Source organism: Paraburkholderia sp. SIMBA_053, assembly GCF_046534895.1.
Taxonomy (GTDB): domain Bacteria; phylum Pseudomonadota; class Gammaproteobacteria; order Burkholderiales; family Burkholderiaceae; genus Paraburkholderia; species Paraburkholderia caledonica.
This window is the reverse complement of the sequence record NZ_JAWRXU010000008.1, coordinates 1-113310: the sequence shown is the minus strand read 5'-3', so window position 1 is coordinate 113310 and position 113310 is coordinate 1. Positions and strand designations below refer to the sequence as shown.

Sequence of the window (113310 nt, the reverse complement as noted above, 5' to 3'; positions counted from 1 at the left end):
GCGGACGCCTTTGCGTTCATGCTCGTGCTGCTTGCCTGCGACGGCATCGAGGCGCTGCGCATGTGGTCGCTCAAGGTGCAATTGCCGCGCGCGCCCGGTGGCGTGATCGGCGAAGCGGTCGCGCGCGGCGTGTCGCATGCGCTCGGTTTCACGGGCGGCACCCTCGCGCTGCTGATCGTGCTCGGCATTGGCCTGTCGTTGTATTTCCGGTTTTCGTGGCTGTCGGTGTCGGAGAAGCTCGGGGAGTCGATCATTTCGGCTGTGACCTTCGCGAAGCTGCGCCGCGAGGCGGGCCGCGACCGCAAGCTGGGCGAGGCCGCGGCGGTGAAGCGCGAAGGCAAGGTCGAGAAAGGCCGCGTGCGTATCGAGGAGCACGAGCCCGTCGTGATCGTGCCGCCGGTCGTTACGCCCGCCAAGTCGGAGCGGGTCGAGAAAGAACGGCAAGTGCCGCTTTTCACCGATCTGCCTGGCGATTCCACGCTGCCGCCTATCTCGCTGCTCGATCCGGCGCCCGCCGCGCAGGAAACCATCTCGGCGGATACGCTCGAATTCACCTCGCGTCTGATCGAGAAAAAGCTCAAGGACTTCGGCGTCGAGGTGAGCGTTGTCGCCGCGTATCCGGGTCCGGTCGTCACGCGCTACGAGATCGAACCGGCCACTGGCGTGAAGGGCAGCCAGATCGTGAATCTCGCAAAAGACCTCGCGCGTTCGCTGTCGCTGGTATCGATCCGCGTCGTCGAGACGATTCCGGGCAAGAATTTCATGGCGCTCGAACTGCCGAATCAGCGCCGCCAGACCGTGAGCCTGTCCGAAATTCTCGGCTCGGCGGTGTATGCGGACGCGGCATCGCCGCTCACCATGGGACTCGGCAAGGATATCGGCGGCAAGCCCGTATGCGCGGACCTCGCGAAGATGCCTCACCTGCTCGTCGCGGGTACGACCGGTTCGGGCAAGTCGGTCGGTATCAACGCAATGATCCTGTCGCTGCTCTACAAGGCGAGCGCCGACCAGGTCCGCATGATCCTGATCGATCCGAAGATGCTCGAAATGAGCGTCTACGAAGGCATTCCGCATCTGCTCTGTCCGGTGGTGACCGACATGCGCCAGGCGGGTCACGCGCTGAACTGGGCGGTCGCCGAAATGGAGCGGCGCTACAAGCTGATGAGCAAGCTCGGCGTGCGTAACCTCGCCGGCTACAACAACAAGATCGACGAAGCCGCCAAGCGCGAAGAAAAGCTGCCGAACCCTTTCAGCCTCACGCCGGACGAACCGGAGCCGCTCACGCGCCTGCCCAACATCGTCATCGTGATCGACGAACTTGCAGACCTGATGATGGTGGTCGGCAAGAAGGTCGAGGAACTGATCGCGCGAATTGCACAAAAGGCGCGCGCCGCCGGCATTCACTTGATTCTCGCCACGCAGCGTCCGTCGGTCGACGTGATTACCGGGCTCATCAAGGCTAACGTGCCGACGCGGATGGCGTTCCAGGTGTCGTCCAAAATCGACTCGCGCACGATTCTCGACCAGCAGGGCGCGGAATCGCTGCTCGGTATGGGCGACATGCTCTACCTGCCGCCGGGCAGCGGCTTGCCGGTCCGCGTGCACGGCGCGTTCGTGTCGGACGAAGAAGTGCACCGCGTCGTCGACAAGCTCAAGGAGCAGGGCGAGCCGAACTATATCGAAGGCATTCTCGAAGGCGGCGTGACCGGTGAGGGCGACGAGGGCTCGGCGGGCGCCGGAGCGGGTGGATCAGGCGACGGCGAATCAGATCCGCTCTACGATCAGGCAGTGGACGTGGTGCTGAAAAACAAGCGCGCGTCGATTTCACTGGTGCAGCGGCATTTGCGCATCGGCTATAACCGCGCGGCGCGCCTGCTGGAGCAAATGGAAAATTCAGGCGTGGTGTCGGCGATGTCGTCGAACGGTAATCGCGAAATTCTGGCACCGGCGCGAGAGGCGGAGTAGGCGTTATGGCGGGAAGTTTTTTCCGCTTGCCGGGCCTGCTTCGCGGATGGGCTTCTGAGGCGTGGTCCCAATGGCTGCAGCGGCCTGCTTCATGGTCGGCTTTGAACGTCCGCTTTCAATGTGGACATCAAGGACGCGGTCCCAAAATCCGCCGCGCAGAACCGGGTTCAGGGTCCTCTTCGACGCCGACTTCTAAGGCTCGTTTAAGCCTGCCTGCCTAAGCTCGGTTTGAGGCTCAGCGCAACAGACCGCAGGGACCGAAGTCTCATGCGTTCGCCCCGAGCCTCGCACAGCAAGCGTCACGCTGTGCTCACGGCCACCGGCAAACACTGCTCATGTCGATGCGCCGCAATCAGAGCCAATCAGAGTCAATCAAGGCCAGATAAAGCAGTCGCTCAACGAATTCAAATCAAGGGAGAAAAATCATATGCAGCTATTTGTGCAGCAGCATGCATCCAGCAGCGTCGGCCGGTTTGCCCGCGCAATCGCACGCGGTGTCGGTACAGCCGCGATCGGCGCGACGATGCTCGTCGCTTCGCAGGCGTTTGCGAGCGGGACCGAGCAATTGAAGGCGTTCGTCGCGCAGGTTCACTCGGCGCGCGGCACCTTCGTGCAGCAGGAAGTACGCGCGCCCAGCAAGGCGCAGGGAGCGAGCGGCGCGAGCGGCGTGCTGTCCACCACGGGCGGCGGCAAGAACGGTACGTCGAGCGGAACTTTCACGTTCGCGCGTCCCGGCAAGTTCATCTGGCAATACGAAAAACCCTACTCGCAATTGCTGCAGGCGGACGGCGACAAGCTTTACGTGTACGACAAAGATCTGAACCAGGTGACGGTGAGAAGCCTCGGCGGCGCGCTCGGCGCGAGCCCGGCGGCAATCCTGTTCGGCAGCAACGATCTGGATAAGAACTTCACCTTGCGCGATGCGGGTGTCAAGGCCGGCATCGACTGGCTCGAACTCACGCCGAAAGCGAAAGACACGCAATTTCAGCGCGTGGGCATCGGCTTCAAGGACGGCAATCTGCAAGCAATGGAATTGCACGATGTGTTCGGCAACGTGACGTTGCTGACTTTCTCGAACATCCAGAAGAATCCGCCGCTGCCCGCGGATGCGTTCAAATTTACCGTGCCGAAAGGCGCTGACGTGATCAACGGCTAACCGCTCGCCGTGCATTGATGTTTGCGAGAGAAGCCGCGCTGAACGCGCGGCTTTTTTATCGCCAGTACAACGCAGCGAGCACGCTACGCTTTAGCTTCGACGGCATGGGCTGCCTTCATGTCTTCGATGAACGCTTCGACAATGTCCGTTCTGTGCTGCCGCGTCCGCGTGACCATATGAAACGCGACGCGATAACGCATTAGCTCCGGGTTCAACGCGGCGAGCAGCCCTTGCTCGACGAACGGCGCCGCGAAGTGTCCGGGCAGGTAGCCGAGGTGATGCCCGGATAGCACGAGCATCGCGACCGCTTCCATGTTGTCCGCGACCGCGGTGACGTTGTGCGGCGTGGTCGAACTTTCGGCTTCGGGCAACGGATAGCTGCGCCACGCCCATTCGTGCGTTGCAGCTTGCTCGGGCGACACGCCGCCGGCTGAAGCAAACAGCGGATGTCCTTTCGCGCAATACGCGAACTGGTCTTCGGCAAACACCTCGGTGTATTCGAGCGACGGCACGCGATGCCAGAAATACCCGATGCCCACCTGAATCCGCCCATTGAGCAGTAACTCTTCGAGCTCGCCCGGCGAGCGCACCAGAATCGAAAATCGCACCGACTGATCGCGCGAGCGAAACCGGCCGATTGCGCTGCTAATGCGCGCACTTGCCGATACGGGCGTGTGCCCGATCATGCCGATGTCGAGGGTGCCCACGAGCTTGCGGCCGACATTGCGCGCCTGCATGCCGAAGCTGTCGACGGCACCGAGTAGCGCGCGAGCGGCGTCGGCGAACTGTTCGCCGCGCGCGCTCAGCCGAAATCCGCCGCGGCCGCGTTCGCACAGCCGATACCCAAGCCGCGTTTCGAGCGTGGCCAGTTGTGTGCTGATGGTCGACTGGCCGACGTTGAGCGTGGCTTGGGCCGACGAGACGCCGCCCGCGTCGACGATCGCAAGGAACACGCGGATGAGTCGTAAATCGAGGTCGGTGAGTTGAGAGAACATGCGTCAGGATACATCGCCGCGGATCGATGTAAAGGTTACTGCGCGGCTATTTTAAGTTGACGGGAAGTGCTCAAGAATGGAGATTCACCCGGCTTTCAGGCGTTCGGAGTGCCTTCTGAACGCATGAGCGCACGCACTATAGCCGGTTCGCACATTCCGAAAAGCTGCGTATTCTTTCCATTGCCGAGACACGATGAATACTTCTTCTTTCATTTCTCCTGAAGCCGGTGAACGGCCGCAGCCGCTGTCCGGCAATGCAATGCCGCGCTCTGGCGGCATTGCCACGATGATGCGCCTGCCGAACGTAGGCTCGGCAGAGGGATTCGACGCATGTTTCGTCGGCGTGCCGTTCGACCTGGGCACGTCCAACCGCACCGGCGCACGGTTTGGGCCGCGCCAGATTCGCAGCGAATCGGTGCTGCTGCGCCCTTACAACATGGCAACGCGCGCGGCGCCATTCGATTCTCTGCGCGTGGCCGATCTGGGCGACGTCGCGATTAATCCGTACAACCTGCACGATTCGATCGCCCGGATTGAAACCGCTTACGACGAGATACTTCAGCACGATTGCAAACCGGTCACCCTCGGCGGCGATCACACCATCGCGTTGCCTATTTTGCGGGCGATTCATCGCAAGCACGGCAAGGTCGGCCTGATTCACGTCGACGCCCACGCCGACGTCAACGACACGATGATGGGCGAGAAAATCGCCCACGGCACGCCGTTTCGTCGCGCGGTCGAAGAGGGGCTGCTCGACTGCGAGCGCGTCGTGCAAATCGGTCTGCGCGGCACGGGCTACGCGGCAGAAGATTTCGACTGGAGCCGCGATCAAGGCTTCGAGGTCGTGCAGGCCGAGGCATGCTGGAACCAGTCGCTTGCGCCGCTAATGGCACGCGTGCGCGAGCGCATGGGCGACGGCCCGGTCTATATCACGTTCGACATCGACGGTATCGACCCGGCCTTTGCGCCCGGCACCGGCACGCCTGAAATTGCCGGACTGACCGTGCCGCAGGCGCTCGAAATCATTCGCGGCGCGCGCGGCTTGAATATCGTCGGATGCGATCTGGTGGAGGTGGCGCCGCCGTATGATCCGTTTGGCACGACGGCGCTCCTCGCCGCGAACCTCGCGTTCGAGTTGTTGTGCGTGCTGCCAGGCGTCGAGTACCGGACTGCTGCTCGCTGAGCTTGGTCGCCATCCGCTGCGATGCGCGGCGGATGCAACAGAAAAGGCCTGCAAATCTAGGCCTTTTCTTTAATTACGGCGCATTGAGCCGCTCACGCGTACGCGGTTTTACGCGTCGACACGAACGCGAGATAACACACCGCGCCGATCACCAGCGCGGGCAGCGTCGCACCGAGATTCGGGAGCCATTGGTTGATCGCCTGATAAGCGGCAATGCCGATCGCCCACGCAATGAACGCGCTCAGATGCCAGCCGCCCGAGAAGCCGTAACGGCCGCGTACGTCGGCGAGCATGGCGGCTTCTATACGGCGCTTGCGCACGATGAAGTGATCGACCAGCACCACGCCGAAAAGCGGCGCGAACACCGAGCCGATCAACAGAAGGAAGTTCTGATACTTCGCCATCGGTATAAGCAGCGCGATCAATGTGCACAGCGCGCCGAACGCCGCCGACAGCATCGGCACACTGCCGCGCGCCCAGAAGGTGCCCGTCGACACCGCTGCTGAATGAATGTCGGCAAATGCGTTGTCCACTTCGTCGATCAGGATGAGCAGCAACGCAAGCCCGCCGCCGGCTTGCGCAAGCGCGCTTGTCAGCAGCGCGTCGCCGCCACCGGCGGCCAGACCGTAGATCGCGCCCAATGCATAGAACCAGATGTTCGCGATGCCATAGCCGAGCAGCGTGCCGCGGAACGTGTCGCCGGCGCGGCGGCCGAAGCGCGTGTAGTCCGCGATCAACGGTAACCATGAAAGCGGCATTGCCACTACGAGGTCGATAGCGCCGCCGAACGACATCTCGCCAGTGCCGGGGCGGCGCATCATCGCGCTCAGATCGTGCTGCGCGAGCAGGCTCCATGTGAGCCATGCCGCGCCGGCGAGCAGCAGCCAGATGCCCCACGTGCGCAGAAAGCGCCGCACGAACGAGAGCGGGCCGCTGATCGCGAGCAGCGTCGCGAGCAAGCCGAAGATGATGGTCCAGACGAGCGGCATGGAAAGACCGAATGCCTGCTTGGCAAGAGCGTCGGCGGAATCGCGCATGACGATGACTTCGAACGAACCCCAGCCGACCAGTTGCACCGCGTTCAGCACAGCCGGCACCGAGGCGCCGCGCACGCCGAGCGTCGGACGCAGCGAGGACATCGCCGCGAGCCCGGTGTCCGTGCCGATCACGCCCGCGAGCGCGAGCAGAACCACGCCGATCGCGCTGCCGATCACGATGGCCAGCAGCGCGTGCGGCAGCGACAGCCCCGGCACTAGCAGCGCGCCGGCTTGCGCGACCAGCAGGCCGATGCCGAGCGAGAACCAGAGCGCGAATGCGTCGCCGGTACGGAAGGCGCGGCGCGCGTCGGGTACCGGCGTGAGCGGCGCGTAGGTGGAACCGGCGTCGCCGGCGAGTGGATCTTGTGCCATCGGGTCTTGTCCCTGAGTCGTGTTGCTGTTGCTGTTGCTGTTCCGGTTGCTCTTGTATGCGAGTCGGCGTGCATGTTCAGGATGCGCGCCGCTCGTCCTCGCGCGGTCACTGTCATAATGCAGGACGTTTCCCACGCCTCGCGCCTTGGTCGTGCGGGTTTTGCGCTCTCGTCCGGCAGCATGCCGCCTTCAGGCCGATCATCACACGGACCATCATGCGGGCCGCGTCCGGAAAAGCCGACATTATCCCCAAAACGTCATGTTCGAAGAAACCCGTGCCAATGTTCCGCTCGCCGAACGCCTGCGGCCCCGCAATATCGACGAAGTAATCGGTCAGAAGCATCTGCTCGGCCCGAACAAGCCGCTGCGGGTCGCATTCGAATCCGGTGAAGCGCATTCGATGATCCTCTGGGGCCCGCCCGGCGTCGGCAAGACCACGCTCGCGCGGCTCATGGCCGACGCGTTTCATGCGGAATTCATCGCGTTGTCGGCGGTGCTGTCCGGTGTGAAGGACATTCGCGAGGCGGTCGAGACCGCGCAGATTCATCGCGCGAACGGGCATCAGACGCTAGTGTTCGTCGACGAAGTGCATCGCTTCAACAAGAGTCAGCAAGACGCGTTCTTGCCGCATGTCGAGTCGGGGCTCTTCGTCTTCATCGGCGCGACTACGGAGAATCCGTCGTTCGAAGTGAACAGCGCGTTGCTGTCGCGCGCGGCCGTCTACGTGCTCAAGAGTCTCACCGAGGAAGAGTTGGGCGAACTGCTCGAGCGCGCGCAACAGGAACTCGACGGCTTGACGTTTACCGACGAAGCGCGCGATGCGCTGATCGGTTCCGCCGACGGCGACGGCCGCAAGCTGCTGAACAACCTTGAGATCGTCGCGCGCGCGGCTTCGCAGCAGAAGACCACGGAGATCGACGGCGCGTTGCTCGGCAGTGCGCTCGCCGAGAATCTGCGCCGCTTCGACAAGGGCGGCGACGCTTTCTACGACCAGATCAGCGCGTTGCATAAGTCGGTGCGCGGCAGCAGCCCGGACGGCGCACTGTACTGGTTCTGCCGCATGCTCGACGGCGGCGCGGACCCGCGCTATCTGGCGCGCCGCATCGTCCGGATGGCGTGGGAGGACATCGGTCTTGCCGACCCGCGCGCCGCGCGCATTGCGCTCGACGCCGCCGAAACCTACGAGCGGCTCGGCACGCCCGAGGGCGAACTCGCGCTCGCGCAGGCGATCATCTACCTGGCCGTCGCGCCGAAGTCCAATGCCGGCTACAACGCGTATAACGAGGCGCGCCGCTTCGTGAGCAAGGACAAGTCGCGCGGCGTGCCGGTGCATCTGCGAAACGCGCCGACCAAGCTCATGAAGGAGCTCGGCTACGGCCACGAATATCGCTACGCACACGACGAACCGGATGCATACGCGGCCGGCGAGACGTATTTGCCCGAGAACATGCGCGATCCGCATTGGTACACGCCGACGCCGCGCGGCCTCGAAGGCAAGATAGGCGACAAGATGGCGCGTCTTGCCGAACTCGACGCGCAGTGGCGCAACGAGAACAAGCTCAAGAAGAGTTGAGCCTGTCCGGTGCCGCCGGTGCGCTAAAATCCCACCTTCATACAACGAATACCGCCCCATCCCATGCTCGACATCCAGTTGCTGCGCAAAGACCTCGACGGCGTCGCGAAGCGCCTCGCCGACCGCGGCTATACCCTCGACGTGGCGGCCTTTACCGCGCTCGAAGCGGAACGCCGCGACACCCAGACTCGCACCGAAGAACTGCAGGCGCGCCGCAACAGCCTGTCGAAGCAGATCGGCGCGATGAAAGGGCGGGGCGAGGACACTTCGGCCGTGATGGCGGAAGTCGGCGGCATCGGCGACGAGATGAAGGCGTCGGCGGCGAAGCTCGACGACATTCAAAAACGTCTGTCGGATCTTCTGCTCGGCGTGCCGAATCTTCCGCATGAGAGCGTGCCGACAGGACGCGACGAAGCGGATAACGTCGAGGTGCGCCGTTGGGGCACGCCGCGTCAGTTCGATTTCGAAGTCAAGGATCACGTGGATGTCGGCGCGCCGCTCGGCCTCGATTTCGAGACCGGCGCCAAGCTGTCGGGCGCGCGCTTCACGATGCTGCGTGGGCAGATTGCACGGCTGCATCGGGCGCTCGCGCAGTTCATGATCGACACGCACACGCAGCAGCATGGCTATACGGAGATTTACACGCCGTATATCGTGAATCCGGAAATTCTGTACGGCACCGGCCAGTTGCCCAAGTTCGCCGACGACATGTTCCGCGTCGAGAAGGGCGGCGGCGAAAACACGGTCACGCAGTATCTGATCTCCACGTCGGAAATTTCGCTGACGAACACGGTGCGCGACAGCATCGTGGAAGCGGGCGCGTTGCCGATCAAGCTGACCGCCCATTCGCCGTGCTTCCGTTCGGAAGCGGGCTCGTATGGACGCGACACGCGCGGCATGATCCGTCAGCATCAGTTCGACAAGGTTGAAATGGTGCAGATCGTGGCGCCGGAAACGTCGTATGACGCATTGGAGCAGATGGTCGGCCACGCCGAGACGATTCTGCAAAAGCTGGAATTGCCGTACCGCGTGATCACGCTGTGCACGGGCGACATGGGCTTCTCGGCGACCAAGACTTACGACCTCGAAGTCTGGTTGCCGGCGCAGAACACCTATCGCGAAATTTCGAGCTGTTCGAACACGGAGTCGTTCCAGGCTCGCCGGATGCAGGCGCGCTACCGGAACGCGCAAGGCAAGCCGGAACTCGTTCATACGCTGAACGGTTCGGGTCTCGCGGTGGGTCGCACGCTCGTGGCCGTGCTCGAGAACTTCCAGAACGCCGACGGCTCCGTGACGGTGCCGGCGGCGCTGCGGCCATACCTTGGCGGCGTCGAGCGGCTGGAAGTGCCGGCGGCCTGATTCGCGTCGGGTGGACGCCAACCGCGTGATTTGATCGCCGGTATTCGTCGAAATTTTTTCGGCGAGGTACTTGGAAATCCAGATCAGCTGTTCTATAATCTTTCTCTCCCAAGCAGCGACCCGCTTGGATCTGACAAAACCGCCTCGTTGTGGCAAGTCGGAAAACACGGAAAGGTGGCAGAGTGGTCGAATGCGCCGGACTCGAAATCCGGTGTACCTTTAGGGGTACCGTGAGTTCGAATCTCACCCTTTCCGCCAAATTCAGAAAACAGGCCCTTCGGGGCCTGTTTTCGTTTCGGCGTGTCAAATGACCCGTCGTTCTGACGTCGGATATGAGTCTGGCATTCATAAGCGATGCTAACTTATCGCTGCTCGCGGGGAATTCCACCTGCCGCTGAGTCATCAACCCGCTGACCCATCAATCTCTTCCCCGCTTTGCCCGGCCCCCGCGCCGATCCTCTGTACAATTGGCCGTTCGATTGAATATCGACCTACCTGCGAACCCATCGACCGAATACATGGCCATTACCTACAAGACTCCTGACGACATTGCCAAGCTGCGTATCTCTGGCCGCCTTGCGGCCGACGTGCTGGCCATGATCGGCGAGCACGTGAAGGCCGGTGTCTCCACCGACGAGCTGGACGCACTGTGCAATGACTACATCGTCAACACGCAAAAGTCGATTCCGGCCAACGTCGGTTATCTGGGTTTTCCAAAGACGGTGTGCACCTCGGTCAATCAGGTGGTTTGCCACGGCATTCCGAACCGCAGCGAAGTGCTGAAAGACGGCGACATCATCAATATCGACGTGGCGATCATCAAAGACGGCTACTTCGGCGACACGAGCCGCATGTATTGCGTCGGCCAGCCGAGCACGGTGGCTCGTCAACTGGTCGACACGACCTATGAGGCAATGCTTGCGGGCATTCGCGAAGTGAAGCCGGGAGCGACACTTGGCGATGTCGGCCACGCGATCCAGAAGGTCGCGCAACGCGATGGTTTTTCGATCGTGCGCGACTACTGTGGCCACGGCATCGGCAAGGTTTATCACGAAGACCCGCAGGTTTTGCATTACGGCCAGCCGGGGCAAGGCATACGTCTGAAGCCCGGCATGGTCTTCACGATCGAGCCGATGATCAACGCGGGCCGCGCCGGTACCACGGTATTGCGCGACGGCTGGACGGTGGTCACGAAAGACCGCTCGCTGTCTGCGCAGTGGGAACACATGATCGCGGTCACCGACGACGGCTACGAACTCCTCACGCCCTGGCCGGACGGCACCGGCAGCTACGCAGCACCGTGAGGCAAACACGCTGCGCATGACGTCGACGGGTATGGCGCCAGGCGCCAGGCGCCGGGCGCGCGAAATGCTCGGGGTTGCCTGCGCGCTTTGCGTGAACCGGCTTGCGCGATAAGATCGCCCGTCAAAGAATGAATTGACTCTCGCGCCGGTTCGGTTAAAGCTACGGCTTAAGGTTTCAAGGGGTTTTCGTCTGCATGAGTCCGTCACTGACCGTTCGCCGTATCGCCGCTGATCAGGGCGCCGTTTTTCGCGAACTTCGTACAGCGTCCCTGCGTGAGGCGCCCTATGCGTTCGGCGCAACGCTAGAAGACGCATTGTCCGCGGACGCCGCGAGCTTTGACGCCGTCGCCGCAGAACACGCGGTTTCTGCCGCCATCAGCACTTTCATTCTCTACACCGAGGGTCATCCGGCCGGACTGGTCGAAGCGCACTTCGAAGAAGCCGATGAGCGCCGCGCGTTCGTGTGCGAACTGTGGGTGGCGCCTGCGGTCCGGCATCTTCGCGGCGGAGAGTTGCTGGTCGATACGGCTAGCGGCTGGCTTGCCAACGAGGGCGCGGCGGAAATCTACGCATGGGTCGCCGACTCGAATCGCAACGCGATGCGCTTTTACGAAGCGCTCGGTTTCGGGCCGACCGGCGAACATCGGCGCGTCGCGCGTGCGCCAGAGCAGGTCGAAAGTTTGCTGGTTCGCCACGTGCCGTCCACGTCGACAGCAGTCGACCAGTGAACTGCCGAGTAGCGCAACCGTCCGCCGCCTGTTTCGAATTCCCGTCCGCGTCGCTGTCCGCATCGCCATCTGCATTTTCATCCGCATTTCCGTCCGCATTCCAGCAGCGTTCCCGCCTCGCCCGTTCATGTGCCGCGCGGTTCGATCGTTTCCGCGCGAGCACGTGTGAACATCCAGACGCTCGTTGTCCGGCAAAAAATCTCGCCGCGCGCGCGGACGCCTGTAAAATACGCAAAATTTTTGCCGAACGTTATGTCGCCCAAGAAATCGCCCTTTTTCGAACTCCGCAGCGGTTCCGTCGACACGCTCCTGTTTGTGGTCAAGACAACCGACCTCGATGCCATGCGTGCCGAGCTGACCCGGCGCTTTGAGGCGACCCCCGAATTTTTCGCTAACGACGTCGTCGCGATAGACGTGCGCCGGCTCGCCGGCAACGAACGCGTGCCGCTCGCCGAGATCGCACAGTTGCTCGAGAGCGTGCGCATGCGTCCGGTCGGCGTGGTCGCCGACACGCAGCAGTCGTGGGCGGCGGCGTCGGCGCTGCCGTTGCTCGAAGCGCGCGACCGCCGCGGCGCGTCCGCAAAATCGGCTGACGAAGAAGCCGCGGGTGCATCGGCGGCGGACTTGGCCGACGCAGCAAACTCAGGTGCAAGCACGGCGCCTGCGAATCAGACGGCCGCAACCGCATCGGTTGAGCCCGCGCCTGCGCCGGCCGCCGAGCCCGTGCGTCTTGCCACGTCTTCGCAAACCATGGTGGTGGAGAAGCCGCTGCGCTCGGGTCAGCGCATCTACGCAAAGGGCGATCTCGTCGTGCTTGGGCTCGTGAGCTACGGCGCGGAAGTTATCGCTGAAGGCAACATCCATATCTATGCGCCGTTGCGCGGGCGTGCGCTCGCTGGCGTGCAAGGCAATCACGACGCGCGCATTTTCTGCACGTGTCTCGAACCGGAACTCATCTCGATCGCGGGCATCTATCGGACGACCGAGAACCCGCTGCCGGCCGACGTGCTCGGCAAGCCGGTGCAGATCTGGCTCGAAGACGAAAAGTTGATGATCGAACCATTGCGGCTCACTTAAGCGCTGTCGGATCCGCTGCGCCGAACGTTGACGGCGCGCGGCGTCGGGGGCGAAATATGGCCGCACATAATTGACGAATTTGACGAACACAAGGTAAGGGTAATGGCAAAAATCATTGTGGTGACATCGGGCAAAGGTGGCGTGGGCAAGACGACCACGAGCGCGAGTTTTGCATCGGCCCTCGCGTTGCGTGGCAGCAAGACCGCCGTGATCGACTTCGACGTCGGTCTGCGCAATCTCGATCTCATCATGGGCTGTGAGCGCCGCGTCGTGTACGACCTGATCAACGTCATTCAGGGCGAAGCCAATCTGAACCAGGCGCTGATCAAGGACAAGAAGTGCGAGAACCTCTTCATTCTGCCGGCCTCGCAAACGCGTGACAAAGACGCGCTGACCATGGAAGGCGTCGAGAAGGTCATCAACGACCTGATCGCGATGGACTTCGAATACATCGTGTGCGACTCGCCGGCCGGTATCGAATCCGGCGCGCTCCTCGCCATGCATTTTGCAGACGAAGCGCTGATCGTGACGAACCCGGAAGTGTCGTCGGTGCGCGACTCGGACCGCATTCTCGGCATCCTGTCGTCGAAAACCAAGCGCGCGATTGAAGGCAAGGAGCCGATCAAGGAGCACCTGCTGATCACGCGCTACAACCCGAAGCGCGTGAGCGAAGGCGAGATGCTGTCGCTGACCGACATCCAGGAAATCCTGCGCATCGACCTGATCGGCGTGATCCCGGAATCCGAAGCGGTGCTGCACGCGTCGAATCAGGGTCTGCCTGCAGTGCATCTCGACGGCACCGACGTGGCCGAAGCTTATAAAGACGTCGTATCGCGTTTTCTCGGCGAGCAGAAATCGCTTCGCTTTACCGATTACCAGAAGCCCGGGCTGCTGCAGCGCCTCTTCGGCACCAAGTAAGGGGAGCGCACGTTATGTCGATTCTTTCGTTTTTGCTGGGCGAGAAGAAGAAATCCGCGTCGGTAGCGAAGGAACGCCTGCAGTTGATCATCGCGCACGAGCGCGCCGGCGGTCATGCTCCCGCCGATTATCTGCCTGCGTTGCAACGCGAACTGGTCGCCGTGATTTCAAAGTATGTGCGGATTTCCGACGACGACATCCGCGTGAGTCTCGAGCGCCAGGACGACCTCGAGGTGCTCGAGGTCAAGATAGAGATTCCGCAGACCTTATAAGTCTGCTGGTCGCGGTCGGCGCGTGTCGGCGAGAGTCGATGCGCGCGCCGCGCGAACGTCGGCGAACGTCAACGAGCGCGGCTTACGGACGAGGTGCGGGCGAACCGCCTTCAGTCGGTCTATCAGCGGGTCGAGCGGTCGGGTTGTCGGCGGATGTGCGAGCGGAGGCATCAGCTGAACTGTCAGCAGACGTCTCGTTGGAACTATCTGCGGCGATGACTTCCGCCACCGGCTCCGATGCGTCGACTTCTGGCGCATCCACCGCGGGCACTTCCGGCACCGGAGCAGGCGCCGGGCGCGGCAGCGGCGCCATGTAGCGCTCGGAAAGCGCCTCGTAAAGCGGCGGCGCAAAAAAGCGCGACACGCGGCTCGCGATCAGCGCGGTGGCCATCAGCGAAATCACGAGCGCGTGACCGTTGATCATCTCCATCACGATCACGAAAGACGTGATCGGCGACTGCGTGACGGCGGCCAGATAGCCGACCATGGCGAGCGCGATCAGCATCGGCAGTTGCATGGAGCCGAACACCATGTGCAGCAGATTGCCGAAGCCTGCGCCGATCGACAGCGATGGCGCGAAGATGCCGCCTGGAATGCCCGGCAGGTACGAGCCGACCATCGAAATCATTTTGAGGAACGGATAGAACACCGACAGCTGTTCGTGTCCGTCGAGCAAACCGCGCGCTTCCGCATAGCCGCTGCCGAACGTGGTGCCGCCCGAAACCAGGCCGACTCCCGCGATCACGAAGCCGCACAGCGCGGCGAACGCGACGGGCCGCTCGCCGTGCAATTGACGCAGCGGCGCGGGAATCCAGCGCGCGGTGTTCAGCAGCAGCCAGCAAAACACGCCGCCCGCAATACCCGTAATGATGGCCGTGAGCAGCACCGCGAGCGCGAGCAGATCGGGAAAGTGCGCGCCGATCTGAATGGTGCCGAAGTACGTATAGTTGCCGTTCAGTCCCAGCGCGATCACACCGGCGATGATGATGGCGGTGATCAGCACGCCGCTCGCGCGGGCTTCGAAACTGCGCGTCAGTTCCTCGATGGCGAACACGATGCCCGCGAGCGGAGTATTGAACGCCGCCGATAGACCCGCTGCCGCGCCGGCCAGCACCAGTTGCCGCTCGATCAGTGCGTTCGAACGCGGATACAGCCTGCGCAGATTGAACATGAGGGCCGCGCCCACTTGCACGGTCGGCCCTTCGCGGCCGATCGTAAATCCGCCGAGTATCGCCAGAAACGACACCACGATCTTGCCGAATAGAATGCGAAATGACAGGAGCCGCGCGCCATATTCGCCGGGTTTCGAATGAAGCGTGGCGATTACCTGAGGAATGCCGCTGCCTTCGGCGCCGCGAAAGAACTTGCGCGTGAGCCATACGGCGAGCGCCGCCACCGCGGGGGTGATGATGAGCGGCGCCCACACGTGCTCGCGCTGCACCGTGCGGAATTCCTCGTAGCCCCAGTCGATCAGCCGCGCGTAGAGCACCGCCACGAGCCCGACCGCGATCGCCCCGAGCCAGAAAATGCCGTACTGGCGCCAAAGACGTCTCGCGCGACGCACGATCCCGGAAGAAAGAAGAGGTTGCGCTCGCGACATGAGATCTGGATGTGCAAAGGATGAAGTATAAAGCGCGCGGAAAACGTAAAACCGTATGAAAGCTTTGTGAAATGAAGTAAAAAGGTAAGCTGTAAGGCGCGCGATGTAAGACGCCGTATTGTTTTCCGGCGGCCGCATTGCCCGTTTCAGCAAAGACTATTCCATTCGTCGGCTAAAATATTTTGACGTTGAACAACCGAAGGCCCTCAATGAAGCGAGTCCTTATCGTCAAGGTCACCTCCCTCGGCGATATCGTGCAAGCGCTGCCCGTCGTAGCGGATATCAAACGCGCATTTCCTGGCGTTCAAGTGGATTGGGCCGCAGACGAAGCATTCGCCGAAGCGGCGCAATGGTGCAAGGGCATCGACCGTGTGCTGTTCGCGCCGCTGCGGCGTTTCAAGAAAGCGCGCCGGTGGGCCGACTTCAAGGCGATCGCGGCGTCCATCGCGGAGCTGCGTGCGTATCGCTACGATTACATCATCGACATTCACGGCGTGTACAAAAGCGCGATCATCGCGTTTCTGGCCCGCTCGTCGCGTTGCATCGGCTACCAGTCTCAGGATCTGGGCGAGCGGGGCGCTGCGTTCGCGTACACGGGGCGTTTTGGTCCGCGTCCGCGATGCAATGCGTGGCATGGCATGCGTATCAGCGCGGGCGAGGCTCTCGGCTACGAAGTTGAAGGCCCGCCCGTCTACGACCTGAAGTTGCCGGAGCCGGCGAGACCGCCGTTCGAAGGTGAGCGCGCGCCCGTCGCCGCGCTTTTTCATGCGACGTCGAAAGACGACAAGAAGTGGCCGATCTCGCATTGGGCGGTGGTCGGCACCGAGCTTTCGCAACGCGGCTTCCGCGTGGTCTTGCCGTGGGGTTCGGAAGGCGAGCGCATCGAGGCCGAGCAGATCGCCGCGCAGGTACCAGGCTCGAAGGTCCTGCCGAAGATGACCGTGACGGAAATCGCGCAAATGATCGACGCGTGCTCGTTGGTGGTCGGCGCGGACACCGGTTTTGTCCACCTCGCGCATGCGCTGCTGAAGCGCACGGTCATGGTTTTCGTATCGACATCGCCTGAACATTGCGGCGTGGAAGCACCGTTCCGCTCGATCTCGGTTGGCGACGGCCTTTCGGTGCCCCCCATCAGCGCCGTGCTCGATGCCATCGACTACGTGCACAGCAAGCCGCCCGCCGTCGCCGGGCAGGGTTCTGCTGCGGCTTGAGCGCTGCCTCGACCGCAATCGTTTGCTCAAAGAAAAGGGCGTCGCGCGCAGAGTGCTTATTCCACTGGCACTATGACGTGACGCCCCTATAAACGCCCGCGTCGGGGAACGCTGGGCGAAAACGATTCGGCTTGCTGCGCAACCGTGCGAGACGCAAAGCGCTCATTACACGGTTGTTAAATCTGTCGCTTTTCGTTGGTCGGTTGAGCGCTCGCGCCCGTTGCGCGTGTTGGCGAACAAGGCTGAATGGCGCTCGCAATCCGCGCCTGGCAGACGCCAATACCGCCTTCAGGAAGGCCGCGAGGCAATACACTCAAGGCTCATTACCGACCGACATCTTCAAGTCAGTATAGGCGGTGTTTTCATCGGATGTGAGCGTGCATTGCCACGTGTCCGGACGAGTCGCGCGGATCGGCGAACGTGTAACACGCGCGTGATCTTCCCTTACAACTGGCAACGTTCTGGCAGCCGCACGTCGTGTTCAATCGAGTCATTCGAGATTTCTCGAACGAACCTGACTCGATGGAGAACAACATGAAACGCCTGCTCCTGACTCTGATCGCCGGCACCGTACTCGCAACCCTGCTTGGCGGCTGCGTTGTCGCGCCGGCGCCGGGCTACTACTACGGCGGTGGAGGCTACTACCACCATCACGGCTATTACTACCGTTAAGCTCGCGGCCGGCGCAAAGCCGGCCCGCAACTGACGGTGCGGGCGTCAGGCCACCAGCATCTCGAACGCGATCACAGCGGTAATGGCTGCCGCGTTCGCCGCCAGCGCCTCGACGACAATGCCTTTCCAGGTGGCGGGACGAAAACGCAGCGCCAGCAGCAGCGAACACAACAACGCGAGCGCGATGATCGTCACGACGTCGGCATTATGTAAGTGAAGGTTCATCCGGGCCTCCCTGCTTGCCATAGGGTCATTCAGGTCGAGTATAGGCAAGTCAAAAAGGCGCGCAAGGCAGGGGATTCACTCAGCGAAACCTCCGCCAGGCAGGGACTTCAGCGATCAATCCGCCGAGGTCTCCTGCCTGTCTATCGCCGCGTCACATCAAGCGCGAGTCGCGTGTCTCGCGCATGCACAGCACGCCGATCATGCTGACGGCCGCAGCGATCGACACATACGCGCCCACCCACGGCAGCCCGCCGCGCGCGGCCAGCATTTGCGCGATGTACGGCGCAACCGATGCGCCGAGAATCCCGCCCAGGTTGTACGACACACCCGCGCCGGTATAGCGGACGTTGGTCGGAAACAGTTCGGGCAGCAGCGCGCCCATCGGCGCAAAGGTCACGCCCATCAGGAACAGTTCGATGACGAGGAACAGCAGCACCAGCGGCGTTTGTCCGCTGCCGAGGAGCGGCGCCATGGTGAAGCCCGACAGGACCGCTGCGACGATGCCCACGATCAGCACCGGCTTGCGGCCATAGCGGTCGCTTGCCCAGGCGGACAGCGGCGTGGCAAGCGCCATGAACACCACGGCGATGCACAGCAGCCCGAGGAAGGTTTGCCGCGGAATGTGCAGCACCGACACGCCATACGACAGCGAGAACGTGGTTGCGTTATAGAACAGCGTGTAGCAGACCACCATCGCGAGCGCGCCCAGCAGCGTGGGCACCCAATGCCGCGACAGCAGCGTCGCGATGGGCACCTTCACGCGCTCCTGACGTTCGATGGCGGCCTGGAAGGCCGGTGTCTCCGCGATCTTCAGCCGCACGTAAAGCCCGAGCGCGACCAGCACCGCGCTTACGAGGAACGGCACGCGCCAGCCCCAGCTACGGAACTGCGCGTCGCTCAACGACATCGCAAGCGCGAAGAAGAGGCCGTTGGACGCGAGAAAGCCGATCGACGGTCCGAGTTGCGGGAACATGCCGAACCAGCCGCGCTTGCCGGCAGGCGCGTTTTCGGTGGCGAGCAGCGCCGCGCCGCCCCATTCACCGCCGAGGCCAATGCCCTGGCCGAAACGCAAGATGCACAGAAGGATCGGTGCAAGACTGCCGATGGAGTCGTAGCCCGGCACGAAGCCGATCAGCGTGGTCGAGACGCCCATCACGAGCAAAGACGCGACGAGCGTCGATTTACGGCCGATGCGGTCGCCGAAATGGCCGAACAGGAACGAGCCGATCGGCCGCGCGACGAACGCAATGCCGAACGTGACGAAGGCCGACAGGGCCTGAGCCGTTGCCGAGCCGTGCGGAAAAAACACCGGGCCGATGACGAGCGCCGCGGCGGTCGCGTAGACGTAGAAATCGTAGAACTCGATCGCGGTGCCGATGAAGCTCGCGAAGATGATCCGCGCACTGTTGGTGTGTCCGGCCGCATTGGGCTCGGCCGCGGAAATCGGCGATGTGGACATGCAGGGTCTCCATGTATCGTGATGCCGCGTTGCCTCGCTCGATCGGGGCGCAGTGTGGCTGCGCAGCGGCGCGGTCAATCGGCATCTTTGTTCAGGTTCGTGCGCTTGAGTCGAACTCGCGTCGGCCATCACGCTGACGGGCGACGAACCCGCAGCATACAGCGTTGGTCGTGAGGACTCGCGCGCGAATGCGGCCTTGTGCGCGTGCATGGCGATCACGCGCCACGCAGCGAAGGCGTTTGCGTGGCGCGCGTGGATGACGCGGCGCCGCGACAGGTGGCTGCAAGCCGCGCCGGCGGATGAGCGGGCGGCCTGCACCGTGCCGGAGGCTCCGGCGAGGGAATCGGAAAATTATAGCGAGCGCGGCGCGCGCGCAGCAAGGCGGCTGGCCGATCGGCCAGGCCGCGTTCAGTCGATGGTCAGCGATTGCGGCGAAGCCAGTTCGCGCAACTGGAACTTGCCGTCGTCGTTGAAAAGCCAATCTTCGAACAGTTCGAGCTGGCCGCGGCCGTTCAGCAATTTGCCCGGCGGCAATGGCAGCGGTGATGCACGTCGTAACGTGGCGAGCGCGGTGCTTTCCGCTTCGTCGTCGCCGTTCGTGCGATACACCGACGACGCCACCACGTGCCCGTTGCGATCGACGGTGAACGACACCACGACGAGCGAGCGCAGCATCGCTTGCGGCTTGCCGCGCAGTACAAACGAAGGATTGCGCTCGACGATGCGTTGGGCGACCGCCTCGCGATACTGATCGAGTGTCGCGCTGTTGACTGCGGCGGGCGGCGTCGGGACGGCCGCGCGTGGCGGCGGCGGGGTGAACGTGCAACCGGCGACGGCAAGTGCGAGCAACGCAGTGTATGCGGTGCCGCGTAGAGACAGTGGCCATGCGCAGCCGCGGCGAGCGCGGCATTCAGTCATGGGGCGAAGGAGGCGCGTGCGGGTAAGCATGATGAACCACTAAAAAGGGCAGAACCTGTTTAGATCGTAGTCAAAAACCGCCGCGTTTCAATCCGCGTTCGCCCCGGTATCTCGACTTAGGCGCCAGCAAAAAAGGCGAACTCGCCAACGAGTTCGCCTTCGCAATCCGCCGTGCATGAACGCGCCTATTCCGGCGCGTTCACGCAACTCGACGCGTGTCAGTTCAACGCTTGCCGTGCCGCTTTGACCGCGGCCAGCACCTGCTCGGGCGCGGTGCCGCCAGGATGGTTGCGGCTTGCAACCGAGCCTTCGAGCGTCAGGTACGAGAACACGTCGTCGCCGATCAGATGCGCGACGTTCGGCAATTCCGCGCGCATTTCATCGAGCGTGAGGTCCGCGAGATCGCAGCCTCGATCCGCGCAGATGCGCACGGCCAGCGCAACGGCTTCGTGCGCGTCGCGAAACGCGAGGCCGCGCTTGACGAGGTAGTCGGCGAGATCGGTCGCCGTCGAGAATCCCTGCAATGCGGCGTCGCGCATGGCTTGCGGCTTCACCGAAATGCCCGCCACCATTTCAGCGAAGATGCGCAGCGTATCGGCGACGGTGTCCACCGTGTCGAACAGCGGTTCCTTGTCTTCCTGATTGTCCTTGTTGTACGCGAGCGGCTGGCCTTTCATCAACGTGAGCAGCGCCATCAGATGACCGTTCACACGGCCGGTCTTGCCGCGAGCGAGTTCGGGCACGTCGGGGTTCTTTTTCTGCGGCATGATCGACGAACCCGTGCAGAAGCGGTCGGCCAGGTCGATAAAGCCGACGCGCGGGCTCATCCACAGTACGAGTTCTTCGGAGAAGCGCGAGATGTGCGTCATGACGAGCGCCGACGCCGCCGTGAATTCGATTGCGAAGTCGCGGTCGGACACAGCGTCGAGCGAGTTTGCGCAGATGCCGTCGAAGCCGAGCGTCTTTGCCACCGCGTGACGGTCGATCGGATAGCTCGTGCCGGCGAGTGCCGCCGCGCCCAGCGGCAGACGGTTCACGCGCTTGCGGCAATCGAGCATGCGCTCGGCGTCGCGAGAAAACATTTCGACGTAGGCGAGCAGGTGATGACCGAACGTGACCGGCTGCGCGACCTGCAAGTGCGTGAAGCCGGGCATGATGGTCGACGCGTTCTTCTCCGCCATGTCGAGCAGCGCCGTGCGCAGTTCCTTCAACAACGCGCCGATGCGGTCGATCTCGCCGCGCAGCCACAGGCGGATGTCGGTCGCGACCTGGTCGTTACGCGAGCGGCCCGTATGCAGACGCTTGCCGGCGTCGCCTATAAGCGCGGTGAGGCGTGCTTCGATGTTCAGGTGAACGTCTTCCAGGTCGAGTTGCCACTCGAACTCGCCTCGCTCGATTTCGCCCTTGATCTGCGCCATGCCGCGTTGGATCGCGGCGAGGTCTTCGGCGGCGATGATCTTTTGCGCGCCCAGCATCGAGGCGTGCGCAAGCGACCCTTCAATGTCGACGAGCGCGAGACGCTTGTCGAAGAAAACCGACGACGTATAGCGTTTGACGAGCTCCGACATCGGCTCCGAGAAGCGAGCCGACCAGGCTTCGCCTTTTTTGTGCAGTTGGGACGTCATGGTTTTGGGCAGTTAAGCGGCAGTTATGCAGCAGTTAAATGGCGATCGGGCGAGCGGTAAAAAGCTGACGACGCGGATGCGCCTAGCATGACTGCAAGCGCACCGTCGAAGCATGGAAAGACAGGGATTTTAACACTGGCGCAACGCCGCGCCGACGACGGACCCGCGCCCTGCAATGGCGGCTCGCGCCATGGCCTATTCGCGCACCAGCACTACCAGCTTGAGGTCTTCGCGATGTGCGGGCTTGAACGTAATCTGATCGTAGACGAGCCGGCCGTCGCGCGGATGATTGAATTCGCGCCGTCCGCCTTCGCGGCCTCCGACGTCTTGCGAAGCCCAGAAGCGCGCAAACGCGTCGCTCGCCGCGGTGAGCGAATCGATCAGCGCACGCGTTGGCGCGTCGTTCAGATGGCGGATCGAATCCGCCCGAAACTCGGCGGCGAGACGCCGCGCGCGCGTGTCCCAGTCGACGATCAACTCGCGCGCCGCCGGTTCCGTGAACGTATAGCGCAGCAGATTGCGGTCATGCGAACCGTCGAGCCAGCCGACGAAAAGATCGGCCGCGCGTTCGTTCCAGGCGAGCGCATTCCATTGACGGTCCAGCACATAGGCGGGCGCGTCTACGAGTTGCACGGTTTCGAGCAGTGTCGCGGGCGCGTCGGCGGCGGCCGGGTCGGGCTCGGCCGGATCGCGCTGGGCGGCCAGCTCGAACAGATACGCCCGCTCGGCCCGCGACAGTTGCAGCGCGACGGCGATACGTGCGAGCGCGTCCGCGGAAGCAGAAACCGGACGCCCCTGCTCGATCCATGTGTACCAGGTCGGACTCACGCCGCACAGCTGCGCGACTTCCTCGCGCCGCAAGCCGGGCGTGCGGCGGCGTGGGCCGGGCGGCAGGCCGACTGCTTGCGGCGACAGCCGCTCGCGGTGCGCGCGGATGAAGTCGCCCAGCGCGCGGGCGGGCGTGGCATCGAGCGGCGGCGGGTTGTCGGCGGAAGAGGGCGTGCTCGTTCGCGTGGTCATTCGTTTGGTACGGCGTGAGGAGGGTGGTATAGATACCAGAATAATTGCTTAACTTGTACTGGTACACGGCGGGCTCTATTGTAGCGGCGTAGCGGCTCGAACGGCAGGCCGCGCTGCCAGCACCAGAAACGCGGACCCACACGACACAGTCCCACGCAGACAACCGGAGCTATTCATGAAGCATCACGATCAGGTCGCCGACGCCTTCGGGTCGACCGCCGCCGCCTATTTGACGAGTCCGACCCACGCAACCGGCGCGGATCTGCGGACGCTTGCCGAGTCGATCGCGGCGACGCCGGATGCGACGGTGCTCGACATGGGCTGCGGCGCGGGCCACGCGAGTTTCGCGGTCGCGCCGCATGCCAAAGAAGTGGTCGCCTACGACATCGCCGCGCCGATGCTCGCCACGGTGGAAGGCGCCGCGAAAGATCGCGGCCTCGCGAACATTCGCACGCAGCAGGGCGCGGCCGAGAAATTACCGTTCGCCGATCACACGTTCGACTGGGTCATCAGCCGGATGAGTGCGCATCATTGGCACGACGTGGCGCCGGCGCTTGCCGAAGTGCGGCGCGTGCTGAAGCCGGGCGGCCGGGTGCTGTTCATCGACATTGCCGGTATCGACCATCCGTTGCTGGACACGCATATCCAGGCAATCGAACTCCTGCGCGACGGGTCACATATTCGAGATTACCGCGCCGACGAATGGATCGCGCTCTTCGAAGCCGCGGGTTTCAAGGCCTCGATTCGCGAGCGCTGGCGCATCGACATCGAATTCAGTTCGTGGGTGGCGCGCATGCGCACGCCTGAGGAGCGCGTGGTGGCGATCCAGTCGCTGTGGCGCAATTCGCCGGATGAAGTGCGGCAGTATTTCGACGTTAAGGAAGACGGCTCTTTCAAGCTGGACGCGTTGATGGTCGAAGCGGCTTGAGAAAGCATGCGGACATGGCAGCGGCGCTCGCAAGCGCCACTGCCATCCCGAACCGTCAACCGGTATTGCGCAACCCCGCCGCGATACCGTTGATGCTCAGATGAATCCCGCGCCGCACGCGCGCGTTGGTGTCGCCCGCGCGGTAACGCTTGAGCAATTCGACCTGCAGGTGATTAAGCGGATCGAGGTACGGAAAGCGGTTCTTGATCGAGCGCGCGAGCAGCGGATTTTCCGCGAGCCGTTCGCTCTTGCCGGTGATTTCCGACAACACTTTGGACGTACGCTCCCATTCCGCGACGATCCGCTCGAACACATGCTTGCGCAGCTTCTTGTCGGTGACGAGCGCCGCGTAGCGCGAGGCCACCGCAAGGTCGGTCTTCGCCAGCACCATGTCCATGTTCGAGAGCAGCGTCGAGAAGAACGGCCAGGTCTTGTGCATTTTCTTCAGTTGCGCGAGACGGCGTCCGCGCTCGGCATCGCTCGGTGCGTCGTCGAGATACGCGGCCACCGCAGTCCCGAAACCATACCAGCCGGTCAGCAACAGCCGGCATTGGCCCCACGAGAAACCCCACGGGATTGCGCGCAGATCTTCGATCTTGCGTTGCTTCGGATCCTGCAACTTGCGCGACGCGGGACGGCTGCCGATGTTCAGTTCGGCGATCTCCGAGATCGGCGTGGACTCGAAGAAATACTCCTTGAAGCCGGGCGTTTCATACACGAGCGCGCGATACGAGGCCATGGCCGCGTCGGACAATTGCTGCATCGTGGATTCGAAAACCGGCAGTTCCGCGGGCGCCGTGCCATGTGGCAGCAACGACGCTTCGAGCGTCGCAGCCACCACCGTTTCAAGATTGCGCCGACCGATCTCTGGATTACCGAACTTGCTCGCGATCACTTCGCCTTGTTCCGTCAAGCGAATCTGACCGTCGACGGTGCCGGGCGGCTGCGACAGAATCGCCTGATAAGTCGGGCCGCCGCCACGGCCAACGGTGCCGCCGCGTCCGTGGAAAAGACGCAGCGTGATGCCGCGTTCGTTGAAGAGCGACACGAGCGCGAGTTCCGCGCGATACAACTCCCAGTTCGACGTGAGAAAGCCGCCGTCCTTGTTGCTGTCCGAGTAGCCGAGCATGACTTCCTGCTCGTTGCCCTGATGTTCGATTATCGAGTCGACACCCGGCAGCGCAAGCAGATCGCGCATGATGTGCGGCGCGTTGCGCAAGTCGGGGATCGTCTCGAAGAGCGGGATGACCATCAGCGCGGCTCTCGCCGGATCGTTCGCGTCGCCGAGCCGGCCTTGCAGCAGGCCGGTCTCTTTTTGCAGCAGCATGACTTCGACCAGATCGCTGACCGTCTCGGTGTGCGAAATGATGTAGTTGCGAACTGCACGCGCGCCAAATTTTTCGCGCGTGACACGCGCTTGTTCCAGCACCCCGAGTTCGCTCTTCACGAGATCCGAATACTCGGCATACGGCAGGCGCAACGGGCGCGGCTGAGCAAGCTCGGCGAGCAGCACTTCGAGCTTCTCGCTTTCGGCGAGCGCGGCGTAGTCGTCATGAACGCCCGCGCGCTTCAGCAGTTCGGCGATCACCGCTTCGTGGATGTCCGAGCTCTGACGCAAGTCGATGCTCGCGAGATGGAAGCCGAACACTTCGGCCGCGCGAGCGAGCGGTGCCAAACGCGGCGCCGCCAGCGGCGCGCCATGATGCGCGGCGAGCGAATCCATCAGCACGTGCAGATCGCGCACGAATTCGGACGCGTCGTCGTACGGCGTCGCGCGAATCGGCGCTGCGCCGCGGCCCGCGCTGCGCAGCGGCACGCTGCCTTCGCCGAGACGCACGCGCGCACTTGCCGCGAGCCGCGTGTACATGCCGATCAGCGCACGGCGATAAGGTTCGTCCGTACGGTGCGGCGAACGGTCAGGCGAGATTTCCGCAAGCGCTTTGAGTTCGTCGCTCGCGCCGGCGAGCAGATTCGACACCGACAATTCCGCGCCGAGCTTGTGCACCTGTTCGAGGTAGTGTTCAAAGATCACCTCGGCCTGGCGCGCGATCGCATGTTCGAGCGTTTCAGCCGTGACGTTCGGATTGCCGTCGCGGTCGCCGCCGATCCAGCTGCCCATCTGGAAGAACGGCGGCAGACGCGCTTCGAGGCCGTGTTCCTTGAGCGCCTCTTCGATATCGGTGTACAGCGCGGGAATTTCTTCGAGGAAGGTCGCACGGTAGTACGACAGCGCGTTTTCGATTTCATCGGCGACCGTGAGCCGCGAGTCGCGCAGCATCCGCGTTTGCCACAGCGACGTGACGCGCGCGCGCAGCATTGCTTCGTTATGCGCGCGTTCGCGGTCGGTCAGCTGCTGATCGCGTTCGGCGAGCAGGCGCGCGACGTCGTGCTCTGCGTCGAGAATGCTCTTGCGCTGCACTTCCGTTGGGTGCGCCGTCAGAACGGGAACGATCAGCGCGTCGTTGAAAAACTGCTGCAACACGGGCGTGGCGGCGGCGCCCGCTTCGACGAGCCGCTCCAGCGCATAGGCAATGGTGCCCGGCTGCGCGGCGGAGCCTGCCAGCGCGTGAATCCGGTGACGGCGATTGCGGTGGCGGTCTTCGGCGATATTCGCGAGATGCGAGAAGTAGCTGAACGCGCGCACCACGCTGACCGTCTGTTCGGGACTCAGCGAGCGCAGTTTCTTGTCGAGCGTCTGCACGGCGGCGTTGTCGTCTTCACGGCGAAAACGCACGGCCGTCTGGCGGATTGTTTCGACGACGTCGAACACGGCGTCGCCTTCCTGTTCACGCAGCACGTCGCCGAGCAGCCGCCCCAGATAGCGGATGTCCTGGAAGAGCGGATGGTCCTTGTCGGCGCGCGTGCGGCCGTTGGTTTTCGGCGCGGCGACGACGGTGTCCCCGGAGACGGCTTGCAGGTTCGGCGCTTTGTTTTCGGCTTGCGCTTTCGAGTTCGTCTTCACCTCGGCCTTGTTCGTGGCGGACGCAGTTTTCGCCGGCTTGTCCGCTTTCGAAGCCTTGACAGCCTTTTCCGGCTTGGCCGGCGCGGTGGTCTTGTCTGCCTTGATGGCTTTCGCGGCGTTCGCAGCCTTCGCGCTGGAGGACGCCCGTTTGGCTTTGCCGGGCTGAGCGGCGCTCGCGTCAGACGATGCGGAGGCTGTGGACGCGTCGGCGTCGACAGTGGAAGCGTTGGGCGATGCAGTGTTGCGGCGGGCAGGGCGCGCCGATCCGGAAGACGTCACGATGGGTTTCCTCAGGGAAGCCAGGGTCTGTTAAGTGATGAACTGCTACTGCGGAACTCAAAACTGCACTGGAACTGCAACGTGAACTGCTTTGAAGCGGTATGTACCGATGGCAATACGCCGGGGAGGAAGGCCGCGCGACCGCACAAGCTCTGTACGCGGCGCATGTTGCGCCGCATTGGATCATCGCGCATACGGCGGCGCGGTGCGCGAACGAGCGTGCGTGAACAGGCCACAACAGGGCAGCGGCGCATGGCGCGAAGCCCGTCTCCTCCATTGATACCGCGTTGGCACGGCGCCTCTGCGCGCCTCGATTCGAGCCTTGTTCCGTAAGGGCCACAGGCGGGCAAACCGGGGCGTGAGCGCGAGGGCGCGTGCTAACATTGTTTGTTATTCCATCCCGTCATTCAATCGACAAGCTAATGAACACCGAGACGTTTGCCGCGCCACCCCACACGCTTGTGATTGCGTCGCGAGAAAGCCGCCTCGCCATGTGGCAGGCGGAGCATGTGCGATGTGCGCTGCACAAATTATATCCATCTTGTGACGTAAAAATCCTCGGAATGACGACGCGCGGCGATCAAATTCTCGATCGCACTTTGTCGAAGGTGGGTGGTAAAGGACTGTTCGTCAAAGAACTCGAAGCGGCGCTCGCCGATGGCCGCGCCGATCTCGCGGTGCATTCGCTGAAAGACGTGCCGATGGAATTGCCCGCGGGCTTCGCGCTCTCCACGATCATGGAGCGCGAAGATCCGCGCGACGCACTCGTGTCGAACGATTACGACTCGCTTGCCGCGCTGCCGGCCGGCGCGGTGGTAGGCACATCGAGCCTGCGCCGGGAAGCGATGCTGCGCATGCGCTATCCGCATCTCCAGGTGCGGCCGCTGCGCGGCAACCTGGATACGCGCCTCGCCAAGCTCGATCGCGGCGATTACGCGGCGATCATTCTCGCTGCGGCAGGCCTCAAGCGCCTCGGTCTGGCTGAGCGTATCCGTGCGCTGCTCGATCCGGACGACAGTTTGCCTGCAGCAGGGCAGGGCGCGCTCGGCATCGAGATTCGCGCCGATCGCGCCGACCTCGCGGCATGGCTCGCGCCGCTGCATCACGAACCTACGGCGGCAGCCGTCGAAGCGGAGCGCATGGTGTCACGTTCGCTCGGCGGCAGTTGCGAAGTGCCGCTCGCCGCGTACGCAACATGGCATGACGGCGCGCTGCATTTGCGCGGCATCGTGGCGACGCCCGATGGCCAGCGCGTGCTGAGCGCGCAGGCGTCGGCACCCGCGCCGACCGTCGAACGCGCGATCGCTTTGGGCAGCGAAGTGGCGAGCGCACTTGAACAGCAAGGCGCAATGGACATCGTCCGCGCGCTCAGCACGGCGAGCGGTCCCGCGGCGCCGGGAGACGGTGCAAGCTCCGGCACGGACTCCGGCTCGGCAGGCATCCCGGTGTCCGGCGACTGATGGCGGCCGACATTCCCGGCAACGCATCGTCATCCGCCGGCAAGGCGGTGTTCACGGTCGTGATTACGCGACCGTCCGGTCAGTCGAGCGAACTGATAGAACGCCTCACCGCGGCCGGCATGGCGACGCTCGATTTCCCGCTGATCGACATTGCGCCCGTCGCCGACGACGCACCGTTGCGCGCCGCGCTCGCCTCTCTCGAACGCTATGCGCTCGTCATATTCGTGTCGCCGAACGCGATCGATCACGCGTTCGCTAAGAGCGGCGCGATCTGGCCGCACGCATTGCCGGTCGGCGTGGTCGGGCCGGGCAGCGTGCAGGCGCTCGCGCGTCACGGCGTCAGCGCGTCGACTCACCAGATCATCAGTCCCGCATCCGGCGCCGATGAAGATAACGGGCGCTTCGACTCCGAAGGCCTCTTCGCCGCGATCGACTCTGCGCTCGGCGAGGCGAATCTCGAAGGCAAGCGTGTTCTGATCGTGCGCGGCGACGGTGGCCGCGAGTGGCTGGCCGACCGTCTGCGCGAGGCCGGCGCCGAGGTGGAGACGGTCGCCGCGTACCGGCGGCTCGTACCGGAACCGTCGATCGGCGCGTGGGCTCGTGTGCACCGACTGCTTGCGGGCGAACCGCATGCCTGGCTTCTCACCAGCTCCGAAGGCGTGCGCAATCTGCACGAACTCGCGCAAGAGCATCTCACCGCCGACGAACTCGCGCAGCTCAAGCACGCCGCGCTCGTCACGCCTCATCCCCGTATTGCTGAGACCGCGCGGGCATTGGGTTTTGATAGGATTACGGTGTCAGGCGCGGGCGACGAGCGCATTGCCCGCACCTTGCTCGCCGATCTGCCGACCGTAGTTCAACCGGTACCGTCCAATCCGGCTCATTCACCGGCTAAATCACGCATGACTGAAACGAACGCATCCACGAACGCTTCACCCCAGCCGGCTGCGACCGCCGCGTTGCCGCCGAACCAACCCTTCACGCCCTACGAAGCGCAAAAGCGCCGCAGCGCGAGCGGACCGCTGCTGTGGTTTGTCGTCGTGGTTCTTGCTTGTGCCGCGGGCGTGGGCGGCTATGCGCTCAATCGCAAGGTGGAGCGCACCGAGCAGAACATCGCGCAACGTCAGCAGGCGAACGACACGCAAACCAACGAACTGCGTATCAAAACCGAGCAGGCGCTAGCCACGGTGCGTCAGTCCGACTCGCAGGTTGCGCAACTGGAAGGCAAGCTCGCCGATGCGCAGGCCGCACAGCAGGCGCTGCAGCAACAGTACGCGGATCTCGCGCGCAATCGCGACGACTGGACGCTCGCGGAAGTCGGTCAGATGCTGTCTGCCGCAAGCCAGCAATTGCAATTGACCGGCAACACGCAGCTTGCGCTCTTCGCGCTGCAAAGCGCCGACACGCGGCTCGCGGCGTCCGACAGCACGCAGGCGGTTGCGGTCCGCAAGGCCATCGCGCAGGACATCGACAAACTGAAGGCCGCGCCTTCCACCGACCTCACGGGTCTTGCGATCAAGCTCGACAATGCGGTCGATCAGATCGACAGCCTGCCGCTCTCCGGCGAAGCGCCGATTGCCCATGCCACGCCGCGTGCGGCCACATGGGCAGATACGGCCAAGGTGTCCGCGGCCACCGGCGAGCCGCGCTGGAAAGTGTGGTGGAACCAGTTGACGAGCGGCATCGGCCAGCAGTTGACGAGCCTCGTGCAGGTGCGCCGCATTGACAACGCAGACGCGATGATGGTCGCGCCGGACCAGGGCTACTTCGTGCGTGAGAACGTGAAGCTGCGTTTGCTGTCGGCGCGTCTTGCGCTGCTCTCGCGTAACCAGACCACGCTGAAGTCCGACCTGCAGGGCGCGCAGACGGCGCTGACGCGTTACTTCGACATGTCGTCGAAGAAAACACAGAACGTTGTCGATCTCGTCAAGCAGGTCGAGGCCGGATCGGCCGCGGTCGAATTGCCGAACCTGAATACGAGCCTGCAAGCCGTCAATCAATACCGGGGCCGAGGTTAATCATGGCGATCCGGGGACTTCTATGGCTCGCGCTGCTCTTCACCGTCGCGGTCGCGCTCGCGGTGGTCGGACGCTTCGACATGGGCCAGGTGATGCTGGTGTATCCGCCGTACCGCGTCGACATGTCGCTCAATCTGTTCGTGGTCGGGCTCGTGGTGCTGTTTATTCTGCTGTATGCGCTGCTGCGCATCGTGCGCAATATCTGGCGCATGCCGCAGCGTGTGGCCGCGTACCGTGCGCGCTCGCGCGTCGCGAAGGCGCATGCCGCGCTGCGTGACGCGATCGGCAACCTGTACGCCGGGCGCTTTTCCCGCGCGGAGAAGGCCGCAAAAGACGCGCTCGCGAACGGCGACAACAAGGGCGCGGCCGGCCTGATCGCGGCTACTGCGGCGCATCGCATGCATGAATATGCGCGGCGCGACGAATGGCTCGCTCAGATCGACGAAACCGACTGGCAGGACGCCCGTCTGATGGCCACCGCCGACATGCGCGCCGACGGCCGCGACGCGGACGGCGCGCTGACCGCGCTCACCGAAATGCAATCGCAGGGCGCGCGGCGCATTCACGCACAGCAGATCATGTTGCGCGCGCAGCAGCAATTGAAGAACTGGGGCGAGGTGCTCAAGCTCGTCAAGACGCTGGAAAAGCGCGAGGCGATTCACCCAGCGGTGGCGGTGCGCTTGCGGCAACTGGCGGCGGAGAATCTGCTGCGCGATCGCCGACATAACGCCGATGCGTTACTCGAACTGTGGAATTCGTTGACGCCGACGGAGCGTCATTCGCCGCGTCTCGCCGATCTAGCTGCGGAACTGCTGGTGGCGCTGAATCGTCCGCAGGAGGCGCGCAAGATCGTTGAAGAAGCGCTCGCGCAGAATTGGGACGCGCGCTTGCTGCGTCGTTACCCGGATACTGCGGGCGGCGATGCGTTGCCGCTCATCCAGAAGGCCGAAGCGTGGCAAAAGGATCGTCCGGACGACGCGGACTTGCTGTTCGCATTGGGCCGGTTGTGTCTGCATCAGCAGTTGTGGGGGAAGGCGCAGTCGTTCCTGGAGCGTGCGCTGAAGCTTGCTGACAATGAGACGCTGAAGATTCGCTCGCACCGTGCGTTGGCTCGGCTTCACGAGCAGTTGGGGGACACGGAGAAGGCGAGCCAGCACTATCGTGAGAGTGCGTTGGCGATGAACATCGTGTGAGATCGCTCTTTGCGCTGGGCAGCAATGCGAAGAGCGTCTGACGATGTCGTCGCTCGTCGCATGTTGCTCGACGGGAAGTCTTCAACTCCCCAACTTTCGCACCGCATTAGGTGCAGGCCGAAACTTCGGGACTTGAGCGCCGTGCATGAATGCACATTCGAGCGGCGCTCTGTCTAGCTGGCCAGTCCCGCTGCGAGGCTAGTGGAGTACCGCTCCTTCAGGTGCGGCGAGCGTACTGGAACCGTCCTCTGCCGCCGCCAGTTCCAGTTTCAGCCGAGCCGCGGCCAGCACGCGCAGAACGTCGGCGTTGATCATCAGTTCGTCCACCGCCGTCAGCATCAGGTCGGGATAATCGCGGAACTGTGCGAGCCTCGTCAGTTGCCCTTGCATGTCGGCGCACAGCTGCGTCACTTCGTCTGCAATGCTCGCGGACGAGACTGGCGCCCCCGGGGACATGCAATCCTCGAATCCCTCACTAGCCAAAATTTCCAGAAGGACCGTCTGATATCTGCTCATTGTTGATCTGCCTCGCTACAAGTGCATCAACTGTAGCTTGGATCTGCGTGAGCAATTCCCGGAACAGGAGCGCTGAACCGGCCCAATTCACGGTTGCGAACGGAAAAGAATTTTCGCACCCGCCACAATATTCGCGCGCCTGAAACGTCTTCAGACGCATGGAACCGCCACCCACCTCGCACACGATGACCGAACGCGACGACGACATCACCGCGACCGTGGTGCGTGAGCGCACGAGGCTCGTCAATTTTATCCGGCGACGAATACGCGATCCCGACGATGCCGAGGACATTTTGCAGGACGTGTTCCATGAATTCGTGCAGGCGTACCGGCTGCCCGCTCCGATCGAACAGGCGAGCGCGTGGCTTTTCCGGGCCGCGCGCAACCGGATCATCGATCGCTTTCGTAAGAAAAGAGAGCAGCCTTTGACAGATCTGTCCGAGGACGACGACGACACCGACAGTGAGTATCGCCTCGACCTCGCGCTGCCGTCGCCCGACGCGGGTCCCGAAGCGCTCTACGCTCGCGCGCTTTTGCTCAAAGCGTTGCAGGACGCGATTGACGAGTTGCCGCCGAACCAGCGCGAGGTGTTTATCGGCCACGAGCTGGAAGGAAGGTCCTTCAAAGACATGGTGGCGGAAAGCGGCGTCACGCTGAATACGCTGCTCGCGCGCAAACGCTACGCGGTCTTGCATCTGCGCGCCCGGCTGCAAGCCATTTATGACGAACTGGGTATTTAGAGGAGTCGACGGATGAAATTTCGAATCAGATGCGTGGGTAAGGTACTGCTTGCGGTGGTCGCCATTGGCGTGCTCGGGTGGGTGGTCATGAGTCTATGGAACTGGGTGATTCCGGCGTTATTCGTCGGCGCTCGCACGATCGACTTCGCGCATGCGCTGGGCTTGCTGGTTTTGAGCCGCATCCTGTTTGGCGGGTTCCGCGGACACGGCGGCTGGCGCGAACGGCGTCATTGGCGCAAATGGCAAGCCATGACGCCGGAGGAGCGGGAGCATTTTCAGACTGCATGGCGATCAGGCCGCGCCCGGCGCGAGGGAGAATGAACATGCGCGAGATATCAACGGCGGACTGCAAACAGAAGCCGGGCGTGATTGCGCCAGTCGTCGACCTGAAACGTTGCGAAGGTAAGGGCGATTGTCTGGATGTCTGTCCCGAGAATGTGTTTGAGATCCGGCGCATCGACGACGTCGATTATCTGAGTCTCGGTCTCATGCATCGTTTCAAGCTGCGTGTGCATGGAATGAAGGTCGCCTACACGCCAAACGCGGACGCGTGCCGGTCGTGCGGTCTCTGCGTGAGCGCATGTCCTGAACGCGCAATCAAGCTTGCCAGAACGGCATAACGTCCAACGTCTTTACTGATGGCGTAACGACATCGCCCGCTGCCCGATGAACCGGGCAGCGCCGGGCGCATCATCAACACTACCGATCTCGTCAAGGAGCGCACATGACCTCGTCAAGCGCAGTTCTTTTGCGGCGGCTTCACGAACAGAGCCAGACAGAAGTGATAGCCCGCGCACAGGCGCAGTTCGATGGATCGAGTGACGAATTCCTGACTCTCGCGGAGGAATACGACACGCTCGCACCTCGACTGCGCGGGCGGTTTCTCGAAACGCTCGGACTATCTAGCGAAGATTTCGAGTCGTCGCAAGGCACTTCTTTATCGTTAGCCGTGTCAGCGAAAACGGGTAAGTTTCTGCACAACATGGTGCTTTCGCATAAACCGGCTCGAATTCTCGAACTCGGCAGTTCCTGCGGCGTGTCCACGCTGTATCTCGCCGAAGCCCTTCGCACGTTGGGCAGTGGAATGGTGACAGCGACCGAAGCCGACGCACTCAAGTGTGCGCAACTTCGGGCCAACGTCAAAGCGGCGGGCGTAGAGGCTTATGTTGACCTGTGGGTGGGCGACGCCTTTCAGACCGTTGCCCAACTGGAAGGCACTTTCGATATGGTGTTTATCGACGTATGGGCCAACACCTATCTGAATCTCTTCAAGCAGATTGAGCGGCTGCTGCGCCCTGGCTCTATCGTTCTCGCCGACAACATGTACACGGCCGAGGACGCCGTTCAGCCGTACAAGCGCTACCTTGACGACGATCCGCGCTTTTCGTCAACGACGCTCGACTTCGAATCGGGGCTCGAATTTACAGTCGTCGTTTCTTAAGCTGGCAAAGAACGGGCTTCCGGGATGCCGCGAGCAGACATGTTCGGTGAGCGAAGCGCGTCACCTGCGCGGCTCGATGGTGGCGAAGGCGAGCGCCGCTCCTGCGAACGCGCATGCTGCGGACACTAGCGCGACGGCGCGCAGCGCGTCAACAATGGCGTCGGCTTCCGCCTGCGCCGCGAGTGTCTGCGAATGCGTAGGAAGAGCATCGGTGGCTGCGGCACGGGGTTGCGCGTCCAATTGCAGTAACGCGGTCTGGCGTGCATCGTGAGGAACCTGCAGTTCGTCCAGGCGCGCCGACAGCGCTGCGTTATGCGACCACACGAACACAATGCCGAGTACCGCAACCGCCAGCAGGCTCGCCACGCGTGCGACCGCGTTGTTGATCCCCGAGGCGACGCCTGCGCGGTGGCCCGGCACTGAGGCCATCACGGTCGTCGTGAGTGGTGCGACCGTGACGGTCATGCCGAGCCCGAGCACGACGAGCGCGGGGAAGATTCCGGTCCAGAAACTGCCGCGCACGAACGGCAGCGCAAGCATCGCAAAACCGATTCCGGCGATGCACGGGCCAGCGCTCAATAGGGCCCGCGAACCGAAGCGAGTCGTCAGACCGCCCGTCAAGCGCGACAACGAGCCGATGATCACGGGCACCGGCAGCAACGCTGCGCCCGCCTCGGTGGCGGTGTAGCCGTGTGCGCGGATCAGCGTGAACGGCAGGAAGAAAAATGCGCCGCCCAGACCGAAGTAAAGCAGCAGCGTGACCAAGTTCGCGCCGGTGAAATCGCGCGAGCGGAACACTTCGAGCGGCATCATCGGGTCACGGCTCTTCGCTTCGATCATCACGAATGCAGCCAGCACGAGCACCCCAACGCCGATGGCGCAAAGTACGATGGGATGCGCGAAACCACGCGCCGACGCCTCGGTCAGGCCATAGGTAAGTGCGGCGAGCCCCGCTGCCGCGCTCAGCGCGCCAGGCCAGTCCAACTGTTGAGGCGCATCTGGCTTGTGGCTGTTCGGCACCGACAAAACGGCAAGCGCAATGGTTGCCGCTGCGAGCGGGACGTTGAGAAAGAAGATCGCGCGCCACGACAACGCGTCGACGAGCAAGCCGCCGGCCACTGGACCCAGCGCCGACGTGATCGCGCCGACACCTGCCCACGTTCCGATTGCCCGTCCGCGCTCTTCGCCATCGAACACGGCGCCAATGATCGCGAGGCTGCTGGGCACGAAGAGCGCCGCGCCAATGCCCTGCACCGCACGCCCGGCGATCAGTGAGCCCGCGTTCGGCGCGAGCCCGCAAGCGGCCGACGCCAGCGTGAAGACCGCGACACCCGCAATGAACACCGTGCGGCGGCCGAGTTTGTCGCCCATCGATCCGCCCACCAGTACGAGCGATCCCAGAAAGAGAAGGTAGGCGTTGACGATCCACTGCATCGACGCGACGCTCGCGTGCAACTCGCTCTGGATGGCGGGTAATGCGACATTGACGACAGAGCCGTCGATAAACGCCATGCTCGAGCCGAGGATCGTCGCGGCGAGCGCCAGACGTTTGCGCCGGCACGGACTGTCGAGCGCAGTGGGCTGCGCGCGGATGATGAGCTCGTCGCACGGGCTCGCTTGAGCAGCGACGCCGTGCGTGGGATGTGGGTCGTTATCAAGAACGTGCGGGTCGGCCATGCTCGCTCCAGTGCTGGTCGATGGTGACTAGCATAGCAACTGGAGCGAAGTGGCGTGCAAACGTAGACCGTCGCCAGAACGTTCCCGCCGGCGAGCGCCAGTCCGCCGTACTAACGCCAGCCGAGCGCCGGGGCAACATGCGTCAGGATCGATTCGATGACGTGTGCGCAGTACTCCACGCCAAGCTGGTTCGGTACGGTCAGCAGTAGCGTGTCGGCTTCTGCGATCGCCTCGTCCGCTGCAAGCTGCTTCACGAGCGTATCGGGCGGTGCTGCGTAGCTGCGCCCGAAAATCGTTCGGATGTTGTCGTCGAGCAGACCGACCGTGTCGTCGCTATTCGCATCGCGTCCGAAATACATCCGGTCGCGATCGTTCATCAGCGCGAAAATGCTGCGGCTGACCGACACGCGCGGCTCTCGCGTGTGTCCGGCTTCTTTCCACGCCTGCCGATACGCCCGGATCTGCTCGGCTTGCTGGATATGAAGAGGGCGGCCCGACTCATCGTTCTTCAGTGTCGAGCACTGCAGGTTCATGCCCATTCCGGCCGCCCAGACCGCCGTCGCATCTGAGCCCGAACCCCACCAGATCCGGTCGCGCAACCCCTCGGAGTGAGGCTCGACCCGAAGCAGTCCCGGCGGGTTTGCAAACATCGGTCGCGGATTCGGTTCAGCAAAGCCCTCGCCGCGCAGCACTTCATAAAACACCTCGGTGTGGTGCCGCGCGAGATCGGCATGCGTCTCGCCCTCGCTGGGCGCATAACCGAAGTAACGCCACCCGTCGATCACCTGTTCGCCGGAGCCTCGGCTGATGCCAAGTTGCAGGCGCCCGCCCGCGATCAGATCGGCCGCCCCAGCGTCTTCCGCCATGTAGAGCGGGTTTTCATAACGCATGTCGATGACAGCGGTGCCGATCTCAATGCGGCTCGTTTTCGCACCGACCGCAGCCAGAAGCGGGAACGGCGACGCTAGCTGGCGCGCGAAATGATGCACGCGAAAAAACGCGCCGTCGGCCCCGAGTTCCTCGGCAGCGACAGCGAGCTCGATGGATTGCAGCAGGGCATCGGAGGCTGAACGTGTGAGTGAATGTCGCGATGGACTCCAATGGCCAAACGAGAGAAAACCGATCTTTTTCATAACAGTCCTGCCAGCATGCGTAGGTGGGCGATAACGGCATCTTGCCCGAGTCGGGCAGATGGCGCTCGCTGCGCGAGCCGTGCGCCGACGATTGCGCGCTCGGGTATTGCGTTGCTGATCGAGGTGCAAAATCGGTGGACGCCGATGATGCCGATTACGAGCGAGTCAGACGCTTGCCCTTGTCGAATCGCCTATTTGCCTGCACCGATGGAAGGAACGCAAGTCAGCACGAGAACTCCTCCGTTATTCGCGGCAGAGCTGACTGTTGCCTGATGAGATTCTCGAGACCCGCACGACCATTCGGCAACGAAATCGGCTTTGCAGGCCCTTCGAATACGGGAGGTCGCCGGCGAGAAAACCGGGTAGCGGCAGGTATCGACATCGTTACAGTGCAGAGCCAACGCACGAGTCGAATTGCCATGATGAGCGCCACAATTAGCGCCATAGGTGCCCGATTCGATTCGGATGGTGCCAGCGAAGGTGTTCACGCTCGCCCCGAAAAGATCAGCAAGCGAAAGAAGCGTGCAGATTGCTCGGATCATGATTGCCTCCAGGCGTCACTATTGCCCCGCGAAGACGGGCCGCCAGGTGAGCGATCGCCGGTGACGCCTGCGTCCTGCAGGAAGCACGTCGCCGAGTGCGCTATTCAAGTGTAGGTTGAAATTGGGTTTTCGCACTGGCAGGCACTGGCTGCCTGAGGCCGGCTATTCGCGACCGCAGCGGAGTTTGTTACGAGGGAAATTTGCACGTCGATGGTGGTCGGCATGCGGGGCATTAGGCGGTGTTAGGCGAGGCGTTGTAAGTCGCGCCGCGCAGTGCAGAGTGGTGATCGATATTCCTGGGGAAGGGCGGGCGTCGCGTTCGCGAAGTTCTGCCGCCGAGCGTGTACTTGGCCAGACCGACCGATCTTTGGAACGTGGCTGACCGACGCCGTCAACCTGGTTTGCGCTGTGTTTGCGTGGATTTGCGAGGTGGTGCCTGGTCTCGCCGATGCAAAACGCCTCGGCGAGACTCGTCGCAAGCGCGAACGCCGCTTAGTCCGTGCCGTACTTTGGCGAGCGCGGACCGTAGAGCAGGCCCGTCGGCGCTCCCGCGTGCAGCAGACGATAGCTCGTGATACCGGCAATATCGTGGCTCTTGTCCGTGAGCGAGTTCGCGATCTGCTTGACCGCCGCCATCACGAGCATGCCTATCAGGCCACCGCCACCGTTGTTGTTGCCTTCTTCGCTGTTGGCCGTCGCGGCGCCTTGCCAGAGCACATCGCCGCTCTTCAGATCGACGAGTTTCGCCGACGCCGTCACCACCGTCGCGCTGACCAGCACGCGATACTGCGTGCCGTATTGCGAGATCGTCGAGTACAGGACCGCATCCGCGCCGAAGATCTCTCGCAGCTTCGCCGGCGATGTCTGCTGGATATCACCCGCCGTCGTGACGCCGTTCTGCTTGAACGTTTCCTCCATTACGGCGACCGGGATCACGTAGTAGCCCGCCTCGGCGAGTGGCATCGTCATCTGCGAGAGCACGCTGTTCGACGCATTCACATCCGTCGTCGTGTTATCGGGCGGCAGCACGAGGATCGAGCGCGGATGCGCATGCTTGAACGCCGTGTAATCCAAGTGCTTCGCGGGCTGCGCGCAAGCGGCGAGCAGCGCGAGCGCGGACAGCGCCAGCGAGAGCTTGAGAGAAGAGATTCTGGACATATCGGTACGCTCGCTTATTGTTGTTTCGATTTCTTCATCAGGAAGTCCATGTAGGTCGCCGCCTCCGGGAAGAGCTGCTTCTCGGCGTCGAATTCCTGCATGGCGTTCGTGTCGTTACCGACGTTCGCGTACAGCATGCCCAGTTGCGCATGGAAGCCGGGCGGCGGCGTGTTGCCCTTCGCGTTGATTTGCTGCCGCGCCTTTTCGAGCGCGTCGATCTGTTCCTGCGGGCCCTTTTCACCCTTCAGGTAGTCGTAGACGCTGGGCTGGTAGCCGGTCCACTGATAGAGCGGTGGCGTAGTGTTCGCGCAGCCCGCGAGCAGCAGCATTGCTGTCGTGACGGGCAGGCGAAGGCCTCGAAGCATGCCGGTGTATTTCATGGGAACCCCGTAGTATTCGTTGTTTTATCGAGCAATAAATGTGGACGACGCGCGCTCAGCGAGCGGTGCGCAATGCGCCCACGTCGACCTGTTCGGCCAGATGGTTGACGGCTTCCTGGATCGCGAGGTCGAGGACTTTGCCGTTGAGCGTCGAGTCGTAGCTCGCGGTGCCGCCAAATCCGATGATCTGGCGATTGGAGAGGCTGTATTCGCCCGCGCCCTGCGCCGAGGCGACGACTTCCGAAGTCGTGGTATCGACGACGTTGATGCTGACCTTCGCGTATGCGATCTGGTTCTTACCGCTGCCAAGAATGCCGAATAGTTGGTGATCGCCGACTTCCTTGCGGCCGAATTCGGTGACGTCGCCGGTGATGACGAAATTCGCGCCCTTGATCGCCTGCGCCTTCTTGGTGAAGCCGGCTTCCTGGCGGATTTCGTCGAGGTTGTCGCGGTCAAGCACGTTGAAACGGCCGCTCTGTTGCAGCGAAGTGATCAGAATGGTCTTGGCCTGACTACCGAGACGATCGACGCCGTCGGAGAAAATGCCACGCATATAGCTCGAGCGGTTGTCGAACTTCCCGACCGAGATTTGCACGGCCTTGCCGACGGGCGGGCGCTGCGCGCTGGCCACCTGCGCAACCGGGAGTGAACGCGACGACTCTGTCGCACAGCCGCCTAGTGCCGCAATCGCGGCGGCGGCGAGGACGACGCCACAAGTTTTTGACACTTCCATCGATTCTCCTTGGTGTTGGAACGGGAACATCAGTCAGCGTGCGCGCGGGGCGCACGAGCGAAAGCGGCAAGAGAATGGGGAGCAGCGAGATGTGTCGCTGCGCGGCGGCGGTGCGCTCGCGCAAGGCGCGAGGCGTCCGAGCCGCGCGTATGTGGATACGGCGAACGTGGAAGGTGCAGTGCGTCGACGCACGCGTGGTTATTCCATCGGCGTTGCAAGTTTCTCGCTTCCGGCACGCGAGCGTGCGCGCCGAAGCTCCCCGGTTCTTATTGGTGTAGTGTGTTTTTTGAACTTGTACTCAAGTTTCCACACGGATCTATCGGCGGGTTTACCGGAAACTTTAGGAAAGTTGCGATTTAATGCGCGACGCATTTTGTCGACGCGCTTTTCAGTTTTATTTGGTTGCGATGGAAAGGGTCGTGAGCCTGAGTTCGATGATCCAGGAAACTGCCGTTCCTCTATTAGATGCCGACAACGTCGGCGATCCGCCACATTGCTGACGAAGAACCAATCCCCTCCAATGTCGCTCCTCCTGCGACGCCACCCCACTATCCCCCAAAAACAAAAAGCCCCGGCAGCACACAGCCACCGGGGCCCCACCACAAACAACGCTTCAACTCACCGATTAACCATCTTCGCCGGCACGCTAATCGCCAGCAACCCGCCAACGACCATAAACGCCGCAAGCATATACATCCCCGAATCATTAGCGGCAGTGGCCTGCTTCAACCAGCCGACAGCATACGGACTCAAAAACCCCGCGAGATTACCGATCGAATTAATCATCGCGATACCGGCAGCCGCACCCGTGCCCGCGAGAATCGCCGTAGGCAAACTCCAGAACAAAGGCAACGTAGTGAGAATGCCCATAGTCGCGAGCGTCAGAGAAGCCATCGCAAGCAGCGTGTTCTGCGCCCACACAACCGACAGCACCAAACCAATCGCGCCGGCGAAAGCGGGCAACGCGATATGCCAGCGCCGTTCGCGCGTACGGTCCGCGCTGCGCGCAACGAACACCATCGCGACGACCGCCGCCGCGAAGGGAACCGCCGACAGCAGACCGATCGCGAACGCATCGGTCACACCGGTCGCCTTGATGATAGTCGGCAGCCAGAAGCTCACGCCGTACAGACCCATCACGAACGAGAAGTACGTGAAGCTCAACATCAGCACGCGGCCGCTCGTCAGCACCTGACGGATCGGCATGTCGTGCTTGGTGGCTTCCTCGGCGGAAACGTGGCGCTCGAGCAGTTCCTTTTCCTCTTTCGTGAGCCACTTTGCTTTCGCAATGCGATCGTCGAGCGCAACGAACACCAGTATGCCGACGAGTACCGACGGTATCCCTTCCAGCAGGAAAAGCCATTGCCAGCCGTGCCAGCCGTTCATGCCATTGAACGTCTTGAGGATATAGCCCGACACCGGCCCGCCGATCACACCCGACAGCGCGATAGCCGTCATGAACCACGTCGTCATCCGTCCACGCCGGTGCGACGGATACCAGTACGTGAGATACAGAATGATGCCGGGAAAGAAGCCGGCTTCCGCGACGCCGAGCAGAAAGCGCATCACGTAGAACATGGTCGGCGTGGTGACGAACATGGTCAGCATGGAGATCACGCCCCAGGAGACCATGATCCGCGCGATCCACACTCGCGCGCCCACCTTGTGCAAGATCACATTGCTCGGAATCTCAAAGAAGAAATAGCCGACGAAGAAAATGCCCGCGCCAAAGCCATAAACCGCATCGCTCAAGCCGAGGTCGCTTGTCATTTGCAGCTTCGCAAAGCCGACGTTCACGCGGTCCAGATACGCGACCACATAGCAGAGCATCAGGAGCGGCGCGAGCCGCCAGTTGACCTTGCGATAGGTCGCCTCTTCGAAAGTGGAAGGCGGCGCGCCCGCGCCGGGATGGTGGAGCGGATTTGCGGGACTAGCCATGGTGTCTCCTCTTTTCTTGTCGAATTGAAGTGCCGCGTCGATTGATTCTAGCCGTGCGGCGCGGCTCGCACGGCAATTAGATACCGGGGGAAAACACTAAGCCCGTCAAGCGCCGCGCGTGAACGCGGCTTGCTCAGGGCGCGTCTATGAGCGCCATGAGCGGCGCTGCGACGACGAAGCCGAAGCCGAACGCAGCGCCAACGTCAACGTAGAACGCAAGCTCTACACGCAGCGCCCGCCATCCACTTCAAGACACACGCCGGTGATGAACTCCGCTTCGTCCGAAGCCAGATAGAGCGCGGCGTTGGCAATATCTTGCGGCGTCGAGAAGCGCCCGAGCGGAATGCCGGCGAGAAAGCGCTGACGGTTCTCAGGCGTATCTTCAACGCCCATGAATTCCGACAGCAGCGCCGTTTCGCCGATCACCGGATTCACGCAGTTCACGCGAATCCTGTCCGGGCCCAACTCCACGGCGAGCGACTTGCTCGCGATAATCACCGCGCCCTTGCTGCCGTTGTACCAGACGAGTCCGGGGCGCGGCCGCACGCCCGCCGTCGACGCAATGTTGATGAAGCTGCCGCCGCCTTGCTCGCGAAAATACGGCACGAACTCCTGCACGCTCCAGTAGATGCTTTTGACGTTCACCGCGTACACGCGGTCGAACTCGGCTTCGGTGACTTCGAGCACAGGTTTGTTGCGATGCGTGGTGCCCGCGTTATTGACGACTATCTGCACGCTGCCGAAGTCTTCGAGTGCCGCTTCACGCAGCTTCTGCCAGTCCTCGCGTTGCGCGACGTTGCCCGCGACGGCGATGGCCTTGCCACCGGCCAGCGCAATCTCGCTCGCGACGCGCTCGGCGGCGGGGCCGTTCAGATCGTTGACCACGACGTTCGCGCCTTCGCGCGCGTAGGTCTTCGCGATGCCTTCGCCGAAACCCGAGCCGCCACCCGTGACGATGGCCGTTTTACCTGTCAACCGCATAGTGTCTCCGCTGTTTGTTGTGAGTGGTGATGGATAAGTCCAGCTTGCGAACTAGCCGTGCCGGATCGCAATTGTCTTTAGCGCCGTGAAGCCATACAGCGCCTCGAAACCCTTTTCGCGCCCGTGGCCCGAATGCTTGACGCCGCCGAACGGCAGTTCGACGCCGCCGCCCGCGCCATAGTTGTTGATGAACACCTGGCCCGAACGCAGACGCCGCGCGAGGCGCATTTGCCGCGCGCCGTCGCGTGTCCAGATGCCCGCGACGAGGCCGTATTGCGTGCCGTTCGCGAGCGCGAGCGCTTCGTCTTCGTCGCTAAAGGACATCGCGGCGAGCACGGGTCCGAACACTTCGTCGCGTGCGAGACGGTGGCTCGCGGGCACATCGCGCAACAGCGTGGGCGCCTGATAGAAGCCGCTTTCCGGCGCTTCGGGAATTACCTCGCCATGCGCGGCCATTGCTATGCCGTCGTGTTGCGCGTCGGAGAGAAAGTCCCACACGCGCCGTTGCTGCTTCGCGTTAATAAGCGGCCCGCAGTCCAGATCCGCGTGCGAGGGGCCCACGCGCAGCGCGTTGAACGCGCCGCTCAGCCGGTCGAGCAAGGGCTCGTAAATCGCGCGGTCGATCAGCACGCGGCTGCCCGCCGAACATGTCTGCCCGGCGTTCTGCACGATCGCCGACACGAGTACCGGCAATGCGGCGTCGAGGTCTGCATCGGCAAAGACGAGTTGCGGCGACTTGCCGCCGAGTTCGAGCGTGACCGGCACGTGGTTTTCGGCGGCCATTTGTGTGACGAGCTTGCCGGTCTCGGGCGAGCCCGTGAACGAAATGTGATCGATGCCCGAGTGACGTGCGAGCGCCGCTCCCGCTTCATGTCCGTAACCAGTGACGATATTCAGCGCGCCTGCGGGCAGGCCCGCTTCGGCCGCCAGTTCGGCGACGCGCAGCACCGAGAGACACGCGTCTTCAGCCGGCTTGACGACGCATGCGTTGCCCACGGCAAGTGCCGCGCCCACGCTGCGGCCGAAAATCTGCATTGGATAATTCCACGGCACGATGTGGCCGGTCACGCCGTGCGGCTCGCGGATCGTCATCACCGTATAGCCGGCCTGATAGGGCAGTGTTTCGCCATGCAGTTTGTCGGCCGCCCCGGCATAAAACTCGAAGTAGCGCACGAGCGCGGCGGAATCGGCGCGTGCCTGTTTGAGCGGCTTGCCGGTGTCGCGGGCTTCGAGTTGCGCCAGTTCTTCCTGGCGCGCGGCGACGAGCATCGACAGCCGATACAGCACACGTCCGCGTTCCGCAGCGCTTGCCGCGCCCCATGCGCCTTCGAACGCGCGGCGCGCGGCGTGGACGGCGGCGTCGATATCCGCCGCGGTGCCCCGCGCAAGCTGCGTGAACGGCTGGCCGTCCGAAGGATCGAGCACGGCGATCGTCTCGCCGCCTGAAGCAGCGGACCATTCGCCGCCAATGAAGTGTCGGGCTTCTTCCATGCAGACTCCTTGAGATGTCGCGCAGCCGGCGTACGTTCAGCCACACGCCGAAGCGGATGCCGTTACGCGGTGTTCACAAACCAGAGGCACAATCGAGAGACGCCAGACGATTATCGCGCCGATCCGGCGGCGGATGCCATCGGCCGATTGGCTATAATGGCGCATTCCGCACTGTCCGGCCGCTGCGCTCCTGCTCGAGGCAAGTTTTACGATGCATGCCCTCGAGCCCACGCGCCGCATGCCGTGCTCCAAATTCCATCCTGACCAGAGAGCGCTCATGAGCTTCAATCACGTCCCCGCAGGCAAAGATCTTCCGCACGATTTCAACGTCATCATCGAAATCCCGGCGCAGAGCGACCCGGTGAAATACGAAGCCGACAAGGATCTGGGCCTTCTCGTCGTCGACCGTTTCATCGGCACCGGCATGCGCTATCCCGCCAACTACGGCTTCATTCCCCAAACGCTGTCGGGCGACGGCGACCCGGTCGACGTGCTGGTGATCACGCCGTTCCCGCTGCTGGCAGGCTCGGTGGTCCGCGCACGCGCGCTCGGCATGCTGCAAATGACCGACGAATCCGGCGTGGACGCAAAGCTGATCGCCGTCCCGCACGACAAGATCTGCCCGATGACTGCCGACCTGAAGTCGATCGACGACGTCCCGGCGTACCTGAAAGACCAGATCAAGCACTTCTTCGAGCAATACAAGGCGCTCGAGAAGGGCAAGTGGGTGAAGGTCGAAGGCTGGGCGGGTATCGAAGCCGCGCACAAGGAAATCAGCGAAGGCGTGGCGAACCACAAGAAGTAAGCGGCTCGACGCGGCGATCGGAAGAATCACTGCTTCGCCGATCCAGTCGCCTCATGCAAAAAACCGCGCGAGCCCGAAGGGGCCGCGCGGTTTTTTATTCGATGTGAGGATTGTGACGTCGAGCGTCGAAATGCTGGTATAGCCGCAGTGCATCCCGAAGATGAACCGAAGCCATTTTTATATCTCGGTGTAAACCCTTATTATTTGTGGCTCGCGGTGGATTCGGCTCACTGCCGGGACGTCTGCGAAAGCGCAGCAGCGAGCCCGCAACAAGCCCGCGCCAAACCAGCAACAAGCCCGCTTTGGGAGCACACCGTCCGGATGATGAACCGCAAGTCCAACCTGGCATCTTCTTCGCCCCGATGGTCGAATCGGCTGTATGCGATCGCGACGGCGATCTATCGCAAGCGGCCGGTATGGATGGTGTCGTTTTCCGCCAGCGAGGCGAGTCTCTCCGAAGGCTTGCGCGCCGCATGCGCGTCCACGGCGATGCTTGCGCTCGGCAATCTGCTGCACGATCCCACCTTCGCGTGGGCCGCGATCGGCGCGTTCTGGACCTGTCTCGCGGATGCCGCCGGTTCGAACCGCGCCCGCTTTGCCTCGATGATGGGCTTCGCGCTTCTCTCCACGCTATGCGGCGGACTGACCGCTTTCGCGTCGGCAGAGGGAACGGCGTTCGCCGCGCTTGCGTTGCTTATTTTCACGAGCCTCGGCGCGTTCGGACGCATCTGGGGCGCTGCGACGTCGCAAGTGACGATTCTCGCCGCGACCGCTTGCGTCGTGATGGTTGACCGGCCCATGCACGATGTGCGCGAAGGTCTTGCATTTCTCGGCGTCTATCTGATCGGCTGTCTGTTCGCGGTCGCGTTGAGCCTGACCGTCTGGCGCATCCATCCATTCGGCGCGAGCCGTGCTTCACTGCGGACGGTGTATGTGCGGCTCGCGGACATCGCGCTCGACAGCGCGCGTCTGCTTCAGCAGCGCAGCACCCCGCGAGAGTGGGCGACGCACGCCGCAAAATTCCGCGCGGATGCGCGCGCGGCGCTCGAACGCTCCCGCAAGGCGCTGGCCAGCGTGCCGGCGACGCGAACCGGCGCACGTGAGGCGTACGACACGCTGCTCGCGTTGCTGACCGAGGGCGAGGCGTTGTTCGCCTATCTGATCGCCGTCTCCGGTGCGTGCGAAAAAATGCCCGGCGATGAACGGCGCGCGACGCGTCTCCTCACGGGCATGGGCGAGACGCTGCGCAGCATCGGCGCACAGGCGAACGAAGGGCGCTGGGAGCTTCTCGCCGAGTTGCAACTCCGTGTGCGGCGGCTCGCGGGGCGCCTTGAAAACGCGCTGATGGAGCCGGTGAAACTCAAGTCAGACTTCGAGCTCGTCGATTTCACGCCGGTGCAAGCGCCGCCGCCGCGCTTCGCGGACAGCGTCGCTGCAACGCTTGCGCGCGTCTGGGCGACGCTGAAGGCGAACCTGTCGCTCAAGTCGGTCGGTTTGCGTCACGCGGCGCGCGTGGGCGTGACGACGACTGCGGGCTTTCTCGTGATCCGCGCGCTCGGCTTGCCGTTCGGCTATTGGGCGACGATGGCGACGCTGCTGATCCTGCAGCCTTCGATCGCGGCGACCTGGCCGCGCAGTATCGAGCGCGCGGCGGGCAGCATCGTCGGCGGCGTGCTGGCCGCGGGCATCGGCTATGCGATTCATTCGCCGCTCGGTATTTCGCTCGCGGTCTTTCCGCTCGTCATGGCGACGATGGCATTGCGCCCCGTCAGCTACAGCCTGTTCGTGCTGTTCCTCACGCCGACCTTCGTGCTGGTGGCCGACTTCGCGACACCGGGCGCAAGTGAATTCGCATACGCGCTTACACGGCTCGGCAACAATGTGCTCGGCTGCGTGCTGGCGCTTTTCGCGACGTTTTATTTGTGGCCGACGCGGGAGAAGGGCGACTACCGCACGTATCTCAGCGACGCGGTCCGCGCGAATCTCGCGTATCTGATCGCGACGCTCGAATCGCCTCGTCGAAGCGAAAAGGACATGGAGCGTTTGCGCCGCGCGGCCGGTCTCGGCAGCAACAACGCCGAGGAAGCCATCGCACGGATTCGCCTCGAAAAGCTGGAGGACTCGCTAGTCGATACGGTAACGCTGACGGTGTTGAGTCTGTTGCGCAAGATGGCGGGCACGGCGACGCAGCTTCGGCTGAGTGCGAACCGGCGCGAGATGCAGGATAGCCACGGCGAGCTTCGCGTGTGGCTCGCGGCTGTGAACGCCGATATCGAGGCCGCGCTGAATCGAACGATTTTGCCGCTGCGACACGACCTTCCGGCGCGCGAGGGGCTGACGTCGCTCGAAGCCGATGCGGTGGGTGAGCTTGCGCTGATGCAGCGCTTACTCACCGAACGCATGCGCGAGGCGCGGGGCTAAGCAACCGCGCCGTCAGGCTGCGCCGTTTTCCTCGGTCGCCTCTTCGGCGTTGGTCGAATCAGGTTCCACGACCGGCACCACCGACTCGAGCGTGCGTCCGCCCGCTGCGAGCACGCGCTTTTCCGAGGGCGCAAGGCGCTTCACCCAATACTCGGCACGCGAAGCACTGGAGCGGTCCGCCAGTTCGAACGATGCCAGCACGCGCACCGGCTTGCGCGAACGGGTATAGCGCGCGCCCGCGCCGCTCACGTGTTTGTCGAAGCGCGCCTGCACGTCGGTTGCGATGCCGGTATAGACGCTGCCGTCCGAGCATTCGAGCAGATAAAGAAACCACGCCATGGACGCGCTTCAGCCTTTGAACGGATTGTGTTCGCGCAGCTCGTCCACATACGCGTGGATGCTGTTCTTTTCATTGTCGAGGAAGTGGCCGACGGCATCGGCGAAAGCGGGATGCGCGAGCCAGTGCGCCGAGCGCGTGACCGTGGGCAAAAAGCCTCGGGCCATCTTGTGTTCGCCCTGGGCGCCGCCTTCGAATGCGCCGAGCTTTTCTTCGATGCAAAATTCGAGCGGCTGGTAGTACGCGGTTTCGAAGTGCAGGCACGGCACGTGTTCGAGCGCGCCCCAGTAACGGCCGTATAGCGTGCCGCCCGTTTTCGCGTCGCGCTGATAAACGACGAGCGAGCTCGCGATTGGCTTGCCTTCATATTCGGCGATCACCAGCAGCAGATTCTCCGGCATCGACGCGCCGATCATGCGGAAAAAATCGAGGTTCAGATACGGAGTCGAAAAGTGCTCGCGGTAAGTTTGCCGATAACACTTGCTGAAGAAGCGCCAGTCGGCGTCCTGAATGTCCTCGCCGCGAATCCTGCGCATCGTGACGCCTGCCTCGTGTACTTTGCGGCGTTCCGCACGGATGTTCTTGCGCTTCTTCTGTTCGAGCGTCGAGAGGAAATCGTCGAAGTCGCGGTAGCCGTCGTTGAGCCAGTGGAACTGCACGCCTTCGCGTTGCATCATGCCCATGTCGGCGAGCGCACCCGCTTCGGCTTCGGTCGGAAACAGCACGTGCAGTGAGGACACATCGGCCTGCTCGGCGAACGCCATCAATGTGGCCGCGAGATGCCGCAGCGCGTGCGCGTCGGCGGACAACAGCCGGTTGCCCTGCACGGGCGTGAACGGCACGGCGCACAGGAGCTTCGGGTAGTAGGGCAAGCCGTTGCGCTTGTAGGCGTCGGCCCAGGCCCAGTCGAACACGTACTCGCCATACGAGTGACCCTTCAGATAAACCGGCGCGGCCGCCGCGAGCTTGCCGGTCAGCGGGTCGGTCAGCGTGACGAATTGCGGCGCCCAGCCCGTGTCCGCAACCGCGCAACGGGTTGCGTGCAGCGCGCTTAGAAACTCATGCCGCAGAAAAGGCGTGGGCTGTGGCTGCTGAGCGAGAAGGGCGTTCCATTCGGCCGCGTCCACCTCGGAGGGCGACGCCAGAATGCCCGTGCGATAATCAAAGCGTTCCTGATTCAACTTGTGTGACTGTCCCAATGAGCGACGCGGCGCGCGTTATATAACGTCAAGCACTGCGTCGTTCGTTTATCCGAGTTGGCCGTTCCGTCGAGCCCAAAACAAGCCGCTTTATTTGCAAGCCCTCCGCAAGCTCTTCGCTTGCCCGTCGATCCTGCCATGAAGACACGAATCGCTCTCGCTCAAATCAATGTCACCGTCGGCGATTTCGCCGGCAACGTCGCGAAAATCGTCGCTGCCGCGCGTGACGCGCACAACGCCGGTGCGAAGCTGCTGGTCGCGCCGGAACTCGCGTTATCCGGCTATCCGCCCGAAGACCTGCTGCTGCGCCCCGCGTTCTATACCGCGAGCGCCGCTGCATTGGCGGATCTCGCCGCGCAACTGAAGCCGTTTGCCGGCCTGCATGTGATTGTCGGCCATCCGTTACGCGAGGTGGGCGACAGCGCGGCCCAGGGTCATGGTAATGCAAACGCGCCGATCCAGCGCGGCGTGCCGCCGGTCGATACGTTCAACGCGGCTTCGCTGCTTGTCGACGGCAAGGTAGCGGGCACCTATCGAAAGCAGGATCTGCCCAACACCGAGGTGTTCGACGAGAAGCGCTATTTCGCATCGGACGCGCAGCCGTTCGTGTTCGAGCTCGACGGCGTCAGGTACGGCGTGGTGATCTGTGAAGACGCGTGGCATGCGTCGTCCGCGCAAATGGCGAAGGCCGCGGGCGCGCAGGTGCTGCTGATTCCGAACGGCTCGCCGTTCCACCTGAACAAGGAAGCGGTGCGCTTCGACATTCTGCGAGCGCGGATTCGCGAGACCGGGCTGCCGATGGTCTACGTCAACATGGTCGGCGCGCAGGACGAACTCGTGTTCGACGGCGGGTCGTTCGTGCTCGACGCGCAGGGCGAACTGGTCGCGAAGATGCCGCAGTTCGAGGAGGCGACCGCAATCGTCGAATTTGACGCGGCTCGCCCGGTGCGCGACGAAACCGAGGGCAGCAACAGCGGCGGCAACGGCGGCATCGCGCCGGAGCTTTCGCTCGAAGCGCAGGTTTATGCGGCGCTCGTGATGGGTGTGCGCGATTACGTCAACAAGAACGGCTTTCCGGGCGCGCTCATCGGCCTGTCGGGCGGTGTCGATTCGGCGCTGGTGCTGGCGGTCGCGTGCGACGCACTCGGCGCCGAGCGCGTGCGCGCGGTGATGATGCCGTCGCGCTACACGGCTGACATTTCGACCACTGACGCCGCGGAAATGGCACGCCGCGTCGGCGTACGCTACGACGAAATTGCGATCGCGCCGATGTTCGACGCGTTCCGCAGCTCGCTCGCGCAAGAATTCGAGGGCCGGCCGGAAGATGCCACCGAGGAAAACATTCAGGCGCGTATTCGCGGCACCTTGTTGATGGCGCTGTCGAACAAGTTCGGCTCGATCGTGCTGACCACCGGCAACAAGAGCGAAATGGCGGTGGGTTACTGCACGCTATATGGCGACATGGCCGGGGGCTTCGCGGTGATCAAGGACATCGCGAAGACGCTCGTCTATCGCCTCTGCCATTACCGCAATGAAGCCACGACGTTCGGCAAGCAGAATGTGATACCCGAGCGGATTTTGACGCGCGCGCCGTCCGCGGAATTGCGCGAGAACCAGACCGACCAGGACAGCCTGCCGCCCTATGACGTGCTCGACGCGATCATGCGCATGTATATGGAAGAGGACCGCTCGCTCGCGGAAATCATCGCCGCGGGTTATGCGGCCGAAGACGTGAAGCGCGTTACGCGGCTCATCAAGATCAACGAATATAAACGCCGACAGGCGCCGATCGGTATTCGCGTTACACATCGCGCGTTCGGTCGCGACTGGCGTTATCCGATCACGTCGCGCTACACCGAACCGGTGGAGTGAAGAGGCGCGCCGCTTGCGCCGGAGTGCCGCAACGCATCCGGCGCGGCGTAGAATAAAAATCATCCATTTCCTTTTCACTCTTCCAGTCACGAGACGAGGTTCGCCATGAAGCGCATCACCGCAGTCATCAAACCGTTCAAACTCGACGAAGTGCGCGAGGCGCTCGCTGAAGTCGGCCTCACAGGCCTGACCGTCACCGAGGTCAAAGGATTCGGCCGCCAGAAAGGCCATACCGAGCTCTATCGTGGTGCAGAGTATGTGGTCGACTTCCTGCCGAAAGTGAAGATCGAGGTGGTCGTGGCCGACAATCAGTGCGATCAGGTGATCGACGCGATCATCGGCGCAGCCCGCACCGGCAAGATTGGCGACGGCAAGATTTTCGTCGCGGACGTCGAGCGCGTGATCCGAATCCGTACCGGCGAAGAAAACGAAGCGGCAGTGTAAAGCCGCTCGCGCACCGAAGCGGTGCGCCGGCGCCGAAACAAGGTCCGCGCAAGCACCACGCAACCTTCGCGCAACCTTCGCGCGACATCGCAAAACGCCGTGCGCCAATAAAAAACGGTGCGATACCCTTTCGGACATCGCACCGATACGCGCCTCTCGCAGCAGCGTGAAAAAGATTCTCTTGAAGAACTTCTAAGCCCCGAAGGCAGTGCCTTCGGGGAACACCGTTCGATTAGAACGAGTGTTGAATACCTGCGTACACACCGGTCTGGCTGTGGCCAGGCAGCGGGTTCTCGTTGTACGTAGTCGTGCCGCCCGAAGTGATGTTGCCGCCAGGGCCTGCAGCGTTCGCGTCGAGACCGAAGTTAGCGGTCTTGCTGTTACGCGCGGTCGCAACCTGGATGTCCAGCAGCGTGCGCTTGGACAGGTTGTACGAACCGCCGATCGTGTAGATCGTTGCGTTGCCGCCGTTCTTGTTGGCGTTGACGTGATACACCGCCGCGATCAGGGCTGCGGCCGGCGTGGCTTGCCACGTCACACCACCCCATTCGTGATCGAGCGACGTCGGCGACGTGCCTGCAGCGCTAGCAGCGGCGGACGTACGGACTGCCTGGTATGCGCCCTGGATCTTGAACTGACCGAGGAACACGTTGAAGGCTGCCGTGTATTCGCGCGATGCGGTGAACGGGTCGGTGAAGTTACCGTTTGCGGCGTTGCGGATTTCGTCATAGATACCGCGAACCTGGAACAGCGACGACGTGTACGTCAGCTGCAGACCTGCTTCACGGCCTTGCGGCGTCGTGCCGTTACCGTTCCAGTTCGTTGCGTTCGACAGTGCGTACTGACCGTACATGTCAAAGCCGTAGAACTTCGGCGACTGGTAAGCGAGGTTGTTGCTCGATTGCGGCCAGTTGCGGCCACGCACCAGCGATGCCGACGACCAGTTCGACTGACCGAACGGGTCGAAGTCCCACACGCCGTTCGAGATGAAGAGCATGCGACCCATCGTGAACGTACCGTACGTATTGTTCGACAGACCGACCGTTGCCCAACGATTGAAGAGACCGCCGCCGCCAGGACCTGCGCCCGTCATGGTGTTGAACGAGCCTTCCAACTGGAACAGGACCTTGTTGCCGCCGCCGATGTCTTCGACGCCCTTCATGCCCCAGAGGCTCGTGCCCCAGTCACCGCTTTCCGCGCGCCAGCGCGACGTGGAGCCGGTGTAGTTGGCGTTCGGCAGACCGCTTATGTATTCGATACCCGCGTCCAGGCGACCATACAGTGTCACGCTGCTTTGGGCATGCGCAACAACGCCGGCCGACATCAGCGCAGCGGCGAGCAAAGCTTTCTTCATCTTCTCCTCCATACCCTGTCAAAAAGTGAAACCCAGTACTGCGAATGGTGTTCGGACGCAAGCGCTCCGAACAGAAATCGGTACCAGGGAGATTAGCGGGCGGATTAGGTCTCCTATCCTGACGTGCAGCCTTGGGACTGTCTCGTCGTCACGCCGATCCCTCGCCGACCGGTTCTCCTCTGTGCTTTGAAGTAAAACTACTTTTAATGAACTTTGTTTTGCTACTTTGGTTACTAATTTATCAAAAATACACTTGTGTGGGAGAAGAAATTAGTACCGGCGTTGACCTGTGTCTCCAAATTGCAATACGGATGTGTGCAAAGGCGCTTTCAAGCGCCCTGAAAAATAGCTGAATCCCTTGCGTGACAAGGGAATCACGGATCGGCGGGAGCAAGATTAAGGATTGCCACTATTGACGCTTCCAAAACGGCAAGGTAGTGCGAAAACGAGGGGCTGGAAGGGCGGTACGGCGGGGTTTTCGCGGTCGAAATGCATGGATTACGCAGGTGACCGAAACAAAAAAGGCGCTCGTAAGCGCCTTGTAAAACTACTTTCACTACAAGCGGTAAATGAGACACACGAGTTTGTCTCAAATACCAGGTTCTCCGATATGTCCGCTATTTGAGACTTCCGGAAAGAAACTGCTTGAGGCGCTCGCTACGCGTGTTGCGGAACACTTCGTCGGGGTGGCCTTCTTCTTCGACGCGTCCCTGGTGCAGGAACATCACGTGGTTCGACACATTGCGCGCAAACGCCATCTCATGCGTGACAACGATCATCGTGCGGCCTTCCTCGGCGAGCGTCTGCATGACCTTGAGGACTTCGCCGACCAGTTCGGGATCGAGCGCGGAAGTCGGTTCGTCGAACAGCATCACGTCGGGATGCATCGCCAGAGCGCGCGCGATTGCGACGCGCTGCTGCTGGCCGCCGGACAGATGCGACGGATACTGTTTCTCCAGGCGCGGCGCGAGACCGACCTTCTCCAGATACTCGCGAGCGCGATCTTCGGCTTCCTTGCGCTTGAGGCCAAGCACGTTCACGGGCGCTTCGACAATGTTCTCGAGCACGTTCATGTGCGACCACAGGTTGAAGTGCTGGAACACCATGGACAGCTTGGTGCGCACGCGCTGCAACTGCTTCGGGTCGGACACGCGCAACGCACCGTTCTTGGCGATCTGCGTGCGGACTTCTTCGCCGTCCACGAAAATGCGCCCGGCGTTCGGCTGTTCGAGAAAGTTGATGCAGCGGAGCATCGTGCTCTTGCCCGAACCGGACGATCCGATTACGCTGATTACGTCGCCGGCATTGGCCTTCAGCGTGACGCCCTTGAGAACTTCGTTATCGCCGTACTGTTTGTGAAGCTCGTCGACGAAGAGCTTTTGCTTCGTTGTGTTCATCAGAATCCTTGGGCGTGCTTACGTGCTGGCGCAATGCGCCGGTTACTTGCCTTGCGGCCGCAGGTAAGCGAGCCAGCGGCGCTCGGCGCGGCGGAACAGCCACACCAGCGCGAAAGAAATGCACAAATAGAGCAGGGCGGCGATACCGAACGCATTGAACGACTGATACGTTGCCGAGTTGACGTCGCGCGCGATCTTGAGAATGTCCGGCACGGTCGCGGTGAATGCGACAGTCGTGGCGTGCAGCATCAGGATGACTTCGTTGCTGTAATACGGCAGCGCGCGGCGCAGCGCCGAAGGCAGAATCACGCGCCGGTACAGGGTGAACGACGACATGCCGTAAGCGCGTGCCGCTTCGATTTCGCCATACGGCGTAGCCTTGATGGCGCCGGCGAAAATCTCGGTGGTATAGGCGCAGGTGTTCAGCGTGAACGCGAGCAGCGTGCAGTTCATACCTTCGCGGAAAAACGCGTTGGTGAGCTCGTGATTGCGGACGATCTCGAGGCTATACAAACCCGTGTAGCAAAGCAGTAGCTGCACGTAGAGCGGCGTGCCCCGAAAGATGTACGTGTAGAGCCACACGAGAGTGGAAAGCCATTTCTTCTTCGACACGCGCGCCACGGCGAGCGGAATCGACAGGCAGAAACCGAGGCCGATCGACACCACGAGCAGCCACAGCGTGATCGCGAGGCCGGTGAAGCGGTAGCCGTCGGTATAAAGATAGTTGCGCCAGTATTCCTGAATGATCTCGATCATAGATCCGCCTTTCGCACGCCGGTCGAGTAACGCTTTTCGAGGTACATCAGCACGAAGTTGGACACTGTGGTGATGACGAGGTAGATCGCCCCCGCGAACAGGGTGAAGAAGAAAAACCGCAAGGTGCCTTTACCCGCGTCCTGCGAAGCCTTGACCACATCCGCCAGGCCGATGATCGACACGAGCGCGGTAGCTTTGACCATCACCTGCCAGTTGTTGCCGATGCCGGGCAGCGCGAAGCGCATCATTTGCGGGAACATGATGCGCGAGAACACTTGCCAGCTCGTCATGCCGTAGGCCGCACCCGCTTCGAGCTGGCCGCGCGGCACGGCGAGGAAGGCACCGCGGAACGTCTCGGTGAAGTACGCGCCGTAAATGAAGCCGAGTACCGCGACGCCGGCCACGAACGGGTCGATGTCGATCTGATCCCAGCCGAGCAGGTCGGTCAGATTGTTTAGCCAGATCTGGATGCTGTAGAAGAGCAGCAGCATCAGCACGAGGTCGGGCACGCCGCGCACGAGCGTGGTGTAGACCGTGCCGGCACCGTGCGAGAAGCGGTTCTTCGACAGTTTCGCCGCCGCGCCGACGAGGCCCAGCAAGAAAGCAAGCGCCAGAGACAACACCGCCAGTTTGACGGTCTGCCAGGTGCCGTTGAGAAGCAGCGGGCCGTAGCCTTGAAGGAACATATCGGGTCCTTGACGATGCGTTTGCGACGCACCGCGAAAGACGCGGCCGGCTCTGCACCGCATGTACCGCGAGCTTCGCTCGCCGTGATCCGCGGTGCACAGCGTACCGCTGTGCAAATCATGACTGCATGACCGTTGGCGATCTTGCAGCGCGCTTTTCGACTCTCTTTGAAACTAGACCGACTGTATTACGAAGCCCGGGGGAAGCCCATGCGGGCGAGCCCCGAGTTCCATGGTGCCCGCGTCTCGCGCGAGCAGGCGAAGTGCCTGAAGCGGTGGCCCGCCTGTGAACCGTGCTCAGTGTCCGATCAGTGCCCAGGATAGATGTCGAAGTCGAAGTACTGCTTTTCGAGCTTCGTGAACGTGCCGTCCTGATGAACCTGTGCAAGAGCCCGATTGAACATGGTCCGCAGATCGGCGTCTTCCTTGCGCAGACCGATGGCCGTGCCTTCGCCGATGGTTTTCGGGTCCTTCACTTCGGGACCGGCCCACGCGAAGCCTTTACCGCGCGGCGTCTTCAGGAAACCGGCGTCGGCCTGGATCTCGTCCTGCAGCGCGGCGTCGAGCCGGCCGGAGGTGAGATCGGCATAGACCTGGTCCTGATTCTGATACGGCACGACGGTCACGCCTTTCGGCTCCCAATAGGCCTTGGCGTAGGCTTCCTGGGTCGTGCCCTGTTCGACGCCGATGCGCTTGCCCTTCAGGGATTCGGCGGTGGGCAGGAGCGGCGAGCCGGCTTTGGCGATCATGCGCGCGGGCGCGTCGAACAGCTTGTCGGAGAAATCAATCTGCTCGCGACGCTTGTCCGTGACGGTCAGCGACGACACGATCGCGTCGAACTTCTTGCCCTTCAGTGCCGGGATGATGCCGTCGAAATCCTGCTCGATCCACACGCACTTCACGTTCATTCTTGCGCACAGCGCTTTGGTCAGATCGACGTCGAATCCGACGACCTGGCCGCTGGGCGCCTTCGATTCGAACGGCGGATAGCTGGCGTCGACCCCGATGCGTACGGTTTTCCATTCTTTTGCCATGGCGCCGGTGGCCATGACGGCGAGCGCTACGCACAGTGCGAGCTTCTTCATGTTTCTCCTGGGTCAAACTGATCGTCGTGGTGTCCGATCCCGACGAACGCCGGCTTGTGGCCGGCGCCGCTATTCTAGGCGGCCAAAATTGTCGCGCCGCTATGGGTCCCCTGCGCGGCGTTTCGGCGTTCAGGCGCTTTTGCGGCCACCGTGTACGATGAAAAGCGCGGTATTTTACCCGAACAGGGGCGCGGCGCCAGTGCGCAGTGCCGGTCGGACAGGCGCGGCGGCGCACGCGTTGCGTATGCGCGACGCGTAGGCGGGTTCAGCCAGAGTGAGACGGCCGCGGCCTCGTGCGATTACGCGGATTTGCGAAACGATCCGGTGCATTCGCGCCGATTGTGCGGCGGGCGCGCAGCCCATACATTCTGGCCATCGCCAGATTTGACAGGGATTACCTCATGATCGAAATTCGCCGCTCCGACGAACGCGGCCACGCCAACCACGGCTGGCTCGACTCGTATCACAGCTTCTCGTTTGCCGACTATCGGGACCCGCAGCATGTCCATTTCGGTCCGCTGCGGGTGATCAACGAAGACCGCATAGCGGGTGGTCAGGGCTTCGGCACGCACGGACATCGCGATATGGAGATCGTGACCTATGTGCTCGAAGGGGCGCTTGCGCATCGCGACAGCATGGGCAACGGCTCCACGATCCGTCCGGGCGACGTGCAGCGCATGAGCGCCGGCACCGGCGTGATGCACAGTGAGTTCAACGCATCGCAGGACGAAGAGGCGCATCTGCTGCAGATCTGGGTGATTCCGCAACGCGCGGGCGATCAGCCGGGTTACGAAGAGAAGCACTTCGAGGCCGCCGACAAGCGCGGCCGGCTACGGGTTGTCGCTTCGCCCGACGGCCGCGACGGCTCGGTGACGATCCACGCGGACGCGTCGATTTACGCCGCGCTGATCGACGGCACCGAGCAGGCCACGTTCACGCTACCCGAAGGGCGGCTCGCCTATGTTCACGTGGCACGCGGTTCGTTGACGGTGAACGGCGAGGCGCTTCAAGCTGGCGACGCGGCCAAGCTCAGCGAGACAGATACGGTGACGCTGGAAAAAGGGCATAACGCCGAAGTGCTGCTGTTCGACCTTGGCCGGCTCGAAGGCTAAAGAGCGTTGGCTGCAGGCGGTCCGGGTCTAACTGGTTGAGCGCGCAACGACCTCGCAAGCGCGAGCGCTCGCCGGATCGCTTGCCGATCACTCGCCGGGACCGCGCTAATAGAAGCTGAGAAGACACGGAAAAAACGCCACGGAGAAGCTCCGTGGCGTTTTTTTGAAGGCGACCACGCGAGTGGTCTTCGTTAATCGAGCCGCGCATTGGCTGCGCGGTCGCGCGTGGATTACTGGCGTCGCTTACTGATTTGCAGCCGGCGCCGATGCTGCACCCTGCTGGTGATGCTGCCAGCGCTCGCGCATCTTCTCGTGACGCGATTCCATCTTCGCAAAGCGCTGCTTCAGCGCGGTGCTGACGGTGGTCTTCTGCTGATCATTCAAGCCGTTATAGAACTTGAGCCACGCGTCGGTGGTTTGCTGGCGCAACTGTGCGTCTTTCTGCTCGATCTGCTGATGCGCGGCGGCCATTGCGTTCAGATCGAGAATCGGCTGCTGCTGCGCGGACTTGAACTGATCCTTCATCTGCTCGTGGTTCGCGCGCATCGCCTCGTGGCTCTGCTTCATGGCGTCGAGCGCGGCTTGCCACTGCTTTTCCTGATCCGCGTTCAGCTTCAACTGGTCATGAAGTTGCGTGAGTTCCTTCATGAAGTGCCCATGCCATCCGCCGGGGCCGCCATGGGCCTCGTGAGCGGGTTGAGCCGCATAGGCTGCGCCCGCGCCGATGGCGAGAGCGGTGGCGGCAACGGCGAGGGCGCGCGAGATTTTTCTGGTGGACATGTCATGCTCCTTGTAATGGAATAGCCGACGATGCATCCGATCACTTTTGACGGCCTGCATTCGGTAAGACACAGCGTAGAGAACTGCATCGGCCGCTGTGTTACGCGCCCTGGTGCCGCTGTTACGGGCCATTACGTGCAGCTTTCACGGTAACACCCGGTAACCCTTGAGGCCTGCTTGAAATCGAAAACCGTTCCTGTCGCGCGTTAAACTTCATTCCATGGCTACTCAAATACTTGTTGTCGACGACGACGTCGAATTGCGCGATCTCCTGCGCGACTATCTGGCCCGCCAGGGTATCGAAGTGTCGGTGCTGCACGACGCGGGCTCGCTTGAACGCAGGCTCGAGCGCGAGCGTCCCGATCTGATCGTGCTCGACCTGATGATGCCGGGTGTCGACGGGCTCACGGCGTTGCGCAAGCTGCGCGCATCGGGCGACGACATTCCCGTCATCATGCTGACCGCGCGCGCTGACGACGTCGACCGGATCGTCGGGTTGGAACTCGGTGCTGACGACTACCTCGGCAAGCCGTTCAATCCACGCGAACTGCTTGCGCGCGTGCAGGCAGTCTTGCGCCGTCGCCGCACGCTGCCGTCGGCGGCTGCTCCCGAGCAGCGCGAGCCGTTCAGCTTCGGCCGTTTCACGCTGGACTTCCAGTCGCGCACGCTGCATCTGGAGGACAAGCCGCTTACGCTGTCCGGCAGCGAGTTCGCGCTGCTGAAGATTTTTGTGAACCACCCCATGCGCACGCTGACGCGCGAGCGTCTGCTGGAGTTGCTGCACGGTCCCGAGTACGACGGCACCGACCGTGGCATCGACGTGCAGGTGTGGCGTCTGCGGCGCATCCTCGAAACGGATCCGTCCACGCCGCGCTTCATCCAGACAGTGCGCGGGCGGGGCTACGTGTTCGTGCCCGACGGCGAACAGCATGCGCCGGCCCATTGATTCGCTGTTCGGGCGACTGGCATTGCTGGTCGTCGCGGTGTTGCTGCTGTCGCATTTCGCGTGGTACGCGCTCATGCGCCTCGAGCGCAACCAGTTGCAAGCGCGCTACGCCGTCGAAGAAGCCACTTTCCTCGTCGACGCGGTGCGTCAGCACGTCGTCCGTAACCCCGACCAGCCGTTGCCCTCGCGCGTGAAACTGGTCGATCCGACGAGCCCCGAGGTGCCGCCGGAATCCCCGAACATGCCGCCGCCGCTGGAACGTTTTATCGAAGACGTTCGCGATCGCATGCCGTCCGGCACGCAGGTGCGCGCCGGCTTGCCGGGCGGCCCGCCCACGTTGTGGGTGCGCGGAACCGCCGACCACAGCTGGATCGTCGTGCCGGTTCAGCCGCTGCGACCGCCGCGTTCGCTCGACCGCACCGTGCTGTGGCTCGTCATGATCTTCTCGTTCGCGGTCATGGCGGCGCTCTTCGCCGCATGGGCGCTGCAGCAGCCTCTGCGCTCGCTAGCCCAGGCGGTTGCGCGGTTCGGACGTGGCCTGCCGGTGCCGCCCGTGCCCGAGCGCGGACCGCGCGAGTTGAGGCAATTGACGCACGGCTTCAACCAGATGGTTCAGGAGGTCGCGCGTACCGAAAACGACCGCGCGGTGATGCTCGCGGGTGTCGCACACGATCTGAAAACGCCGCTTGCACGCTTGCGGCTGCGCGCCGAAATGATGGATGAAGCCAAGATGCGCGACGGCGTCGTGCGCGATGTCGATTCCATGACGCACATCGTGGAGCAGTTCCTGGTGTTCGCGCACGACGGCGCCGACCGCAGCGAACCGGTCGAAGTCGACGCGCAATGCGAGCGGGTCGTGCGCAGTTATCGCGCAGTGGCCTCGGGCGCGCCGACCGTGGAAACCGACCTGCGGGCGGGTCCCGGTTTCCGCCTTCCCGCCGCGACGCTCGACAGAATTCTGTCGAACCTGCTCGACAACGCGCACGCCTATGGCGCGCCGCCAGTCGTCGTTGCCACTGCACGCACCGCGGAAGGCTTCACGCTGTCGGTGAGCGACAACGGCAAGGGCATTGCCGCGCAGGATCTCGTCAATGCAAGCCGGCCTTTCGTGCGGCTCGACCCGGCGCGCGGCGGCAACGGTCACAGCGGTTTGGGGCTCGCCATCGTCGAGCGGCTGGTCCGGCGCGCGGGCGGAGAGTGGGAGATCGGCAACCACGGCGGCCGTGGCTTGCGGGTCTTGATGAGCTTTCCGTTTTCCGCCGTGCCTCAGGTGAAGACGGCCTCGGAAAGCGTCTGGTGATGTGATCAGAGGCGCGGCCGTGCGCCGCGTCTTTCGCTACTGTTCTTGTTGCCAGCGCCCTTGGCACGATGCCCGCTGCTCGAGCCTCTTTTCAAGCCGTCTTGATGAACGTGGGTGCGGAACCAGAACGCGGCATCGAGTTGGGCCAAGCGCCGCGCTAGTCGGAGAAGAGCGTGTTCAGCGCATTCGCTGCTTCGCTATCCACCGTATTCCAGGTCACGGTTTCGGCTTCGAAAATATAGTGCGTCGTGTACTTGCCGAGGCGCGCGAGGATTTCTTCCTGAATGACCTCCGGCGCGACATCCAGCTTCAGATACCAGGCCGTGGACGACAGGCGCGTCTGAAACGCGCCGTATTCGGCCAGCAGATGGTCGAACGCGTCAGCATCCTGATCGCGGCAAACGATGACCAGATTTCCCTTCATGCGAATCTCCCGTTAAAGCGGTAGCGACAACCAAGGTCAGTGTCGATCATACCTGCTTGCTTGCGGGAAGCCCGGCGCTTCGGCTTGCGTTGCGTCAGACAGCGGACACGCGGTTACCAGATGTTGGCCACCGTGCGCGCGGACGGCGCGGTGTCGTCAGGCGGCAGTGCTTCGGTGCGGTCGCGGCCGCCGGTCTTCGCGGCGTAGAGCGCCGTGTCGGCGCGGCTCATGATCCGTTCGGGGAGGTCGTCCACGGAAAGTTCGGTGATGCCGATGCTCACGCTGAGCGTGACCGAGGCGGGCAGCTTCGCCGACGGCACGGCCTTCAGGCGCAGGCGCAAGCGTTCGACCACTTCGCGGCCCCCGGCAAGATCGGTGGCCGGCAGCAGCAACCCGAACTCCTCCCCGCCGAGCCGGCCGATCGCATCGGCACCGCGCAGTTCCGCACGGCACGTGTCGACGAAATGTTCGAGCGCGCGGTCGCCCGCGGCATGGCCGAAGCGGTCATTGATCTGCTTGAAGTGATCGAGGTCCGCGATAGCCATGCACAGTGGCTGATTGCCCAGATGCGCACGGTCGATTTCATGGCGCAGCAAGTCGAGGAAATAGCGGCGCGACAGCGCGCCGGTCAATGCGTCATGACGCGCCTCCGCCGACAGCAGCGTATTGGCCGATTGCAACTGTTCGGCAAGATCGCGCGTGGCCCGATGGTGACGCCGCTCGCGCACGTACGAGACGGTGATCACCCATGCAAGCGCGACGGTGCCGGCCAGCGTCAGGAATACCAGCAGATGATCGCGCTTATGGTTGCGCAGCAGTTCGGGCCAGGCGGGTAACGGCTCGACGAGATGCGCCGACAGCCCCGAATTCAGACCGCCGCGAGTCTGATACAGCGACGGTCCCGGCTGCCCCGCCGAAGCGAACAGCTGCTCCGCGACAGCGGCCGACACCCACGGCGCTGCCTCGCGCACCTGCGCGTCCACGTGTATCTGGATGTCCGGGAACGTGTCGCGGCGATAGGTCAGCTTGCGCTCCGCTGCGCGCATCTTCGTCACTGGGGAGTCCGGCAGTGCGTGGCCTTCGAGCTTGCTGTCGTGCGCCATGATGATGACGCCGTTACCGTCGGCGACGAAGGTCCCCGCATGGGCGACCCAGTGCCGCAGCCGCGCGATCCCCACCTTGGCGACGACTGCGCCTGTGAGTTCTCCGTCCGCATAGACCGGCACGGCGATGAAGATGCCGGGCTCGCCACTCGTGCGGCCTACGCCATAGGCTTCCGAGAACGCGCCGAGCAGGGCGCTCGTGAGATAAGCCCGCACGCGCATGTCGACGCCGACAAAGGAACTGCGCGGCATATCGGTGAGGACATCGCTCGCGGCCACGCAAATGCCATTGGCATTCACGAGCCACACCTGATCGAGACCGGAGAAGCCCTGCGCGCGGTGCAGGAAGGTGCTCACGGCGGTCATTCGCGGATCTTTTAGCAACGCGGCGCGCAGGGCGGGTTCCGTCGTCTCGCCGTTCGCGGCATAATTCCGGGATTGCACCAATGCGTTCTGAACCACGTCCATTTCGGCCATGGTCGCAGGAATGGCCCGCGACATCGCGAGGTCGCTTGCTATCACCTCCGCCATGTTGTCGACGATAGAGGCCGACATCTGGCGCTGGGCGTGCAAGGTCGCGGCAAGTTCTTGCTGTACCATCCGGTCCGCGACCATGCCGGCCACGAACCAGCAAGCCAGTAAGATCAGCACGAAGACGATCGGGCCGGTTGCCTGGCGCAAGGTTGTCCTGTTCATCGACCCTCTGATCCGTCTGGCTTAGACATGCAACTTGCTATTCGTGGCAGCGCCGCGGCGCTGTTTCGCCCCGCGTTTCGCGATTGTGGGAACGGCCGTTCGTGCGCCGTCGCTGGTGCTCGGGATAAGCCACCAACGCAGTGCATCTTTGTGGATTCTAACCGGCATGGGGCCAGACGCCACCGTTATTGAGGCGTGAGATCTCATGGGCTTCACCCATCAGGCTCTTAACGGCAGCCCGGCCGGTTTCTTGATGCCCCGCGCGACAGAGCGAGGCGTAATTCCGCAATTGCGGCATCAATGAGCCTGACCGGCCTTTCGATCAATGGTCGTGAGGCTGCTCATAAAAGAGGCTCGCGGCACGGCTGCCTGCTGCCGGCGGAAGGCCGCTGTCAGGTCATTGCCGGGCTGTTGTCAGGCGGCCGCTATAAGTTGTCGCGATTTGCCTTCAAAGGTTGTGCCTGAAACATAGGATGGTGTAGTGTCGTGCCGTCCAAAACAAAGGAAAGCTCGCCAGCCTACGGGCGGCGCCTGCGGCGACAGGATTCTGGCTTGACGGTTGGGGGTTGCGGGGCGGCTTACCCGTGGGCACTTCCGTCGCTGGTCCACGTGTCACCAACGCTAACGATTTACCGCGCACACGCGTTTTGCCATGCCTGATTTCCGCTTTCCGGACCGATCGTCAGACCGCCGCGCCGAAGTCGCGGCCTCGTTCGCGCGTTTGTTCGCCTGTATGAATGAGGAGTGGGTCTGATGGATTTCAGCTTCAACCTGAAGCGCACCGCCAATGCGTCGGCATGGCGGGTGCTGCCCAATCGCTGGGACTTCGTCGCCTTTCCGCTGATCATCTGCATCATCGCAATGGCGGCGATCGGCTTTCACGAGACGCTCGCGCCGATGTCCACGCTAAAGACCCAGGCGATCTCGCTCGACCCCGCGAACCTGCCCGAGTATGCAATGCGCACGACATTGCGCATGCTCGCGGCGATGGTCGCGTCGCTGATATTCACGCTGGTCTACGGCACGCTTGCCGCGAAGAGCCGCCGGGCGGGTCTCGTGCTGGTGCCGATTCTCGACATCCTGCAGTCGGTGCCGGTGCTCGGCTACATATCGTTTACGGTCACGTTCTTTCTCGCGCTGTTTCCGGGCCGCGTGCTGGGCGCCGAACTCGCGGCGATCTTCGCGATCTTCACGAGCCAGGCGTGGAACATGACGTTCAGCTTCTATCAGTCGCTGCGCACGGTGCCGCGCGATCTCGACGAAGTTTCGCGCGGCTTTCACCTAACTTCGTGGCAGCGTTTCTGGAAGCTCGAAGTGCCGTTCTCGATGCCCGGTCTCATCTGGAACATGATGATGTCGATGTCCGGCGGCTGGTTCTTCGTGGTCGCCTCCGAGGCCATCACCGTCGGCAACAACACGATCACGCTGCCAGGCATCGGCGCCTATCTCGCGCAGGCGATCGTCGTCAAGAATCTGCACGCGATCGGCTGGGTGATTCTCGCGATGACCGTCGTGATTCTCGCGTACGACCAGTTGCTGTTCCGTCCGCTCGTCGCGTGGGCTGACAAATTCCGTATGGAGACCACGAGTTCGGGCGACGCTCCGGAATCGTGGCTGCTCGATCTGATCCGCCGCACACGCCTGATTCACCGCTTGCTCGTGCCGCTCGGCTGGATGTTCGCGAAGGCCGCGCGCGTGCCGTTCCGGCTACCCGCGTTGCAAAGGCCGCGTTTCCAGATCCCGCAGATGCAGAAGAGCTCGCGCCTTGGCGACATCGTGTGGGCGGCGCTGGTCCTGATCGGCACCGTCTATGTCGTGTATCGCGTCTTCATTTACGTGCGCACGGGCGTTTCTCTCGACGAAGTCGGCCACGTTTTCATGCTTGGCCTCATCACACTGTTGCGGGTGGTGGTGCTGATCGCCATCGCGTCCGTGATATGGGTGCCGGTCGGCGTGCTGATTGGCTTGCGGCCGGCGCTCGCCGAGAAGATTCAGCCGCTCGCGCAGTTCCTTGCCGCGTTTCCGGCCAATCTGCTGTTTCCGGTATTCGTGATCGTGATCGTTCGCTTCCACCTGAACCCGGACATCTGGCTGTCGCCGCTGATCGTGCTCGGCACCCAGTGGTATATCCTGTTCAACGTGATTGCCGGCGCGACCTCGTATCCGAACGACTATCGGGAAGCGGCGAAGAATTTCCACATTCGTGGCTGGCAATGGTGGCGTCAGGCCATGTTGCCGGGCATTTTCCCGTACTACGTGACGGGCGCCATCACCGCGTCGGGCGGCGCGTGGAATGCGAGCATCGTCGCGGAATTCGTGCAGTGGGGCGACACGAAGGTTGCGGCGCACGGGCTCGGCGCTTATATCGCGCAGTCCACGGCAGCGGGCGACTATCCGAAGATCATCGTGGGCATTGCGGTGATGTCCCTGTTCGTGACGCTCTTCAACCGCCTGCTGTGGCGTCCGATGTACGCGTACGCCGAAGCCAAGCTTCGGCTGGACTGAGCGCGCCCCACTTTGCCGCTCGCGCCGGGCCCACAACGGGGCCGTGCAACGCTCGGGCGGCCCGGCGTTTCTTGAGAATTGAAGGCATAACGCGATGCAAAATCCTAAAGCTGCTATGACCGCCGCGCCGATCCAGACGCCGCCGAAGCCGCCGCGCCTCGGCGAAGAGATCCTGCGTGTCAAGGACGTGTGCCGCGGTTTCAACAAGTCGCAGGGCGAACTACTCGTTCTCGACGACGCGAACCTGTCGCTGCGCGAAGGCGAGATCGTCGGTCTTCTCGGGCGTTCGGGCTCGGGCAAGTCGACGTTGCTGCGCATCATCGCCGGTCTGATCGAGCCGACCGACGGCGAAGTCACCTATATGGGCAAGCCGCTCGACGGTCCCGCGAAGGGCGTCGCGATGGTATTTCAGACCTTCGCGCTGTTTCCGTGGCTGACCGTGCTGCAAAACGTGGAAGCCGGGCTCGAGGCGCAAGGCGTCGCGGCGCGCGAGCGGCGCGAACGCGCGCTCGCGGCGATCGACCTGATCGGTCTCGACGGTTTCGAGAACGCGTATCCACGCGAGTTGTCGGGCGGCATGCGCCAGCGCGTCGGCTTCGCGCGGGCGCTGGTGGTCGATCCCACGCTGCTGCTGATGGACGAACCGTTCTCCGCGCTCGACGTGCTGACCGCCGAAACGCTGCGTACCGACCTGCTCGATTTGTGGACGCAGGGCCGCATGCCGATCAAGGCAGTGCTGATCGTTACTCACAACATCGAGGAAGCCGTGTTCATGTGCGACCGGATTCTGGTGTTGTCGTCGAACCCGGGCCGCGTGATCGCCGAGATCAAGGTGCCGTTCAAGCATCCGCGCAATCGTCTCGACCCTGCGTTCCGCCGTCTGGTCGACGAAATCTACGCCAAGATGACCGCGCGTCAGACCGACGAAAAAACTCGCAAGGGTCTGGAGTTGCACAGCTGGTTGCCCCATGTGTCGACCAACCTGATGGCTGGTCTGATCGAGACGCTGGCCGCCGCGCCGTATCACGGCCGCGCGGACATGCCGGAAATCGCACGCTCGCTGCATCTGGAGGTGGACGATCTGTTCCCCGTGGCCGAAGTGCTTCAGCACCTCGGTTTCGCGGACGTGCGCGAAGGCGATATTTTCCTGACGCCGCCCGCGCGCGTGTTCGCGGAGTTCGGTACGCAGGAACGGAAGATGATGTTCGCCGAGCATCTGTTGCGGCATGTGCCGCTCGCCGCGCGAATCAAGAAGGTGTTGAACGAACGGCCGGGGCACCGCGCCCCGCGCGTGCGCTTCGAACAGGAACTCGAGGATTTTCTGTCCGACAGCGCCGCAGAGGAAACGCTCGACGCGGTCATCAACTGGGGCCGTTACGGCGAGATTTTCTCGTACAACGATCAGACCGAAATCTTCAGTCTGGAAGACGTGGAGTCGTGAGCGCGACGGCGCTTCCGCGCGTCGCTCATTGAAAACGGCAGGGGAGACCCTGCCGTTTTTTCGTTCTGCCGTGTGGTCGGGACAATGTTTGCTGGCCCGTCCGCTCTACTGCAAATTGCCCCAACGTTCGACGGCCGGTTCCGCAGAAGCCCATTTCCAGCCCTTGTCCTGCTGGCACGCGCTGGCGGTGTACCAGTCTTCGTGCGCGCCTGGACCGTCGCCGTCCCGCACCGAGAACACGAATTCCTTGCAAAGCGCGAGCGCTGAGCCGAACGCGCGCGTGACGCGCACTTCGCCGTGACCGTTTTCGATGGGCAGCGTGTGTTTGACCGACCAGGGCCGCGTTTCGCCGACGGGCATGGCGCCCGCCAATGCCGCGATCAGATTCTGCTGGTCGGTGTGCATGCTGCGCATATAGCGGCCCACGGCCTCGTCCGTTGCGGCCTGAACCGCGATACCCACACCGATGCCGACCGCCGGATTCGACGTGACGAGACCCGACGCGACGCCGGCGGCGGCGCCGCTTGCCGCGCCGATCGACGAGCAACCGCTCGTGAGCAGAGTCGCGCTGACGCATAGCGCGGCTGCAACCGCTGTCAGACTCAGGCGACGCAGCGGCTTTCCGGTCGCAAGCGCATGCGCGGTCATTGCAGTGCACCCCAGCGTTCGGTGGCGGGCTCGGCCGAAGCCCATTTCCAGTTTTCGCCGTCGCGGCAGATAGATGCGACGTAAAACGCGCTGCTTGCAGGCACGTTCTTAGTGGCGATGTGGTCGACTGAAAAGACGATTTCCTTGCAGTCCAGCGTGCCCGCGCTAATCGTTCGGCTGACGGTGACGCGGCCGTGCTCGTCGTCTTCGATCGGAACGGAGTGCGTGACGCTCCACGGTGCGACGGCGCCGACTTCGAGCGGCCCGGCGATCTTCGCGATGCCGTCCTGCGTGTTCCGGTGGACCACCCGCTCCGAGTACTGCACGCCGGCTCTCGCTGCGGCCACTGCGCCAAGACCGATACCGGTGGCAACAGCGGCGTTATTGGTAACCTGCGCCGCGATCGCGGCGCCGGCGATGCCCGCGCCGGCCGTGGCGCCTTCGGTATAGAGCGAACTGCAGCCGCTTAGCGCCGACGCGACCGCCACCGCCAATACGGCCAACTTGACGGCATCAGGCCGCCGGCGCGCGACCGATCGTTCCAGGCGGGTTTTCAAGCGGGTTTTCAAGCGCGGTTTCAACCACTCGGCCCACACCATTTTCTTTCGCATTCCCTGTCTCTACTTTTCTTGCGTGTTCGCGTGCAGAGGCCGCCCAGAATAAGCAGCGCCTCTTCCCATCGACGAAAAATGGGCTGCTGCATTTTGCAGGATGCGTTTTGTAAATGGCAGCGGAAAAGTGCAAGAAATTGCAAAAGATGGTGCAGGTCAAACCGGATTCTGTTCAATGACAGGCCGGTTTGATTGGTGGTGCGAACTGATTGCGGGAGGAAGTTCTGCGCAGACGCGGTTAATGTTCGGTATCTTCTTCCGCGCCTTCGTCGCCGTACGCGCTCAGACGGTTATAAAGCGTCTTCAGGCTGACGCCGAGCGCTTTTGCCGCGCGCCGCTTGTCGCCGCCGCAGTATTTCAGCGTGCCGAGAATGATCTGCTTCTGAGCATCGGCGAGTGGCGTGCCGATCCATACGCTCATCGCGTCGCCTTGCGTGACTGGCCGCTTCACCTTCGACGCAAGATGCGGATGCGGCAACTCGACCGTTTTCTCAGCGAGGATAAACGCGCGGTACACCGCGTTCTTCAACTCGCGCACGTTGCCCGGCCACGACCATGTGCGCAGCGTTTCGATTGAGCGCTTGCTGAAGCTCTTGCTGGTGCCTTCCTGCTGATTGAGTTGCGCCAGAAAGTGCTGGGCAAGCAGTTCGCGGTCGTTCTCGCGCTCGCGCAGCGGCGGCGCGCGCAACGGGAAAACCGCCAGACGGTACATCAGGTCTTCACGCAGGCCGTTTTCCTTGACGGCCACGGCCGGGTCGCGATTGGTAGCGGCGATCACGCGCACGTTGCCGCTGATCAGCTCATTGCCGCCCACCCGATAGAACGTGCCGGTCTCGAGCGCGCGCAAAAGTTTCACCTGGCGCACGGGCGCCATTTCGGTGACTTCGTCGAGGAACAGCGTCCCGCCGTTCGCATGCTCGAAGTAGCCGATGCGCCCTTGAACGGCGCCGGTAAAGCTGCCTTTCTCGTGGCCGAAAAGCTCGGCCTCGATCAGTTCGTCGGGAATCGCACCGCAGTTGACGGCGACGAAGGGCGCGTCCTTGCGGCTGCTTTGATCGTGAATCGTGCGGGCGATCAGCTCCTTGCCGGTGCCCGATTCGCCGATGATCAGCGCGGTCGCGTCGGTGCTCGCGACGCGCTCGATCTGCTCGTACAAGTCGAGCATCACCGGCGACGAGCCGTAAAGCAGGCCGTACGATTTCAGTCCCGCGATGCCGTCCGTGACGCGCTGCTTCGCCTGAGCGGAAGCGCTGCCGCCAGCGGACACAGTGGGCGAGTCCACATCGATTGACGCCATAAACGGGGAAGTCCTGTGCAAATGAGTTCGTTGTTGCGGCGCGCAGGCCTGGGAACGAGACAGCTCTTGAAGTCGTATCTCACAAAAGTCGATTTAACCACTTCGACGGCGCTTCCTGCAATCTATGTGTCAGCTATCGATGAACTGTGGCCGCAAGTCGGTCGAAAGTGCCAGGGGTGAATGCTGCCTGTAGGCGTGTTCGCTAAAGTTACCGGGCACAGGGTTTGCGCCTTCCTCCCGACACGCGTGCGCTTTCGCCGCTAGCAACGCGGCGCGCGAACGCTGACCCTAGACGAGGAGTGAAACGATGACTGACACGACGCAACAGCTTGCACTCGGCGGCCAGAAGATCGTCGAGGATCTGCGGGTGCTGCTCAAAGACTCGGAAGAAATGCTGCGACTCGCTGCCAATGTGCCGGGCGAGGGCGTAGGCGCATTGCGCCAGAAACTGGGCACCCATGTGGAAACGCTGCAATCCGCACTCGGCGATGCGCAGGATAACGCTCAGCGCCGCTATCGCTCGGCGACCGTCAACACGGAACGTTACGTGCGGCAAAACCCGTGGAGCTCGGTCGCCATTGCAGCCGGCGTGGGCTTTGTACTGGGCGTCCTGACTGCACGGTGACGATCGGCTATCAGCTGATGATTGACTGAATTTCAGCTCAATACCGCTGGTCATGGCCAGGTCCCCGCTGCGCGCTCGCTGGGACCTGCGCAGAGCGAAACTGCCACGCCTTGATCCCGGCCCACGCCTCGCGATTTATCGACGGTGACCGGCGGCCGATGCGCCGCCGCCACCTTTCTCCATTCAACGACCACAAGGAGTTCACGATGGCTCGACCCAAAATTGGTATCTTCGGCGCGCTGATGGCGCTCGGCGGCTTCCTCGCGGTCCGCTATGTCCAGCGAAACCGTGCCGCGCAGGGAGCAACAGGACGTGAGTTGCACCGTTGGGAAGGCGAGGGCGGCGCCGTTACCGCGCCGTCGTCGTCCGCGCCCGGCGCGGCTCTCGCGGCGAGCACGGGCCCCGGCGCCCATGGAGCAAACGGCTCCGCACATCCCGACGCCTGGCCGTTCCCGCACAGCAGTTAAGCTTGCTTTTCGCCAGGGCGCCGCATGAAATCCCTGGGATGCGGCGCCTTGGCGGTACTGTTAATTTGTCTCAGTAAAGCCGTATAATAGGTAAATACAGAACAATAGTGCCGATCACGTCCTGCTTTCTGCGTGTATTGTTGCAGTATTGAATGAAATCGGCGGTCCCTTGCTTGATGCAGGTTGGCGTGCGCTCACATCGAGTCGCATTCGCCGCCGCCCGCGCGAGGGTCGTCGCCCTTTTTAGCATGCCCCGCCGCATGCTCTTCTCCCACGCTTGCAGGCTTTCGAGACGCGATGCCACATGTACTGATTGTCGATGACGACGCAGGTACCCGCGAGGCGCTTTCCGCCATCATCGGGGAAGACGGATTGACCACCGCCACCGCGGGCGATTTGCGCGAAGCGCGCATTCAACTCGTCCGGCAAATGCCGGATGTTGTCTTTACCGACCTGAAGCTGCCGGACGGCAGCGGGGTCGACTTGTTCGAAGATCTCGATCCGCGCTCCGGCGTGGAAGTGATCGTGATCACGGGCCACGCCACGGTGGAGTCGGCGGTGAACGCGCTGAAAATGGGCGCCACCGACTACCTGGTCAAACCGATCAACATGCAGCGCGTGAAGGCGATTCTTTCGCGCCTGCCGCGTGCCGGCGACCTGAAGGCGGAAATCGGCACCTTGCGCGGCGAATTGCGCCGCATGGGCCGCTTTGGTTTGATGCTCGGCAATTCGCCGGCGATGCAGGAGGTCTACGACCAGATCGGCCGCGTTGCGCCGACGGCGGCTTCGGTCATGCTGGTCGGCGAATCGGGCACCGGCAAGGAAGTGGCCGCGCAGACGCTGCACGAACTGAGCTTGCGTCGCAAGCATGCGTTTCTCGCCGTGAACTGCGGCGCGATCTCGCCGAATCTGATCGAATCGGAAATGTTCGGTCACGAGCGCGGCTCGTTCACCGGCGCCGACCGTCAGCACAAGGGCTATTTCGAGCGCGCGAACGGCGGCACGCTGTTCCTCGACGAAATCACGGAAATGCCGATCGAGCTGCAGGTCAAGCTTTTGCGCGTGCTCGAAACGGGCATGTTCATGCGCGTGGGCACGACAAAGGAAATCGAAACGGACGTGCGCCTGATCGCCGCGACCAACCGCGATCCGGAGCAGGCGGTGCTGGAAGGCAAGCTGCGGCTGGACCTTTACCACCGGCTGAACGTATTCCCGATCAGCTTGCCGCCGCTGCGCGACCGGGGCAAGGACGTGGAGTTGCTGGCCCAGGCGTTTCTCGACGAACTCAACGAACGTCACGGCACGCGCAAACATTTCCCGCCCGCGGTGAAGGAAATGTTGTTGTCGTACCCGTGGCCAGGCAACGTGCGCGAACTGAAGAACTACGTGCAGCGCGCGCACATCATGTCGGGCACGGATTCGGACAGCACGGCCACCGTGCCGCTGCAGATCACGCTGTCGAAGCCGGCGGCCGGTACGGCGATCACCATCCCGTTCGGTACGTCGCTCGCAGAAGCGGATCGTCAGCTGATTCTGGCCACGCTCGAGCAGTGCGGCGGCGTGAAGACGCGCGCGGCCGAGATTCTCGGCATCAGCCTGAAGACGCTGTATAACCGCCTCGTGGAATACGGCAATGACGCGCGTGAAGAAGGCGATTCCGCCGACGAATCGCGCGCGCTCGGCGGCGCGGACGCTTAGCGTTCAGTCGCCCCCGCTTTGGCCGGGAGCGCTTCTGTAACGGCACAACCCTTGCTGCGTTTCGGTAGAACGCATAACGAGGATCACTGACATGCCGGAACACGTTGCCGCTCCCGCGTCGCCGCTTCAAAAGCATGCACATCGTCCGGAGCCGATCGAGCCGCCGACGCCGGGCGAACCCGACACTGTGCCCGACCCGAGTCCTCAGCCGATCGAACCGGTCGAGCCGCCGATCGGCGATCCGCCGCCGCAGCCCACGCAAACTCCCCAAGCCAGTCAGCGCCCGCCAATCTCTCTGCAACTCTGACATTACGAGCGGGTTGCGCCCTAGCCACGCGCCGCAAACTTGTGTACATGTTACAAATGCGGCGCACGTTTTACCGGGAGTTACGGCGTCGTTCCGAGACTTGTAGATGCCGCCACTGCCTGGGCGGCGCGGCTTTGCCCGGAGGCATCGACCATGAGACATCCAGCACTGCGGCGTTCGGCGCGTCACTCCAAGCGCGACGGCCGTCCCCCGGCGACCAGGAATGGTCCGCCGCTTTCTACCGAGTCGCCCCCCGCGCCTGCGCCCGATTCATCGGCCGCACCCGCCCCTCAGGCGCCTCACCACGATCCGTCCGCGCAGAATCGCGTCGCTCCGCACGCACCACCTGACGGGGAGTACAACCAGGGCGGCGTCCGCCCGGAAGGCCTCGACTACCAGCGCGACCTAGGCTCCGAGCAGGACGCGTGAGGCTCTCTGCCCAGCAAATAATCACGCGAGAACGGCGTTCGCCGGTTCGTCGTAGGAAACGGAAGGAAGTTCTTCGCGGCGTTCCCGTGCTGCGGGTTTTTGCTCGCCCGTCACATTTGCATACATTTTTTGTCCTCCGCTTTCGCAAAAACGGCACGCGACTTGCATGCACCTTTTTGGCACATGTCCGTATGCAACGAAACAACTGAACTAGGTGGAGCACCAATGAGCAGACTGATCGTGGTATCGAATCGTGTTGCGCCGACCCAGGAAGGGCGGCCCGCAGCGGGCGGCCTGGCGATCGGCGTGCTGGATGCGTTGAAGGAAACCGGCGGAGTCTGGTTTGGCTGGAGCGGTGAGACGGTGAGCGAGCCGTCCCCGCCGCTGATTGAGAAGCAAGGCAACGTGACCTATGCGACCGTTGGCCTGACCAAGCGTGACTACGACCAGTATTACCGCGGCTTTTCGAATGCGACGCTGTGGCCGACGTTTCACTATCGCAATGACCTGTCGCGTTATGATCGACAGGAATATGCGGGCTACCAGCGCGTCAATGCGACGCTCGCCAAGCAGCTCAAGGAGCTTCTGAGGCCCGACGACATTATCTGGGTTCACGACTACCACTTGCTGCCGTTTGCGCGCTGCCTGCGCGACCTCGGCGTGAAAAACCCGATTGGCTTCTTCCTGCACATTCCGTTTCCGGTCCCCGAGGTGTTACGCACGATCCCGCCGCATGAGGAACTCGTGAAGGCGATGTGCAGCTACGACGTGATCGGCTTTCAGACGGAGGCGGATCGCCAGTCGTTCGTCGATTTCATCGAGCGTGGCCATCATGGCACGTCGAGTGAAGACGGCATGGTTCACGCCTACAACCGTTTCCTCAAGGTGGGTGCGTATCCGATCGGTATCTATCCGGACGCGATCGCCAAGGCCGCCGAGCAGTTCACCGACCGCAAGCCGGTGCGCAGCCTGCGCGACGGCATGCGCGGCCGCAAGCTGATCATGAGCGTCGATCGCCTCGATTATTCGAAGGGTCTGGTCGAACGCTTCCAGGCGTTCGAGCGCCTGCTGCTGAATGCGCCGGGATGGCACGGGCGTGTGTCGCTCGTGCAGATCGCACCGCCGACGCGCGCGGACGTTCAGACCTATCAGCGGATTCGTCAGACGCTGGAAGGCGAGGCCGGGCGTATCAATGGCCGCTTTGCGCAGCTCGACTGGACGCCGATCCAGTACCTGAACCGCAAGTACGAACGCAATCTGCTGATGGCGCTTTTCCGTCAATCGCAGGTCGGCTACGTGACGCCGCTGCGCGACGGCATGAACCTGGTCGCCAAGGAATATGTCGCGTCGCAAGATCCGGCCGATCCGGGCGTGCTGGTGCTCTCGCAATTCGCCGGGGCCGCCGAGCAACTGCCGGGTGCTCTGGTTGTCAATCCGTTCGATCTCTCGCAGATGGCCGAAGCGCTGGAACGTGCGCTTTCGATGCCGCTCGCCGAACGTCAAGCCCGCCATGCGGACATGATGGCGCCGATGCGCGAGAACAACCTGTCCGTGTGGCGCGATACCTTCCTCGGCGATTTGCGCAACGTCGCTACGGCGTCTTCCGTGACGGCCAAAGCGGTAAAGCTCGCTGACGTGACGGCGTCGTCATAGGAATTTTGCGGCAGCGCGGCTCTCACAGAGCCGCGCGCGTTCGTCACGTCTGAGCGAGTTTGTCGAGGAAGAGAAATAGAAGGGCGCGGATCGTTTGCAGCGATCCGCGCCCTTTTTGCGTTGAGTTCACAAAAAATGTTGATCAGGCCGGCCGCGCCTTCGCCTGTTGCGTTACGCGCAGGGTGCTGACCACCGCTGCCACTGCCGAAAACCCTGCGGCCACATACAGCGCGAGGACTGGCCCGTTGTGCGGCGCCACTCCGAAGATCAACGCGACAAGCGCCGCGCCGAGCGTCTGCCCGGTCAGGCGCGCGGTGCCCAGCATGCCGCTGGCGCCCCCGCTACGCTCACGCGGCGCCGACGACAGCATCGTGCGATTGTTAGGCGACTGGAAGATACCGAAACCCGCGCCGCACAACGCCATGCGCCATGCGATCTGCACCGGCTCGGGATGCGCTCCGAGCGTGGCGAGCAGCAGCAGTCCGACGGTCATGGTGGTCAGTCCGACGCCGCCCAGCCAGCCTGATGACACTTTGTCCGACAGCACTCCGGCAATCGGCGCAGCGATGATGATGACCGCGGGCCATGGCGTCATCAAGAGACCGGTATCGACCTGCGAGAAACCGAGCGTGTCCTGCAGCATGAAAGGCAGCGACACGAAAGCGAGCATCTGCGCGCAAAACGAACAGACCGAGGTGCCGATCGACAGCGCGAAGATCGGAATCCTCAGCAAATCGATCGGCAGCAGCGGCGCCGGCCGGCTCAATTGACGACGCACGAAGAAGTAGCCGATCACCACCGCGCCGATGAATTCCACGGCGACGTAGCCGAGCCGTTCGCCGTGCCCGAGACCATCGACTGCGAAAATCAGCAGGCCGAATACGAACGCGTTCATGACCGCGCTCAACAGGTCGTATGGCGAATCGTGGCCGCGGTTCATCGGCAAAGCCTTGATGCCGCCCACAATCGCCGCGATGCCGATCGGCACATTGATCGCGAAGAGCCACGGCCACGAGGCCACGGCGAGCACCCCCGAGGCCACGGTGGGTCCTACAGCGGAGGACACGGCGACCACCATCGCATTGATTGCGACGCCGCGCCCAAGCTGCGTCGGCGGATAGATCATGCGGACGAGCGCCGTGTTCACGCTCATGACACCCGCCGCGCCGAAGCCCTGCACGACGCGTGCAATCGCGAGCGTCGACAGCGACGTGGAAAGCGCGCAGCCGAATGACGCGACCGTGAACAGAATCAGGCCGCCAAGATAAATGCGCCGATAGCCGATGCGGTCGCCAAGCGACGCGAGCGGCAGCAGCGAAATGGTGATGGCAAGCTGATACGCGTTGACGACCCAGATGGAGCCGGCCGCACTCGCCCGGAGGTTCCGCGCGATAGTGGGCAACGCGACATTGGCAATGGCGCTGTCCAGTACTGCCAGTGTGAGGGCGAGCGCAATGACCAGCATCGCCCAATAGCGTTGCGGCGTCGGCAGGCCGTGTTCGGGATTGGACGCTGCGGCGCTGTCGGGAGCGCCTGTCTGCTCTGCGTCCGGCGGTACTGCGCCGCCATTGCGCGATGGTTGTGCGTGCATCGGTTGTTGAATGTGCCTTGGACAAACCGCCGGTCGGACAGCGAGCCGTGGGTATCGCGCGCCGTTGCAAAACGGTTCGCGGGACGCGGCGATGCCGGCGAGCAACGGATGAGCGCGCCGGCATCGCCCATGTCACATGCGCGCCGCGTTCGGGCGGCGCGGCATCGCAAGCTTGCCGTTATTTGAGTTCGTAGAGGCCGGTGTGGGTCGTCGAGTCGATCTCGTTCATATGCGTCATGAAACGCGCGACCGCATTGGTGGTTTCGGCATTGATCGGCAGATGCGGCACGCTCAGCGCATGCAGGCGGAAGATGTAGCGATGTGTCTTGTCGCCGCGCGGAGGCGCAGCACCGCCGAAGCCGACCGTGCCGTAGTCGTTGCGCACCTGCAGCGCGCCTTGCGGCAGCAGCGAGCCGTCGGCCTTGCCGGCGTTGCGCGGCAGCGAACGCACGTCGGCGGGAATGTTCACCACCACCCAGTGCCAGAACCCGCTGCCAGTCGGCGCGTCGGGATCGTGCACGGTGAGCGCGAAGCTCTGCGTGTCAGCCGGCGCGCCTTCCCACTGCAGCGCGGGCGAAATGTTTTCTCCATCGACGCCAAAGGCTTTGTCGCTGTATTCGTGTGCCTTCGGCATGAAGCCGTTGTTGGAGAAATCGTCGGACCAGAGACGGAAATCAGCCATTATGTGCCTCCCTTCTTGACGGGTTTTCGATGGCCGAAGCGAACGGTTTCAGCGCCGCGCCGACGTCATGCCGGGCGGCCGAGCGTCGCTTCGGGTAAGCCGATTGAGTGTATCACCGCGTGCTTTCGGTTCGCTCGCCGCAACGCCCGGTGTAAGGTGCTACGCGCGCTCCTCGAAGCTCGGCGCATCGCTTTTCAGCCATTCGACGAGCCGCGTCAGCACGCCTTCTATATCGCGATTGGCGCCACGCAAAGCGCATTCCCATACGACCGCGACGCGCCAGCCGCCGGCGAGCAACGCGGCGCGCACCTTGTAGTCGTTGGTGCGATTACGGCCAATCTTCTCGCGCCAGAACTCGGGGCGCGTCTGCGGCCATTTGAAAAGATGACAGTCGTGGCCATGCCAGAAGCAGCCGTGCACGAGCACGACGGCGCGATAGCGGGGCAGCACGATGTCGGGACGTCCCGGCAGATCGCGCGCATCGAGACGAAAGCGAAAGCCCTGCCGATGCAGCAGGCTGCGGATCAGAACTTCGGGCTTGGTGTTGCGCCCGCGAATGCCGGACATCATGCGGCTGCGGGTCGCGCTATCGACGATATCGACCATTGCTAGCTTTCGATGCCGCACCGCGCGCGGCCGCAGTGCGTCGGCGTGTGAGGAAGGGACTTCTGTCGACTCATTCGATGGCTCCTCGGTAAGCAGCGATTGCATACGCGGGAGCACGATGCGCGCCACATCGGGCGTCGCCGGCAGTTTAATCCGATGCGCGCAAGCAAGCCGGCGGATGCCGGCATTTGCCAGTTTACGCAAAAACGGCTGTCGTCACGATCACGATCTGCGCACGAGCATGCAGAGACTTTGTATCCGCCGCAACTCGGAGTCGTAACCTTCAAGCATATGGCCAAGCGGCCTTCTGCGCTCACGGCGCCCTTGCTCGAACTCGCGCCTCTCTTCCTTGGTGGGAACCCAGTATCTGCCGATGCGGTCTTCCTGCACGTGGCGAATCGTGCCGGCGCTGACTAACTGGCTCAGCGAAGCCTTCACTTGCCGCGTACTGCTGTTCAACTGGTTCGCGAGCGCGACGCAGGTGTATCGGACTCCCGGCGTCATGATGGCGTCGAGGTTCGACGCACTCAGCCTCTTGCGCTTTGCCGCCTCCTTGTTCTTCTCCGCTTCGTTATCCGAAGCGACGACGGTGCACGCGTCCGGCTCTTGATAGTTGTCGCGCAACGACGCTCGCGCGGTATGGTCTCTTTTCATGTTCGACGCCTCTCTTCTTCCTGTTTTACCAGTGCTGGATCGTCTTCACATCGCGAGCCGGAACATGCGTTTTCCGGCCGCTTCAATGCAACCGCTTACTGCGTTCCAGATGAGGGAACACCGTCGCGCGCCGCGGCGATGGACGCGTCGCGCTCTTTGCCTGCGGCTGCTTTCTGCCGCAGATAGACGCGTTTCGCTGCTGCCACCTTTGCGTCATAGGTGCGATTGGCCGCGGAGATCTGCTGATGCATCTGGACGATCTGGTCATTTGTGCCCGCTGACGGTTTTTCCGTTTCGGTCTGTGCCCAGCATGCAGATGCGGCGCTGAACAGGCAGAACAACACAGTGGAAACGAGTTTCTTCATAGACGCTCCTGCGAAAAAAACGGCCGCGTTAAGCGGCCGCGAAAGTCCACCACTCAGACCTTGAAAGTGGAGGCTCGGGGTTCGTTACTCGCTGCAACGTGATGAGAAGTTAATGCAAGCGACAGTGAGCGGAAAGAACGGAAATGACGTACATGTAAAGGAAAACCAAACACGAACCATTAAGCGCGATGCAAACACATCGCGTTCCGCCGGTGCCATGTATCCGTCGTGCACCCCGTGTCCCCTGAAGTTCGAAGGCCATTTGCGCACGCTGTTCGCAGGCGATTAACGCGTTCACGATCGCGCTTCTTCACAGTCCCTATCGGCTCGCGATACGTTCGCTACTGACACCGATCGGATGACCGAATCGTTCAAACGCTGCGAGTTGTCACGAGACTTTGGCCACACTTAATAATCAGGAACAGGAGCAAGACATGCGTGCACTCACACTACGATCGCCGGGTATGCTGAACCTCGCCTTTGCTACGGCGATATTGCTGAGTCACCCACTAGCGGCCCACGCACAAGTGACGCGTGCGCCTGCGTCAGCCACTGCGGCCAGTGCAGTGGGTGCAGATGCGATGGCCCGGCTTACCAGCCGTATCATCAACGTCGATGTGCAGACGAGTCGCATCACGGTCCAGGGAGCGCGCGGGGAAACGGTGGTCGTGGAAGTCGATCCCGAGGTTGCGGACGTGCGACTTCTCAAAGTAGGCGACGAAGTTCATGTCGAGTACTCAGGCGCATTGCTGCTGTCGGCGGAAAAGGTAGAGACGAAGGGCGTCCGTTCGCGCGTCGAGGAAGAGACGGCGACGCCGATATCTCACGGTATGTCCGTCAAGCTTCGCAACGTCGACATTGTCGCAACCGTGCAGCGTTTGGATCGTAAGAATCGGCAGATCGTATTGCGTGGCCCCACGCGCAGCATGCTGTTGCAGATAGCGCCTGACGTACCTCTCGATAAGATTGCCGTTGGTGACAGCGTGCACGCGAAATATCATGCAGAAACAGCGATTCTGATCACGCGCGACGGTAAACCAATTCGTTGATCCCAGAAGAGCCGGCGCATTAAGGGTACTGCCAGTCGCAGCAGTACCCGAATGCCGGCATGACTCACCCTTCGATGGTGCTAGAAAAGCAGCTCCGTCGATTGCAGAACTCGCTTTGCTTCTGCCGTTCCTGCCCTGTCGCTGTCGCGGATAGTTTCGAGCAGTATGTCGACGAGGCAATTCGCCGCCGCGCTGAGAGGATTCCCGTTGCGCGAGACGATGCCGACCGAAGTGTCGGCAAGTTCTTCTCTCAGCGGAAAAGCGCAGAACTTGTAGCGCGTCACGCAAATTTCTGCGAGCGGCCACGGAAAGATGGAAACTGCATCGGTTCTTTGCAGTACTGACGCGGCCACTGTCAATGAATGGGTGAAGTGGACGTTACGTGGTTCCGGCAAGCCATTGCGATAGAACGTCTTCTTCGAGAGACGGCACTCCATGTCAGAGTCGAGCGAGACGAGCCAGTCAGCATCCATCAGGTCGGCAAGAGAGCGCGACTGCGCAAGCGGGTGCCCCTGCCGCGCGACAACGGCCAGACCGCAAGAAAAGAGCGGGCGGAAATTGAATTCCGTATTGGCGATGTCCGGCGCCTGCCGTCCCACGAATAGCTCGACGCTCCCGTCGCGCAAGCGGGGATTCGCAATCGACATAAGACCTTCGAACATCTCCAGTTGGACATTCGGCATTCTCTTGCGGAACTGGATAAATATTTCCGGAAGAAAACAGAGTGCTATCCATGGCGTAATGGAAACGGCAAGCTTGCCGGACGGCTCAGCCCGCATCTCTTTCATCGCGCCATGAGCGCGCTCCACTTGCGCCACGATCAGTCTCGCGTGAGTGAGAAGTGTATTGCCGCATTCGGTCAACGTCGCACCCGAAGAGGTACGCTGAATCAACGGGGCATTTACGTCGTCTTCGAGATCTTTAAGCGCCTGGGTGATCGCCGACGGCGATAGTTCCAACGCCCGGGCTGCGCCGCGAACGCTGCCCGCGTCCGCAATGGCGACGAGCGCGCGAAGTTGATGGTTCTTCATCGTGTCCTCACCGTTTGCAGGTATGCGTTGCACTTCAGGAAGCCGCTCGACGATGCAAGCGTTTGTGGAGACGTGCTCTTACGTTGTCTACTGGGCTTCAGGAGATGCTGAAACTGCGCGTGAGTTGTGTGCAACGCGATGCAATTATGAGCGTCGCCCGAGGAGGGCGCCACGATCCCACAAATAACTCTGGATTAACGTAGCGTTATTGTTTGGCCGCGAGTGTTCGCTTGGCGATCTCGATTGCCGTATCCAGTACGACAGATCTCCTGTTTTGCACTCGCCAGAAGGCGACGAGCCGGCGCGGTGGAATATCCTCGAGAATGATGCGTTTCAATTCGCAGCTTGCAAGCAAATCGTTTGGTACATGCTCGGGAAGTAGTGCAATGGCATCGCCAATAGACGCCATACGCAATGAGAGTTCGAGCGAATCGCATTCTATTGATGGCTGTATCGCACAACCCAGCACGCGCTCCACGTAGCGTCGCACGCCGAAGTGCCGGGGCGGCAGTATCAGTTTCAACTCCGACAAGCGCGACATGGTTTCGCGGCTCAGATCGGCGCGTGCGCTGTGATAGAGAGCGAGGCGTTCGTGGTGAAGATCGACGCTTTCGAGGTCCGTAGCGCTGACCTCCGTCGAATAGGTGAGCCCCAGGTCGGCCATGCCGCGTATAACCATCTCGACGATGTGGCTCGAACTATCGCATTGCAGCGAGAGGCGCGTCTGCGGATAAAGTTGCAGTAGCTCCTTGGTGAGGCTCGGCACGAAATGTCCGATCAACGTCTGTACAGTGGCAATGCGCAGTGACAGTCCCCAGCCAGGACCTTGCGCGGCATGCGAGATAGATTCGTCCAAAGCGTCGAAGAGAGGTTCGACCGTGCGGAATAGTGCTTCACCATCTGACGTGAGCTGCATTCCGCGTCCATGTCGCCTGAACAGAAGGCGGCCCAGTTTCGATTCGAGCGCCTGGATATGGCGGCTCAAGGCCGGCTGTGTAATACCCACAGTTTCCGCCGCCGCGCGCAGCGACTGGTGCTTCGCAACTGCGACGAACATACGCAATTGCGTGTCGTGACTCGTGGCCGTGGTCATGTGCCGCGCATGGAGACAGGTCGATGACTCAACGCGGGATGCCGGCGAGTGCGAAAGACTTCTCTCAGTGCAATCATTTCGCCAGCCTCGTCCGAACGCCATTAGTGATCGCGATGAGGAGCGTGGTAACCGACCAGTAGGCCACACCAGCAACGATCAGCATGGGTACAAGCGTTCCGTCGCGTTCGCCGATCGCAGTCACTCGCCGAAAGAAGTCTCCAAGAGCAATCACGTAGACGAGCGACGTGTCCTGAAAAATCACGATGCATTGGGTGAGCGCAAGCGGCACCATTGCACGAAAAGCCTGCGGAAAGATCACATAGCGCAGCGTCTGGAACGGTGTCATGCCGAGTGCGTACCCGGCCTGTAGCTGTCCGCGCGGCAGGCTCGCGATCCCCGCACGAATGATTTCGCAAAAGAACGCGGCTTCGAGCAACGAATAGGCAGTCAGGGCGGAAACGAGCCGCAGGTCCACCGTCGACGGTAGATTGAACAAAGCCTTCAGGAATTGCGGCACGATCAGAAAAAACCACAGCAGCAGCATGACAAGCGGAATGGATCGGAACAACGACACATAAGCTTGCGTGAAAACGCGTAGCACATAGTGCGACGACAAACTGAACGCGGCCAATACCGTACCTCAGGCGAGACCGAGCAGAATCGCCACCACGGTAATCTGCAAAGTGATTCGCATGCCTGAGAGCAGCACGGCTCTCGAATCGATGAGCGTTTGCCAGTCCATCTCGAACATGTCAGCCCCCAATCAGCCCAGGCAATGCAGTCCGGCGACGAATCCAGCGCATGCAGCACAGAATCGCGAAGTTCAGCCCCATATAGACGAGCGTTACGCAAATGAACGACTCATACGGCTGTGCCGTGTAGTCGACAAGTTGCCGCGCCTGGCCGGACAGTTCAAGCAGACCGATGGTAGAGGCGACCGCCGAGTTCTTGGAGATGATGAGGAACTCCGATGTCAGCGGGCCCCATATCGTGCGAAACGTGACGGGCAGAAGCACATACCGATACGCTTGTGTTCGCGTGAGACCAAGTGCGAATGCGGCATGGATCTGTCCAACGGGACGCGCCAGGATCCCGGCGCGCACTTGCTCGCAGATTCGCGAACCCGTGTACACCCCGAGCGATACCACCGATGCAATCAGAAACTGTGGATGAGAAGGCAGACTCTTGAGCCAGTCTCCGATAGCGGCGGGCAGTAGTTCCGGCACGACGAAGAACCAGATAAAGAACTGCACGATCAACGGTACGCCGCGGAAGATAGAAACGTACGCGGCACTCACCGCCTTTGCCGCGCGGTTGGGCAATGTGCGCATTACGCCGAATACGGTGCCCGTGACAAGTGCGAGTGAAAACGCGAGCAATGTCAATTCAACGGTGTTCACGAGACCGGACACCAACCAGCCGAGATATGTGGCCGGTTCGCCGGTAGCAACGGGCTGCAGCAGCACGCCCCAGTGCCATCTGTAATCCATGAAATACCTCTCGCCTGCGCATGTCGGCGCGCGGTTAACGTGTCGTCATATCGGGTCGATGCGGCTCAGGACGTCGGCTTGTCGTCGGGATTCGCAAAGAGCGCCTGCATGCGCGGAGACAGCGGGAAATCCAGGTTGATTCTTTTCGGAGGAATGGGCTGCTGGAACCAGCGCTGGTACATCTTCGCAGCAACACCGGACTTTTGGGCCTCGATAATTGCGGCGTCCATCACGGCTTTCATCGGTGCATCGTTCTTGCGCAACATGCATCCGTAGGCCTCATAGGTTCGAGGTGTGCCCACGATTTCATAATCGCCGGGGTTGTGCGCTTTCGCTCGTTCGCCGGCCAGCAACGCGTCGTCCATCATCATGGCTTTAGCGCGGCCAGTGGAGAGCATTAGAAACGATTCGGTGTGATCTTTTGCGCTGATGACGTCCATGCTCATCGATTTCTCCACATTCATCTTGCGCAGGATCTTCTCCGAGGTAGTGCCCGCGCCGACCACGACAGTTTTTTCTTTCAGATCGTTGAAGTCCTTGATGCCCGACTTCCTGTTGACCAGGAGGCGCGTGCCGATTACGAAAAAGCTGTTCGAAAACGACACCTGTTGCGCGCGCTCCACGTTGTTCGTCGTACTCGTGCATTCGAAATCGATCGTGCCGTTCTGAAGCAGCGAGATGCGGTTCTGCGAGGTGATCGGAATGGTGCGGACTTTGAGGTCCGGCGACTTCACGACCATCTTGATGCGCTCGATGATCAGATTCGCGACGTCGATCGAGTAGCCGATCGGCTTCTGGTCGGCGTCGTAGTACGAAAACGGAACCGACGCATCGCGATAGCCGATGGTCACCACATGTTCTTTGCTTATTTTCAGGAGCGTTCCCGTGAGTTCGGGTTCTGCCGCTCTCGCGTCATCGAGTGCGCTGAAGGTCAAAAGGGCGACGGCGGCGATCGCGCCGCAGCGGCCGTTCGCGGCTCGGGCAGGAAGCGGTTGTTTCATCGTGGTCTCCAGAACTTGCATTTCTCGTGGACTCCCCGGGCCGCGCCGAAATCACGCGACAATGGATGTCAGTGTGGTTTCAGGGCGTGCCGGTGATCTGCGCCACATCGATCACATACATTCGACGCGCATCCTCGTGTACAGAATCGATGCACACGGCGCGGCCATTTCGATTCCAGCGCGGATGCAGATCGCAACGGTTCTCCTTTTTAAGGTCCGGCGATGCATAGAATTCCCCGATGTCGTAGCGCACATCTTCATGCATGTCGTAGAGAAACAGTATGCGTGTGTTCGTCCGCGAGTCAGGGTATGTGTCGGATAACAGCCAGCGCGTGTCGACTGGGGAAAAGCTCATATGGCCGTTCTCAGTGAGCAGGTCGCGACCGATTACTTCCACGCTGCCGTTATCGCTGTCTTCATACAGGTGATAGTGAATGCTGCCGGCGTGCGGGCCCCATACGATGACGTGTGAATCGTCTTGCCAAAGCGGGTGCGATATCTGGTATTCGGACTTCTCGTAGTCGAAGGTGCCGACTGCGGACGAATCGAAATGTTCTGCCAGTTGTGGTAGCGGATGATCCGAACAATCGAGCAACCGCATGCCCGAGCCGTCTGGATTCATCGTGATCAGCCTATGGAGGAAGCAGGTTTCGTCGGCGGTGCGTTCCGTCCAGCGGTGCAAAAAGAGCACGCGCGAGGACGCAGCATTGATCTCGATGTGGCTTACCCAGTGAATGGCGTTCTGCATCGACGGAACGTTGTGGAAACTGCGCAGATCGTCATAGCTGACGATCAATGCGGTTTCACCCGTTGCAAGATCGAGGCGATGGATGCCGTCGTCGGCCGGCGCGAGTTGCACGGGAAATGGACCGCCGCGTTCGCTGTAGCCTATCGTTTCGTGCGTGACGTAGAGGCGCCGGTAGTCGACGCAAAGCGCATAGCGGCTATTGGGTGCGCACACATAAACCGGCATGGGAAGCGTTGTCTTCGTGGCAGTGTCGATGTCGAAAATGGCTGCGCCGAAACCCGGATAGCGCGCCGACAGATCGCCCGTACGAGTGTTGTAAATCACCTTGCGCCCGGGCTCGCCGTCGAGCCATTGCAACTGGCAGCCCATTTGCCAGTTCCAGGCGGTTGTCGTATCGATCGCGTGAAAAGTTTCGCGATCCTCCATGTCGAAGTAGCCAACTTTCGCCATGAGTTGTGGCGTGAGAGGCGCATCCATCATGGCGACCTGGTTGCCCAGCACGTAGCGGCCCGTTCGGTCCCATGCGCTCTTGTTGTAGTAGCCAAAGAAATGATGACGCTCGCCACTGCCAAGCCGCCGCACAGGACACTTGAGGTTTACGATTCGCCCGCTTTCGGGCAAGCGGTTGACGATGCAGGTGGGGGACGCAATCATGAGCGGACGAATCGGTTGGTGAAGGTAGCACAGGCATGAAGTGCCGATGCATGAGGTGACTGAAGCATATCGCCGCACATCAATAGGGGGTAATTCATTTTTCGCGCATGGGTATTCGCCGTTGATATACTCGCGCGGCAGTCTTCGTTCGAATACTGCGTTCCTATGCTCATATCGAAGGGACGTCCCCTTGACCCGGCCACTGAACTTCCAGCAGATCCAGGCATTTCGCGCGGTAATGCAAATGGGCACGACAACGGGCGCTGCGGCGGTACTCAATACCACGCAGCCTTCAATTAGTCGCCGGCTTGCGGAATTGCAGAGCTTTTCCGGATTGAAGCTGTTCGAGATGCACCATGGAAGACTGCGGCCGACAGGCGAAGGGCAGTTGCTATACAAAGCCGTGCAACTGCATTTCAACGGTCTGGAGAACATCGAATCGGTGGTCGCTATTCTGCGCAAGTCCGGCACGGGAGCGCTGCGAATCGGTTGTACGCCGACGCTCGGTATCGGTCTGTTACCGCAGGTCATTCGTGAGCTTCGAGCGCGCTTCCCGCAGACGTATCTGAACGTGCAGACGGCTAATACACCGCAGCTTACGGATCTACTGCGTCAGGATCTGGTTGACCTGATATTGACGACGGGCAAGCTCGACGAGCTCGACTTCCAGACAGAGATCGCGAAGACGGTGCCCGCTGTGTGCGTATTGCCGCTGGGCCATCGTTTGCAAGCGGAGTCGACTATTCATGTGCAGGCTTTACGCGATGAGAGCCTGCTCGCGCTCGGCGAAATGGACGATCTGACAGTCGCAATTAAGGCAGTACTGAATGCGAATGACATGCCCGCTGAATTCGCCATTCAGACTACGTCGTCCATTACGATCTGTGCTCTCGTGAGTGCGGGCAATGGCGTCGGAATCGTCAATCCTTATGTGGCGAGTACATTCGCAGGTCAATTGCTGGTCAAGCCGCTGACGCCGGCAATCGACGTAGCCGTGAGCATGGCAATGCCTGCGCACACCGCGCCTTCGTTGCTCGCGCGGCATTTCATCGAAATCCTGCAAGCGCATTTGGACACGATTGCGCTATCCGCGGTATGCGGGTAACCACCACATAAACTTTTTCGGTGTTGTGATTTCCTGGACCTATGATCCAATCGATCCCGCTCTTTCCGCGGCGATCGGAGCACGGTCACGAGTGTCGAAGCGTCGATCGGACCTGCCGTGGCCGGCGAAAAATCAAATCACTCGAATGGAGTCACGCAAATGAGCAATCAGCCTGTGATCTTGCTGGTGCATGGTTTTTGGGGCGGCGCTGCGCATTGGAGCAAGGTCATCATCGAATTGGCGCGCAAGGGTCACCAGTCGATCCGCGCTGTGGAATTGTCGCTGACGTCGCTGGCCGATGACGTCGAGCGTACCCGCAAGATGATCGCTCAACAGAATGGACCGGTCTTGCTGGTGGGACATTCGTATGGAGGCGCCGTCATCACACAGGCAGGAAATCACGCGGACGTTGTTGGCCTCGTGTATATCGCGGCGTTTGCGCCGGACGAGGGAGAGAGCCCCGGTGGCATTACGGAACAGCATGTTCCCGAGGCTGCGCCGCATCTCGAACCTGACAGCGATGGCTATCTATGGCTTAAAGCCGGGAAGTTCCATGAGAACTTTTGCCAGGACCTTACTCCTGACGAGGGGCTCGTCATGGCCGTGACGCAGAAAGCACCGCTCGGCGGAACGTTCGGAGACCGAATCAGTTCGCCTGCGTGGGCCAACAAACCCTCGTGGTACCAGATATCGAGTGAAGACAGAATGATCCACCCCGACAACCAGAGAATGATGTCCACCCGGATGAATGCAAGAAAGGTGGTCACGCTGCCGGCAAGTCATGCGTCGCTCGCTTCGCGACCAGTGGAGGTTGCCGCATTGATTCATGAGGCGGCCACCGAACTGGCCAGGTGATCGCAACGTCGATGCGAGGGCCTGTCGAATCTGTTGCGTATTGGATCGACAGGCCGGCTTTACTGCTGGTGATTACACGACGCAAGAAGCAACGCAACTAAGCAAACGCAGTCAACGTTTCCCGCGAACGTTCGCGCTCGCGCGCGAGAAGCTCTTTCAAATGCGGACTCATGATGCGCGCCACTTCCTGCATGACCGGAACTACGACGCTGTTGCCGAACTGGCGATATGCCTGCGTATCGCTCACGGGAATCACGAAGTCGTCGGGAAAACCCATCAGACGTGCGCATTCGCGCGGCGTCAAACGGCGTGGCCGCTCCCCGTTGCCTTGCGCGAGAAGAATCTCAGAGCCGTCCTTGTGATAACGCGCGGACAGCGTGCGTGTGACGCTGCCCGGCGTGACGAGGCCGAAGCCGAAGCCGTTTCCGGCCGCGCGATGTTTCTCCGCGTAAGCCTGCAGGTAGGCCCACAGATTCGGCGTCAGCGTGTACTTCGGCTGCACCTTGCGGCGGACGTGGTCGAAGAAACGCTCGCCGTCGTGCGGCAACACCGGCTCGGTGCCGTCCGTCTTGTGCAGAATCGACGCGAGACGCGGCCCCGTTGCCGGCACGCGCAGATCGTCGAAAGAAAACCCGGTTGGCTCGCGAAAACCTACGATGACGATCCGCTCACGATGCTGCGGCGTGAAGTGTTGCCCGTCTATAACTTTGTAGTGGACGTCATATTTCAGCTCGTCGCGCAGCACGTCGAGAATCGTTCTGAACGTGTTGCCTTTATCGTGCGAGAGCAGGTTCTTGACGTTTTCCAGCACGAACGCTGCTGGGCGTTTAGCGTCGATGATGCGCGCGACATCGTAGAAAAGCGTGCCTTGCGTCGTGCACTCAAAGCCGTGCGGACGGCCGAGCGAATTCTTCTTGCTTACGCCTGCGATGCTGAAAGGCTGGCAAGGAAAGCCGGCCAGCAGCAGGTCATGCGACGGCACCGAATCTTCCGCGTAGGACACGATGTCGCCGACGAACTGGTGTGCGTGGCTGGCGTCCTGGTGGTTCTGCTGGTACGTCTTTTTGGAGAACTCGTTCCATTCGCTCGTGAAGACGCACTGACCGCCGTGCGCCTCGAAACCGCGTCGAATCCCGCCGATTCCCGCAAAAAGGTCGATGAACTGGAAATCCGCCCGGCTTTCTGAGTGCGTATTTCGCGCGCTCGTATGCAGCATCTCACGCAAAGCGGCTTCGGCGATGCGGGGACAGCTGTGGTCCGTTTTCCAGCGTCGAATGGTTCTGACGTCTTTTCCGCAGCGCGCCGCGATTTCAGCCTGACTGTAGACCTGCAGCGCGTGTAGGAGCAGGTCGTGCCTGGTGGCCATTGTCATGTCGCTTGTTCTCGCTGGGAATTTTGCCGGACATTTTGACCGTTCGATCACCGCCTGTCCAGGAATTTTGGGGCGCGATATGTCCCGCCGGAGCCTTGAGCGGCGAAATGCGCTTGTCACAGTTGGATGTGTACGCTTGCAGCGTGACGCGAGGTCCCTGCGTTGCGACGTGTTGAGGCCGCGGCATAGTTCGCGGCCTTTTTTTATATCGACACCGACATATCGCTCCCGCTCGCCGCTTCGCTTAGGATTAGCGGAACTGCAAAGCAAGAAAAGCGGGTGACTGCCGCGTTAGGCGAGATGTCCGGCGCCGGTTTCGTGCGTAGGTGGAAATAATGCGGCGGTGGCGGGCGCGAGTTCGTCCCATGCCAGAGGCGGCTCGGCCTCGAACTGGTCGAGCTGCAACAGAAGACTGTCCACCGCGCACAGCTGCGGGTGCGTCAGGCTGCCCGTGTCGAGCAACTTGTAAAGACGCTCGCGCCAGTAGGTCGGGGGCAGAATAGGGCCAGCCAGGTCGCCTTGCAACGACAACCGCATCGCGCGCGCGATATGGGTGATGTCGCCGTCGATCAAACCGGCTTTCGATGATGCCGACAGGGTGATGGGTTTGCGGTCCATGGCTCCTCCATGGCACCTATTACGGCAGGCTGGAGGGAAACTTTAGCCTTTTGATGAAAAAATTTCCGGGGGCTTGACGGAGAGCCCCTCGCGCGGCACCGCATTTTGCGACGCGGTCAGCAACGGCCCTCAGGCATGGCCGTTGCTCGATCAGGTTACTGGCGCAATTTCGCGTCGGCATTCAAATAAGTGGAGCCGAACATGAACAAGGACCAGGTAAAAGGTGTGGGCGAACAGGTCAAGGGAAAGATCAACGAAGCCGTGGGTAAGGCGACGGATAATCCCGCCAAGGAACTGAAGGGCGATCTCCAGCAGGGCGCGGGCAAGGTGCAGAAGAGCTACGGCGACGCAAAGGAAGACGCGAAGGACCAAGCCAAGCGCAACACCCCGTAATCTGGCTTGATGCGGTCGTAGGGAAAAGGCGCTTCGGCGCCTTTTTCTCGTTGGTTGCGTCATTTCGGGTCGCCGGCAGGAGGCGCGCCGGGCTGCCGTGGGCGTGTCCGGTTTCCGGCTGCATCGTCGGCCGGGCCTGGGAGTAACCCGGCTTTGGCGCGCCGAACGTGCGCTGCGGGCTGTCGGGCCTTTAGACTGGCTGCATCCAACATGGAGGCCGCGACAATGACACCGGAAAAAGTGCTTTCGATGTTCGAACGGCAGTACCTGGAAGGCAAAGCGCCCGTCGATCTGGACGAGACTTGCGCAAGCTTTGCAGCCTGGCTCGCGTCGATGTGGGAGCAACTCGACGTCGAACGCAGGGCTTTGCTGTTGGCGGTGGGTGCCGCGCTGTGGCGCGAAGGCTATGACCTGAGCGCGGGCGGCGCGACGAAGGACTTGTGGTGAGCGCAACCTGAATCGCGGACTTGCCGGCGTCCCGCACCCGTTGCGCCGACTCGGTTTATATTTGGCGCTCCGCATTGGCACAGCCGAGGCCGGTCGCTCCGTCGATCTCTGCCGCTCAATGCGATTTCCGCCATTCCGCACAGGGTTTACACCATCACATGACAGATCTGTCCGCTTTCCCGATCACGAAGAAATGGCCTGCTGAGCATCCGGACCGCCTTCAGCTGTATTCGCTGCCTACGCCGAACGGCGTCAAAGTGTCGATCATGCTTGAAGAAACCGGCTTGCCTTACGAGCCGCATCTGGTGCGCTTCGACACGAACGACCAGATGACGCCGGAATTTCTGTCGGTCAATCCCAACAACAAGATTCCCGCGATCATCGATCCCAACGGACCTGACGGCAAACCGCTGGCGCTCTTCGAATCCGGCGCGATCCTGATTTATCTCGCGGACAAAACCGGCCAGCTGATTCCAAAGGACGCCGCCGGCCGCTACGAGGCGATCCAGTGGGTCATGTTTCAGATGGGCGGCATCGGCCCGATGTTCGGCCAGCTTGGCTTCTTCCATAAATTCGCAGGCAAGGAATACGAAGACAAGCGTCCGCGCGACCGCTACGTCGCCGAATCGAAAAGGCTGCTCGGCGTGCTGGAGCAGCGTCTCGAAGGGCGCGAGTGGATTCTCGGCGATCAGTATTCGATCGCGGACATCGCGACGTTCCCGTGGGTGCGCAATCTGATCGGTTTCTACGAAGCGGGCGAGCTCGTCGGCATAGAGGATTTTCCGAACGTGAAGCGCGTCCTGGCCGCGTTCGTCGCGCGTCCGGCTGTTGTTCGGGGACTGGATAGTCCGAAGCGGGTGTAGACGTTCGTTGGTACGACGGCGGTCCGCGCCGGACCGCGCGTCGTTTTGATAACGTTTAGCGGAGCGTATGGCGGAACGCATGGCGGACCGTATTGCAAACCGTGTGGGCGGCATACGGCAGTTCAGGTCCATTCAGACATTGCGCGCGTTGGCCGCGTTGGGCGTGGTCGCATTTCATGCCGAAGGGAATGTGGCCACATACGGCTGGGCGACGCATTTCTTTCATCAGATTTCGCGTTTCGGTGAAATCGGCGTCGATGTTTTTTTCGTCATTTCCGGCTTTGTCATGGTGCTGGTTACGCATGGCAAACCGCCCGGCGCGGCTTCCGCAAAGGCATTCATCGTTGCCCGCATGGCCCGCGTTGTTCCTCTTTATTGGGCGCTCACGTCGCTTTTCATTGTGTTGCTTCTCGTCGTGCCGGGCGCATTCGGAAATGCGTCGCTGAATGTCGGGCATGCGGTGGCATCGTATCTGTTCTTTCCCTGGCTGAACTGGATCCACGTGACGGCGCCAATAGTCGGCGTCGGGTGGACGCTCAACTACGAGATGTGGTTTTACAGCGTGTTCGCCGTTTCGATGTGTTTAACGCGTTATCGGCTACTGACTGTCGCGGCGTTCCTGGCGGTTATGTCCGCGCTGCATTTCGTTCACACAGGCGGAGTCGCATTTTCGTTTTATACAAACCCGATCGTGATGGAGTTTGTATTTGGCACTCTCGTCGGCTGGGTTTATGCGACGGGACGCGCGGTGCCGATAGCAGTGGCGGCAGCGATCGTCGTGTCGATCCTGGCCGCCGGCAAAGTGTTCGCGCCGGCCCTTACTGAAACGAACCGCTTTTTGGTCTTTGGGTTGCCGGCGTTCGCCGTAGTCGTGGCAGGGTTGTCGGTGGAGAACAAGGTGCGCTGGAACGCGTTGCTGGAACTCGTTGGCGACTCTTCTTATTCGCTGTATCTGACGCACGTTTTTTCGGTGCCGGTCTGCGTCAAGCTGCTGCAGATATTCGACCGGCAGCATCGTATGCCTGGCGATCTGGTCTGTGTAGTCGTGGTGCTGGCGTCGGTCGCGGTCGGGCTCGCTTCGTACCAATGGCTCGAAGGGCCAATGAACAGAATGGGCAAGCGCCTGATCGGGCGGACTCGTGCGACGGCAGAGCCTGTGCGCAACTGAGGCGTGGTATTGGGCGGCGTGAAAGATGTGAAACGCCGCGAGAGCCTGTGAGGCGGGTTGGTCCCCCTGGCAGGAATCTTGTTGTTATCCATCAAAGATCGATACATTGCCACCAAAATCGCTTATTGCTTATGTAGCAAGGGTTTCGGCTCTATCGCGGTGAGCTCGGTTCGATTCCTAAAAAGCCCAAAACAGCCCAAGTTTCCGTTATGCTTTACGCCAAATTTACGCCAAGGCGGGGAGCATGGCCACATATCGAAAGCGCGGCGACACGTGGCGCGCAGAAGTAGCGAAGGCGGGAATCAGAGAGTCTCGATCGTTCGACACAAAAGCAGAAGCGATCACGTGGGCGACGAAGCTAGAGGCTGAGATCGACGCCGGCCAACGGCGTTCATACTCAAAGGTCCAGAAAACGCTCAGCGACGCGATGGACGAGTATCTGGAAAAGGTCTCGCCCGGCATGGGAAAGCACGAATGGAACAAGACACGCATCGAATTCTTCAAGGGTGAGATGGAGTTCGTCGGCACGCTTGTGCGCAACGTTAAGCCGGAGCAGATAGCGTCGTGGCGTGACAAGCGCCTGAAGGAGGTTAAGACGTCGACCGTCAATCGCGATCTAAATCTGCTGTCAGCCGTGTTCGAGGCGGCGTGCAAAGAGTGGAAGTGGATACACACAAATCCGGTTCATGAGGTGAAGCGGCCGAAGGATCCACCGCCGCGCCGGCGGCGCGTACCTGACGAAGAGGCCGCCGTGATGGCAAAGGCTCTAGGCCTGAGCGACGATGGGCCGATCGAGACAGCGCAGCAATACACGGCCTTGGCCTTCCTGCTCGCAGTCGAGACCGGAATGCGGCAAGGCGAGATAATCGGAACGGTATGGCGGGACGTTCATTTACCGCAGAGGTATTTGCACATTCCAAAGTCCAAGAACGGCGATGCGCGCGACGTGCCATTGTCCACCCGCGCAGTTGCGCTGCTGAGCCGCCTGAAGCGAACCAAAGACGAGCCGCGGTGCTTCCCGGTCGCTCAATCGAGCGTGGACGCGTTGTGGCGAAAGATCCGCGCGAAAGTGGCAAAAGACAAGCCTGAATTCGCGGATCTAAATTTCCACGACTCGAGGCATGAAGCGACGACGCGCCTGTCACGCAAGCTGAACGTCCTCGCGCTTGCGAAGATGATCGGCCATCGCGACGTGCAGTCGTTGATGATCTACTACGACGAGACGGCCGCCGAGCTTGCGGCGCGCCTTGACTAAGCGGCCTTGCGCCGCCGCCCGGGCCGCGACGCCGGAATCGTGCCGGCGGTGCTGCGCGCCCACTTCATCACATCGCTCGCGAACCAGCGGCGCTGTGCCTGCTTCGAATCGACGGGGCGTAGTGCCGCTGGGAAGTCCGGGCGCGAGACGACACGCAGCTCGACGGTCTGCTTCGATAGGCCTAACCAATCCGCGATCTGTTCCGACTTCCAGAGGGTCTCTTCTGGCTTGAGTTGTGGCCTTTCGAGGGCCTGTATCAACCTGTCGATGCGGTCAATGAGGCGTACGACTGCGAATGGATCGCTGCGCGGCGCGCGGCCGTATTTGCCCCAGTCGATATCGAGGGCGGTCTCTTCGAGTACGGCGTCGGTCATGCGTGTTTGGTTCCATAGATCGCGCGCTCTGGCAATAATCGAGCGCTTCGGGGTCGAAGGATAGTCGGGCGCGAGACCATGTGCAAGTCTTTGTTTTTAAACAATAAGTCAAACAGATCAAAAGTCTGTTTGCTTTGCTCAGGAGGCCGTGCGACTGGCGTCGCCGGCCGTTGAGCCGTTTTTCGGGCGCATTCGGGCGCAGGCTCTCAAACAAAAAGAGCCCGTATCGAATCGGGTTGTCAAAGTTATCTACGACTGATCGGCGTTCAATCGTTCTACATGTGTCTCCGGTGATGCTTCCGATCCGTTTAATTCTGAGGACCAGCCTGATAAGGGCTAAAATGCGCCGCGTGATGTAGGTAATCAAGGTCGCATATGGCAAAAGGCGAAAACCGGGGCGACAGCCGAAAATGGACAAAAAATCGCTGTCCGAACAGGACATCCGCAGCAAATTCATTTCCCCCGCGCTGATCGGCTCGGGCTGGGATCTGGACACCCAACTGCGAGAGGAAGTGGCGTTGACCAGCGGTCGCGTCGTCGTGCGGGGCAATAGGGCGAAGCGTGACGAAAAGACCGTCCGGCGCGCGGACTACGTGCTGTATTTCAAGCCGGGTATTCCGCTCGCGATAGTGGAAGCGAAGGACAACAACCACACGGTACGCGACGGCATCCAGCAGGCGCTTGCCTATGCCGAGATGCTGGACGTCCCGTTCGCCTTTTCGAGCAACGGGGACGGTTTCGTCTGGCATGACAAGACCCTGCATGATGGCGTGCTCGAGCGCGAGATCGCGATGGACCAGTTTCCGTCGCCGGCGGACCTGTGGCAGCGCTATCTCTCGTGGAAAGGCATCGCCCCGGAGGCGGAGCCGGTCTATGCACAGGACTACTACCCCGGCAAGCCAGCACGCTATTACCAGCTGAACGCGGTGAACCGCGCGATCGAAGCGGTCACGAAGGGGCAGTCGCGGATCCTGCTGGTAATGGCGACGGGCACCGGCAAGACCTACACAGCGTTCCAGATCATCTGGCGGCTGTGGAAGGCGCGGGCGGCGAAGCGCATCCTATTCCTCGCCGATCGCAACATCCTGGTGGACCAGACCAAGACCAACGACTTCAAGCCGTTCGCTGGCGCGATGACCAAGATCGAAAACCGCGAGGTCGACAAGTCCTACGAGATCTACCTGTCGCTGTATCAGGCGGTGACTGGCACGGAAGACGCTCAGAACATTTACCGCCAGTTCAGCCCCGACTTTTTCGACCTCGTGGTGATCGACGAATGTCATCGTGGCAGTGCGGCCGAGGATTCGGCTTGGCGCGAGATCCTCGACTATTTCAGCTCGGCAACCCATCTCGGGCTTACCGCGACGCCGAAGGAAACCGCCGAAGTCTCGAACATCACCTACTTCGGCGAGCCGGTCTATACGTATTCGCTGCGGCAGGGCATCGAGGACGGCTTTCTGGCGCCGTACAAGGTGATCCGGGTTGATCTCGACAAGGACCTGGGCTGGCGACCCACGACTGGGATGCTGGACAGGCTGGGACAGCTGGTCGAAGACCGGATCTACAACCAGTCCGACATGAACCGCTCGCTGGTGCTGACGCGCCGCGACGAAGCGGTCGCGAAACGCATCACCGAATTCCTGAATGCGACCGACCGGATGGCGAAGACTATTGTGTTCTGCGAGGACATCGACCACGCGGCCCGGATGCGCCAGGCGCTGGCCAACGCGAACCCGGACCTGGCGGGCGCAAATCCGAAGTACGTGATGCAGATCACCGGCGACAACCTGGAAGGCAAGCTCGAGCTCGACAACTTCATCAATCCCCGCAAGGAGTATCCGGTGATTGCCACCACGTCGCGCCTGATGACGACCGGCGTCGATGCGAAGACCTGCAAGCTCGTCGTACTCGATCGCACGATCAGGTCGATGACCGAGTTCAAGCAGATCATCGGACGCGGCACGCGGATCGACGAGGAGTACGGCAAGCTGTGGTTTACCATTCTGGACTTCAAAAAAGCGACCGAACTGTTTGCCGACCCCGCCTTTGACGGCGATCCGGTCGTGGTTTTCGAACCTGAGCCCGACGAACCCGTCGTTCCGCCAGAAGAGGCGGGCGATCCGGTGGGTGACCCCGCTGGCGGTCTCGACGGAGAGGCAGGCGGCATGTCAATTGGGCATGACGGGACGGGCGCAGGCCGGACCAAGTACGTCATTGACGAAGTGCCCGTGTATGTCATCAATGAGCGGGTCCAGTATCTGGGCCCCGACGGCAGACTGATCACGGAGTCGCTGCGCGACTTCTCGCGGATCCAGATCGGCAAGCGCTTCGTGTCGCTCGACGCATTCCTGCAGGCCTGGAATGATGCCGATAGGAAGCAGGCGATCGTCGCCGAGCTCGAGGAACAGGGCGTCCTGTTCGACGAACTGGCGAAAGAGGCCGGCAAGGATCTCGACCCGTTCGATCTCGTCTGTCACATTGCGTTTGGCCAGAAGCCGCTGACGCGGCGGGAACGCGCCGAGAACGTCAAAAAACGCGACTATTTTGTGAAATACGGCGACACCGCGCGACAGGTGCTGCAGGCGTTGCTAGAGAAATATGCCGACGGCGGCATTGAAAATATCGAACGTCCAGAGGTGCTGCGGCTCGCGCCGCTCGACCAGCTCGGCTCGCCGGTCGAACTGGTTCAGGCGTTTGGCGGCCGACAGCAATATCAAGCTGCGATCAGCGAACTGGAACGCTCGCTCTATCAATAAGGTTTCACCGGTGTACTCATGACAATCAGCTCTACATTTATCAAATCCGTGCAGGACATCATGCGCCAGGACGCCGGCGTCGACGGCGATGCGCAGCGGATCTCGCAGCTGACTTGGCTGCTGTTCCTGAAAATTTTCGACGACCAAGAAACCGAGTTCGAACTGATGCGCGACGCCTACCGGTCGCCATTGCCCGAGCGGCTGCGCTGGCGCAACTGGGCGGCCGATCCGGAGGGCATCACCGGCGATGAACTGCTGACGTTCATCAACACTGACCTGTTCCCGTCGATCAAGGCGCTCAACGTCGACCCGCAGCGCAATGCGCGCGGCTTCGTGGCGCGTGAGGTGTTCAGCGACGCGTACAACTACATGAAGTCCGGCCAGCTGCTGCGTCAGGTGATCAACCGGATCAACGAGATCGACTTCAACAATCGCGCGGACCGTCATCTGTTCAACGACCTGTACGAAAGGATCCTGAAGGACCTGCAGAGCGCGGGCAATGCCGGCGAGTTCTATACGCCTCGTGCAGTCACGCAGTTCATGGTGGACCAGGTCGATCCGCAACTCGGCGAGCGCATCCTGGATCCGGCGTGCGGCACTGGCGGTTTTCTCGCGTGCGCGCTCGAGCACCTGAAAGCGCAGCGCAAGAGTGTCGAGGACGACGTCGTGGTGCAGAACGCGATCAACGGCGTCGAAAAAAAGCAGCTACCGCACCTACTGTGCGTGACGAACATGATGCTGCACGGCATTGAAGTGCCGTCGCTGATCCGCCACGACAACACCCTAGCCCGGCCGCTGGCGGACTATGGCACGCGCGACATGGTCGATGTGATCCTAACCAACCCGCCGTTTGGCGGGACCGAGGAGCCGGGCATTGAGGGCAATTATCCGGCGGACGTACGAACCCGAGAAACTGCTGACCTGTTCCTTGTGCTGATTATCGAGCTGTTGAAGCACAACGGCCGTGCGGCGGTCGTGCTGCCCGACGGCACCCTGTTTGGCGACGGCGTGAAGGCCCGCATCAAGGAAAAGCTGCTGACCGAGTGCAATCTGCACACGATCGTTCGGCTACCCAACGGCGTGTTTGCGCCATACACCGGCATCAAGACGAATCTGCTGTTCTTCACGAAGGGCACGCCAACGCAGGAGGTCTGGTACTACGAGCACCCATATCCGGCCGGGTACAAGAGCTATTCGAAGACCAAGCCGATCCGAATCGAGGAGTTCGCGGAGGAAAAGGCATGGTGGGGCAGTGAGGCGGACGGCTTTGTCACCCGTGCCGAGAACGAATTCGCGTGGAGGGTCGGCATCGACCGTCTGAAGGCAACTGGTTACAACCTCGACCAAAAGAACCCGCATCGGGGCGACGAGATCAGCCACGATCCGGACGAGCTGCTGGCCCAGTACCAGCAGTTGACGGCCCAGGCACAGGCGTTACGCGACCAGCTCAAGGGTATTCTGGCGGATGCGCTGGGAGCACGGGCGTGACGCTGACTGAAGGATTCCAGTTATTGGCAACCGCGCCAGATGGCGTGACGCGCTTGCGCGAGCTCATTCTGTCGCTGGCAGTGCAAGGCAAGCTGGTGCAGCAGGATCCGAATGATGAGACCTGCGATTCGCTACTGAACCGGATTGCCGAAGAGAAGAAACGGCTAAACGCTGCTCGCAAGGTAGGGCGAGACAAACCAACTCGGACGATCGCGGACGATGAGACGTCGTTTGATCTCCCTCACAATTGGCGATGGATACGCCTCGGGGTTGCAATCGAGTTGATCTCTGGCCAGCACCTAGGACCGAGCGAATACGTCGAGGGTTTGGGGAGTGATATTCCCTATCTGACAGGTCCTGCCGAATTTGGTCCCTGCTGTCCGGAGCCCACTCGATCAACAACCGTACGCCGCGCCGTCGCTGTAAGCGGCGATATCCTTATCACGGTGAAGGGATCTGGAGTGGGCAAGCTCAACACGGTGAGCCATGCAGAAATCGCGATTAGTCGCCAGTTGATGGCAATACGTCCGATTTTGCTAAATGTTCGCTTCGTGGAGTTGGCACTTCGTGCGATGGCTGCTACGTTTCAGCAAAATGCCGTAGGCATTGCTATTCCGGGCATTGGTCGAGAGGACGTGACAGAGGCTGTGATTGGCCTCCCGCCAATTGCGGAACAGGCTCGTATCGTCGCGAAAGTCGACGAACTAATGCATCTGTGTGATGAACTGGAGACCGGTGGTCGGCTAGAGGCGGAGCAACACGCCCGACTGACCGCGACGCTGTTCGACGCGCTGGCCGCGAGCGAGTCGGCTCACGCCCTCGCCGAAAACTGGTCCCGCGTCGCTACGCATTTCGACCTGCTGCTTGATCGGCCCGAAGCCGTCGACGCACTTGAGCAGACCATCTTTCAGCTCGCGGTGCGTGGCTTGCTGATAAAGCAGGAGCCGGGCGACGAACCAGCCGATGAGCTGCTTAAGAAAGTCAGCTTCGCAAAGGACCTCTTGATCGCGAAGGGCGAGATAAAACGGGGCAAGCCGCTACCGTCGATTGATATTGACGAGCAGCGGTATTCATTGCCGGCCGGATGGGAATGGGTGCGACTAGGGACGCTGTGCTCTGTTTTGACCGACGGCGAGCATTTGACGCCTGAGCGCACAAATGACCACTCTCAGGTGCCTTTGGTCACAGCCAAGAACGTGCGTGATGGATTCATGGATTATGGTGTCACGGATTTCGTGCCGCGTCACGTGGCGGAGAAATGCTGGGCAAGATGCCGGCCGCTGGCACAAGACGTCCTGATGGTGTCTGTCGGCGCAACAACCGGCCGTGTCTCGATTTTGCAGGAAGACCACGAAATGGTACTGGTAAGGAGTGTTACTCTTTTCCGTCCTGTAACTGCTGGGTTGAATCCGAGATATCTTGAACTACATCTTAAATCCCCGGATTCGCAAGACGAGATCTGGAGTTCGGTAAAGCGGAACGCCCAACCTTGCCTGTATCTGGCGAAATCCGCTTGCTTGCAGATTGCACTACCTCCTCTTAAGGAGCAAGCGCGAATCGTCGCACGCGTCGAAGAGCTTCGTCGTGTGTGTGCCAACCTGCGCGCGTGCTTGGCCGCACGGCAGATCTGCCAAGCATATTTCGCTGAAGCGCTGGTCGAGCAGGCGGCGTCCGCCACTCCGTTGGACGCACACACGGACGGCCTGGCAGCGGCCGCCTGAGGGCGTTGTCGCCAGCCGAGCGCTGCGTCGTCGGAGATGGTGGGCGTGAGCCGATGGCACCGCGCGCGGGGCCTTGGCCGGACCGTTCCAAAGCGGTGCGGCAGCTATTGATAATGCGGTTATCAATAGCTAATTGCGAGTTTCGAGGATAGCTATGTACCGCTAGACACGCGAATATTTAGCTGCGCCCGACCTGCGCCCTTAGATTTTGCCAGGCATCGTCAACCAAGCTTGGTCGGGGTTCTGGCCGGTCTCCAATCACACTCGTAGTCTGTTCGTGTCGTGTGCTCGCCGGCTGATCGTGACGCGAGAATAGGTTGTCACTGGTCGCGAATCGCGCGGCTGGCGATCAACTATGAGAGGGCTTTACGTGGCGACGAAAACTGAAGGATAGGTAGTGGCGCTTACTGCTGCGCTGGCTGTTGATTTGCGCCGGAAACTGACCCACTTTTGGACTGGAAGTGGGTCAGATTTGCGCGCGCATCAACAGCGCTGGCAGACAAACGGGAGCGACTTGATGCAGCGACGTCGGCGGGCATCAATACGGCGCCGTTGAAACGTCAGATCGCACAGATTGAATCTGATCTGGCGGCGGCGAAGAAACGCGTGATTGAAGCATTCCATCGCGTCCCCACCAATCCGTACGCGTAACGCTCGGCGTCGACAGCAGTAGGCAGGGCAGACAGGCCGCTTTCGAGCGGCCTTTTTTTGCGCCCCGTCCGCCCCGCCGCTCATGTGCTGCCGCGTGCCTGCTATCGCATCTTTTCGCGCCTGCCGCCGGTCGTGACACGAAAGTGGAACTGTGTGTGCGCCAAAGCTCAATCGAGCGGCGCGAAACCATTCCACAAGGAGCACGATGGCAACCGAAAAAGGCGCCGGCACGAGATTCAAGCCCGGTCAATCAGGCAACCCTTCAGGCCCGGCGAAGTCGCTGGCGAAGGCCCGGCGAGCGCTCGCGCGTTTGATTGCCGATAACGCTGCGGAGGTCTGCGCGACGACCCTGCGTCTCGCGCTCGCTGGCAATCCTGCCTGTGCGGCGGCGATGACGAATCTGATCGCGAGCGGCTTCGCGGAAGTGCCGGCGGCTGGCAAGAATGCTACCGCCGGTGATGGCGTGTGCTCGATGGCGCTGTCTATCAACCCAGGGAGTGCCGCGCAATGAACGTCCAGCTCTATACGCCAGACGTCCGCGTTGTCCTTTACAAGACGATCGGACGTCAGACTATCGATGGCCAGACGCCGGTATCGCAACGCGTGCTCGACACGAACAAGACGATCGATCTCACGCCGTTTATGGGCGACGGCGGGCGCCTGTGCGTATCAAAGTCGGTTCGCGAGCCAGCCGGCGGTTTCTCGTTGACGGTTCCGGACCAGCCCTATGCGCAGGGCAATTCGTTCGAGTCGCTGTATGGGCTGATCGAGCCGATGGACTTCGTCGAAATCCGCATGCGGCATAACCTGCCCGGTGCGTCGATGGGCAATCCGACCAAGCCACCCATACTTATGCGTGGGTTCGTGTCCGGTATCTCGCGCAATGAAGCGATGAGCAACGATGGCAAGCCGATGAGCACGGTCACGCTGAATGGGCAGGATATGGGCAAGCTCTGGCAGATCATGCAGATCAAATACATGCCGGGCTATGTGGTCGGAGAAAACTATCTTTCTAGCTTCCGTTTGTTCGAGCAGTTCGGCGTCGGCTTCAAGACGTCTATGACAGCATCTGAGTTCATCACTGAGGTGGTGAGCAGCATCATGAACCCGTTCCTGGGTTCTCTCATGCCTCCAAATTCGCCGAACCCGACGGCGATCAAGCTCGACGTGTCGGTCGCGAATGGCGTCGTCGACGTTGGTGGCGCTCAAAACCAGCAGGGCACCATCCACGGCCTGCTCTCCTATTTCGGCGACGTCGGCGTATTCAATGAGATCTATCTTGAGGATCGCGAGGACGGCGTCTATTGCGTCTACCGGCCAACTCCATTCAAGGATATCAACGGCAACGTCATCCAGCCGGACGCGCAGAATCTGACGCCCGTCGATATCGACGCCAGGGACGTGATCGCCCTGAATGTCTCGCGCGGCGACGAGAACGTCTCGAACTATTACTGGACGCGCGCGCCGCGCTTCGAACTCGTCGACAACATCATCAGCCAGCAGTTCGCCATAGGCGCCGATCCGCAATCGGTGGATCTCGGGCACTACGCCAACTCGGCCGAGCAGTTCTACGGCGTCCGCATGCTAGAGACGGAGACCCAGCAGGGCGGCAACGACGTGGCGACCATGTCGAGCGGCCAACCCGCGGCACAGCAGGCGACGCGCAGCGCCAGCATGATGAACTGGATCAACAACCGGCGGGCGATCGTCGTCGCGTCGAATAAGGACAATGTCCTGCTCGAGCGCGGCACGGCGCGCATCCGCGCGAATGAAACGGTCAAGCCGGGGAGCTATGTGCGGATCGTACGCGGGTCGTTCTCGTCGACGTTCTATGTCGTGGGCGTTGATCTCGACTATATCCCTTATCAAGGCTTGTTCCAGACGCTCACGTTCGAGCGTGGTACTGGGTTCGTCAAAAGGGTGACGGCGGGCGCGGGCGTGCAGTCGCCGTACAACGCGGAACGGACGGGGTTGGAGAATGCCTAGTCTGCGCTGTGGCAGGCTCACAGTCGACGGCATCGGCGACAAGGGTCGGGTCACTAACGCACTGCACCGGGTTCGAACCCGCCGACGACGAGCGGGCAGGGCTTCGTGACGAAAGGGCGGCCACAATGACTGCCCTTTTCGGCCCTCAAAATTTCGCCGGGCCTGGCCGTACAGGCAGATCTGCCGTGTTGCGAAATATTCGGTTCGCAAGTAGCACGCAGTCTTGCGTGATCGCGCCGTTTGCCACGACGCAGGAGATCAGGCCGTCCTGTCCTTGGCTTTTGACGGCCGCCCAGCAACCGGCGAAAGGACCGTATTCAGTGTTGTATAGACCTCGCTTCCATTTCAGGCGCCCTGACGTCGAGACGTTGAACCGCTCGCGCATGGATGCGTCACTCGGAAAGTCTTTCAGCGGGCAAGACAGTTTCGATAGGAAAACTCGCTGCCCGCCGTGAAATGGCTGCTCCGAATAGGCAAAGTAGACGCTAGGGTCTATGGTTATAGACGATGCCGTCGAGCATGCCAGTAGCGCTGACGCAAAGACGCATTCTTTTAATAGTTGCACGTTTATCCCCGACGAAAAGGCGATTCCTGCGCGCTTAGTATAGCTGCGGTCCGATTGGTGTCGTGACACCGATGATGAACTGGATGAAGGGTAGTCACACCCTCGTTACCGACTTCAGTGAAGGGGCGATCGCACGCACGATGGTCGAGGCGCCGGCGGACGCACACGCAGCGACGTCGTGCAGCAGGCCTCACAGGCGCCCTATATGCGCCCGGCCGTTCCCCGCTCATCCCGGCAGGCCGCGCCGGCGGTGCTTGCACGACCGGTGCCGATCAGACTGTAAATCTGTTGGCGCGCGGTAGGGAACCTCAAGGTTACGGATGTAAATGTGACTTCGCTTCTATGTCGCTCGCGCCGCGCCAGCGTTGGTTTCTGTTGCATCAAAGGAACTCTCTTTGCGCCTTGTTGCGTCATTGCGGTTGGTCGCGACAGCAATAATTCGCTCATCGCAACAGGAGAAAAGACGTGAGTGAGAAAGCGGTTTACGAGATGCCTTTGGCTGGATTCGTTCGTGAGAAGGATCTGATCACGGTGCTGGCGATCAGCAGGAAGACGCTCGAGCGCTGGTGTACGGCGGGCAGGTTCCCAGCAGCAGTCCGACTTGGCGAGAAGGCCAAAGGCTGGAATGTCGACGTCGTCCGCGCGTGGATCGACGCGCGAAGCAATGGGAGCGCAATATGAGCATGCCGGAAACTGAACGCGACGCGCTCGATCAGAACGAATATTTCGAGACGCTGGGTTATTCCGGCGACGACTTTCTCGTTCGCCTAAAGAGTTCGGGGTCGACGGTACGATTCATTGGTCGACCGAACAACTGGATGCTTTCACTGATCGCGCCGATGTCATGGTGGAGTTCGCGCTGGTCGCTGCGCGGCCGGGGCACGACGGCGCAGCGGGCGTTCGTGCGGGCATGCAGTCGGCGCGGGCCATACGCGGAGGAGGCCATTGCTCGCCGGATCGCAGACGAAAAGCGTGCTGCACAGCCGGCTCCTGTGCTAACCGAGAGCGGACTGCCGGCGGCGGTCATCGTTGCCGAGACGGGCGGGTATTTCCACGTCCAGTGTCCGCACTGCGGCGGCGTCCACCGGCACGGTGCGGGGCTGCTTGGCCGGCGCGTGCCGCATTGCTGGGGGCTGTATCCGGATGCGAGCGATTACGAGTTGGTGCGACCTAGCGCGTCGAGCGTCGACCACATCGAGCTCGCGGCAGCGTGAGCGGATCGCCAGCTCCACGAAGGCCCGGCATTGTCTGGGCTTTTCTACATGAATCGCGACGTGGTCGGCGAGACAGTGCTGGAGAAGTCCGAATCCAAAAAGCCAAAACCCCTGAGACCAGTGGCGAGCCGGTTATTCAGGGGCACTTTGGGTGATGCAAAGGATGCACATATTGTATCGCGTCTTTCCACTCCATGAGCAGTTCCCGCTTGAAAAATTTAACAAGTCTTGGCTTGTCACGACGAACCGTCGGATCCATAGCGCGTCAATAACCCGGGCATACTCGGGCGAAAAATATAAACCTTTCGAGTGTCTCGCCCCGCGTGGATAATTCGTCGAATGGCACTCCGAACAAACGCGGGCGCCCATGCGGTACAAGCGGCGCGGAGGGATCTGCGCTCATCAAAGTTACCGGGGTGGAGGCTAAGAGCCAATCCCTGGCGCCATGGCGAGATGGCGATTAGGAACTGAAAGGACAGATGCAAAGGAACATTGATGCGGCTCCGGCCGCAGGAAACCCCTTTTCTTCAAAAAGCCGGACTGACAAGCAGTTCGACGCACCGACGATTGAGCAGGCGCGCGACATGCTGTCGTGGATTCCTGCTGACTGTGATCGTACACAGTGGATCAAGATCGGCGGCGCACTGCGCCATGAGTTCGGCGAAGTCGGGCTCGATCTCTTTGACGAATGGTCGCAGCGCTCAGCTGATCAATATGACGCTCGCGATACGCTTTCCGCGTGGCGATCGCTCAAGGGCGGCGCCGCCAATCCGTCGACGTTCAAGACCATCGCCGGCATGGCCCGGGCCGCCGGGTGGGTACCCGGCCAGCAGGCGCGCAAGCTGACGCCTGCAGAGTCCGAACAGCGTGCCCGTGATCGCGCTGAGCGTGAAGCCAGGAGCGAGGCTGAAGCCGTTGCACGCCGTGCGGTCGCTGCTAGTCGCGCGGTGGATATGTTGGCAGGTGGACGCCCGTACGTCGCGGCCGACGCAGCGAAGAACGACTACCTGCAGCGTCAGGGTCTCGACGAGGGATATGGCGCGATGATCGGCCCGTTCTCGACGACCAATCAGACGCCTGGCGAGATCTCGATCGTCTCTGAGAACGCATTGCTGATCCCTATGATGGACATGGACAAGAAGGTCCATTCAGTGCAAGCGATTTTGCCGGACGCTACTAACCCGCTCAAGCGCGACAAGACATATCTCGCCGGCGGCGACAAGCGCGGACACTTCTTCCGGATCGGCCAGCCGAAGACGCGCAACGACAAGCACGTCGTCCTGATCGCGGAGGGCTTCGCGACAGCCGCGAGCCTGCATAAGTCGACGGGCCATTGCGTTTTCGTCGCGTTCGACGCCGGCAACCTGAAGCCGGTTGCGGAGGCTGTTCGCGCCAAGGTGCCGACGGCAACGATCGTATTGTGTGCGGACAATGACCGGTTCACGGCCGGGAATCCAGGCCGCACGCGTGCTCGCCAAGCGGCGGCGGCTGTCGGCGGTCTCGTCGCACTTCCTGAATTCGATGGGGCGACCACCGGTACCGACTTCAACGATTTGGCGATGCTGAACGGCGCGCACGATGACGCGGCGGTGATCGCCGTAATCGAAGCGGCGCTTGAGGCGAATGAAGTGGTGACGCAGGCGGCCGTCGATGCGGAATGGGCGAACAGCAAAGTCAAGCAGGTGACGAATCCGGCGCGCGAGGCGGCCCCGTGGAATGACATCTCGAACGCCGAGAGCGTTGCTATTCTCGATGCGCCGGCGAGCGACGAGTTGCCGGGCGTGATGTTCGTCGAGTCGGTGCCCCCGAAAGGCGAGACTATCGGTCGGCCAACGGACAACCGGTATTTCAAACTGCTCGGTCACGATCGCGGCACATACTACGTTTTCCAGAACGAGGCAAAGCAGGTCAAGGCCATCACAAAATCGGATTTCACTGAAAATGGCCTGCTCGAGCTGGCGCCGCCGAACTGGTGGGAACTGCATTTCCCCGGCGCCGGCAAGCAGGCTGGCATCAACAAGCGCGCGGCGGTCAACTTCCTGATCCGCGCTTGTGTCGAGAAAGGCATCTACGACCCGTCGAATACCCGGGGGCGCGGCGCGTGGATCGATAGTGGCCGCGTCGTGTTCCATGCCGGCAGTCACCTGCAGGTGAATGGCCTGAGGACTGAGGTAACGGATATCGAATCGCGGTTCGTGTATGAGGTCGCGCGTGATCTCCCGGCACTTGGCGACGACGTCGCGACAGATGATGAAGGGCAATGGGTAATTACAACGGCTGAGAAATTCCGCTGGGAGAAACCTGCTTCTGCGTTGCTCGTCGCTGGATGGGCTGCGCTGGCGCCGCTATGTGGCGCGATCGCCTGGCGTCCGCATATCTGGCTGACGGGCGGCGCCGGCTGCGGTAAGTCGACGATTCTCAATCAGTTCCTTGCACCTCTCGCGAGTGGCGCCGACGACGGCGAAGACGGCATTGCGCTGCTCGCTAACGGCAACACGTCGGAAGCCGGCCTGCGCCAGTGCCTGAAAGCTGACGCGCGGCCGGTGCTGTTCGACGAGTCAGAATCGAACCGGGAACGGGATGCCGATCGGATCCAGGCTGTGTTATCGCTGATCCGGCAGGCTTCGACGGAGTCGAAGTTCAAGACGCTCAAAGGTACCGCGGGCGGCGAAGCGATGTCATTTCACATTCGCTCGATGTTCTGTATGGCGTCAATTCAGACGGCGCTGAAGCAACAGGCCGACGTCGAGCGCTTGACCGTCCTGCGGCTGCGCGACAAGCGCGACAACAAGACTGGAGATCTGGCATGGTCCGATCTCGAGATCGAGTTGTCGAAGCTGCGCGGCAATGGCGACTTCGCTCGGCGGATCATCAATCGGTCGCTGCGCCTGATGCCGATTACGATCAAGAACATCCGCACCTTCGTGAGCGCTGCGGCGCGCAAGTTTGGCAATCAACGCGACGGCGATCAATACGGCACTCTGCTGGCTGGCGCATGGTCACTGTTCTCGAGCGAGATGGCGACGGATGAGCAGGCGACAGATCTGATCGAGTCCCTCGAGTGGAACGTGTATGTCGAGCCAGATGCTGATGACCGATTCGACGGACTCAAGGCGTTGACGTCCTGCATCGTAAGAACGGATCGGGGCGACGCGACGATCCTCGAGCTCGTGCAGATCGCTGGAGGCGACGAGGTTGAAGGTCTTTCGGGTTTTGGTCTTCCGGCCGCAGAGCGGATGCTGGGTCGCTATGGTTTGCGGCGCAGTGGGAATGATCTCCAGGTATCGAACAAGAACGACGCCCGGGTTGAGTTGATGGCAAAGACGAATTTCAATGCGGATCTGCGCGGACAGCTTCTGCGCGTTCCCGGCGCCAAGCCGGGTGAAAAGCCGCTGTACTTCAAGGGCGCCGGTACTGATCGCTATCTGTCCGTGCCTCTCGCCGGACTGTTCGCCACTCAGGACGACTCGGCGACGTCGACCTTCTAGCGGGCGCGTAAGTCCCCGAGGAACCTATGAACCCGGCCACGCGCCGGGTTTTTTTCTTACTTATTACGCTGAGCGCGGCCGTCTTACGACGGTGCGTAAGACGGCAAACCTTTACCTAGCACGGTTTCAGCGATTCTCTTACGATCTTACGCAATTTCCCGGCGATACATCCCTCTATCCCTCTCCCCCATAATCATATGGATTACCCAATGATTACACTCCTCCTTATCTATCTATCTATTTCTCTATAAAAGAGTAAGAGAGTAAGAAAGGTATACGCAGCAAGGGTTTGCGGTCTTACGGTCTCTTACCGTTCTGGCTCTGGCGTAAGAGGGGGCCTTAGTCCGGCCGCACCGGGCGAACGCTGGGGAGCTGCTCGAGGTAGTCCGGGTCGGGGCCGGGGATCGGGCACAGCGGTGATGACGTGACTGTGCACGACTCCGTCGAACTGCTCGCCGGTGATCAGGATGAAGTCGACGAGGGCGGGGCGCCTGGCCGTCGGTCGTCGCGTCACCCGGTTTTCCTCCCAATAGCGCTCCGGAACGGTCCCGTCCAGCAATGGGCGGGCGCGTCGACCCGGAAATTTTCCTCGTTGGTGCAGCGATCGAGGTCATCCGCTTGACGGCGGACGCCGCTAAAGGAGTTGCATCATCTCCCGCAGTACCTCCATGCGAGTGCCAACAACTAGTCGATCCGCCTCGTGCCATTCCACGCTCATACCAGCCAGTCGAAATCGGAAGCCCATTGCGGTTTGATCGTCGCGATTCTGCGGAGCGCTCACACAAACGTCGAAAATAGGGCCGCCGCTCATTCCGTGTAGATCCGACGGTGCGCCATTCTCTGGCAGGTTAGCCCCAGCGATCATTCCTTTAGGCTCGTAGTGAAGTAGCAGAGGTGCTGGAATATTGGTGCCGGCAAAGGCCGTGACATTCGCCTTTTCGAGGGTCATGGAAAATACGCGGGGCCGTTTCCCTTTAAAGCGTTGGTCCAGCTTGTTGCGTGTGCTCGGGCAGCCGACGACCGCGCAGAATCCAGACTGGATATCTGGATTAGTGCGCGACGGCATTTCGATCGCCGTAAAATTGTTCACCTCTTCCCTTTCTAGTTGCTCAAAGGTGAACAGTGACATTGCCACATCGACTTTCGCATCGAACAGAAACTGTTGACGTTCAAGCGAGAGCATCGTGTCTCCAATTTTTAAAAAAACGATCTTCTCCTCGACTGCCTGCCGCGCGACGTGTTCCGCAGTTGACAACACGACACCTTTCGGATGTTTGATCAAAAAGCCAGAACCGAAGCCTTTAGCGGCCGCGACCCCGAACGGGACTTGGCGATCCTTATGGAAGAAAGCGCTAATCGCCAGCACGTGTTGACCAACCAGATCATCGATTTGCTGAAGGTATGGACTGTACGCAGTCATCGGAGAGATAGGTTATATCGACGTTTAAAACAAGGTTATCGGCGAATCAACGACAGACTTTAAAACGTCACTGCCCAGCGGAATCTGAGTCACTATGGTCGTCGACCGCGGCGCGATGATCGGGATCTTGCAGCAACGAGTGGAAAGATGGCAGCGGGCGTCCAAACGGGTGCCGTTTTCAGAAAAGCCCGTGCATAGCGCCGGAGCGGCCATCTGCGCTGGCCCGCGCGACACCTGTTCGTCGTGATGGCAATCTGTTCGTATTGCATCTCGAACATGACGAACGACAGGAGGACTTATGGCGGCCGCACCACATCCACTCAGGGACGAGGCGATCGCGACCGCGCAGAACCTCGTCGCATTTCACGGACAGGAGGAGGGCGAGCGGCTCGCGCGTGCGAAGTATGCCGCTATCCCGAAAGGTACGTTCTCAGGATGGCTCAAGCTCGCCCGCCGGCCGGCCGAACCGCCGTCGATGCCGGCGCCGCGTTCATCTGGATCGACCGGCGCCGACGGTGCTCCTCTGACCTTCGAGGAACGGATCTCGAAGATGGATCGTCAGGCCGATTTGATCGCGGCGCAGTGCATGACGGAGGTTGTCGACCCGATGACGGGCGGGGTCACGGTCAAGGCGAAGAATCTGGCAATGCTCGCGACGGCCGTGCGCCTGCAGGCTGTGGCGGCGGAGCTCCTAGTCAAGCATCATTCCGTGGTCTTCAATCAGGAACAAACCCGGGAGTTATACGACGCCGTCATTGAGGCTGTCGGTGAGGTCGATCGCAGCCTGCAACAGGCGGTCATGACGAAACTGCGCGATCTGAGTGAGCGACGGGGGCGCGCCCGTTTCGGGATCGGCGTAGCGCCGGCAACAGAGTTGGCCGATTTCTAGGCCGGCATGCGGGGCGAATGCGCCGGCAATGTCCGCGCGCGGTGCAGCGATTCGGGCTGCGCCGTATGAACCAACAACGGGAGTAGATCCAGATGGCAAAAATGGCAACGGCGCGTCAGGTGGCGACAGCGTTCGGAAATTTTCTTGAGGCGCTCGAGGCGCAACGTGCTGCGCGTGTGGCGGCCGACGCTCAGACGGCTAAATCCGCCGTGGAGACCGGCGACAAGCTGCCCGTGTGCGCTACGATGCGGTCGCCGGCGGGGAGATAGCATGACGTTCGATCAGATGGTCGCAAATCGCATCACCGGCCTGGCTCTTGACAGTCCCGGCGTGAAGACTGATGACGTCGGCGCGGCATGGCTCGACGGCTACGCGCAGGCGCTTGGGGATATCGGGCCCGGTGCGCTGCCTGGCGACGCGCTGCAGCTCGAAGGACGTGCGCATGGTGCTGCGGCGGCTGCCGGCGCTGGTGCGTCGACTGGATGGCGAAGGCATCGACGGCGTTTTCCAGGTGGTTGAGCGGCGCACTGACGATCCCGCTTTCGGCACGCTCACGCGGCGCGAGCTGCGGCTGTTTTGGGCGGTTGCTGCGGCGTAGGCGAGCGCGTTCACATAGAGCAACGCGGCCCGCCTACAGGTGGCCGTGTTTACGTTCGGATCCCGTAAAAGCTCACCGCACGTCTCGCTGCCCGTGCTTTGCCGGCGTATCATGTCCAGAGATGGTCTAGGGCCGCTCTGCGCCTGCGCAACCGGCATATCGTTGCTCTCACACGAGCGACGGATGACACCCCATAGAGAACGCCGAGAACAGCGCAAGGCAATGCGCAGCGCAGGCCTGCGGCGGTCACGATCTGGGTGCCGCACACGCGCGCGCTTGAGTTCGACGAGGAATACACGCGCCAATCGTGCGCGATCGCCGAGAGCGCGGGTGAAAGGAACTCATGGACTTCATCGAGCAAGCATCTGAAGGGCATGGGAATAACAGCGTGGGCCATCGCATCATTGTCGTTGAGCGCCTGCTGCGCGACTTCTATCCGGATATCGACAAGTGGAGGAAATCACGATGAAAGTAACGATCGGTGTTCAAACTGAGGCGCAGGTCATTGCGCGTGCTGTAGCCGCCGTTCATTCGCATCGCGAGGCGGAGACCGCATACATCACGTTCCTATCGAGCGAGCAACTGTTCAAGACGCTTACGCCGATACGCTGGCAGATCATTCAGGAAATGACGGGCGCCGGCCCGATGTCGATCCGCGAGCTCGCACGGCGCCTCGATCGCGACGTCAACCGAGTGGACGAGGACGTGGATGCCCTGCTCAATACCGGCGTGCTCGATCGCGAGGAAAGCGGCGAGATCGTGTTCCCGTATGACAAGGTGCACGTGAATTTCACGCTTACCGCAGCGGACCGACTGCAAGAATGAAAAGACTCTCTAACAGTCCTTTCCATGGCTTTGCGTGTCAATCACCGTCGAGCGGATCACCAGGGACGAGTTGGAATGAACTCGGGAGACTTAATGGAACACTCGGAATTCGAGATCGGCATGACGTTTTACTCCGGCGCGACGACGTTTTGGCGTTGCACAGACGTCGGATCGCGAACCATCGTCGCCGTCGAAGTGAAAGGCGGCTATCCCGCGCCTAACCAAGCACCGCCCTTTACCGATGCCGTCGAGATCGTGTTCGACGAATACGATTTTGGAGGGCTGTCGCGTCAGCCGATTCCGGACTGATCGGCGTGCCTCCGCGACACATCCTGCGCCCTAAGAGCGCCCGGCCCGCGACTGCGTTCCAGTCCGCGTCGTGCTGGCCAGCGTAGTCCGGCAGATTGCGATCAGATCATCTATCTGTTAATAGCTGTCGCGCGAGATTCTTGTGAAGTGCCGCGCGACGTAGCATTCTTGCGCCCTTTTGAAGGATTGAGATGAGATGTTGAATGCCGATAACGCACCGGTAAGTGCTTCCAATGATGCATTTGGGTTCTCCATCGGTGCTGTATTCGAAAGCGATCTTGTACTGGCTTTGTGGGTTCAGTTGGGTGCGAGCGCCGCATTCCGCGACCGGTTCCTTGAAGACGTAGCTGGACCGGGTCCATTTCGTCTCGTTGCCCTCGGAAAGAACGAACGGGAACCCGGTTTCGGCGAGACGGACCTACTTCTGATCGTCGAGGACGCTAGGGGGCACCGCATTGCGCTACTGATTGAGATCAAGCTGACTGCCGCGTTTCAAGCACGTCAAGCGGAGCGATACGCAGAGCGCGGCGAGCGCGGGCGACGCGCCGGTGAATGGGACGAATACTGGACGGTTCTCGTCGCTCCGCAGTGCTACATCAGGGATTCGATTGCATTCGATTGGGGAAGAACGTTGTCTATTGAGACCGCGACTGGCTGGTTGGCGGATGACACGTCGACCCATACGGTTTTCCTGAGCGGGTTGCTTCGGCATGCAACCTCCAAGGACATTCTGGGCCGGGAAGAGAATCCCGCAGCAATGGAGTTCTGGCGGCAGTACGTTGAGTGTGCGACGGAGCATTTTCCCGGATTGGAGGCGGAGCTCGTACCCAGCGGTCTGTCCAGGAGAGCGGCGCCGAGTTGGGCACGTTTCGGAAGCAGGGCGCTTCGGAATCGAGCCGTTCGAATCTCCCATAAGGGTAATGCTTCCTGTATCGATCTGATCGTGCGCAACTGTCCATCTGAGCGGCTTAAGATGGCCGTTGGCCCCTTGCTCGATGACGAGATGTCAGTCAAGCAGGCGGGTAGAAGTGCGGTGGTTCGCGTCGACGTGCCTCGGATATGGCCTCAGGATGCATTCGACTCGCAGCTCGACAACATCAAAGCAATATTCGTAGCCGGTGAGCGAATCCTTCGCTTCTGCAAGATTCACCGTTCAATTCTCGAAGCTTTGGCTAGATAGCTGGAAGCGCAGGCCGATCCGCGCGTCGCGTCCGGCAGATGTTGTGCCCGACCTGTGCCCGGGATCGTATGCGCGACCCCGAAACCCCTTACTGTTGATACGCGCATAAAACTGACCCATTTCCGATAGAAATTTGCATCGAAAATTGACCCACATGTTCAACTGCCTG

The 113310-nt window shown here is 61.7% G+C and carries 106 protein-coding genes, 1 tRNA gene and 2 pseudogenes (1 of these 109 only partly in view); 61 read left to right on the top strand and 48 right to left on the bottom strand.

Annotated features, from left to right (window positions below):
- Positions 1 to 1965, top strand: the 3' portion of a protein-coding gene (locus SB753_RS23130; protein WP_179214115.1) for a DNA translocase FtsK. The gene continues 351 nt to the left of window position 1, outside the view; only the last 1965 of its 2316 coding nucleotides appear in the window; its start codon lies beyond the left edge, outside the window; the stop codon is at positions 1963 to 1965.
- 427 nt (positions 1966 to 2392) lie between these two features.
- Positions 2393 to 3121, top strand: a complete 729-nt coding sequence (gene lolA, locus SB753_RS23125; RefSeq protein ID WP_410802026.1) for an outer membrane lipoprotein chaperone LolA — start codon at positions 2393 to 2395, stop codon at positions 3119 to 3121.
- An 83-nt stretch (positions 3122 to 3204) separates the two neighbouring features.
- On the opposite strand, the gene SB753_RS23120 is transcribed toward lolA, so the two are convergent.
- On the bottom strand, positions 3205 to 4116 hold the full coding sequence (locus SB753_RS23120) for a LysR family transcriptional regulator (RefSeq protein ID WP_410802024.1): 912 nt from the start codon (positions 4114 to 4116) through the stop codon (positions 3205 to 3207).
- Between the two features lie 193 nt (positions 4117 to 4309).
- On the opposite strand from SB753_RS23120, the gene speB reads away from it, so the two are divergent.
- Positions 4310 to 5299, top strand: coding sequence for an agmatinase (speB, locus tag SB753_RS23115; RefSeq protein ID WP_410802022.1), 990 nt, complete (start codon positions 4310 to 4312; stop codon positions 5297 to 5299).
- Positions 5300 to 5391: 92 nt separating this feature from the next.
- Here speB and cytX read toward each other — a convergent pair whose 3' ends face one another.
- The gene (gene cytX / locus SB753_RS23110; protein WP_310354475.1) at positions 5392 to 6708 is read right to left on the bottom strand and encodes a putative hydroxymethylpyrimidine transporter CytX; all 1317 of its coding nucleotides are present in this window, start codon (positions 6706 to 6708) and stop codon (positions 5392 to 5394) included.
- 259 nt (positions 6709 to 6967) lie between these two features.
- Between cytX and SB753_RS23105 the strand changes: the two genes are divergently transcribed.
- From SB753_RS23105 to minE, 8 genes are all read left to right on the top strand, one after another.
- Entirely contained in the window at positions 6968 to 8281 is a 1314-nt protein-coding gene (locus SB753_RS23105; RefSeq protein ID WP_410802020.1) for a replication-associated recombination protein A, read from the top strand.
- A gap of 63 nt (positions 8282 to 8344) precedes the next feature.
- Positions 8345 to 9640 (top strand): serine--tRNA ligase, encoded by a 1296-nt coding sequence (gene serS / locus SB753_RS23100; RefSeq protein WP_020065208.1) that lies wholly within the window; start codon positions 8345 to 8347, stop codon positions 9638 to 9640.
- Positions 9641 to 9808: 168 nt separating this feature from the next.
- Positions 9809 to 9898, top strand: a tRNA-Ser gene (locus tag SB753_RS23095).
- A 260-nt stretch (positions 9899 to 10158) separates the two neighbouring features.
- A complete protein-coding gene (map, locus tag SB753_RS23090; RefSeq protein ID WP_408127572.1) occupies positions 10159 to 10944 on the top strand; it encodes a type I methionyl aminopeptidase in 786 nt (261 codons plus the stop codon).
- Positions 10945 to 11138: 194 nt separating this feature from the next.
- On the top strand, positions 11139 to 11672 hold the full coding sequence (locus tag SB753_RS23085; protein WP_020065210.1) for a GNAT family N-acetyltransferase: 534 nt from the start codon (positions 11139 to 11141) through the stop codon (positions 11670 to 11672).
- A gap of 252 nt (positions 11673 to 11924) precedes the next feature.
- The gene (gene minC, locus SB753_RS23080) at positions 11925 to 12749 is read left to right on the top strand and encodes a septum site-determining protein MinC (RefSeq protein WP_408486109.1); all 825 of its coding nucleotides are present in this window, start codon (positions 11925 to 11927) and stop codon (positions 12747 to 12749) included.
- Between the two features lie 102 nt (positions 12750 to 12851).
- Positions 12852 to 13667: a septum site-determining protein MinD gene (gene minD, locus SB753_RS23075; protein ID WP_007175863.1), complete on the top strand. Its 816-nt coding sequence runs from the start codon at positions 12852 to 12854 to the stop codon at positions 13665 to 13667.
- Between the two features lie 14 nt (positions 13668 to 13681).
- On the top strand, positions 13682 to 13939 hold the full coding sequence (gene minE / locus SB753_RS23070; protein ID WP_020065213.1) for a cell division topological specificity factor MinE: 258 nt from the start codon (positions 13682 to 13684) through the stop codon (positions 13937 to 13939).
- A gap of 82 nt (positions 13940 to 14021) precedes the next feature.
- Here minE and SB753_RS23065 read toward each other — a convergent pair whose 3' ends face one another.
- A complete protein-coding gene (locus SB753_RS23065) occupies positions 14022 to 15539 on the bottom strand; it encodes a chloride channel protein (RefSeq protein ID WP_256971984.1) in 1518 nt (505 codons plus the stop codon).
- 209 nt (positions 15540 to 15748) lie between these two features.
- Here SB753_RS23065 and waaC point away from each other — a divergent pair, with 209 nt between their 5' ends.
- Entirely contained in the window at positions 15749 to 16750 is a 1002-nt protein-coding gene (gene waaC, locus SB753_RS23060) for a lipopolysaccharide heptosyltransferase I (RefSeq protein ID WP_410802016.1), read from the top strand.
- A gap of 534 nt (positions 16751 to 17284) precedes the next feature.
- Positions 17285 to 17422 (top strand): hypothetical protein, encoded by a 138-nt coding sequence (locus SB753_RS23055; protein WP_164701812.1) that lies wholly within the window; start codon positions 17285 to 17287, stop codon positions 17420 to 17422.
- A 45-nt stretch (positions 17423 to 17467) separates the two neighbouring features.
- Here SB753_RS23055 and SB753_RS23050 read toward each other — a convergent pair whose 3' ends face one another.
- The 5 genes from SB753_RS23050 to SB753_RS23030 all read right to left on the bottom strand — a co-directional run bounded on the left by SB753_RS23050 (position 17468) and on the right by SB753_RS23030 (position 22669).
- Positions 17468 to 17647 (bottom strand): hypothetical protein, encoded by a 180-nt coding sequence (locus tag SB753_RS23050; protein ID WP_020065217.1) that lies wholly within the window; start codon positions 17645 to 17647, stop codon positions 17468 to 17470.
- Positions 17648 to 17798: 151 nt separating this feature from the next.
- The gene (locus SB753_RS23045) at positions 17799 to 19106 is read right to left on the bottom strand and encodes an MFS transporter (RefSeq protein ID WP_020065218.1); all 1308 of its coding nucleotides are present in this window, start codon (positions 19104 to 19106) and stop codon (positions 17799 to 17801) included.
- A 408-nt stretch (positions 19107 to 19514) separates the two neighbouring features.
- Positions 19515 to 20054: an energy transducer TonB gene (locus SB753_RS23040; RefSeq protein ID WP_410802014.1), complete on the bottom strand. Its 540-nt coding sequence runs from the start codon at positions 20052 to 20054 to the stop codon at positions 19515 to 19517.
- A 188-nt stretch (positions 20055 to 20242) separates the two neighbouring features.
- Entirely contained in the window at positions 20243 to 21649 is a 1407-nt protein-coding gene (argH, locus tag SB753_RS23035) for an argininosuccinate lyase (RefSeq protein ID WP_027775645.1), read from the bottom strand.
- 195 nt (positions 21650 to 21844) lie between these two features.
- Positions 21845 to 22669: a helix-turn-helix transcriptional regulator gene (locus tag SB753_RS23030; RefSeq protein WP_087751340.1), complete on the bottom strand. Its 825-nt coding sequence runs from the start codon at positions 22667 to 22669 to the stop codon at positions 21845 to 21847.
- Between the two features lie 175 nt (positions 22670 to 22844).
- Between SB753_RS23030 and SB753_RS23025 the strand changes: the two genes are divergently transcribed.
- Positions 22845 to 23597 (top strand): class I SAM-dependent methyltransferase, encoded by a 753-nt coding sequence (locus tag SB753_RS23025; RefSeq protein WP_310065623.1) that lies wholly within the window; start codon positions 22845 to 22847, stop codon positions 23595 to 23597.
- A 55-nt stretch (positions 23598 to 23652) separates the two neighbouring features.
- Here the strand turns inward: SB753_RS23025 and ppc are convergent, their stop codons facing one another.
- Positions 23653 to 26838, bottom strand: a complete 3186-nt coding sequence (gene ppc, locus SB753_RS23020) for a phosphoenolpyruvate carboxylase (RefSeq protein ID WP_410802012.1) — start codon at positions 26836 to 26838, stop codon at positions 23653 to 23655.
- 422 nt (positions 26839 to 27260) lie between these two features.
- Here ppc and hemC point away from each other — a divergent pair, with 422 nt between their 5' ends.
- The 3 genes from hemC to SB753_RS23005 are packed head-to-tail and all read left to right on the top strand — an operon-like array spanning position 27261 to position 31509.
- The gene (gene hemC, locus SB753_RS23015; protein ID WP_087751337.1) at positions 27261 to 28298 is read left to right on the top strand and encodes a hydroxymethylbilane synthase; all 1038 of its coding nucleotides are present in this window, start codon (positions 27261 to 27263) and stop codon (positions 28296 to 28298) included.
- Positions 28298 to 30316, top strand: coding sequence for a fused uroporphyrinogen-III synthase HemD/membrane protein HemX (gene hemDX / locus SB753_RS23010; RefSeq protein ID WP_087751336.1), 2019 nt, complete (start codon positions 28298 to 28300; stop codon positions 30314 to 30316). The genes hemC and hemDX overlap by 1 nt, the downstream gene beginning before the upstream one ends.
- Before the next feature lie 2 nt (positions 30317 to 30318).
- A complete protein-coding gene (locus SB753_RS23005; RefSeq protein ID WP_020065227.1) occupies positions 30319 to 31509 on the top strand; it encodes a heme biosynthesis protein HemY in 1191 nt (396 codons plus the stop codon).
- A 198-nt stretch (positions 31510 to 31707) separates the two neighbouring features.
- On the opposite strand, the gene SB753_RS23000 is transcribed toward SB753_RS23005, so the two are convergent.
- On the bottom strand, positions 31708 to 31965 hold the full coding sequence (locus SB753_RS23000; RefSeq protein WP_020065228.1) for a hypothetical protein: 258 nt from the start codon (positions 31963 to 31965) through the stop codon (positions 31708 to 31710).
- A gap of 218 nt (positions 31966 to 32183) precedes the next feature.
- Between SB753_RS23000 and SB753_RS22995 the strand changes: the two genes are divergently transcribed.
- From SB753_RS22995 to SB753_RS22980, 4 genes are all read left to right on the top strand, one after another.
- Complete coding sequence (locus tag SB753_RS22995) at positions 32184 to 32765, top strand: RNA polymerase sigma factor (protein WP_310065618.1); 582 nt, start codon at positions 32184 to 32186, stop codon at positions 32763 to 32765.
- Between the two features lie 12 nt (positions 32766 to 32777).
- Positions 32778 to 33086 carry a hypothetical protein gene (locus tag SB753_RS22990; RefSeq protein WP_410802009.1) on the top strand — a complete coding sequence of 103 codons (309 nt, stop codon included), beginning with the start codon at positions 32778 to 32780 and terminating at the stop codon, positions 33084 to 33086.
- A gap of 2 nt (positions 33087 to 33088) precedes the next feature.
- A complete protein-coding gene (locus SB753_RS22985; protein ID WP_087751572.1) occupies positions 33089 to 33385 on the top strand; it encodes a 4Fe-4S dicluster domain-containing protein in 297 nt (98 codons plus the stop codon).
- A gap of 104 nt (positions 33386 to 33489) precedes the next feature.
- The gene (locus tag SB753_RS22980; RefSeq protein WP_410802007.1) at positions 33490 to 34206 is read left to right on the top strand and encodes an O-methyltransferase; all 717 of its coding nucleotides are present in this window, start codon (positions 33490 to 33492) and stop codon (positions 34204 to 34206) included.
- A gap of 60 nt (positions 34207 to 34266) precedes the next feature.
- Here SB753_RS22980 and SB753_RS22975 read toward each other — a convergent pair whose 3' ends face one another.
- From SB753_RS22975 to SB753_RS22935, 9 genes are all read right to left on the bottom strand, one after another.
- Positions 34267 to 35883: an MFS transporter gene (locus SB753_RS22975; RefSeq protein ID WP_410802005.1), complete on the bottom strand. Its 1617-nt coding sequence runs from the start codon at positions 35881 to 35883 to the stop codon at positions 34267 to 34269.
- Positions 35884 to 35993: 110 nt separating this feature from the next.
- A complete protein-coding gene (locus SB753_RS22970) occupies positions 35994 to 37016 on the bottom strand; it encodes an LLM class flavin-dependent oxidoreductase (protein WP_410802003.1) in 1023 nt (340 codons plus the stop codon).
- A gap of 191 nt (positions 37017 to 37207) precedes the next feature.
- A complete protein-coding gene (locus SB753_RS22965) occupies positions 37208 to 37558 on the bottom strand; it encodes a hypothetical protein (protein ID WP_410802001.1) in 351 nt (116 codons plus the stop codon).
- Between the two features lie 492 nt (positions 37559 to 38050).
- The gene (locus tag SB753_RS22960) at positions 38051 to 38716 is read right to left on the bottom strand and encodes a DUF799 domain-containing protein (protein WP_020065236.1); all 666 of its coding nucleotides are present in this window, start codon (positions 38714 to 38716) and stop codon (positions 38051 to 38053) included.
- 14 nt (positions 38717 to 38730) lie between these two features.
- The gene (locus SB753_RS22955) at positions 38731 to 39096 is read right to left on the bottom strand and encodes a DUF4810 domain-containing protein (protein ID WP_410801999.1); all 366 of its coding nucleotides are present in this window, start codon (positions 39094 to 39096) and stop codon (positions 38731 to 38733) included.
- 55 nt (positions 39097 to 39151) lie between these two features.
- On the bottom strand, positions 39152 to 39829 hold the full coding sequence (locus SB753_RS22950; RefSeq protein WP_410801997.1) for a CsgG/HfaB family protein: 678 nt from the start codon (positions 39827 to 39829) through the stop codon (positions 39152 to 39154).
- 618 nt (positions 39830 to 40447) lie between these two features.
- A complete protein-coding gene (locus SB753_RS22945; protein WP_027775631.1) occupies positions 40448 to 41767 on the bottom strand; it encodes an MFS transporter in 1320 nt (439 codons plus the stop codon).
- Positions 41768 to 41989: 222 nt separating this feature from the next.
- The gene (locus SB753_RS22940; RefSeq protein WP_027775630.1) at positions 41990 to 42748 is read right to left on the bottom strand and encodes an SDR family oxidoreductase; all 759 of its coding nucleotides are present in this window, start codon (positions 42746 to 42748) and stop codon (positions 41990 to 41992) included.
- A 51-nt stretch (positions 42749 to 42799) separates the two neighbouring features.
- Positions 42800 to 44239 carry an aldehyde dehydrogenase family protein gene (locus SB753_RS22935; protein ID WP_087751327.1) on the bottom strand — a complete coding sequence of 480 codons (1440 nt, stop codon included), beginning with the start codon at positions 44237 to 44239 and terminating at the stop codon, positions 42800 to 42802.
- Between the two features lie 277 nt (positions 44240 to 44516).
- Between SB753_RS22935 and ppa the strand changes: the two genes are divergently transcribed.
- Complete coding sequence (ppa, locus tag SB753_RS22930) at positions 44517 to 45044, top strand: inorganic diphosphatase (RefSeq protein WP_027775628.1); 528 nt, start codon at positions 44517 to 44519, stop codon at positions 45042 to 45044.
- Between the two features lie 321 nt (positions 45045 to 45365).
- Positions 45366 to 47465 (top strand): FUSC family protein, encoded by a 2100-nt coding sequence (locus SB753_RS22925; RefSeq protein WP_410801995.1) that lies wholly within the window; start codon positions 45366 to 45368, stop codon positions 47463 to 47465.
- Positions 47466 to 47477: 12 nt separating this feature from the next.
- Here the strand turns inward: SB753_RS22925 and SB753_RS22920 are convergent, their stop codons facing one another.
- Positions 47478 to 47804: a GIY-YIG nuclease family protein gene (locus SB753_RS22920; protein WP_410801993.1), complete on the bottom strand. Its 327-nt coding sequence runs from the start codon at positions 47802 to 47804 to the stop codon at positions 47478 to 47480.
- Positions 47805 to 47813: 9 nt separating this feature from the next.
- Complete coding sequence (locus SB753_RS22915) at positions 47814 to 48983, bottom strand: GNAT family N-acetyltransferase (protein WP_027775625.1); 1170 nt, start codon at positions 48981 to 48983, stop codon at positions 47814 to 47816.
- A 156-nt stretch (positions 48984 to 49139) separates the two neighbouring features.
- On the opposite strand from SB753_RS22915, the gene SB753_RS22910 reads away from it, so the two are divergent.
- Entirely contained in the window at positions 49140 to 50873 is a 1734-nt protein-coding gene (locus SB753_RS22910; protein WP_410801991.1) for an NAD+ synthase, read from the top strand.
- 105 nt (positions 50874 to 50978) lie between these two features.
- Positions 50979 to 51317 carry a P-II family nitrogen regulator gene (gene glnK / locus SB753_RS22905; RefSeq protein WP_006048444.1) on the top strand — a complete coding sequence of 113 codons (339 nt, stop codon included), beginning with the start codon at positions 50979 to 50981 and terminating at the stop codon, positions 51315 to 51317.
- Positions 51318 to 51549: 232 nt separating this feature from the next.
- On the opposite strand, the gene SB753_RS22900 is transcribed toward glnK, so the two are convergent.
- The 5 genes from SB753_RS22900 to SB753_RS22880 form a co-directional block, all read right to left on the bottom strand.
- Positions 51550 to 52671, bottom strand: coding sequence for a porin (locus tag SB753_RS22900; protein WP_027775623.1), 1122 nt, complete (start codon positions 52669 to 52671; stop codon positions 51550 to 51552).
- A 617-nt stretch (positions 52672 to 53288) separates the two neighbouring features.
- Positions 53289 to 54068, bottom strand: a complete 780-nt coding sequence (locus tag SB753_RS22895) for an ABC transporter ATP-binding protein (RefSeq protein WP_020065251.1) — start codon at positions 54066 to 54068, stop codon at positions 53289 to 53291.
- 42 nt (positions 54069 to 54110) lie between these two features.
- Entirely contained in the window at positions 54111 to 54824 is a 714-nt protein-coding gene (locus tag SB753_RS22890; RefSeq protein WP_020065252.1) for an ABC transporter permease, read from the bottom strand.
- On the bottom strand, positions 54821 to 55510 hold the full coding sequence (locus tag SB753_RS22885; protein ID WP_020065253.1) for an ABC transporter permease: 690 nt from the start codon (positions 55508 to 55510) through the stop codon (positions 54821 to 54823). Before SB753_RS22885 ends, SB753_RS22890 begins: the two co-directional genes overlap by 4 nt.
- Before the next feature lie 308 nt (positions 55511 to 55818).
- Complete coding sequence (locus SB753_RS22880) at positions 55819 to 56595, bottom strand: ABC transporter substrate-binding protein (RefSeq protein ID WP_410801988.1); 777 nt, start codon at positions 56593 to 56595, stop codon at positions 55819 to 55821.
- A gap of 401 nt (positions 56596 to 56996) precedes the next feature.
- Here SB753_RS22880 and SB753_RS22875 point away from each other — a divergent pair, with 401 nt between their 5' ends.
- Positions 56997 to 57707, top strand: a complete 711-nt coding sequence (locus SB753_RS22875) for a pirin family protein (protein ID WP_410801987.1) — start codon at positions 56997 to 56999, stop codon at positions 57705 to 57707.
- A gap of 243 nt (positions 57708 to 57950) precedes the next feature.
- On the opposite strand, the gene SB753_RS22870 is transcribed toward SB753_RS22875, so the two are convergent.
- Complete coding sequence (locus SB753_RS22870; RefSeq protein WP_410801985.1) at positions 57951 to 58487, bottom strand: periplasmic heavy metal sensor; 537 nt, start codon at positions 58485 to 58487, stop codon at positions 57951 to 57953.
- Positions 58488 to 58707: 220 nt separating this feature from the next.
- Here SB753_RS22870 and SB753_RS22865 point away from each other — a divergent pair, with 220 nt between their 5' ends.
- Both SB753_RS22865 and SB753_RS22860 read left to right on the top strand, forming a co-directional pair.
- Entirely contained in the window at positions 58708 to 59433 is a 726-nt protein-coding gene (locus SB753_RS22865) for a response regulator (protein WP_013338547.1), read from the top strand.
- The gene (locus tag SB753_RS22860) at positions 59417 to 60733 is read left to right on the top strand and encodes an ATP-binding protein (protein WP_020065258.1); all 1317 of its coding nucleotides are present in this window, start codon (positions 59417 to 59419) and stop codon (positions 60731 to 60733) included. Before SB753_RS22865 ends, SB753_RS22860 begins: the two co-directional genes overlap by 17 nt.
- Positions 60734 to 60890: 157 nt before the next feature.
- On the opposite strand, the gene SB753_RS22855 is transcribed toward SB753_RS22860, so the two are convergent.
- Together SB753_RS22855 and SB753_RS22850 are read right to left on the bottom strand one after the other, a co-directional pair.
- Positions 60891 to 61157 (bottom strand): hypothetical protein, encoded by a 267-nt coding sequence (locus tag SB753_RS22855; protein ID WP_020065259.1) that lies wholly within the window; start codon positions 61155 to 61157, stop codon positions 60891 to 60893.
- Between the two features lie 113 nt (positions 61158 to 61270).
- A complete protein-coding gene (locus tag SB753_RS22850) occupies positions 61271 to 62956 on the bottom strand; it encodes a sensor domain-containing diguanylate cyclase (RefSeq protein ID WP_027804193.1) in 1686 nt (561 codons plus the stop codon).
- A gap of 300 nt (positions 62957 to 63256) precedes the next feature.
- Between SB753_RS22850 and SB753_RS22845 the strand changes: the two genes are divergently transcribed.
- The 3 genes from SB753_RS22845 to SB753_RS22835 all read left to right on the top strand — a co-directional run bounded on the left by SB753_RS22845 (position 63257) and on the right by SB753_RS22835 (position 66902).
- Positions 63257 to 63421, top strand: coding sequence for a hypothetical protein (locus SB753_RS22845; protein ID WP_165572674.1), 165 nt, complete (start codon positions 63257 to 63259; stop codon positions 63419 to 63421).
- Positions 63422 to 63709: 288 nt separating this feature from the next.
- A complete protein-coding gene (locus SB753_RS22840; protein WP_131319740.1) occupies positions 63710 to 65461 on the top strand; it encodes an ABC transporter permease in 1752 nt (583 codons plus the stop codon).
- A gap of 94 nt (positions 65462 to 65555) precedes the next feature.
- Entirely contained in the window at positions 65556 to 66902 is a 1347-nt protein-coding gene (locus SB753_RS22835; protein ID WP_013338552.1) for an AAA-associated domain-containing protein, read from the top strand.
- A 105-nt stretch (positions 66903 to 67007) separates the two neighbouring features.
- On the opposite strand, the gene SB753_RS22830 is transcribed toward SB753_RS22835, so the two are convergent.
- The 3 genes from SB753_RS22830 to SB753_RS22820 all read right to left on the bottom strand — a co-directional run bounded on the left by SB753_RS22830 (position 67008) and on the right by SB753_RS22820 (position 69458).
- Positions 67008 to 67550, bottom strand: a complete 543-nt coding sequence (locus tag SB753_RS22830) for a hypothetical protein (RefSeq protein ID WP_310065604.1) — start codon at positions 67548 to 67550, stop codon at positions 67008 to 67010.
- Entirely contained in the window at positions 67547 to 68161 is a 615-nt protein-coding gene (locus SB753_RS22825) for a hypothetical protein (protein WP_410801982.1), read from the bottom strand. Before SB753_RS22825 ends, SB753_RS22830 begins: the two co-directional genes overlap by 4 nt.
- A 238-nt stretch (positions 68162 to 68399) precedes the next feature.
- Positions 68400 to 69458 carry a sigma-54 interaction domain-containing protein gene (locus SB753_RS22820; protein ID WP_020065267.1) on the bottom strand — a complete coding sequence of 353 codons (1059 nt, stop codon included), beginning with the start codon at positions 69456 to 69458 and terminating at the stop codon, positions 68400 to 68402.
- A gap of 307 nt (positions 69459 to 69765) precedes the next feature.
- Here SB753_RS22820 and SB753_RS22815 point away from each other — a divergent pair, with 307 nt between their 5' ends.
- From SB753_RS22815 to otsA, 6 genes are all read left to right on the top strand, one after another.
- A complete protein-coding gene (locus SB753_RS22815) occupies positions 69766 to 70083 on the top strand; it encodes a YqjD family protein (protein WP_020065268.1) in 318 nt (105 codons plus the stop codon).
- A gap of 206 nt (positions 70084 to 70289) precedes the next feature.
- A complete protein-coding gene (locus SB753_RS22810; protein WP_204520421.1) occupies positions 70290 to 70550 on the top strand; it encodes a hypothetical protein in 261 nt (86 codons plus the stop codon).
- Between the two features lie 297 nt (positions 70551 to 70847).
- Positions 70848 to 72248, top strand: coding sequence for a sigma-54-dependent transcriptional regulator (locus SB753_RS22805; protein WP_020065271.1), 1401 nt, complete (start codon positions 70848 to 70850; stop codon positions 72246 to 72248).
- Positions 72249 to 72339: 91 nt separating this feature from the next.
- Positions 72340 to 72555 carry a hypothetical protein gene (locus SB753_RS22800; protein WP_087751317.1) on the top strand — a complete coding sequence of 72 codons (216 nt, stop codon included), beginning with the start codon at positions 72340 to 72342 and terminating at the stop codon, positions 72553 to 72555.
- 153 nt (positions 72556 to 72708) lie between these two features.
- Entirely contained in the window at positions 72709 to 72984 is a 276-nt protein-coding gene (locus SB753_RS22795; protein ID WP_084690001.1) for a hypothetical protein, read from the top strand.
- 225 nt (positions 72985 to 73209) lie between these two features.
- The gene (gene otsA, locus SB753_RS22790; protein WP_020065274.1) at positions 73210 to 74637 is read left to right on the top strand and encodes an alpha,alpha-trehalose-phosphate synthase (UDP-forming); all 1428 of its coding nucleotides are present in this window, start codon (positions 73210 to 73212) and stop codon (positions 74635 to 74637) included.
- 142 nt (positions 74638 to 74779) lie between these two features.
- On the opposite strand, the gene SB753_RS22785 is transcribed toward otsA, so the two are convergent.
- The 5 genes from SB753_RS22785 to SB753_RS22765 form a co-directional block, all read right to left on the bottom strand.
- Entirely contained in the window at positions 74780 to 76228 is a 1449-nt protein-coding gene (locus SB753_RS22785; RefSeq protein ID WP_410801979.1) for an MFS transporter, read from the bottom strand.
- Positions 76229 to 76406: 178 nt separating this feature from the next.
- Positions 76407 to 76910 (bottom strand): YbhB/YbcL family Raf kinase inhibitor-like protein, encoded by a 504-nt coding sequence (locus tag SB753_RS22780; protein ID WP_020065276.1) that lies wholly within the window; start codon positions 76908 to 76910, stop codon positions 76407 to 76409.
- 159 nt (positions 76911 to 77069) lie between these two features.
- Complete coding sequence (locus SB753_RS22775; RefSeq protein ID WP_392392455.1) at positions 77070 to 77516, bottom strand: very short patch repair endonuclease; 447 nt, start codon at positions 77514 to 77516, stop codon at positions 77070 to 77072.
- Positions 77517 to 77738: 222 nt separating this feature from the next.
- The gene (locus SB753_RS22770; protein WP_410801977.1) at positions 77739 to 78170 is read right to left on the bottom strand and encodes a hypothetical protein; all 432 of its coding nucleotides are present in this window, start codon (positions 78168 to 78170) and stop codon (positions 77739 to 77741) included.
- Between the two features lie 95 nt (positions 78171 to 78265).
- On the bottom strand, positions 78266 to 78535 hold the full coding sequence (locus SB753_RS22765; protein WP_131319746.1) for a hypothetical protein: 270 nt from the start codon (positions 78533 to 78535) through the stop codon (positions 78266 to 78268).
- Between the two features lie 464 nt (positions 78536 to 78999).
- Here SB753_RS22765 and SB753_RS22760 point away from each other — a divergent pair, with 464 nt between their 5' ends.
- The gene (locus tag SB753_RS22760) at positions 79000 to 79584 is read left to right on the top strand and encodes a hypothetical protein (RefSeq protein WP_410801975.1); all 585 of its coding nucleotides are present in this window, start codon (positions 79000 to 79002) and stop codon (positions 79582 to 79584) included.
- An 80-nt stretch (positions 79585 to 79664) separates the two neighbouring features.
- Here SB753_RS22760 and SB753_RS22755 read toward each other — a convergent pair whose 3' ends face one another.
- From SB753_RS22755 to SB753_RS22730, 6 genes and pseudogenes are all read right to left on the bottom strand, one after another.
- Positions 79665 to 80615, bottom strand: a complete 951-nt coding sequence (locus SB753_RS22755; RefSeq protein WP_410801973.1) for a LysR family transcriptional regulator — start codon at positions 80613 to 80615, stop codon at positions 79665 to 79667.
- A gap of 205 nt (positions 80616 to 80820) precedes the next feature.
- Positions 80821 to 81708: a LysR family transcriptional regulator gene (locus SB753_RS22750; protein WP_410801971.1), complete on the bottom strand. Its 888-nt coding sequence runs from the start codon at positions 81706 to 81708 to the stop codon at positions 80821 to 80823.
- Positions 81709 to 81781: 73 nt separating this feature from the next.
- Positions 81782 to 82459: pseudogene (locus SB753_RS22745) on the bottom strand (ABC transporter permease subunit).
- A 1-nt stretch (position 82460) separates the two neighbouring features.
- Positions 82461 to 83198 (bottom strand): amino acid ABC transporter permease, encoded by a 738-nt coding sequence (locus tag SB753_RS22740; protein WP_410801969.1) that lies wholly within the window; start codon positions 83196 to 83198, stop codon positions 82461 to 82463.
- Between the two features lie 65 nt (positions 83199 to 83263).
- Positions 83264 to 84199, bottom strand: coding sequence for a glutamate/aspartate ABC transporter substrate-binding protein (locus SB753_RS22735; protein WP_410801967.1), 936 nt, complete (start codon positions 84197 to 84199; stop codon positions 83264 to 83266).
- A gap of 79 nt (positions 84200 to 84278) precedes the next feature.
- The gene (locus SB753_RS22730) at positions 84279 to 85601 is read right to left on the bottom strand and encodes a hypothetical protein (protein ID WP_410801965.1); all 1323 of its coding nucleotides are present in this window, start codon (positions 85599 to 85601) and stop codon (positions 84279 to 84281) included.
- Positions 85602 to 85791: 190 nt separating this feature from the next.
- Between SB753_RS22730 and SB753_RS22725 the strand changes: the two genes are divergently transcribed.
- Complete coding sequence (locus SB753_RS22725; protein WP_408127602.1) at positions 85792 to 86706, top strand: LysR substrate-binding domain-containing protein; 915 nt, start codon at positions 85792 to 85794, stop codon at positions 86704 to 86706.
- 159 nt (positions 86707 to 86865) lie between these two features.
- Positions 86866 to 87561 (top strand): alpha/beta hydrolase, encoded by a 696-nt coding sequence (locus tag SB753_RS22720; RefSeq protein ID WP_410802125.1) that lies wholly within the window; start codon positions 86866 to 86868, stop codon positions 87559 to 87561.
- 97 nt (positions 87562 to 87658) lie between these two features.
- Here the strand turns inward: SB753_RS22720 and dcm are convergent, their stop codons facing one another.
- Positions 87659 to 88933: a DNA (cytosine-5-)-methyltransferase gene (dcm, locus tag SB753_RS22715; RefSeq protein ID WP_410801963.1), complete on the bottom strand. Its 1275-nt coding sequence runs from the start codon at positions 88931 to 88933 to the stop codon at positions 87659 to 87661.
- A 291-nt stretch (positions 88934 to 89224) separates the two neighbouring features.
- Positions 89225 to 89551 carry a hypothetical protein gene (locus SB753_RS22710; RefSeq protein WP_020065285.1) on the bottom strand — a complete coding sequence of 109 codons (327 nt, stop codon included), beginning with the start codon at positions 89549 to 89551 and terminating at the stop codon, positions 89225 to 89227.
- Positions 89552 to 89752: 201 nt separating this feature from the next.
- Between SB753_RS22710 and SB753_RS22705 the strand changes: the two genes are divergently transcribed.
- From SB753_RS22705 to SB753_RS22685, 5 genes are all read left to right on the top strand, one after another.
- On the top strand, positions 89753 to 89944 hold the full coding sequence (locus SB753_RS22705) for a CsbD family protein (protein WP_020065286.1): 192 nt from the start codon (positions 89753 to 89755) through the stop codon (positions 89942 to 89944).
- Positions 89945 to 90169: 225 nt separating this feature from the next.
- Positions 90170 to 90391 carry a hypothetical protein gene (locus tag SB753_RS22700; RefSeq protein WP_087751302.1) on the top strand — a complete coding sequence of 74 codons (222 nt, stop codon included), beginning with the start codon at positions 90170 to 90172 and terminating at the stop codon, positions 90389 to 90391.
- A gap of 158 nt (positions 90392 to 90549) precedes the next feature.
- Positions 90550 to 91254, top strand: a complete 705-nt coding sequence (locus SB753_RS22695; RefSeq protein WP_131319769.1) for a glutathione binding-like protein — start codon at positions 90550 to 90552, stop codon at positions 91252 to 91254.
- 79 nt (positions 91255 to 91333) lie between these two features.
- Positions 91334 to 92422: an acyltransferase family protein gene (locus tag SB753_RS22690; protein ID WP_410801960.1), complete on the top strand. Its 1089-nt coding sequence runs from the start codon at positions 91334 to 91336 to the stop codon at positions 92420 to 92422.
- Positions 92423 to 92666: 244 nt separating this feature from the next.
- Positions 92667 to 93677: a tyrosine-type recombinase/integrase gene (locus tag SB753_RS22685; protein WP_410801958.1), complete on the top strand. Its 1011-nt coding sequence runs from the start codon at positions 92667 to 92669 to the stop codon at positions 93675 to 93677.
- Here SB753_RS22685 and SB753_RS22680 read toward each other — a convergent pair.
- A complete protein-coding gene (locus tag SB753_RS22680; RefSeq protein ID WP_410801956.1) occupies positions 93674 to 94051 on the bottom strand; it encodes a hypothetical protein in 378 nt (125 codons plus the stop codon). The two genes, SB753_RS22685 and SB753_RS22680, sit on opposite strands and share 4 nt — an antisense overlap.
- Positions 94052 to 94461: 410 nt before the next feature.
- On the opposite strand from SB753_RS22680, the gene hsdR reads away from it, so the two are divergent.
- The 9 genes from hsdR (at position 94462) to SB753_RS22635 (ending at position 107920) form a co-directional block, all read left to right on the top strand.
- The gene (gene hsdR, locus SB753_RS22675; protein WP_410801954.1) at positions 94462 to 96807 is read left to right on the top strand and encodes an EcoAI/FtnUII family type I restriction enzme subunit R; all 2346 of its coding nucleotides are present in this window, start codon (positions 94462 to 94464) and stop codon (positions 96805 to 96807) included.
- Positions 96808 to 96825: 18 nt separating this feature from the next.
- Positions 96826 to 98295, top strand: coding sequence for an N-6 DNA methylase (locus SB753_RS22670; protein WP_410801952.1), 1470 nt, complete (start codon positions 96826 to 96828; stop codon positions 98293 to 98295).
- A complete protein-coding gene (locus SB753_RS22665) occupies positions 98292 to 100016 on the top strand; it encodes a hypothetical protein (protein ID WP_410801950.1) in 1725 nt (574 codons plus the stop codon). The genes SB753_RS22670 and SB753_RS22665 overlap by 4 nt, the downstream gene beginning before the upstream one ends.
- A gap of 450 nt (positions 100017 to 100466) precedes the next feature.
- Positions 100467 to 100667, top strand: a complete 201-nt coding sequence (locus tag SB753_RS22660) for a hypothetical protein (protein ID WP_410801948.1) — start codon at positions 100467 to 100469, stop codon at positions 100665 to 100667.
- Positions 100668 to 100872: 205 nt separating this feature from the next.
- Positions 100873 to 101178, top strand: a complete 306-nt coding sequence (locus SB753_RS22655) for a DUF5681 domain-containing protein (RefSeq protein ID WP_410801946.1) — start codon at positions 100873 to 100875, stop codon at positions 101176 to 101178.
- Between the two features lie 131 nt (positions 101179 to 101309).
- The gene (locus SB753_RS22650; RefSeq protein ID WP_410801944.1) at positions 101310 to 102653 is read left to right on the top strand and encodes a hypothetical protein; all 1344 of its coding nucleotides are present in this window, start codon (positions 101310 to 101312) and stop codon (positions 102651 to 102653) included.
- Positions 102654 to 103683: 1030 nt separating this feature from the next.
- Positions 103684 to 103899 (top strand): helix-turn-helix transcriptional regulator, encoded by a 216-nt coding sequence (locus tag SB753_RS22645; protein ID WP_410801942.1) that lies wholly within the window; start codon positions 103684 to 103686, stop codon positions 103897 to 103899.
- Positions 103896 to 104432, top strand: coding sequence for a hypothetical protein (locus SB753_RS22640; protein ID WP_410801940.1), 537 nt, complete (start codon positions 103896 to 103898; stop codon positions 104430 to 104432). Before SB753_RS22645 ends, SB753_RS22640 begins: the two co-directional genes overlap by 4 nt.
- A 584-nt stretch (positions 104433 to 105016) precedes the next feature.
- Entirely contained in the window at positions 105017 to 107920 is a 2904-nt protein-coding gene (locus SB753_RS22635; protein WP_410801938.1) for a PriCT-2 domain-containing protein, read from the top strand.
- 634 nt (positions 107921 to 108554) lie between these two features.
- Here SB753_RS22635 and SB753_RS22630 read toward each other — a convergent pair.
- Positions 108555 to 109340, bottom strand: a complete 786-nt coding sequence (locus SB753_RS22630; protein WP_410801936.1) for a hypothetical protein — start codon at positions 109338 to 109340, stop codon at positions 108555 to 108557.
- A gap of 298 nt (positions 109341 to 109638) precedes the next feature.
- Between SB753_RS22630 and SB753_RS22625 the strand changes: the two genes are divergently transcribed.
- Positions 109639 to 110229, top strand: a complete 591-nt coding sequence (locus tag SB753_RS22625) for a hypothetical protein (protein WP_410801934.1) — start codon at positions 109639 to 109641, stop codon at positions 110227 to 110229.
- A 240-nt stretch (positions 110230 to 110469) separates the two neighbouring features.
- Here SB753_RS22625 and SB753_RS22620 read toward each other — a convergent pair whose 3' ends face one another.
- Positions 110470 to 110673, bottom strand: coding sequence for a hypothetical protein (locus tag SB753_RS22620; protein ID WP_410801932.1), 204 nt, complete (start codon positions 110671 to 110673; stop codon positions 110470 to 110472).
- Here SB753_RS22620 and SB753_RS22615 point away from each other — a divergent pair.
- The 6 genes and pseudogenes from SB753_RS22615 (at position 110672) to SB753_RS22590 (ending at position 113141) form a co-directional block, all read left to right on the top strand.
- Entirely contained in the window at positions 110672 to 110827 is a 156-nt protein-coding gene (locus tag SB753_RS22615; protein ID WP_410801930.1) for a hypothetical protein, read from the top strand. The two genes, SB753_RS22620 and SB753_RS22615, sit on opposite strands and share 2 nt — an antisense overlap.
- A gap of 257 nt (positions 110828 to 111084) precedes the next feature.
- Positions 111085 to 111150: pseudogene (locus SB753_RS22610) on the top strand (hypothetical protein); the annotation flags it as partial.
- A gap of 20 nt (positions 111151 to 111170) precedes the next feature.
- Entirely contained in the window at positions 111171 to 111296 is a 126-nt protein-coding gene (locus SB753_RS22605) for a hypothetical protein (protein WP_410802135.1), read from the top strand.
- The gene (locus SB753_RS22600; protein ID WP_410801928.1) at positions 111293 to 111652 is read left to right on the top strand and encodes a transcriptional regulator; all 360 of its coding nucleotides are present in this window, start codon (positions 111293 to 111295) and stop codon (positions 111650 to 111652) included. Before SB753_RS22605 ends, SB753_RS22600 begins: the two co-directional genes overlap by 4 nt.
- 93 nt (positions 111653 to 111745) lie before the next feature.
- A complete protein-coding gene (locus tag SB753_RS22595; RefSeq protein ID WP_410801926.1) occupies positions 111746 to 111961 on the top strand; it encodes a hypothetical protein in 216 nt (71 codons plus the stop codon).
- 196 nt (positions 111962 to 112157) lie between these two features.
- Positions 112158 to 113141 (top strand): hypothetical protein, encoded by a 984-nt coding sequence (locus SB753_RS22590; protein WP_410801924.1) that lies wholly within the window; start codon positions 112158 to 112160, stop codon positions 113139 to 113141.
- Positions 113142 to 113310 lie beyond the last annotated feature (169 nt).

Bases quoted from the DNA above. Each gene is read 5' to 3' on its own strand.
- lolA (WP_410802026.1), top strand. From the start codon at position 2,393: ATGCAGCTATTTGTGCAGCAGCATGCATCCAGCAGCGTCGGCCGGTTT.
- SB753_RS23120 (WP_410802024.1), bottom strand. From the start codon at position 4,116: ATGTTCTCTCAACTCACCGACCTCGATTTACGACTCATCCGCGTGTTC.
- speB (WP_410802022.1), top strand. From the start codon at position 4,310: ATGAATACTTCTTCTTTCATTTCTCCTGAAGCCGGTGAACGGCCGCAG.
- cytX (WP_310354475.1), bottom strand. From the start codon at position 6,708: ATGGCACAAGATCCACTCGCCGGCGACGCCGGTTCCACCTACGCGCCG.
- SB753_RS23105 (WP_410802020.1), top strand. From the start codon at position 6,968: ATGTTCGAAGAAACCCGTGCCAATGTTCCGCTCGCCGAACGCCTGCGG.
- serS (WP_020065208.1), top strand. From the start codon at position 8,345: ATGCTCGACATCCAGTTGCTGCGCAAAGACCTCGACGGCGTCGCGAAG.
- map (WP_408127572.1), top strand. From the start codon at position 10,159: ATGGCCATTACCTACAAGACTCCTGACGACATTGCCAAGCTGCGTATC.
- SB753_RS23085 (WP_020065210.1), top strand. From the start codon at position 11,139: ATGAGTCCGTCACTGACCGTTCGCCGTATCGCCGCTGATCAGGGCGCC.
- minC (WP_408486109.1), top strand. From the start codon at position 11,925: ATGTCGCCCAAGAAATCGCCCTTTTTCGAACTCCGCAGCGGTTCCGTC.
- minD (WP_007175863.1), top strand. From the start codon at position 12,852: ATGGCAAAAATCATTGTGGTGACATCGGGCAAAGGTGGCGTGGGCAAG.
- minE (WP_020065213.1), top strand. From the start codon at position 13,682: ATGTCGATTCTTTCGTTTTTGCTGGGCGAGAAGAAGAAATCCGCGTCG.
- SB753_RS23065 (WP_256971984.1), bottom strand. From the start codon at position 15,539: ATGTCGCGAGCGCAACCTCTTCTTTCTTCCGGGATCGTGCGTCGCGCG.
- waaC (WP_410802016.1), top strand. From the start codon at position 15,749: ATGAAGCGAGTCCTTATCGTCAAGGTCACCTCCCTCGGCGATATCGTG.
- SB753_RS23055 (WP_164701812.1), top strand. From the start codon at position 17,285: ATGAAACGCCTGCTCCTGACTCTGATCGCCGGCACCGTACTCGCAACC.
- SB753_RS23050 (WP_020065217.1), bottom strand. From the start codon at position 17,647: ATGAACCTTCACTTACATAATGCCGACGTCGTGACGATCATCGCGCTC.
- SB753_RS23045 (WP_020065218.1), bottom strand. From the start codon at position 19,106: ATGTCCACATCGCCGATTTCCGCGGCCGAGCCCAATGCGGCCGGACAC.
- SB753_RS23040 (WP_410802014.1), bottom strand. From the start codon at position 20,054: ATGCTTACCCGCACGCGCCTCCTTCGCCCCATGACTGAATGCCGCGCT.
- argH (WP_027775645.1), bottom strand. From the start codon at position 21,649: ATGACGTCCCAACTGCACAAAAAAGGCGAAGCCTGGTCGGCTCGCTTC.
- SB753_RS23030 (WP_087751340.1), bottom strand. From the start codon at position 22,669: ATGACCACGCGAACGAGCACGCCCTCTTCCGCCGACAACCCGCCGCCG.
- SB753_RS23025 (WP_310065623.1), top strand. From the start codon at position 22,845: ATGAAGCATCACGATCAGGTCGCCGACGCCTTCGGGTCGACCGCCGCC.
- hemC (WP_087751337.1), top strand. From the start codon at position 27,261: ATGAACACCGAGACGTTTGCCGCGCCACCCCACACGCTTGTGATTGCG.
- hemDX (WP_087751336.1), top strand. From the start codon at position 28,298: ATGGCGGCCGACATTCCCGGCAACGCATCGTCATCCGCCGGCAAGGCG.
- SB753_RS23005 (WP_020065227.1), top strand. From the start codon at position 30,319: ATGGCGATCCGGGGACTTCTATGGCTCGCGCTGCTCTTCACCGTCGCG.
- SB753_RS23000 (WP_020065228.1), bottom strand. From the start codon at position 31,965: ATGTCCCCGGGGGCGCCAGTCTCGTCCGCGAGCATTGCAGACGAAGTG.
- SB753_RS22995 (WP_310065618.1), top strand. From the start codon at position 32,184: ATGGAACCGCCACCCACCTCGCACACGATGACCGAACGCGACGACGAC.
- SB753_RS22990 (WP_410802009.1), top strand. From the start codon at position 32,778: ATGAAATTTCGAATCAGATGCGTGGGTAAGGTACTGCTTGCGGTGGTC.
- SB753_RS22985 (WP_087751572.1), top strand. From the start codon at position 33,089: ATGCGCGAGATATCAACGGCGGACTGCAAACAGAAGCCGGGCGTGATT.
- SB753_RS22980 (WP_410802007.1), top strand. From the start codon at position 33,490: ATGACCTCGTCAAGCGCAGTTCTTTTGCGGCGGCTTCACGAACAGAGC.
- SB753_RS22975 (WP_410802005.1), bottom strand. From the start codon at position 35,883: ATGGCCGACCCGCACGTTCTTGATAACGACCCACATCCCACGCACGGC.
- SB753_RS22970 (WP_410802003.1), bottom strand. From the start codon at position 37,016: ATGAAAAAGATCGGTTTTCTCTCGTTTGGCCATTGGAGTCCATCGCGA.
- SB753_RS22965 (WP_410802001.1), bottom strand. From the start codon at position 37,558: ATGATCCGAGCAATCTGCACGCTTCTTTCGCTTGCTGATCTTTTCGGG.
- SB753_RS22960 (WP_020065236.1), bottom strand. From the start codon at position 38,716: ATGTCCAGAATCTCTTCTCTCAAGCTCTCGCTGGCGCTGTCCGCGCTC.
- SB753_RS22955 (WP_410801999.1), bottom strand. From the start codon at position 39,096: ATGAAATACACCGGCATGCTTCGAGGCCTTCGCCTGCCCGTCACGACA.
- SB753_RS22950 (WP_410801997.1), bottom strand. From the start codon at position 39,829: ATGGAAGTGTCAAAAACTTGTGGCGTCGTCCTCGCCGCCGCCGCGATT.
- SB753_RS22945 (WP_027775631.1), bottom strand. From the start codon at position 41,767: ATGGCTAGTCCCGCAAATCCGCTCCACCATCCCGGCGCGGGCGCGCCG.
- SB753_RS22940 (WP_027775630.1), bottom strand. From the start codon at position 42,748: ATGCGGTTGACAGGTAAAACGGCCATCGTCACGGGTGGCGGCTCGGGT.
- SB753_RS22935 (WP_087751327.1), bottom strand. From the start codon at position 44,239: ATGGAAGAAGCCCGACACTTCATTGGCGGCGAATGGTCCGCTGCTTCA.
- ppa (WP_027775628.1), top strand. From the start codon at position 44,517: ATGAGCTTCAATCACGTCCCCGCAGGCAAAGATCTTCCGCACGATTTC.
- SB753_RS22925 (WP_410801995.1), top strand. From the start codon at position 45,366: ATGATGAACCGCAAGTCCAACCTGGCATCTTCTTCGCCCCGATGGTCG.
- SB753_RS22920 (WP_410801993.1), bottom strand. From the start codon at position 47,804: ATGGCGTGGTTTCTTTATCTGCTCGAATGCTCGGACGGCAGCGTCTAT.
- SB753_RS22910 (WP_410801991.1), top strand. From the start codon at position 49,140: ATGAAGACACGAATCGCTCTCGCTCAAATCAATGTCACCGTCGGCGAT.
- glnK (WP_006048444.1), top strand. From the start codon at position 50,979: ATGAAGCGCATCACCGCAGTCATCAAACCGTTCAAACTCGACGAAGTG.
- SB753_RS22900 (WP_027775623.1), bottom strand. From the start codon at position 52,671: ATGAAGAAAGCTTTGCTCGCCGCTGCGCTGATGTCGGCCGGCGTTGTT.
- SB753_RS22895 (WP_020065251.1), bottom strand. From the start codon at position 54,068: ATGAACACAACGAAGCAAAAGCTCTTCGTCGACGAGCTTCACAAACAG.
- SB753_RS22890 (WP_020065252.1), bottom strand. From the start codon at position 54,824: ATGATCGAGATCATTCAGGAATACTGGCGCAACTATCTTTATACCGAC.
- SB753_RS22885 (WP_020065253.1), bottom strand. From the start codon at position 55,510: ATGTTCCTTCAAGGCTACGGCCCGCTGCTTCTCAACGGCACCTGGCAG.
- SB753_RS22880 (WP_410801988.1), bottom strand. From the start codon at position 56,595: ATGAAGAAGCTCGCACTGTGCGTAGCGCTCGCCGTCATGGCCACCGGC.
- SB753_RS22875 (WP_410801987.1), top strand. From the start codon at position 56,997: ATGATCGAAATTCGCCGCTCCGACGAACGCGGCCACGCCAACCACGGC.
- SB753_RS22870 (WP_410801985.1), bottom strand. From the start codon at position 58,487: ATGTCCACCAGAAAAATCTCGCGCGCCCTCGCCGTTGCCGCCACCGCT.
- SB753_RS22865 (WP_013338547.1), top strand. From the start codon at position 58,708: ATGGCTACTCAAATACTTGTTGTCGACGACGACGTCGAATTGCGCGAT.
- SB753_RS22860 (WP_020065258.1), top strand. From the start codon at position 59,417: ATGCGCCGGCCCATTGATTCGCTGTTCGGGCGACTGGCATTGCTGGTC.
- SB753_RS22855 (WP_020065259.1), bottom strand. From the start codon at position 61,157: ATGAAGGGAAATCTGGTCATCGTTTGCCGCGATCAGGATGCTGACGCG.
- SB753_RS22850 (WP_027804193.1), bottom strand. From the start codon at position 62,956: ATGAACAGGACAACCTTGCGCCAGGCAACCGGCCCGATCGTCTTCGTG.
- SB753_RS22845 (WP_165572674.1), top strand. From the start codon at position 63,257: ATGAGCCTGACCGGCCTTTCGATCAATGGTCGTGAGGCTGCTCATAAA.
- SB753_RS22840 (WP_131319740.1), top strand. From the start codon at position 63,710: ATGGATTTCAGCTTCAACCTGAAGCGCACCGCCAATGCGTCGGCATGG.
- SB753_RS22835 (WP_013338552.1), top strand. From the start codon at position 65,556: ATGCAAAATCCTAAAGCTGCTATGACCGCCGCGCCGATCCAGACGCCG.
- SB753_RS22830 (WP_310065604.1), bottom strand. From the start codon at position 67,550: ATGACCGCGCATGCGCTTGCGACCGGAAAGCCGCTGCGTCGCCTGAGT.
- SB753_RS22825 (WP_410801982.1), bottom strand. From the start codon at position 68,161: ATGCGAAAGAAAATGGTGTGGGCCGAGTGGTTGAAACCGCGCTTGAAA.
- SB753_RS22820 (WP_020065267.1), bottom strand. From the start codon at position 69,458: ATGGCGTCAATCGATGTGGACTCGCCCACTGTGTCCGCTGGCGGCAGC.
- SB753_RS22815 (WP_020065268.1), top strand. From the start codon at position 69,766: ATGACTGACACGACGCAACAGCTTGCACTCGGCGGCCAGAAGATCGTC.
- SB753_RS22810 (WP_204520421.1), top strand. From the start codon at position 70,290: ATGGCTCGACCCAAAATTGGTATCTTCGGCGCGCTGATGGCGCTCGGC.
- SB753_RS22805 (WP_020065271.1), top strand. From the start codon at position 70,848: ATGCCACATGTACTGATTGTCGATGACGACGCAGGTACCCGCGAGGCG.
- SB753_RS22800 (WP_087751317.1), top strand. From the start codon at position 72,340: ATGCCGGAACACGTTGCCGCTCCCGCGTCGCCGCTTCAAAAGCATGCA.
- SB753_RS22795 (WP_084690001.1), top strand. From the start codon at position 72,709: ATGAGACATCCAGCACTGCGGCGTTCGGCGCGTCACTCCAAGCGCGAC.
- otsA (WP_020065274.1), top strand. From the start codon at position 73,210: ATGAGCAGACTGATCGTGGTATCGAATCGTGTTGCGCCGACCCAGGAA.
- SB753_RS22785 (WP_410801979.1), bottom strand. From the start codon at position 76,228: ATGCACGCACAACCATCGCGCAATGGCGGCGCAGTACCGCCGGACGCA.
- SB753_RS22780 (WP_020065276.1), bottom strand. From the start codon at position 76,910: ATGGCTGATTTCCGTCTCTGGTCCGACGATTTCTCCAACAACGGCTTC.
- SB753_RS22775 (WP_392392455.1), bottom strand. From the start codon at position 77,516: ATGGTCGATATCGTCGATAGCGCGACCCGCAGCCGCATGATGTCCGGC.
- SB753_RS22770 (WP_410801977.1), bottom strand. From the start codon at position 78,170: ATGAAAAGAGACCATACCGCGCGAGCGTCGTTGCGCGACAACTATCAA.
- SB753_RS22765 (WP_131319746.1), bottom strand. From the start codon at position 78,535: ATGAAGAAACTCGTTTCCACTGTGTTGTTCTGCCTGTTCAGCGCCGCA.
- SB753_RS22760 (WP_410801975.1), top strand. From the start codon at position 79,000: ATGCTGAACCTCGCCTTTGCTACGGCGATATTGCTGAGTCACCCACTA.
- SB753_RS22755 (WP_410801973.1), bottom strand. From the start codon at position 80,615: ATGAAGAACCATCAACTTCGCGCGCTCGTCGCCATTGCGGACGCGGGC.
- SB753_RS22750 (WP_410801971.1), bottom strand. From the start codon at position 81,708: ATGACCACGGCCACGAGTCACGACACGCAATTGCGTATGTTCGTCGCA.
- SB753_RS22740 (WP_410801969.1), bottom strand. From the start codon at position 83,198: ATGGATTACAGATGGCACTGGGGCGTGCTGCTGCAGCCCGTTGCTACC.
- SB753_RS22735 (WP_410801967.1), bottom strand. From the start codon at position 84,199: ATGAAACAACCGCTTCCTGCCCGAGCCGCGAACGGCCGCTGCGGCGCG.
- SB753_RS22730 (WP_410801965.1), bottom strand. From the start codon at position 85,601: ATGATTGCGTCCCCCACCTGCATCGTCAACCGCTTGCCCGAAAGCGGG.
- SB753_RS22720 (WP_410802125.1), top strand. From the start codon at position 86,866: ATGAGCAATCAGCCTGTGATCTTGCTGGTGCATGGTTTTTGGGGCGGC.
- dcm (WP_410801963.1), bottom strand. From the start codon at position 88,933: ATGACAATGGCCACCAGGCACGACCTGCTCCTACACGCGCTGCAGGTC.
- SB753_RS22710 (WP_020065285.1), bottom strand. From the start codon at position 89,551: ATGGACCGCAAACCCATCACCCTGTCGGCATCATCGAAAGCCGGTTTG.
- SB753_RS22705 (WP_020065286.1), top strand. From the start codon at position 89,753: ATGAACAAGGACCAGGTAAAAGGTGTGGGCGAACAGGTCAAGGGAAAG.
- SB753_RS22700 (WP_087751302.1), top strand. From the start codon at position 90,170: ATGACACCGGAAAAAGTGCTTTCGATGTTCGAACGGCAGTACCTGGAA.
- SB753_RS22695 (WP_131319769.1), top strand. From the start codon at position 90,550: ATGACAGATCTGTCCGCTTTCCCGATCACGAAGAAATGGCCTGCTGAG.
- SB753_RS22690 (WP_410801960.1), top strand. From the start codon at position 91,334: ATGGCGGACCGTATTGCAAACCGTGTGGGCGGCATACGGCAGTTCAGG.
- SB753_RS22685 (WP_410801958.1), top strand. From the start codon at position 92,667: ATGGCCACATATCGAAAGCGCGGCGACACGTGGCGCGCAGAAGTAGCG.
- SB753_RS22680 (WP_410801956.1), bottom strand. From the start codon at position 94,051: ATGACCGACGCCGTACTCGAAGAGACCGCCCTCGATATCGACTGGGGC.
- hsdR (WP_410801954.1), top strand. From the start codon at position 94,462: ATGGACAAAAAATCGCTGTCCGAACAGGACATCCGCAGCAAATTCATT.
- SB753_RS22670 (WP_410801952.1), top strand. From the start codon at position 96,826: ATGACAATCAGCTCTACATTTATCAAATCCGTGCAGGACATCATGCGC.
- SB753_RS22655 (WP_410801946.1), top strand. From the start codon at position 100,873: ATGGCAACCGAAAAAGGCGCCGGCACGAGATTCAAGCCCGGTCAATCA.
- SB753_RS22650 (WP_410801944.1), top strand. From the start codon at position 101,310: ATGGGCGACGGCGGGCGCCTGTGCGTATCAAAGTCGGTTCGCGAGCCA.
- SB753_RS22640 (WP_410801940.1), top strand. From the start codon at position 103,896: ATGAGCATGCCGGAAACTGAACGCGACGCGCTCGATCAGAACGAATAT.
- SB753_RS22635 (WP_410801938.1), top strand. From the start codon at position 105,017: ATGCTGTCGTGGATTCCTGCTGACTGTGATCGTACACAGTGGATCAAG.
- SB753_RS22630 (WP_410801936.1), bottom strand. From the start codon at position 109,340: ATGACTGCGTACAGTCCATACCTTCAGCAAATCGATGATCTGGTTGGT.
- SB753_RS22625 (WP_410801934.1), top strand. From the start codon at position 109,639: ATGGCGGCCGCACCACATCCACTCAGGGACGAGGCGATCGCGACCGCG.
- SB753_RS22615 (WP_410801930.1), top strand. From the start codon at position 110,672: ATGGTGCTGCGGCGGCTGCCGGCGCTGGTGCGTCGACTGGATGGCGAA.
- SB753_RS22620 (WP_410801932.1), bottom strand. From the start codon at position 110,673: ATGCGCACGTCCTTCGAGCTGCAGCGCGTCGCCAGGCAGCGCACCGGG.
- SB753_RS22605 (WP_410802135.1), top strand. From the start codon at position 111,171: ATGGACTTCATCGAGCAAGCATCTGAAGGGCATGGGAATAACAGCGTG.
- SB753_RS22600 (WP_410801928.1), top strand. From the start codon at position 111,293: ATGAAAGTAACGATCGGTGTTCAAACTGAGGCGCAGGTCATTGCGCGT.
- SB753_RS22595 (WP_410801926.1), top strand. From the start codon at position 111,746: ATGGAACACTCGGAATTCGAGATCGGCATGACGTTTTACTCCGGCGCG.
- SB753_RS22590 (WP_410801924.1), top strand. From the start codon at position 112,158: ATGTTGAATGCCGATAACGCACCGGTAAGTGCTTCCAATGATGCATTT.